The sequence below is a fragment of the Pseudoalteromonas sp. RWi3 genome (assembly GCF_054960735.1).
In genome coordinates this window covers 1-115,343 of sequence record NZ_JBHNYL010000009.1, presented here as the reverse complement: position 1 = coordinate 115,343, position 115,343 = coordinate 1, and the positions used below count along the sequence as shown (strand labels likewise).

Below are 115,343 nucleotides of genomic sequence, written 5' to 3'. Positions count from 1 at the left end.
AGCAGCAGCATCACGGTTATAAACATAACCTAACTTATCAATAGCTTGTAAAACTTGTTCTTTGCGTTTAGTACTGACTTTAGTGCTTTGTGTGAGTACTAAAGACACCGTTGATTTTGAGACTTGAGCTTCTCGCGCCACGTCAAAAATAGTGACTTTATCGGTTTTTTTATTCATTAATTGTTTTTAAAGAGGTACCGTAATCACTTAGTTTAACTTAAATTGAGCGATAAAGTCAGTAAAGCTTGTATTTAACGAAGGCTGTTTGTACTTAAAATCAGTGATTAACGTAAAAACTTTATGCGCTTTGCAAATCATGCTTATATAGCGCTACTATTTTAAAAATAACAAAGGAAACACTATGAGAGCAATGTTGCTTTTTTTTGCCCTGATAATAAGTTTCGGGGTAATTGAAAACGCCCATGCGAACGAAGGTTACCAAACTCCCTCAAGTGATCTCGCTGCTGTGGTTGATGCGAAATTAGCACCGAGTAGCTATTTATCATCAGATGGTCAGTGGCTTGCACTATTTGATCGTAAACGAATTGAATCACTTGATGACCTTGCTAAAGAAGAATTTAAGCTTGCAGGAATTAAGTTAAATCCGGCTAACTTTTCTCGCTCACGAGCGCGTACAAAATTTAATGCATTGACTTTAAAACATATTGAAACAGGTAGCGTAATTGAAGTTAACAATATTCCTTCAGGTATTATGCGTTCTCCTCAGTGGTCATCAGACAGCCAGTACTTAGCATTTGTTTTAGAGCAAACAGACCAAGCTAACTTATGGCTATACAATACACAAACCAAGCAAGCTCGCCAGCTATCTGACATAGCATTAAATTCAGTTTTAACGAGTCGTCCATATACTTGGTTGCCAGACAGTACAGCAATTGTAGCTAACACTGCGGTAAATATTGGTAAGCAAAGATTAACCACGGACACACAGAGTGTTGTTCCAGTGATTCAGCAAAGTACAGGTGAAAAAGCTCCTGCGCGTACTTATCAAAATTTATTAACCAGTCCTTTTGATGAACAACAATTTAAGTTTTATGGGCAAGGTCAATTAACCTATATCCCGCTCAGTGGTATTGCACGTGCAATTGGTAAGCCAGCTTTGTTTAAGTCATTTTCTGTATCCCCTGATTCAACGAACCTATTGATTGGAAGTATTGATGAACCATTCTCATATCAAGTACCGTACAGCCGTTTTGCAACAACGTGGCAAATTTGGGGAATGCGCGGTTATGCATTGGTTGAGTTAGCAAAACAGCCATTGGCGGATAATATTCCTCAAGGCTACGACAGCGTACGTGTTGGTCGTCGTGATTTTGAATGGCGGGCAGATCAAGGAGCTGAAGTGATTTGGGCTGAGGCACAAGACGGCGGCGATATGAAAACCGAAGTGACCCATCATGATTATTTATATAGCTTACGCGCTCCTTTTAAGCGTGAACCTAAATTATTTGCAAAAGTAGAGCGTCGGTTTGCTGGGATTGAATGGGCAAACGATAATGTGGCTATGCTCAGTGATTGGCGCTTTAGCGACCGCCAAGTTCGCACGTTTGTGATACAACCACGCAACGCTGACAGAAATCGAACGCTGTTTTCACAGCGTAGCTACAATGACGCTTACAAAAACCCAGGCAGAGCTATTTATGAGCGCAATGACTTAGGCAGTAATGTAATTAAAGTCGTGGGTGGGCGCTATATGTATCTGCGAGGCAATGGTGCTTCTGAACAAGGAAATGTGCCTTTTTTAGATCAATACGACATTAAAACAAATACCACAAAGCGATTATGGCAGTCTAAAGCACCTTATTACGAGCGGGTTCGTGCCATGCTTGATGATAAAGGTGATAAGCTAATAACTATTCGTGAATCTAAAACAGATCAGCCAAACTTCTTTATTAGAGATTTAAGTGACGATACGCTCACCCAGCTAACGACATTTGAGCACCCTTATCCTGCATTTAAGGGGGTTACCAAAGAGCTTATCCGTTATAAGCGCGATGATGGTGTTGAGCTCTCTGGCACACTGTATTTACCGCCAGAGTATGATAAAACACAAGGTACGTTACCTGTCTTGATGTGGGCATATCCACTAGAATATAAAGATAAAGCAGTGGCATCTCAAGTACGTGAATCGCCTTATGCATTTACCTATATAGGTTATTGGGGACCAATGCCTTACCTTGCTAAAGGGATTGCGGTATTTGACGATCCGAAAATGCCAATCGTTGGGGTAGATGGCAAAGAGCCTAATGACTTATTTAGAAAGCAACTGGTCTCTAGCGCTCAAGCTGCTGTAGATGTACTCGTAGAAAAAGGCATTGCCGATAAAGATAGCATTGCCATTGCAGGTCACTCCTATGGCGCATTCATGGTGGCAAATTTATTAGCTCACAGTGATTTATTTAAAACAGGAATCGCACGAAGTGGGGCTTATAATCGCACACTCACGCCATTTGGTTTCCAAGGTGAAGAACGTGACTTTTGGCAAGCTCAAGATGTATACGCAGCGATGTCACCGTTTTTTCACGCTGAGAAAATTAACGAACCAATGTTAATGATCCATGGGCAAGAAGATCCTAATTCAGGCACCTTCCCTATGCAAAGTGAGCGTATGTATGCTGCTCTTAAAGGCTTAGGCAAAGAAACGCGTTTAGTGATGTTGCCTTACGAAGCCCATGGCTATAAAGCGCGCAAGAGCTTATTGCATGTTTTGTGGGAGCAAGAGCAGTGGCTTGAAAAATACTTGCTAAATGAAAGTGATACACAAGTAAAGGGTGAATAACTATTACTTTAATCGAGGCCGTGAGCACAAGAAGATCCACTCTTAATCTCACGGCACCTTCCCTATGCAAAGTGAGCGTATGTATGCTGCCCTTAAAGGCTTAGGCAAAGAAACGCGTTTAGTGATGTTGCCTTATGAAGCCCATGGCTATAAAGCGCGCAAGAGCTTATTGCATGTGCTTTGGGAGCAAGAACAATGGCTTGAAAAATACTTGCTAACGGGTGAAGCACCTGCTGAAGTTTCTCAAGCGCAATAGTGTATTTATGAAAATAAGCGCGGCAGATGAAGTAAATTCTTAGAGCCGCGCTTGTTTTATGTTGTTTTTGAGCAATGCAACACTATCATCAACATTCAACAAAGCATATTATTGCAATATAAAGTCATCAATTGGCTGCTTTGTCAGCTTACCTATTTGCATAAAAGTGAATATAATCGCACCAACTAGTAACACCATTGTAGGCGCTACAATGACCGGGTAACTTAACCATGTCATACGCCCCAATTCTTCTGCATAGGCCGTAGTGCCAGGCATACTTACCACAATGGCTTTGGCTAAAAAGTAATTAAGTGTGGCAGATAAAAAGAACGCACTGGCAACAATAAACCCAGCTAAACGCATTTTTGCATCAAATACCGCAGTGTTATTTTGTTGCTCAAGCGATTGAGTGAGTTTTTCTATATCTAACAGTTCAGGGTTAATCAATAACTTGCGGATGAGTGGATACGGCGTGTATTGGCTCACTAACACAATAATACCGATAATTGCAGGTACCATTGCTTCTTTAATAGCGATGTACTTAGGGTCAAGTTCAAATAAGCTAATTCCCCCAGTTAATAGCACACTAATAATCCCTAAAATAGAGAAAAAATTAACTTTTCCAGATTGCTTGAGCTCCCATAAGCCGAAAAATAACGGAAATGCGAGTGCAACAACAACTGCCCAAACAGGGCCAAGTGTATCCGGTGTACTAAAACGGCTTAGAATAACCGCAGGTAAAATAATATTAAAAATAAGGTTACTGAAAAAATTACTTTTCTTTTTTTGAGTTGTCATAGGTATATTTTTCTTACTTCAATTGGATTTAGTATATACATATCTGCCAGTAAGATACATATCTCTAATTTTTACATTCCTATATAAAGACTAGTTTAGGAAATACGCACTACAAGTTTGTAAAGAGAATCTAAAGGTCAGTTAAGCACAATAAAAACATAAGATTAATTGACCTTTAATAGAGGGTGTCTTATTGTTAAAAACGACTTATTTTGTTTTGTAAACAAGGAAAGAAACGGTTGAAATTCCTACGAAGATTTCACGATATTGTATCTGATCAAACTCAAAGTTTTGATGATAAAATTTATAGTTTATTGAGGTTTGGGCTCGAAGTGTTCGAGCTTGATATTGCAATTGTGAGTAAAATAGCCGAAGAGTCTTACCTCGTTAAGTATGTAATCACACCCGATGACTCATTACCGGTTGGCACTAGCTTTGAGTTATCTGGAACTTACTGTCTTCACACACTAGCGGCTGACGGTGCACTGGCGTTTCACCAAGCATCCACTAGCAGAATTGCAAACCATCCTTGTTATATAAATTTTCAGTTAGAATCGTATATTGGCGCCCCTATAAAGGTGGGAGCAGACACCTACGGCACAGTTAATTTTTCCGCATCTAAAGCATCTAAACCTTTTACAGAACAAGCGTACGACTACGTTGAACTATTTGCACAGTGGCTTGGGGCTGAGTTTGCAAGACGAATGGCAGCGAAGCAGTTAATAAAAAATAACAACACACTGCTAAAGCTTGAAAATGTGGCAAACATTGGTACGTGGGAGGTGGATTTATTAGATAAAAAAGTAACCTGCAGTGATCAAGTCAGACGGATATATCAAGTTCCTATGTCATTTCAACCAGATCTTAAATCAACGACTGAGTTCTTTAAAGCTGGAAAAAGCCAAGAAGACATAAATAGAGCCGTTGAAAAGGCCATGACATTGGGTGAAAAATGGCACTTAGAGCTTGAGTTGTTGACCGCGAAGGGTAAAAATATTTGGGTATCATCGTTTGGCGAGGCTGAATTTGTTGATGGCAAATGTGTTAGATTATTCGGCACACTTCAAGAGGTTACAGAGTCAGTTGAATTGAGGCTTGCGTTAAAAAACAAACAGGCTCTCGCGCAAAGAATGCTTGAAGACAGAAGCATGTTATTGGCAAAGATAAGTCACGAGTTACGTACACCGCTCAATGGAATCACAGGTATGTTGACGACTTTGTTAGGTGAAAAAGATGAAACCCGACGAGTTGAAAAATTAAAAGTAGCTCTAAGGAGCGCCGACATATTACTGAATATTATCAATGAAGTAATGGATTTTTCAAAAATAAACCACGGTGAATTAAAGCTCGAGCCCAATCATTTTTTATTAAAAACTATTTTTGTTGATTTGATCTCCCTATACATCCCATTATTTAAAGCAGCAAAAGTTGAATTTAAAACCAATATTAATGTTGCTGATGATTGTTGGGCATACTGCGATAACACGAGATTGAGTCAAATTGTCTCTAATTTATTAAGTAATGCGCTTAAATTTACCGAAGTTGGCTGTGTTGAGTTTTCAGTGATTGCAGTGAAATCGAATAACGATTTATTACTTGATATCAAAGTTAGTGACACAGGAAGAGGAATGACTGAAGCATTTCTAGAGTCACTTTTTTCTCCGTTCACGCAAGAAGTGGATAGACAAAAAAGCGTAGGGGGCAGTGGCCTAGGTTTAGCGATAGTCAAAGAGCTTGTTGAATACATGAGTGGCTCTATTAATGTGGACAGTACTTACCGCCAAGGCACTACTTTTTCCTTGCAAATCCCCTTAAAGGTAGGCAAAAGGCAGGACGAGACGTTACAAGCAAGTGATGGCACGATAGATACTAGTTGTTTATCTGTGCTGGTGGTTGATGATAATCAAATCAATCGACTCGTTTTAGATGCATCGTTAGAAAAACTCAATATAAAAGCTGATATGGCCGTCGATGGTCAAGATGCGGTATTTAAATGTAAACAGCATAAGTACGACCTCATATTTATGGATTGCGTTATGCCTGTGTTAGATGGCCTAGAAGCTACGCAAATATTGAGAGAACAAAATATCAGCACTTTTGAAGACACGCTCATTGTAGCTTTAACAGCCAATACGTCTGCAACCGATAAAATAGCATGTAAGGAAGCTGGCATGGATATGTTTATATCAAAACCATTTAAGTTGCATGCAATAGAAGAAGCGGTAAAAAGAGTGATAGAAAAGCGAGCATCAAACAAAGCGTAAACGACACACGTCTACTTTAATGTGATAAGTGCTATGAATCTACTTAAACCACCTCAATATGCTAGCTTCAGTTGTAATTAAAAGCGATTTAGGCAAGGCATTTATTTCAGGTTATATTGGTTCTATTTTTAAAATCGATAACGCAGTATAAATTACTTTTAAAGCAACACTCTGGGCGTTTAGCAGGTACTTGCTCTCATCGTTGTAACTTCCTAACAGGGACTGTCATTATTGCAAAGTAACGCCTTGATATTAAGCACCTGTGTAACGCCGAATTCTATATCTTGAGTAATACACCTTTGCTTAGCTGTTTCAAGCGTTTAATATAGAAAGTTGCGTTTATAGCTGGTGCCATTAAAGAGCTGAATCGAAACGTTTCGGCCTGTATTGGAGTGACTGTTTTTAAAGATAACCCCAATTCTGAGCAGCTCATTCAATAAGCAGAGTAAGCAATGTATAAAGCATTTGACTGAAATCATTTTGCATTTAAGTAAAAGTTAGCTACTTTTTGAATTGGACATAGAGCTACCAATAGAAGCTACAATTACCAGCAAAATTGCGAGCCACTGCCACACACTCAACATTTCTGCAAGAATTATAAAACCAGCTAATGCAGCAACAGCTGGCTCCAAACTCATCATAATGCTAAAACCTTGTGCAGGCATATTGCGAAGTGCGACCATTTCTAGCGTGTAGGGTAGTGCACTTGACATAATTGCTACTAAAAACCCAAGCGGAATAACTTCCCAACTCAGTAAAGCTAAACCTTGATTAAATGCGCCATAAGGCACAAGCACAATGGCAGCAACGCTCATTCCCAATGCAACCGTCATTCCGCCTGACCCCTGATTACCGGTTTTTTTGCCAAACAAAATATAAAAGGCCCAGCATGCACCCGCACCTAAGGCTAAGATTACACCTAAAGGGTCTAAGCGTTCTTCACCATTCATATCTGGCAGAAGCAAAACTATGCCTGTTATTGCACATGCCACCCAAAATAAATCGCGTTTTTTTCGTGAAGATAGTAAGGCCACAGCCAAGGGGCCTGTGAACTCAAGAGCAACAGCAATGCCAAGGGGGATAAGCTCAATGGCATAGTAAAACAAAATATTCATGCCTCCTAGGCTTAAACCATAGACTATGACAGGTACGCGCTGACCTAAAGGAGGAAACGATTTCCAAGGTTGAAAGACAAGGCATAAAATAGCAGCAGAAAAACCTAAACGTAAGGCGGTGGTGCCTTCAGGACCAATCAAAGGAAACAGTTTTTTTGCAACTGACGCGCCAGATTGAATGGTGATCATTGCCAGTAATACGCAGATCACAGCAATTAAAAATGAGGGCATGATTCGAGACATATTTAATATAAAAAAGTAAAGATGACGATGGGCAGAGTGTACAGATTAAAATTAGAATTTAATATATTTGCGATAAGCGTCAGTAAAACAAACGAGCGGCTAAGTTAAAATTTAACCGTTCGTTTTTGTATAGATCTGTAAGAGTTATAAAAAGCATTTGTGCTTTATTGCTAGGTAAGCTTGAACTTACTAATTTGAGTATTTAGGTTAACCGCAACTTGCGCCAACTCGCTTGAGGAAGAAGATATTTGCGCAGTTTGAGATTGTGATTGTACGCTAGCATCTTGGATCCCAGTTAATCGCTCGGCAATATCTTCTGTAACTTGTGCTTGTTGTTCAGATGCTGAAGCTATAGTTCGGTTTGCGTCAGAAATTAAACGCACTTGATTGCTAATTTCTTGCAACATATCACCCACTTTCTCAGAATTACTAACCGCATCTTTTACCCTTTCATCACTATTGCGGATTCGTTCAGTCACTGCGTTGCTGGCAGATTGCAGGCTGTTAATCTTGTCTTGAATTTCAACGGTAGATGCCTGAGTTCTGCTTGCTAGCGTGCGCACTTCATCAGCAACAACTGCAAAGCCTCGTCCTTGCTCGCCTGCGCGTGCGGCCTCAATGGCAGCATTTAATGCTAGTAGATTGGTCTGCTCAGCAATATTACTAATTACGTTTAATATCACAGCTACCTCGTTAACAGAGGATTCTAAGTCATTTAAATCATTAATTGATTCAGTCAAAATAGCCGCAACCGATTCCACTGATTGAATGCTTTGCCCGACTACATTTATGCCCAACTGTGTTTTACTATCCGCGTCACTAGCATTTTGCGCTGCTTCAGAGCAGTTTTTAGATACTTCTTTAACAGCAGTAGAGTTTTCATAAACTGAACTTGAGATAATTTCAATCGCCTGACTTTGCTCATCGTTAAGCGTTTTTGCCTTATGAGCTATAGTATCTAGTTCATTAGCAGCAACTTGAGCTTGTTGAGATTGTGAATGTATTTCAGATAGTAATGCAGCCAGTTTATCTATCATTATATTAAAACTGGCTGACAGTTCTGCAATCTCATCCTTCCCAGAATGAATGATTTTACGCGATAAGTCTCCATTAGCGATACGTTGTGCCTCGCGGACTAATTGTGCAGTGGTTTTTATTACGCGTTTTTCCAGTTGTAAATAACAGGCAATTAAAATTGTGATGATGATTAACACCATCACGATACTGATAAAGCTTAAGTTGGCTACTCGGTTATTATTGGTTTCGACTTCATCTAAACTACTTTTTTCTGTGGCGGCTAAAAATGCTTGAACAGGCACTTGTATTTTCGACACTTCTCCCATGTAAGCTTGATCTGTTAGCAATTTTATTGCTTGTATCCATTGTTCTTGCTCTGTCGGACTCAATGATGCAGGAGACTGGCCAGCAAAACCACTGACCATTTGAAAAGCGCGTTCCTCAGTGTTGACTAAATTCATTGAGAGTGAATTGGATTTGTCTAACAATGCCAGTTCGTTAGTACCAACATGGTATTCTTTTAAGCGTTCAATGTACGATTTTTTACGACCATCTAGCCAAGCTTCTTTACCCTGGATTTGATTTACTAATTCAATATATTGATTTTTATAGCTGGGCTCTAATGTTACAACATATTGGCGAGCAAGCTCAGTTAAGCGTATTGAATTGGAAGATGAAAGTTTGGCAAAGTGACTGAGATGATAGCGAGTTTGCGCAGATTGTTGACTGTCGGACAATCCAGATTTAAGCAGTAAAATAATTACCAATAGCCCTGCTGCAATTGTAACTGCTGTAGCAAAAACAATTCTTAGCATTAGTCTTATCGTCAAAATTGCCTCCAATTTTTTTAACGCATACTTAATAACTATAGAATAAAATTCGAAATAACCTAGAATATTTATGATCTAATTGAATATTAAGGCGTATTGACGATTTTAGGGACAATTTAGTCAATATTAAGGGCTTAGTATCACTATTAAATTTTAGCGAAATATAAGTAATATAATGCTACGTATACCGCGAAGAACATTATTAAATAGAGCCCCAACGTTGGGTGAAGCAATATAAACTAGACTTTATCGCTGGGGTAAACCACCCCTAATTGTTGACGTGCTTGGTCAAGCACTGCCATTACATCGAGTGATAATTGGTGGGTGTTGATATTTGACTCGCACTGATGGTCAGTGGCGGTTGCTATAAAATGGGCAACTTCGTGACGCATAAAGTGCTCATCAAAGGGCAGTGATAACTCTTCAGTTGTGCCGTCATTGGCAATAAATTGTAGTAGCTTTAACAGTGATACGGCCTCAATTCTAATGCGGCCTTTTTCGCCTTGAATTTCAGTAAAGTTATCACCTTGCGATATTTTTGAGTAACTGATCACAGCTTGCCTATCACTGTAATTGAGCAATACATCTCCGGCGCCATCAACACCCGTATCCAACAGTATTCCATTGGCTTGCACAGTATTCGGTGCGCCCCACAATGCAATTAATAGATATAAAGGGTAAATGCCTAAATCTACCAACGCACCATTGGCAAACTCGGGTAAAAAGGTATTAGGGCGTTCGCCATTTTTATACTTGTCGTAACGTGAAGAGTACTGGCTGTATTGGCCGATGTATTTACGCGGTGTGCCAATTTTTTCAAGTGCTTGTTTTAGTACTTCAAAATTTGGCAGGTGAGTGGTCATCATCGCTTCCATATACAAGCACTGATGCTGCTTCGCAGTCGCGAGTATATGAGCTAACTCAATGCTGTTTGCGGCTGAAGGCTTTTCACCAAGCACATGCTTTTTTGCTTCTAAGCAAGAAATTGCATAATTCATGTGTAAGCTATTTGGTGCGGCAATGTAAACGGCTTCGACCTGTTTGTCAGCACACACTTGCTCAATGTTAGTAAATACTTTGGCATCTAGCTGATCATGCTTTGCTAAAAAAGCTTCACCGGTTGATACCTCGCGTGAGCATACGCCATAAAGGTTAAATTCGCTGACTGTGAGTGCCGCCATTAATAAAGTATCACTAATAAAGTTTGTCCCAACGATTACAAAGTTCATGCATTATCCCTTCTATAAAATTGTGTAAGCCATTGCTGCCAATCGGCTTCTAACTTTAACATTTGTTGATGCTTTTTTGCTTTAAAGTGCTTTTGTTTATCTTCATCAAAGCAAAACGGGCCTGCTCGGCACAAGCCACAATGATTTTCGGTTAAATAGCTTGGGTAGCTCAACACATTACATAGCGCGTTGTTTTGCTCTGGGCTAAATACATAGGTAATTCCACTAGTATCTTTAACGTGTTTGTCTCTATCGACATTGCGGATTTTATAGCCAGGAAATTGTGTTATATCAAAGTTCATTTGGCCGAGGTAATGTGCATCAAGATTTTGGACTAAGCTACCTTCAATGTTCCAATGCAAGTACGGTTTCACATCTTTAGAAGTGATATAGCAAAGTTGAGGTCCAGCTTTATCAAGAGCGAACTGGCAAGCATTCTTTATAAATTGATGTAATAGAGCCCGATTAAGTGTGTTGGCACTTGTTGATTGAGTTTGTGATTTAAATACATGCTCACTTTTAAAAGCAGGAATTAGGGGAAATTGAAATATTACCAGATCAAACTTTTGCTCGCCTAAGCGTTGCCAATCAGATTGGCAGGTTACGTCAAATTGAGTCAGTACATTAACCGCGGCTTTTTCTAATAATTCGAATGCGTTATCACTGTATTTATCACACAGAGTTTTTTTACTGTCGTAGGTTGATGCTACAAGGATACTGGGTTTAATTGCATTAAACAGAGCATGTGAAAAGGACAGATCGCCATCACCCACGGTGAGGATGCGCCATTTTGGGTTTAAATACATTCAATTATTCATTAGAGTCATTCATCCAATAATTATATCAAAAAGATGCTTTGTTGCGGCTAGCTTTATGTGATTTATCAACATACATGTTTTGATCTGCATTATGTAAAATGGTATCAGGGTCTTGCTCTGCGCAAATTGGAGCAATGCCAATGCTTACACTCACCTGGAACTCCTTCATATCTGCTGTTAAGTATTCGCGTAGTTCATTCAGATTAGGGGCGTCGTCATTACAAAATGCAATGAACTCATCGCCGCCAAGCCGAAAGCAATTATGTTTCCTAAACTTAGTCGATAATCGCTTGGCAAAGCTGGTTAAAATGAGATCGCCACATTGGTGGCCATATTTGTCATTTGCGAACTTAAAGTTATCTAAGTCAAAATAATAAACACGCTGGTAATGACTTTTCAGTTGTTCAAATCGAGTGAAGCATGCGCGGCGATTACCCAAGCTAGTCAGTTGGTCTTGATTTGCTTCTAATTCTAACTGTTGCTGAAGGGCTTGGCTGAGTTGTATTTCATGATTGAGTTTTTTAATCGTCTTGCGTTTTTCTAAAATTAATAGGTATAAACCCATACAAGTTAATAAAAAGCCTATATTTTTAAGTGCAGTGTCGAACAATAGCACAGGGAAAATTTTGGTATCGATTAAATCATCAAGCAAATCCAATACAAGCCCTGTGCAATAGATGAGCCACGCAGAGACTAAAAGTTTATTACCTATATAAGCATAGACTTGCAATGTAAGAGATACAGATATCGCAGCCCAAAAAAGCTCCTCTAAAATATCAACATCAAATAAATCACTATAGAATAGCTGTAAGCTAAAAACTAATACTAATAACCAAATTGTTGCTATCCAATAGGGGTGTTTCATTGCATACCTTTTAACAACTGATTTAATTAAGGTATAGCAGAAAAAAACAATGCTGGTTAGTTTTTAGGTGCTTGTTTGTGAGTCACAGCGAATAAGGCAATTCGGGTCTTGAGCCCTTCAATAGCGATTTGTTTCAAAATTAGGTTAAATGTAATCAATACGGCAAATACAATATGCACTGGTCCATGCGTAAAACCAGCTGTGGGATCAAAAATCATTACACCAAATAACAGGAAAAGGACCACTAATAATATCTCTATTAACTGGTTTGAATAAAACGATAATCGACCTTCCCCTTTACGGTCTTTTTTTATATGTATAGCACAAAAAAATGGCAATACTTTAATCTTGAACAAGCCGTTTTTTTCAACATAATTTTCACCGAGTTGATCGAGTTGTTGGCGCAATTGGTCTATCATGCAAGCTCCTTAATTTAAGGAGGCAGATACTACAACATTAAACCCTCAAGCACCACAGCGGCGTTTACTCTGGGTAGACACTCATGCCAATCATTAATATATGGCATACAAAAACAACGGATGTCAGAATAAATCGCATTTTTTGGTAGTCAGGGTGATATGTTTTCCAAGCTAATGTCGACTTTTCAAAAAATAATACAAGCCAAAAACTCGTGCCCAGCCATGCAAGCGTCCATTCAATAGGCAAAAATGTAAGAAAAGGAATTGGTATAACAGGGGCGACAGCCTTGAATGCGCCGCTATAACTTTGATTTCCAGCATGCCATTGGTTACCAGCCATAAAAGCAAGTATGGCAATGCTGTAAAAAGTAAAAAACTCCAAATTAACACTATTGCTGCCAGTAATTAATGGCCACCCCACACAACCAAGAAAAGGCAATAAGCCTAAATAACCAAGTTGGATGTGATTGATAAATTTTTCCATTACAGCAGACCCTTAAAATACAGTTTCATAGCGCTGCTATTGTAGCAGCAATACACTTAACAAAGTAAATACGAATTATGAATTATAAAAGTTCAATCTGAAAAGTTGATTGTTTTAATCTAAACAATCAATTTTATTTAATATATGAATGGGCCTATTGTATTAATCAAGCCAACGCGACAGGCGAAACATTTTGCTTGCGTTGGGCAACTTTAATTTTAAATACCAATGAGGAATACTATGAGCACTTCATTAATCAACACAAAAATTAAACCTTTCAACGCAACTGCATACCACAATGGCGATTTTGTAGAAGTATCTGAAAAAGATGTACTTGGTAAGTGGTCAATCTTCTTCTTTTATCCTGCAGATTTCACATTTGTATGTCCAACTGAGCTAGGTGACCTTGCTGATCATTATGCACAGCTTCAAGAAATGGGCGTAGAAGTGTACTCAGTATCAACTGACACGCATTTTACTCATAAAGCATGGCATGATACGTCAGACACAATCGGTAAAATCACTTACCCAATGATTGGTGACCCAACAGGCCGCATTACACGTAGCTTTGGTGTAATGATTGAAGACGATGGCTTAGCACTTCGTGGTACATTTGTAATGAACCCAGAAGGTGAAATTAAGGTTATCGAAACTCACGACTTAGGTATTGGTCGTAGTGCCAAAGAGTTAGTACGTAAAGTACAAGCTGCTCAATATATTGCCACTCACGACGGTGAAGTTTGTCCTGCATCTTGGCAGCCAGGTGAAGACACACTTGCCCCTTCACTAGACCTAGTTGGTAAAATCTAAATATAGTTTTTACCTGCAATAAAAGGGCAGGCAACTGCCCTTAAGCCAGCAATGATCGCTGTTGGTCCTCCCATATTAATATCGTTTATTAAGCACATCCGAAACTTGGTGTGGGAGGTCTGCTGCTCAAATTTCCACGTAAGGATTAAGCCATGTTAGATAACAACATAAAGAACCAGTTAAAAAGTCATTTTGAATCGCTTACACAACCTGTTGAGCTGCTTATTGCCTTGGATGACAGCAAAAAATCAGCAGAGGTCGAAAGCTTAGCAAATGATTTAGCGTCACTAAGCGACAAATTTACGGTGATTAACAACCCCGACACTAGCGCCCGCCGCCCGTCTATGGTTGTACACTCATCGGCTAAAAATACCCACATTACGTTTGCTGGCGTACCGATGGGACATGAATTTACAAGTTTAGTGTTGGCACTTTTGCATACCGGCGGACACGAAAATAAAGCAAAAAGTGAAGATATTCAACAAATACAATCACTTGAGCAAGAACTTAATTTTGAGATTTACATCAGCTTGAGTTGCCAAACGTGCCCACAAGTAGTTCAGGCGCTAAACACGATGGCGGCTACTAATAGCAATATTAAAGCAACAATGATTGATGGCGCGCTATTTCAAGAGGAAGTAGAAGAGCGCAACATTTTAGCAGTACCGGCTGTTTATTTAAATGGCGAACCATTTAGCCAAGGTGCAGTAAGCCTAACCGACATATTAAACAAAGTAGATAGTAAAGGTGCAGCACGTCAAGCTGCGGCACTGAGTGAAAAAGACGAATTTGATGTATTAGTAGTAGGTGGCGGCCCAGCAGGTGCATCAGCAGCTATTTATTCTGCACGTAAAGGGTTAAATACAGGTATTGTTGCAGAGCGATTTGGCGGCCAAGTTGCAGATACACTTGGCATTGAAAACTTTATCTCTGTTAAAGCTACAGAAGGGCCAAAGCTTGTTGCACAGCTTGAAGAGCATGTTAAAGAATACGATGTAGATGTAATGCATAACCTACGTGCTGCTGGGCTTGAACAAGTTAAAAACAAATACGAAATTACACTTGAAAATGGGGCTACTTTAAAAGCTAAATCGCTTGTTTTAGCAACCGGTGCTCGCTGGCGCGAAATGAACGTACCAGGCGAACAAGCGTACCGCGGCCATGGTGTTGCGTATTGCCCACACTGCGATGGTCCTTTATTTAAAGATAAGCCAGTTGCTGTAATTGGTGGTGGTAACTCCGGTATTGAGGCCGCAATTGATTTAGCAAACATTGTTGAGCATGTAACGGTACTTGAGTTTGCAGATACACTCCGCGCCGATGAAGTACTTATTCGTAAAGCAAATAGCTTAAACAATATTACTATCATCAAAAACGCCCAAACAACAGAAGTACTGGGTGATGGAAAAAAGGTGACAGGGCTAGCTTATAAAGACCGTGTCACAGGTGAAAGTAAAAACCTTAATTTAGCCGGTATTTTTGTCCAAATAGGCTTAATCCCAAATACGGAATGGCTGAAAGATTCAGAATTGGAACTTAGCAAATTTGGTGAGATTTTAGTGGACGCAAAAGGTGCTACAACACTACCTGGTGTTTATGGTGCCGGTGATGCAACTAATACACCATTTAAGCAAATTATCATTGCTATGGGCAGTGGCGCAACCGCAAGCCTTGGTGCGTTTGATTACTTAATTCGTCACAGTGAGCAAAACAGTGATGCTGCTTAACGACTCTTGATTTAACAGTCTATGTCTATGTTTTAACAGCCATACACCCATGACTGTTATTCTCCAAAGTCGCCCTCTCCAAAGGCGACTTTTTTTGTGTCTGATATACCCAAGCCACCTCAAGAGACAGAATTTAGCTTTTCACAGATGCTTAATATCAAGGCGTTACTTTGCAGCAATAACTGTCCCTTTTAAGAAGTAACAACGATGAGAGTAAGTCTCTGTGAAGCGCCCTATGGATTGGTTTAAAAGCGACGCTCACATCTTGAGGTGGTTTGGGTATAGTTATGCTATATTCTAAAAAAATTGGAGAACTTTAGTGGGAAAGTACATGTACCAAGGAAGTTGTTTGTGTAAAAAAGTAGAGATAGAGGTTTATGGCCCAATAAGCAGTATTATCCATTGCCACTGTTCATTATGCCGAAAGTCTAGCGGTACCGCCTTTGCTACTAATGGTTTTGTTCAACGTGATGATTTTCAAGTTATTAAAGGCCAAGAAAGTTTAACGGCTTTTGAATTTAAACCGGGTCGTATTCGTCACTTTTGCACAGCTTGCGGCAGTCCAGTTTACAGTGAGAATTTCGATGACCCAGTGCGCTTGAGGTTACGTTTAGGTATTTTAGACAGTGATATTAATGAGCGGCCACTCAGTCATAATTTTTGCAGCTCTAAAGCAAATTGGGAAGACTTTGATGCAAAGCTCGCTCACTATGACGGGTTTGAACCAACGCGATAAGGTTATTGGTATTTGGCTGCACTAATAAATTCGTCAAAGCTTTCACACCAAATGATTACTGTATTAAAATTAGCAATATTAACGTCTTGAGGTATCTTGACCATAAAGCTGTTGAACGTTTTGATGCTTGCCACTCTTGTGAATGTTCCTTTAAATGCAAGGAACTCAGTTTCATTGTCTACAAAGCGATCAGCCAAATAAATTTGATAGTCTGGGCCAGGGCTAATTTCCCCTTCAAACGAAATGTGGCTATTGCTTAATTTTACCTGACCTTGTGCGAAATGCAGAAAATCAGAGCCCGGTAATTCGGCCTTAAACTCTCCTGTATACATCGCTTTTTGCGCATGATTAGCAAGCTCTAGTTTACTTGGTGATGTGGGTGCTGTGAGAATTGGCAAGGCATACATGCCTGCAGCAAAACCAATTCCAAACACAATGATGTAGCTGAGTAGACGAATTAAAAGAACCATCGTAATTGCCTTATTTTAAGTTAAATACCTTTCTAGAAGGTAAGTTCAAAGCACTGTATGAGCGGCTAATATAACGTTGATAGAGTTCGTCGAACTCACCGCTTTGTTGCAGTTTTAATAAACCATGTTGTAGTCTTGTTACGAGCAACTGGTCTTTTTTATGGGCATAGAAGTGATAGAAATTTTCATATTGCAACATTATTGTAGGTTCTATCATAAGCTGCTTGTAAGGTTGTTTTGCTATTTCAGTTGCAATTGCTGAGACTGAACGAGGAAAGTAATCAGCCAATCCTGTGGCTAATAACTTAAGCATTACATCATAGTCATGTTCGCCATTCATTGTTAGGCCATTCCTTATTAGGACATCGTAATCAGACCAAGTATGCTTTTGCAAAGCGACGAGTGGTTTTAGCTCATCGAGTGAATTGATATTTGCAAAGCGGTGTTGTTGCGACTGATTGATCATTAGCAATCGCTTTCCATGAAGGCCTTTGTACAGCGGGAGTGTGGTGTGAACAAGGTTTGAATGTGCGCTTTTAGACATAGAAAACCAGGCTAAATTAATGCTGCCTTCGTGGCTTAGCTCTTCAATGGCTCGTTTACGATTCATCGGGATGGTTGAGTAAGTAAATTTAACATCAAAGTTTTCTTTTTTCAGGCTTGCACGCAGCAATGCATGCATGTAATCATTTCTTGGCGAATTGATATCACTCGGCGTTGCTAAGTGAAGGTTAATCACGTTTTCTTGCGCACACAAACTAAACACATGATATAGCAATACAAAACCAACAAACTTTGTGAACGAACGCAAGCGCATAATGCTATACCTACCTTGTTTAAATACTTTAATTATAACCACTTCAGCCTAACAGGTGTAATTTATTGCATAAAAAATAACGCAAACTAAGAATTGCTATTATACTAATTTTATCAATTAAGTATTGCGAGATAGAGATGTTAAATAACTATTCAGTTCGTACTCGCCTGGCTGTATTAGCATTACTGCCTTTAATAATATTTTCCATTGTGTCTATTTATTCAATAAGCACCATGGGGCGATTAGTATCAGGGATTGATAGTTTATATGATGACCGTATTGTTCCGCTTAAACAGATAAAAACGGTATCAGATAATTATGCTGTAAATATTGTTGATTTGTTGCATAAATACCGTGCAGGGACTATTGAGCGTACTTCGCTTATATCTGCAGTAAACGACGCTAAAAGTACAGCAGAGCAACAATGGCAAGCCTACTTACAAACAACGCTGACAAGTGAAGAATTACGGCTTGTGTCTAATGTCGAAAATAAACTTTTACCAGTGCAAGAGCATTTAAGTGCTTTGTTAGAGGCGATTAACAACGGCGAATTTTCATCATTATCGCAAAAGCAATTCGTTGCAGATCTTTATACGCTTTTTGATCCCCTTAGCAGCAGTTACCAAGATTTAATAGATTTACAGCTTAAAGAGGCAAATAGCTTTAAACAACAAGCAGATGAAAACTATCAACTAATTAGATTCGCCATGATAGCAGCCATTGTAATACTCATTTTGCTTTTATTAGTTGTAGCTTATTTTATTTATCGGTCAATACAAAACCCTGTAATGTGTTTGCGTCACACTATTACTCAAATAGCGAGTGGCGCCGATTTGACGCTTAGAGCAGAGGTAAAAGGAAGCGATGAGATAGCAGATACTGCACAGAATTTTAATGCTATGCTATCGCGAATTCATACGCTAGTAACCGATATGGCAGGGGCGACTTTAACGCTTTCATCGGCTGCTGAACAAATGAACTCTATAAGTATACAAGTTGCCAGCACAGCCACTGAGCAAGAGCAGCAGTCAGCTATGATTGCAACAGCAATTACCCAAATGAGCAGTGCTATAGAGCAAGTCGCGCACAATGCCAATGCTACATCAGAGAAAGCAGTCAATGCGGACACAAAAGCGCAACAAGGGCAGCAAGCCGTAGCAGATAATATTGAGTCGATTAATACCTTATCTGCATTGGTCAATCAAAATACCGTATTAATAACGGATTTAAACGCCCAAACCAATGAAATAAACCAAGTAGTAATGATGATTCAAGGGGTTGCTGAGCAAACTAACTTGCTTGCTCTGAATGCGGCGATAGAAGCTGCACGAGCTGGTGACTCTGGTCGCGGTTTTGCTGTTGTAGCAGATGAAGTCAGGCAGCTAGCTCACAATACTCAAAAAGCGACAGCCAGTATCAATGAAATGATTACTAAATTGCAAAACATGGCGCAGCAAGCAGTTGGTGCAATGGAAAATGCTGAAAGTAGTGCGAAAGAAAGTGTCGATCATGCTCAGTACTCGTCTCAAGTGTTAAGTGATATTAATCATGAAGTTACTGAAATATCTGATATGAACACGCAGGTATCAACTGCGACCCAAGAACAGCAATTAGTCGCAAATGAATTAAGTAGCAATATCAATGAATTTAGTTCAAGTATTACGTCGGTAAGTGAGAGCTCACAGCAAAATGCTCAAGCTTCACAAGAACTTGCTGAACTTGCATCAAGATTACAAGAGCAAGTAGGAGCGTTTAAGATCTGATTTACTGATTAGAGTTGCTGGTATACATCTGCGACACGAATTTCCATCATTGTTTCAGGGGCAGTTAAGGGTGTAAAACCAAACTGCTGATACAATGTATGGGCATCCGCTGTCGCTAAACAAAAGCGACGGAGGTTTTGTAGATCAGGGTGAGCCATAATTTCCGTTAGTAATATTTTGCTTAAACCTTTGCCTCGGTGTTCTTTTAGAATGAATACGTCTGCTAAATAGCCAAAAGTTGCGCAATCTGAGATGACTCTGGCAAAACCAACTTGCCCATCTTGCTCATGATACACGCCAAAACACAAAGAATTTTGTATAGCCTTACGCATAATCTCAATGGGAATCCCTTTCGCCCAATACGTGCCACAAATGAACGCATGTATGAGCTCAATATTTAAACGTGATTGATTACAGCTTATTTGGTAGTTCATTATGTCCGGCCTCTACTATTTCATATTCTCTGCGAGCGTATACAACCTAAAATCTGGTTGAGAAATGTACTATTATGCGCTGATATTAAATAACAAATGTGTTTATTCGTCTTTAGCGTTCAGGTTATTTAGGTATTTATTTAAAGTAACTATCAATCACTTTGTAATGCCTCAATGGGGTCAAGCCGTGAAGCCTTAATTGCAGGATAAACACCGAAAGTTAAGCCTACTAGCGCGCAAATACTAAATGATAATAAAATGGCAGTTATAGACCACGATACAGCCCATTGCGAATAGATAGAAATAATCTCAGATAAAGCAATCCCAAATACAACGCCGAGTAAGCCCCCGAAGATGGAAATGGTAAAGCTCTCGGCAATAAATTGTATTCGAATATCTTTTTGCGTGGCACCAACAGCACGAAGCAGGCCAATTTCTTTGGTGCGCTCTAGAACGGTTGCTAACATAATGTTCATGATCCCAATACCGCCAACTAATAAAGAGATGCCAGCTACACACGACATCACAATATTAAAAATTTGTTGAGTTTGTTTTTGTTGTGCAAGTAATGCTGCGGGTATCACTAATTCATAATCATCAATATCACTGTGCCGATTTTTGAGTAAGTGATTAAGTGCTTCAGCCGCGACTATTGGATCTACAGACTTATCAATTGCAAATTTCAAACTGCTTAATTCGCTTTCAAGTAAGCCATTTTCAAAGCGGTGTAATGCGGTGCTTAATGGAATAAATACTTGGTTTTGTTCACTACCTAACTTAATACCTTGGAATTCTTTCTTTTTCAAATAAGGCGCCTGTAAAATCCCTACAACTTCAAACCACAAGTGATTAATCTTTATTTGTTGACCAAGTGCATCGCCTAGTGGAAAAAGCTGTTTAGCCGTGTTTGCGCCAAGTAATGCAACTTGTGCGAAGTGCTTATTGTCGGCTTGATTTAGCGAACGGCCTTGAAATAACTCAAAATGAGACAACGCAAAATAATTTGCACTGACTCCGATAGCTTGGCTATCGCTGTCTGTGTACTGACTAAATATATGGTAAGTTTTAACATTCTTTTGTGATGCAAAATCGGTTATAAATGGGAGTGATTCATGGGCAACTTGTGCGTCTCGTAAGCTCAAACCAGCCGAATGCTTACGTTGCTCCTTTAACTCTTCTTCATTAAATTCCTTGGTATTTACAATTAAGTTATATAAGCCCATGGAGTCAATCATTTTCATTGCTTCTCGTTCAGCGCCTTCACCAATATTCAGCATGGCTATAACGGCGCCCACACCAAAGATCATGCCTAACAAGGTTAACAGCGTGCGTAATTTATGCTGTGTAAGCTCCATGGTTGTGTCGATAAATAAACTGAGATACTTCATTGGATGTCCTTTATATCTATCAGTGAAATAACATCTTTGCTTGTTAAACCATCTACTATTTCAACATGACTTAAGTTATGTTTACCCAACTTAACCGTTGTTTTTACAAACTCTCCAGATTGTTCAAGGTAGACATAGTGTGCATTTTGTTCAGTAAATACACTTTGCTTAGGTACAACCAAACGTTCACTGCGTGGAGTAACGAGAATACGGGCATCAAGCTTTAAGCCTGGGCGCAAAATAGGCGCCTGCTTTGTAATGCTAGCCTTTAGTTCATAATACTTTTGTGGGTCGCCGCGCTTTATTGACTTAGGAAAAGGGGAGACGTTAATGACCTCGCCGTTAAATTGCTTTTCAGGCAAAGCAATCAGTTGAAATTGCAGTGATTGGCCTGGCGCTAAATCGATTGCTTCTCGCTCAGGAACATACAGCTTTAATTGCATCTGGCTGATATCAGGTAGGGCTGCAATTTTTTGACCCGGCCATAAAGTCTCGCCAGCACGAGGCTTTTCACCACGCCAATTAGTATTGTGGGTTAACAGTCCATCATGGGGGGCAATGATTTCAAGTTGAGACAGGTTAGTATTAAGCATAGCTAATTTTTGCGTGTATTGATCTTCCTGCATTTTTAATAGCATGATCTCCCCCGCAGCACTTTGTTCAAACCGCTTAGTTTGCCATTTGAAATAATCGTGTTTAGCATTTAAAAATTCAACGTTTTGTTGGGTTTCTAAGATATCTAGTTTTGAACGAATGCGCTCATCTTCTATAGAATAATCTTCAGCAAATTGCTTTTCTTGATTTACCATTACAATATCGTGATTTAGGATGGCTCTATCTTTACCAATAGCCCCTGATTTTTGCGTTAAATCTTGTGCTGTTTGAGCCGCTTTATTGTTGTTCTTTTGGCTTTGGCGACGCATTAATTCGCCGTCAAAACGGGCAATAACATCCCCTTTTTTAACTTGGCTGTATTCAGGCATGAGCCAAGCTATTGTTTGTGGTCCTTTTGATGACGCTGGCGTACTAATAATGGTCTCATTTGCAGCAATCAGGTGACCCTTAGCTTGTACTTCAGTTAAAAACTCTTGTCGCTCAACCGTGTAAGTCAATGCGCTTGGTGCGATATTTTCTTTTGAACATCCAGCAATTAACAATACTGATGAAAAAACAACCAGTGTAAAATATATTTTCATAATTTCACCTCATCACCGACTTTTAAACCGCTTGTAACGACAGCAATATTATCTGAAAAGTGACTTATCGTAATAAACTGTTTATCGTTTTCAGTAGTTGTTACATAAGGGCCTGTTTGGTCGTATCGAATACTCGCTAATGGAATACTAAGTACCTGCGAAAGTTCCTCGGTTGTTATTTCGAGTCGTGCAGTCAATCCTGGACGAATAATGCCGGTATCAAGATCGTCAATGCTCACTATGGCATCAATAATACGGCGCTTATCTTGAGGCGATTTCTCAGTGAAAACACGCCCTAAATGTTTAACTTTACCTGAGACAACGATTTCAGAGCTGCCATCAATCGTTATTTTTACAATTTGGCCAGGCGCTATTTTACCGCTGTCAGGTTCATCTATTTGCGCTTTAATTTGCATGTCTTGTAGTACTGCAAGTTCAATAACAGGTTGACCAAACTGGACGCTTTCTCCAATTGATGACTTTTCGCCCTCATAATTAGTTTTATAAGTGACTAAACCATCAATAGGCGCCTTGACTTTAAGCCGTTCAATATCTTTTAAGAAACCGTTAACTTCGCTTTGAAGGCGCGCAACCTTACTTTCTGCAGTTTTTAAATTGAGCTTTTTGCTTTGAAGTTGATACGCTTGTTTACTTTTAGCAAGAGTGAGATCATTGGCGGCAATAGTAAAATCAATCTGTGATTTTTTACGCTCAACTTCTGAGCGAGAGTTATCAACTATCTGGGCTCTGCGCTTAGCTCTATCGTAATTCATTTTCATTTCAGCAACTTTAAGAGCCAGCTCTTGTTCTTTTATTAACTCTTTGTTTTGCGCATTTTCGAGTTGTTTTTTTGCTCGTTCCAGTTTGCCCTGCTTGTCGATTAGCCTATCCCTAACAGGTTTATCATCGAATGAGATAACTACTTGGCCTTTTTTTACATGGCTATTTTCTGGTTGCATGGTTTTTATTTGATATTGCCACATACGAGCCACAGAGGGTGGGGCAATTATTGCACTTGAAGATGACTCTAATTCTCCATTAGCTTTTACAGTGAGCACAACATCGCTGCTTTTTACATTAAAGTGCTGGTTGTCGGGTTCACTACAGGCTGATAGAAATAGCGCGGTCACAATGAGTAACGGTTTAAAATAATTGGCCTGTTTATTCATGCCCAGTAGCTCCCATTGTTAATTTTGCACTCATGCCAGGTAACAGATTTAAACCAGGTGCGGTAAAGTCAAAACGCGCTCTAAAATAGGCATCTTTACCCCATTGTAAGCGTTCTTCTGGTTGGGTGGATATTTCAGTAAGTGTGGCTTGTAATGGGTATTTCAAATAAGCATCAAAGAGAAGATCAGCCTGTTGCCCGACTTTAAGGTCTTTATAATCAATTTCGTGGATCCAAGCTTCAATATACAGCTCGCTCATGGCAGGAATTTCAGCAATTTGCCAACCCGGTTGCGCAGTCATTCCTACAAACGCTTTTTCACCGTTCCATGGGTGATTAGCATAGAGCACAGGCCCAGTGCGCAGTGCTGAAATAGTCATACTTTCTAGTTGAGTTTTATTGTACTGCAAGTCGGTTTTTAGCTGCTCAATTATAAGCTGTTGTTTGTTATGTGCGACGATGTTTTCAGTTTTGACTTGAATAAGTTCTTCAGAAGATTTTTGTCGATTAATTAATGCTTTTTCTAATTCAAGTTGATTTTTTTGATAATCATATGTGCTCAGGTTATCTTGCGGAATGGCAGCATCAATGCGCGCTCGTTGAACTAATAGTTCAGTGCGTTTATAGTTAAACTCAGCTTCAATTTGCTTTTCTTCATTGCTGGTGGTAATTCGGACTAACTCTTCTTTTGCTGCTTCCAGGCTTACTTCATCTTGTTCAATGTTGGTCGCGATAGTGCCACTGTCAAATACAACGACAATTTCACCTTGTTGAGCAATGTCTCCTTCTTCCATCATCCACTGAACTTGTACTCGCCAATTATCAGATTTAGGAGCATAAAAAGTTTGTTGTTCACTTGCCTTTAACTCACCACTCAATAGCAGAGGTTGTGCTAGTGTTGAATATGTAACGCAGCACAGCCACAATACTAAACTGGTTTTAATGTATTGATTAATTAACATCCGCTGTCCTCAATAACGACGCCGTCTTTCATCCTGATAATACGCTTTGCGTAAGCTGCAATATCTTCTTCGTGCGTAACCATGACTAAGGTATGGCCTTGTTGATGAAGCGTACAGAGTAATTCCATAATTTCATGTGATGTTTTGCTATCGAGGTTTCCCGTGGGTTCATCGGCAAATATGACGTTAGGCTCGTTTACAAGAGCTCTTGCGATGGCAACGCGCTGGCGCTGACCACCGGACATTTCAAAAGGCTTATGATGTGCTCGTGCCTTAAGACCCACTTTGTCCAACATGGCCATGGCTCTCTCGTTGGCTTGATGTTTGGGTATGTCAGTATAACGAAGTGGAAGAGCAACGTTGTCTTGTGCACTTAAACGGGTTAGCAAATGAAAGGTTTGAAAAATAAACCCAATTTTTTTGTTACGAATTGATGAAAGACTTATATCATCAATTTCTTTTATACTTTCTCCAGAAAGTAGGTAGTTACCAGATGAAGGAGTATCTAAGCAGCCTAATATATTCATTAGGGTGGATTTACCTGAGCCAGACGCGCCCATAACAGCAACAAACTCACCCTCCTTGATGTGTAACGAGACATTTTTTAATGCCATCACTTTTGTTTCACCGGCACCGTAAGTTCGGCAAAGGTTTTCAACCCTGATCATATTGTTACTTTTTATTATAGCTTTGGATTTATAAACTATCGATAAATATGACAATAAACAAGCTAAAATTGCATGGTAAGTGGAATTATAAAGTATTTATTTTTTCAATAAAATCAATTGTTAATATTTTGTTTGTTGCTTTTTTGAGTATAATATTAGCGTTGAAGTGTGTTAATAAGGGATCATAAATGTCTGCTTAAGTAGCGTGTATTTTAAACCACGCTACTTGTATTATTGAGCTTGAAAAACCAAAGTTAGATTGCTTCAACCCAAAGTACGCCTACTTCTTTTTTTATTACTTTTACATGGGTTCCAGCTGGTAATGGTTGGTAGCTTTTTAATTTCCAATTAATGCCAGAGTACGCATGTGTAGTTAAACCTAAATCATCAACATCATTTTTAATTATAAAATTTAGCTCAGCAAAGTCACTGTTTATATCTTTGCTGTCTACGTTGTTTTGCATGCGCTTGAGAGGTTTCCACAATAATACAGCACACGCTGAGGTGATCAGTGTATTACTCCAAAGAGCTGTTGTCAGTGATGCTTCAAGCAAGCCTACATTCATCATTAAACCGGTTGAAAATAATGAGATGCCTAAAAAAAGCAGTATAAATGTCGATAGCCCAAGCACTGCCACTTCGATAATTAGAGCTATCACACCCAAAATCATTAAGGCTTCGGGTAAATTATTAACAATATACTCCATCAGTTACTCCACAGTGTTAACTTTTTTGCTTTTGGTTTAATGAGTTGATAATCGACATGCCTTGCGCGACTAATGAGCTTGCATCGGTGCCATTATCAGGTAACAAAACAACGGATGATTCACGCGCAATGGCTTCTTTTGCGGCAATCGCCTTTGTTGCTAAATCGAGTTGTATCGCTTTTTGGCCCTCTTCAGTGTCTGCAGCTTCACCTACTTTACGCAGTGCGTCAGCTTGTGCTTCAGCAACTGCAATAATCGCTTTTGCTTCACCTTCTGCTTGCAGTATTTGTTCAGCTTTGTCAGCTTCAGCAGCTAATACCTGCGCTTGCTTTTTACCTTCAGCTACATTGATATTTGCTTGGCGGTCACCTTCGGATTCTAAAATTTGTGCACGCTTAACACGCTCGGCTTTCATTTGTGCTTCCATCGCTTCCATAACTGACTGCGGTGGCACGATGTCTTTTATTTCATAACGTAAAACTTGAATACCCCAAGGCTCAGCAGCTTGGTTAATCGCTGTTACAATATTGGTGTTAAGCAAATCACGTTCTTCAAAGGTTTTATCAAGCTCCATTTTACCAAGCTCAGAACGCATGGTGGTTTGTGATAACTGTGTAACTGCAAACACATAGTCGTCTACACCATAGGTTGCTTTGTATGGGTCAAGCACGCGAAAGTACAATACACCATCTACAATAAGTGAGATGTTATCTTTGGTTATAGCTGATTGAGAAGGAACGTCTTGTGCCTGTTCTTTAAGGCTTCTATCGGCGGCAATGCGATCTACAAATGGTACAATGAAGTTCAATCCCGCTTCTTTGGTTGATTGGTATTTACCAAAGCGCTCTATTAACCATGCGCGATTTTGTGGAACAAATTTAACGCTACTTTTAAGCAATACTAAAACAAAGATAAGTAAAAATGCTTCAACAGTGAAAACCATGTTGAGAATTTGCGTAATAGGGTCCATAAATGTTCTCCTTAGAATCAAGCAACGAGGCTTGTTTTTAAAATGTGTACAGCTGCAACTAATGCCAGATTACCACTAGTGTATTAATTCGACTAGTAAAAGTTGTTTAAGCAACCTGGCATATAAAAGGCCTTACAAGTTATTTATCAAATATGCTGATGGTGTTACGTCCAGAGTTTTTAGCGATGTACAAAGCGCTGTCTGCAGCGAGGATCATCGAGTCCTCAGTGGTTGTTTTATCAGGAATACAGGTATAACAACCGATACTTAGAGTCAGGTTTTTAGATATGGTCGAAAAAAGGTGGGCTATTTGCAACTCGCTAATACATTTTTGCAGTAACTGTGCAAATTGACTGCATTGCTCTTGAGCTAAACAAGGCAAAATAATTGCAAATTCTTCGCCTCCGTAACGGGCTGCTAAATCTCCTTCGCGCTTACATAGCGTATGCAGTGCTTTTGCTACCTTTTTAAGAACCTGATCACCTTGTTGGTGGCCGTAATTATCATTGTAGGGTTTAAAGTAGTCAATATCACAAATGATTAAACTGAGAGGTTGGTTAGCGCGTGCAGCTCGAAGGATTTCAGTTTTTAGGGTTTGATCAAACCTGCGCCGGTTTGCTATTGAAGTCAAGCTATCAATATTAGCTTGTGTTTCAAGCTCTTTATTTACTTTAAGTAACTGTTGTTGCATTTGTTCAATATGCAGTTTGTAGGATGCATTTTTCAATGCGCTAGTGAGTATTTCGCCAACTAATTTTATTCTAATTAAATCTGTTTCTGTCCAATCGTGTGCATCGCTTACACAGTCACACCCTATAAATCCAAATAAAGCGTTTTCAGAGTGTAATGCTATGCATAATAAAGACTTGATACCTTCAGCTTGAAATTCTGCTTTTTCTGCAGCAGCTGCATGAGGCAGCTTATTTACATCAGAGACAATAAAAACGCCCTCGCTTTTAAGCTTATTAAAAAAGTACGGAAGCGCCTCTTGAGGAATATTTTGTAAGCGTTGTTTAAAGGGAATTATGGTGTGATTGACCCACTCATGAGTATTACTCATCAGCATCCCATTTTGGCTAAATTGAAACAAATAACTTCGATCGGCCTGGCAAAATGTACCAATTGTTTGTAGCGCATCTTCTATTTTTTTATCAATATTGTCTGATTGTATATCAATGAGTTGGCTTGATATTTTAGCGATGACTTCGTCAAAGTTATCGGACTTTGAGGCATCGTTCAATAGGTCGAAGATATAAATGCTTGTACAGTTATCTATTTTTGTGAGCTTAATACAGACTTTGTTTTGCATAGGACTTATTAAAAAATCATCATCCGCATGTGCGTGTTTAGCAGACAGAAAGGTAGCCAGTGTAGTTGTGTTGCGTGATAAAGTTGATGTAATAGTAATGTGCTTTAATTTTTCAGAAGTAATTTCGATTTGTTCAGGAAGGTTAAACATATTCATTGCCAGTGCGTTAGAGTGCACCGATGACGAGGAGTCGCGCATGATGATAGCGTAGGGCAGAGCTTGCAAAGTACGCCATATAACTTTGGGGTCCTGTTGCTTTTTTGCTGACGACACGATGGTAAAACTACCTTATAACTTCCTATTAACATTGTTAGTTTACAATCAATTACTGAAAAATGGTACTTTTTAGTCGAAATTGATTAATTTATTACCCACTGTATTATGCGAGGGACTTTTTTAGTGCGTTTGGGCACGGGAAGTATTATAATTGATATTGTATATCATTACTGTTTGATTCTTTCATAAATGATGCTATTTCCTTCTATTTTATACAGGTAAACCACACCTTCATGACCGATATTACGACGCATAAAGCTTCTCGGCGACGCCTTTTAATTGCACTTGCAATCACTTGCTCTTTTATGATCATCCAAGTCGTTGGTGCTTATTATGCAAACTCTCTTGCCGTGCTTGCAGATGCAGGGCATCTATTTGTACATAATAGTTCACTTTTTATTGCTTTATTAGCATCTAGCTTAGCAATCCATTTGGCCAAAACATATAACGATGGTTATCAAAAAGCTGAGTTAACGGGCGGCTTAATCAATGGTTGTCTTTATTTAGCGATCAGCTTGGTTATTTTGTTTGAGGGAGGTGAGCGATTACTTCATCATCATGAGGGAGAAGGTGTTGCCGTTAATAGTTATTTAATGTCTGTAATCGCTGCGATTGGATTTTTATTTCATGGTGCTGCTGCATGGGTATTATATAAAGGACGTAAAGCAAGTATTAATGTATATGCTGTTTTTCTTCATTCATTCTTTGATCTTATTTCAACTGTGTCGACTTTTATTGCAGGTGTGCTGATTTATCTCACTGGTTGGACAATTATAGATATATTATCAAGTATGCTTATTGCGTTGTTTGTATTTTTCACTGGAATTAAAGTCATAATCTCTTGTGTTAAAGGGCTAGCGCAAAGTAACGCCAAATTACCAGACGTCAATGATATTGAATCATCAATTAGCCAAGTTGAACATGTAGAAAACGTGCATAATGTGACAGTAACACGTCGCGAAGAAAAGCTAGTTGTAGGTGCCCATGTCGTATTGAAACAACATTGCACTAAAGAAAAACATGATGAAGCTTGTCGATTGAAAGTAGAGCAGCTGTTGGCTAAGCGGTTTAATATCGCAGAAAGCGTTTTACAGATTGAAAGTAATGGATGCCTTCATTAACTCTGAAATTGGACAGTTTTTAATAACTTTAACTTGGCAAAGAAGGTTTTTTCCCTTACTTTTAGTGGTAGTTATTAATAATTAGGACATGTTCTTGGTTATATTTCAGCATCGTTATTTTGTACTTTTTTGCTCCATTATACTGGCGGTGCTAGCTGGTTTTGCAAATCTGTTGCCATTTTGGTTTTTAGACAGTTCAGAGTTTTTGTTCGGCCAGCTTTTTGTTTTACTCTCCCTTTTGTTCTTTGGTTTGCGCTATGCCTTGTTTGCTTGTTGTGTTAGTGCGGCTTTCATATTTTATCGCTGGGGACATTGCTGGCCTTCAATCGTTTTCATGGGTGAAGTTTTTTGGCTTTATTATTTCTGCTACTGCCGCGCTAAGCCATTATTTTTAATTGGAATTGTATATTGGTTATTAATTGGCTTGCCTGCGCTTGGCTTAATAGGCTTTTTTGTTGTAGATATACATTCACTAGGGGTTTTTACTGCACTTGTTAAATACTTTTTAAATGCAGCAATTACACTAATTGTTATCGATTTAATAAGCTTCTTTTTTATCAGACAAACTTGGCAACGCAGTGGTTTGTCTCTGTATCAAATCTTAAATTATATCGTCAGTTTGTTGGTGGTACTCGTTGTGCTATTGACCACCATATTACTAACTAATAATCATTACACACGTATTGAATACGAGGTAAAGTCACAACTTCTCCACAAATCAAAAGATATTGCGGCTAAAATAGACCTATATTTAAATGATTTTAGACGTGGTGTGGTGCTAACAGCTAAAGCAATTGAACATGGAATGGATGAAGAGATTGCACTTGAGAATTTAATGGCTCAGTACCCAAATTTGCGTTCATCCATTATTAGTGATGCAAATGCCATTGCCCGAGTATTCAACCCCATAAGCCTCAAAGAAAGTTTAAATGATGACGCTCCTTCTATTGCAGATAGAGATTACTACATTATTGGTAAAGAAAGACCAAACGGTTATATTTCAAATATATTTGAGAGTCGTGGATTGGGCGATGTTCCTATTGTTGGGGTTTCTGCACCCATTGTAAAAAATGGTGAGTTCCAAGGTATCGTTGAAGGCTCACTTGTATTTGGTTCATTACTGCAATTTAGGCCAAGCTTTTTTGATATTGAAAGCGAACTAATTGTTTTGGATGCAAGTTTACAAGTTGTATTTAGCACAATGGCAAAAAATTACCCAGTATTAACTGCGCTCAGTAATTCTGATTTGGCGCAACTTGAAGGTAATGAGCGAGCTATTATGGAGCAGACAATTGATGGTGAGCAATATTATGCTCAATTATTTAAGTCTCCAGAGCAGCAGTGGTATGTCATCACGTTATTCAATAGAAAGCATGCTAATTTGGTTGCAGCTGGTGCATGGCTTCAATCCCTTGTTTTAGCTGTGGTCATTATTGTACTCATAGGTATATTTGTGACGCGTTTGTCTAGGTGGCTAGTAAGACCAATAGAGGATTTAAGTACGCAGATTGATGAGTTTGATCCCAAAGACTCTTCAGTCACTTTGTCTCATGACAATCGATCATGGCTTGAAGTACATAACCTTCAACAGCAATTTGGCGTACTGGCGATTAAGCTTAGTAATAGTTTCAATGAACTAGAACAAGCTAACATTGAGAATAAAGCGCTTAATTCAAAGCTGAAAGACTTCAATTATAAATTGGAAGAGCAAGTAAACGAAAAAACAAATGAGCTGATCAAAGCGGTGGCCCTTGCCAACAAGGCAAGCCAAGCAAAATCACAGTTTTTAGCTAATATGAGTCATGAAATTCGTACTCCTCTAAATGGTATAATTGGCTTGACGGATATTTTACTAACTGACAGTACGCTAGAAAGTGAAAACTGTGAGCAGTTACAAATGATTCAACAAAGTGCGAACAACCTATTGATGATTTTAAATGATATTTTAGATTTTTCTAAGATAGAAGCAGGTGCACTGAAACTTGATGAGCAAAGTGTGAACGTGCGTCAATTATTTAATCAAGCAGGGCAAGTATTTAGTAATACAGGCGTTAAAGAAGGCGTAACTTTTGAGTTGCTTATTGCGCCTAATGTTCCCAAGGTTATACTGGTTGATGGGTTACGTTTAAGCCAAGTCATTAACAATCTATTAAGCAATGCAGGTAAGTTTACAGCAAAAGGTAAAATTAAATTACAGGTTGAACATAAAGACGGAAATTTAATAGTCGCAGTTCGAGATACTGGTATAGGTATTTCACAATCGCAACAAGCTTCCTTGTTTAAGGAGTTTACTCAGGCTGATATATCAACTACCCGGCACTATGGCGGCACAGGGCTTGGTTTAGCCATTTGTCAGCGTATTTTAACCTTGATGGGTGGTACGCTTGAGGTAAGCAGTGTGGAAGGCGAGGGGAGCTGTTTTTCTTTATCATTACCAATAACGCTTGCGCAGTCAGCTGAAATTGTAGAAAAGCAGATGGCAATACCTGACTTATTAAATTTTCGTATTTTGTTAGTAGAAGATAACCCCATAAATCAAATTGTAATATCTAAAATGCTGGCTGACACTGGATGTTCTCTGCAAACTGCTGGAGACGGTGAATTAGCGCTCTCGTGTATGCGCAAGAACGAATTTGACCTGATATTGATGGATTGTCAGATGCCGAATATGGACGGTTATCAATGTACCAGAGAAATACGCAAAAATGCGCAACAGTTCGGCCCAGTCACAATTATTGCTATCACTGCTAATGCCTTTGAAGAAGATAAGAAAAAATGCTTACAAGTAGGTATGAACGACTTCATCTCAAAACCCGTTGATAGAGCTCAATTGTATAACTGCTTAGTTAAGTGGGCGAACAATTAAATACAGTCTAATTGCTTTATGACTTGATTTAGCGATGAATCTTTTAAGAGTTCAGTTGCTGGCATCGGTTTGGCAAAGTAATAGCCTTGAAAGTCGTGACAGCCCAGTTTGTTCAGAAACTCTATCTGTTCAAGTGTTTCAACGCCTTCTGCAATACAATAAAGCCCTAAGTTCTCAGCAAGTAAGTAAATTGTTTTAATAATTGATTCATTTGAAGCGTCAGATCCGATATTTCTGACAAAGCTTTGGTCTATCTTAATAACATCAATTGGAAATTGACTTAAATAAGTCAATGAAGAGTAGCCAGTACCAAAATCATCAAGTAATAACTTAAACCCTGCATTTCTTAGTGAGTGTAATTGTTTTGACGCTTTTTCTTTGTCTTCTAGCAAGGTGTTTTCTGTGATCTCTAACCGCAGTTGAGATGGCTTAATATGATGACGGGCTAAAATTAGAAGCAGTCGCTCACTTAGATTCGATTTTAATATATGTACGGGTGATAAATTTAACGAAAGATAAAACCGCGGATTTGATCGCAGTAACGAAGAGAGCTCGCTTAAAGCTCTGTCTAACGCTTGTTCAGTCAACACATCAATTAAGCCTGCTTCCTCTGCGATAGGAATAAACTTAGCGGGAGATACAAAGTTGCCCTCGTGTTTCCAGCGCATCAATAACTCAACGGCATTGATTTTTTTAGTTTTATTATTAACTATGGGTTGATAATAATTAAACAATAAATCATCTTTAAATGCATCTTTTAAAGCATTTTCTAACAGGAGTTTTTGGGTGATTTTGTCATTCATTTGTTCTGTGAAAAACTTAAAGCCATTTCTACCCGCTTGCTTAGCATGCATCATGGCAATATCAGAGTGGCGAATTAACATATCCGCAGAGTCGGCATCAAAAGGGTAGAGAGCAACACCTATACTTGCTGAAATATTAATAGCAAAGTCATTAATTTCGACCCTTTTTCCTAACTCTTCGGAAACGGATTTAACCAAAGCACTCAGTGACTGGGGTGATTTCAAGTTTTGTACTAATAATAAAAATTCATCGCCGCTTTGTCGGCCTAAGATAGAATTTTTACTCAACATATTATTAATACGCTGGGTTATATTACAAAGAAGCTGATCTCCTACTGCATGCCCAAAGGAGTCATTTACAGGCTTAAATTTATCTAAATCAATAAATAGTAATGCTGCTAGAGTTTCATTCTTATTGGCATCTTGAATGGCTTCATTGATTTTCTGGTACATCAAAGTACGGTTAGGTAGCTTTGTTAAAGGGTCGTAATTCGCTAAATAGCGCAACTCGTTCTCTGCTTGCTTTTGTTCAGTTAAGTCTGAAATAACAATTACATAATAACTGATTGCTTTGGCTTCCTTTGCAACAGCAGTAATACTGATATGGATAGGGTGTGACGGGTTTGTTTTACTTTTTATATATGCATCGCCATGCCAGTTTTCTTTTGCTTTTAATGTTTTTAGTACATTGATATATTCAACATATTGACGTTTACCCAAAGCGGATAAAAATCGTTTTATATTGAGTTTATCTGCATCAGAATTAATAGAAAATGCGTCTGAAAAGCTGTTATTTACAGAAATAGGCTGATAATTACTATCTAAAATGAGTAGCCAATCATTTATTTGGCTAAAGGCCTCACCCAAAACGGCTGCGAGTTGAGCGTTGGCCTTTTGTTGGGTAATATTGGTGTAAATACCAGAGACCTTGGTTATTTCTCCCTGTTCGTTTCTTTGTGATACACGGCCTGTATCCTGATACCAAAGCCAATGCCCTTTTGCATGTTTAAGCCTGTATGTGGCTTGCCATTGATTATTACTATTATTAGAGACGAATTCGTTCCATGCTTTTATTAAGTGTGCTTTATCATCTGGATGTACTAGTTGACCAAATTCTTTAAAACCTACTTCATGACTTGTCTCCTGATACCCAAGCTCTTGGGTTAAACGGTTTAGTGAGCCTGAACTTGTGCTTAAATTAACCTCCCATACCCCGCTATTACTACTGTTTAGTGCCAAGTCTGTTTGTTGTTGAGATAGTAAAACTCGCTTGTGGGAGTTTTCGATTGTGTTGCGTTTTGTTCTGTATTGCCAAACAATAATAAAAACAATAGATAAAGAAATTAGTCCATATACAAATAATGCCAATGGCGAACGCCATGGTGCATAGGCAACATTAAAATTAAGCTTTGTGGGTTTGCTCATACCATTGCTATTGTTAAGGTAAGCAGCAATAGAGAGTTGATAGTTTCCTGGTGCAAGCTTTGTAAAAAAGACTTTATTCTTTTTGTACTTATCATAAGTAAACGAAGTAGGGCCTTGCAAAGTTACCTTGTAGCTTGTTTTGTCTGTATTTAAAAAATCAAAGTTAGAGAAGCTAACTTCCAAGCCCATATCTTCAGCACTTAATTGTAATACGTCGTTTTTATATTGTTCAGGGTGATAATTAAGATCCCTAGAAAATAATTCAATTGCAGTGATCTGTGTTTTTAAATTTTCTTCTGAATATGGAACACTTAAAAAATCCTGCGGTGCTAATGTCAACAATCCAAGAGTAGTACCAAAAGCAATGCGGCCATCATTAAGTAAAGCATGTGAATCAAGGTTAAACTCATTAACTGTTAACCCATCTTTAACGGAATAAGCGTTTATTTGCAGTGAGTTTAGATTTACGCGATATAAACCATTCTGGCTACTTGCCCATAGAAAGCCAAACTGATCTATTTGTAATGCAAAAATAGACTTTGTATTAATACCCTGAGCAAAATTGACGCGCGTTTTTTCTTCATATGTTGTTGCATCTAATGCAATGAGCCCTTCATGCGAAGAAGCAAGCCAAAGTGTATTATTGTAGTCGATAACAGTGTCGTAGGTGACAACATATGTGAGGGGGTTATAGTTCTCAACTTCATATATTAAGGTCAGTTTTTGTGTTGTTTCATTATAGCGGTATAGCGCACCAGAAACACTAATAAGCAACTCATCAGGCTTATTTGAAAGAGGTTTTAAAAATGCATAAGAAGTTTCAGGGTCGAGTAGGTCTCGTAGACCTTTAATAATGCGAGTTTTTCCTGTTTTTCCATCATATAGGTAATAATTTTCACTATTGAAAAATGCGAAAGTGTCAGCTGTTATTTGATGAAAACCAAACACACCCGGCTGATTAATAACATCTTTTGTTAGTCCTTGTGAGGGAAGAGGCACAAGCTGTTTAGTTTGTTTATCAAAAAGAGCTAGGCCTTCATACAACAGCAGCCATAAATAGCGAGTAGGTTCACCTAGATCTGCGTTTGTAATGCCATACACACTAAACTCACCATAGAATGCTTTCTCATCTAGGGTATCTAAAAAAGTAGTGCTTTTATAATCACTATCAAGATGAGATATCCCATTTTCTGTACCTAACCAAATTGAATTCTGTTCATCTTGAAACACGCTATAAATAACGTTGTTGTGTAATTTCCCATTATGGGTTATTTGAATATTACTGAAGCGTCGAGCGAGTGTTGGCCACGTAAAAACCCCCTGAGAGCGTGATGCTAACCACATACCCCCAGATTTATCGACTAATACTTTAAGTATTGTGTTATCTGTAAAGTGAAACTTACTTTGGTCAAATTTAAGGATTAGCTCTTTTTGGCCGCTTTGGCTGTGGTATTGGTAAAGGCCAGCTTCAGTTGCTATGAAGTCGCCGTATTGTGTTGTTGTATAGTCCCAAATGTTATTGTCGTTCACCAGTGTTTTAACGTTTGCTAAGTCAAGCTTTGTACCTTGGATTAAGTCGATGGAGTAAAGCCCTTCAACAGTTCCGATTATCAAACTAAGCTGTTCATCGATGGATAGATATTTAACGTTTGTGTTGTAATCATTTTGTTTTGCTTCGGGCAGAAATGGGATTTTTGTTGTGTAATCATCAATGATTGATTTAGAGTAAAGGCCGTTACTTGTGCCTATGTACAGGTAATTTTTATTAACAGTGAGCGCTCTTACAATATGGTCTTCTTTGTTAATCGAGAACTCGCGGGACATTGACTTTGTGGTCGTGTTATAAACATAAACGTGGTGATTAATTGCAAAGTAAAATGCATTTTCGTCTTGAGCCACCGCGAGGATAGGTGAAAACGCTTTATCTTCTTTATTTAATTTACCTGAATAAATCTGTTCTGCGGCCAATGTGATTGGATCTATTATAAAGGCACCAGAAAATTCTGTAGATACAAGAATCTTGTTATCGCGTGTTTTCTTAAGTAAAACGATAGAGTATTGATCAAAAACAGGGAGGATATTGACTTTGTAGCCATCAAAACGATTAAGGCCTTGGAGGGTGCCAACCCAAATGTAGCCTAAATCATCTTGAAGAATATCAGTGACATAACCTTGTGAAAGGCCTTCATCAGGCGACAAGCGCTGCAATTGTTGGGCATAGTTGTTAGCATATGCCTTTTGGGAACAAATAGCATACATCATGGCTAAGATTAGCATAAAAAAAGTACTGAAGCGCACGTATAAGTTGACCCTGCTCAATTCGTTACTACAGACTAATATAGCATAGCAATAGTGTATTAATGAGTGAATTATAAGTGTGTTTTTAACAAGTGTAAAAAAAATGCGCCAATAAATTACGCTTATAATAAGGAACTAACATGAAAAAAACATTCTCAGTAAGTTGTTCACAAAGCCTTCTGTTAGTAATTGATATTCAAAGTAAGTTAAGTCCTGTGATGGCTCAGTTTGAGCAAATTAAACATGTGACCGAACAGCTTGCTAGCGCTGCTAAGCTGTATGATATTCCACAGCTTGTAACAGAGCAGTACAAACAAGGGTTAGGCACCACGGATGAGGCATTAAAAGCAGTGTTAAATGGGGCAACTTATTTTGATAAAACGCATTTTAGTGCTTTTAAAGAAAATGGATTTAAACAGCTTCTTGCAGATTACAATAAACCCCAGATTATTGTTGTTGGAATGGAAGCACATGTGTGTGTACTACAGACATGTTTAGATTTACTTGCTCATGACTACAATGTGTTTGTGATTGCTGACGGTATTTGCTCACGCAAAGAAATCCATCGTGATATTGCGCTTAATCAATTGCAAAATGCTGGTGCGGTGATTACAAGTGCAGAAAGTATTATTTTTCAATGGGCAGAAGTGGCAAATTCTGCAACCTTTAAAAAAATACTTAATATCGTAAAGTAACCTATAATACTAAAGTAACTTTACTGTGCGCAGTAAGGTACCTCGAATTTTTTATCATCAAATGATTTAAAAGAATGTAATAAACGTTTAAACTACTATTTTTTAGGGGTATACATGACTGATAGAAGCCGTCTTTTTACAGTTTTATTTGTTTTGCTTTTTGTTGAGTCAGTCGCTCTAGGCATTTATTTTTCAACTCTGATGCCTGCTTTTTTAATAGGTCTTCCCCTGTGTATATTGCCTATTTGGTTGCTAAGGACACACCCTGAACGCAAGTTAACGGCACATGTAGCAAGCGCTGCGCTTATTATGTTTTCATTTTTGCACATTCAACAATCGTTTGGCTTAATTGAGGTGCACTTTGAAATATTTATTTTAATGGCTGTCTTAATTATGTTTGTGCAATGGCATGTATTCATAACTGCCATTGTATTAGTAGCCATTCATCACCTTTCATTTTATTTCTTGCAGACTCAAAACTCAGGCTTTTACGTTTTTGATCCAGACCGTTTAGCGTTTAGCACGGTTATCATTCATGCTGCCTACGCTATTGTTGAGGCTTTGGTTGCTGGCTATATTGCTATCACTTTGCAAAGAGAGCGCCGTGCAGGACTATCACTTACCGCAGCCACTGATAAAATAATGAATGATCCTGAGCATGTTCTACTTTCAACCCGCGCCGATGAAACAAAAAATACTACAGTTCAAGGGTTTAACTCGCTTTTGGAGTCTTTAAATACAGTGATTGAACAAGTTAAGATGCAGTCTTTTTCGTTGAAGAGTAATTCCAAAGAATTGGTTGAGGTCCATGATGAACTTGCCGCTGCTGCCGATAAACGTGCCCAGCAAACTAATGATATAGCGCACTCAGGCAGTTCCGTTGCTCATGGTTTTACGTCGGTAGAGCACGAAAGCAATGTATTGAAACAACAGGTTGACGCAATTACATTGGCCGCAGGAGACACGTTAAGTGATGTTGAAAAAACAGATGACAAAAGCCAAGAATTACGTGGTCACTTAAATCATACAGATGAACAAATAAAATTACTTGTTGCAGCTGGGGATGTAATATCTAACCTCCTCAATGAGATATCTGGCATTGCAGAGCAAACTAATTTACTTGCTTTAAATGCAGCGATCGAAGCGGCTAGAGCCGGGGAACAGGGGAGAGGTTTCGCGGTCGTTGCGGATGAAGTGCGTTCTCTTGCAAATAGCAGCAAAAAAATTACAGATAAAATTTCAAATACACTTAAAGATTTAGTAAGTAATAGTCAAACATCAACTCAGTCGATGAACCAATGTATGAATGTGGTAGAAGAGCTAACAGATATCAGCTTCACTATGAAAGAGAATATCTTAGGCATGTCGCAGCAAATTGAAACGGTTGCTAGCAGTACGACCTCTGTGGCGAAAGTTGTCGCTGAGCAAGTAGGTAATACAGAACAGATATCAGCGAGTGCAGACGCGTTACGTATGAGTCAGGAGCAAGATTCAGCGATTGTTGCTAAGCTAACGGCTAAAGTGCAAATGATTGATGTAAGCATCGATGTTTTAGAGCAAAGCATTGCAAAATTCAAGTAAGAAAAACATCAAGCTTTACGCCATTATTCTTATATGGTTCATCAGCGTTGTAGCAGGGCTTGTCTACTTTCAATTTTCATCAATCAGTACTTTTGATCCGCAACAAAAACTGTTAAAAAATGGTTGGCTTGATGACTTTAAAAAACAAACTCAATGGCAAAACCCAAGCGATGCTATTTTAACTATTGTTATTGATTCCGAATGTGGTTGTTCTAAACGTTCAGCTGACCATGTAGAGCAGCTAACCTCATTAGCAAATACTTACGATGTTAAAGTAAAGGTATTAGATGCCGCTAAAATGAACAAAGAGCTACTGCCAAATGTGCCGGGAGCTGTGCTCATTGACTCTGTCGGAGCACTTGCTTATGCGGGACCGCTTTCAGAGGGCATTGCGTGCTCATCTGCCAGTGGTTTTGTTGAGCTTGTAATGAATAATTTGCAAGCGGGGTTTAATTCACGCTTAACAGTTACACAAGCGCAGGGGTGTTATTGCCGAGGGAGTTAACAAGAGTTCCTATGCTTGAGGACAGCTGCTCAATTATTGATTAAAAATTACCAGAAAACACTTTATTTTAGGAGCCATTACAAGTTTTAGCTCTCTGGACTTCTCCGCTTTCACTAGACACTGGCTTTGTATTCTTAAATTACAAAACGGAAGTAAACTTACGGTTTGTAAGCCTGTACTGCTATATTTTGGAGGCAAACTTCCGTTTCTAGGGTTTCAAAGGTCATTATCGGAAATATACTTCTGTTTTAATAGCGATAACCTAAATAGCTATATAAGCAACCTTTCAGGGGCTTTTTGAGCTAATTGAAGTCATTTACACTAACTCATAAATGGACAGAAATGAGTCAGTGACTTTGCTAAATTAGCAACCAATTAATTAACTCAGGTATAGCAAAGTAATTTGACATACCGTCTAGTGTTGATGGTACAGTTCAGTTTGTGAATATTCTACGTTCTGGAATATTCGCTTATCTTCTTCTCAAACTCTCTAACTAGCCCTTTGGGTACTCTAAGGTTAACCGTATCAGGTTGCTCTACCTTGTATACCCCTTGATAGTTGAGAGCACATACTCTTACAATCTCAAACAATGATTCAATCGGGTCGATACCGTGTTCATCAACAAATTTAGGGTATTTGCCATGGTTTGAGAATATTGATATTTCCCCATGTACAAACTTACTCCTCAATTCGTAAATAGTTTTTATTTTTGATTCGATTCCTACGATATCACAAGCATCTCTGCTCACCCCACCAACTATAGAAGCCTTGTTATTTCTTTCTGTACCGTACAGTGCATCTAACGCAATAAATTGGTTTAAGAACCTCTCTCGTTTATAATGGGTCCACCCATGAGCGATAAAAGATAATGCAGATTTCATTCTCTTAGTGGGAGAAGAAAAAATCTTCCGTAGATTGCCAACAACGTCATCGCTCAGATTTATCTCATAAACAGAAGGTAGGTTAGATCTTATTTGGCGAGTGGTAATGCTCGTAGAATCAAAAGAATTTATTCTACAATCAACTGTATCTTGATTGATTTTCAAAGGAGCATCGATAGTCACGCATAGTGCGCCAAATAACCTGTCTAGCTCTTCGACAGCTTCATTTATTGAGCGTGCATAAACCAAAACAGCAGAACTATCAGGCAGTAGCTTATACCTCCCGATAGGATTACGGCGCAAATCTTTATCATCAAGTGCTTCTAAAGGAAAGTTTATTCCTGTTCGGGCTCTCATATCGCCAAGTAGGCTTTCTATTTGACCTGAACCATAAATACATAAGTTATTAGTGAGCCTATGCATCCCGTCTGTATTAGCATACCGAATAGTGTAGACGTATGGTTTAAGAACCTTTTGAGAGTCGATGTGGTCTACAAACAAAGTACTTAGATTATTGCGATGCTGTTGTGAGAATATGGTACTTACTGGCTCATCCTGGCTAGTTAACGATAAGAAATCCGCATCAATAGTATTAAATGCATACGAGCAGAATTTTAGAAGTATCTCCTTTGCACTCTGGATATTACTGATACCTAATTCACTACCTAACTCTTTAATCAGTCTGCTAGCACATTTGTTTACATCTTCATCACTATATTTAAGCCAGAAAATGATATCTCCAGTCATGGATTTACCTATCTGAATACATGGAACCCCATCCTTAGGACAGTAAAAGAAAGCGTTAGACAAATCGGCAGTTATGCTGCTAGCGAATGAAGTATCCAATGATTAGCACCTGTAAATTAGCATCAATATGATAGACGTATTATTGCATATTAAGAGATTTAGATTAATTGAGTCAAAGAAGAACATCTATTAGCGTACGAGCAATCGCTATCACACACAATTTCTGGAGGTTTTCTGGCAATGGGCCTCTACCACCAGCCATGAGGAAAGGTACTGCGTTTCCAGTGGCACGATCTACCACTGAGTAAATGCATTAACAAGGAATGGGGCAGAAACGAGTTACGCTTGAATGTCCGCTTATGGCACAGACTGTGTGAAAACTCTGATCACCTTTTGGTCTAAGTATCTGCTGCTTATGATCGATTAATCTATACATTTAGTTCACTTAATATACTGATATTTATATAATAAGACTATTGATTCAGTCGAGGGTTGAGGCAATATGTCAAAGTTTATAAGCGGTGAAAGTCGTGACCAATCAACGTTATTTCCAGAATCGCTGGAAGATTACGTCAGTGAAGATAATACGGTCAGAGTGATTGATGTTTTCATTGAGGAGCTAAATCTAGCTGAATTGGGGTTTAAAGGATTAATCTTAAAGTCCACAGGCCGCCCTAAGTATCATCCAGCCACACTATTAAAGCTTTATCTTTATGGTTACCTCAACCGTATTCAATCATCTCGCCGATTAGAAACCGAATGCCAACGCAATATTGAACTGATGTGGCTACTTGGTAAGTTGGCACCCGACTTTAAAACGATTGCTGATTTTAGAAAAGACAACGGAGGCGGTATAAAAAATGTGTGCAAAACGTTTGTTGAAGTCTGTCGTCGCCTGAATATGTTTGAGAAACCAGTTGTTGCCATCGATGGTAGTAAGTTTAAAGCTAGCAACAACAAAGGCAATAATTTTACGCCAAGCAAAGTTAAATTTCACATCGACCGAGTCGAAAAGAACATTGAACGTTATCTTGAATTACTTGATGAAGCCGATAAAGAGCAAGCTAACGTCACAAAAATTAAAGCCACAAAAGAGAGGCTAGCTGACTTTCGCAGCCAGTTAAAAAAACTATACGAGATTAAAGAACAAGTTGAAGCTCATCCTGACAAGCAAATATCCACTACTGATCCTGATTCACGTTTAATGAAAACTCAAGGTTTTACAAGAGTTGTGAGTTATAACGTACAAAGTGCGGTTGATACCAAGCACCACCTCATAGTGGCACATGACGTGACCAACGTGCCAGATAGAGGCCAGCTTGCATCAATGACAAAACTCGCACAAGAAGCATTGCGCAAGAAAAATATACGGGTATTAGCAGATAAAGGTTACTTCAGTCAGCCTGATATAAAAGACACTATCGATTTGGGTGCAGAGCCAATCATGCCCAAGACGGATACATCGTCCTCTGAAAAGAAAGGGATATTTAACCGCTCACTCTTCAAATACGATGCAAATAAAGACATTTACTTATGCCCCGCTGGAAATGAACTTCAAAATCGAATGCAAGTATTTGAGCAAGGTAAATACCTTGATGTTTACTTCAATCACATTGCTTGTCGAGATTGTAAAATAAGAAGTCAGTGCACTAACTCTAAAAAAGACCCTAGGCGAATAAGGCGGTGGGTGCATGAGGTTCTGACAGAAGAAATGCTTCAAAAGCTAAAGAATGAACCTGAATTGATGCTTCATCGAAAGCAAACTGTTGAGCACCCCTTTGGCACAATTAAACTCTGGATGGGAGCTACCCACTTACTAACACGAGGTTTAAAAAGCGTGGGGACAGAAATAAGTCTTCATGTTCTGGCTTACAACTTCAGAAGAATGATAACAATTATGGGAGTTAATGGTCTAAGTAAAGCGATTAGAGTAGCGTTGCCATAGCAGTTTCGCCCGCGCGGAGAAAATTGTGATACTGAGAAAAAATCGATCGCAACCATCTTAGATGGTTTCAAACTAAGAACATACTCAAGACAATTTATTAAAAATTAGTTTTTACACAGTCTGGGCACAAACCGGAAATAAAAACACTTCAATAAACCCCATATTTATTCATAAAGGCTTTTAAAGCCTTTATGTGATCAATTTATAAACTCACTGACTTATTTACCTAAAGCTAATCTTACTTAATTTAAGAACCTAAGGAGATTTATAATTCTCGACTTGAAGGGTACAGTTTAGAGGCTTAATAAGATAAATGAATCTCGATTTATATGGCACAGCAGAAAGCTTTAATAAGATCTATAAATCTCATTTTGAGTGGCATTATTTGCATAAAACTCAAACAATTCTCAAGCTGCAGTAAAATCTCATTTTAAGTGGCCCTGCCTACAAATAAAAATAATTCTCAATTTATTTTAAAAACTAATTGCGAACAGTTAGCGTTTAGATTAATATACAGGCTCAAATGTAATTGAGAGTGGTTTGTATTCATGTATATCTGTTTATGTCACGGTGTGACAGATAAAAAAATTGAACAAACAATCGACGAAGGTGCGATGACGATGCGTGAGCTTAGTAAAGAGCTTAAGGTCGGGAGTCAGTGCGGTAAATGTTGTTGCTGTACTAAAAAAATCCTTAATCGTAAGCTTATTGAAATAGCTGATATTACAGATCAAGTTGCGTAGCTACAGTATTAGTTGCAAAGCAAAAAAAAGCAGCCTAAGCTGCTTTTTTTGTTTTTAATCTGCTTACATTTGCGATTGTAAGTAGTTTTCAATACCCGTACTTTTAATAAGCTGTTGTTGGGTTTCCAGCCAATCGATTTGCTCTTCTTGCTCGTTTAAAATGTTATCAAGTGCTTCGCGGCTGATATAATCTTGTTTGCTTTCAGCAAGTTTAATTGCATCTTTAAGATCATCGAGTGAATCGAGTTCAAAGCTCATATTAGCGTTTATCATTTCTTCGCTGTTTTCACCAATGCGTAAACGGCCAAGATCTTGTAAATTAGGCAAGCCTTCTAAAAATAAAATACGCTCGATTAAACGATCGGCATTTTTCATTTTTTGAATCGACACTTTGTAATCAGCTTTATCAAGTACACTAAAACCAAAATCTTTAAACATGCGTGCATGTAAAAAGTATTGATTAATTCCTACCAGTTCATTTGCTAGGATTTTGTTTAGTGCAACAATTACGTCTTTATCGCCTTTCATGTGTTTGCTCCTATTCGCCCATTTGTGATTGGTGATAGTTTTGGCTACCAATTTTATCAATTAAGCCAAGTTGTTGCTCTAACCAATAAACGTGATCTTCTTCTGTATCGAATAACAGCTTCTCTAAGATTTCACGAGACTGATAGTCTTTTTCTTGTTCACAAACAGCAATAACATCTTTAACACATTCAACAACTTCAAGTTCAAGAGTTAAGTCGTTTTGCATCATGCTTTTAACGTCATGACCAATAATCAAGTCACGGCGTTTTGTCATATTTGGAACACCTTCTAAAAATAAGATGCGCTTGATAAGCCAATCGGCGTGATCTTTTTCTTCTTCCATCTCATGATTTAGGCGAACATAAAGTTTATCTAAACCCCAATCGTCATACATGCGAGAGTGGATAAAATATTGGTCAATGGCTGCAAGCTCATTGGCTAATAACTTATTGAAGCTGTCGATAACTTTTTGATTACCTTTCATAATTGTGACCTTCTAAAAGATTGATTGTAGGTAGTGTAGTATAAAAATCACTTTTTGCAAGTATTTTCCTTTTAAATCAGTTGGTTACTATTGAGTGTGATTCTCGTTTAAGTTTGCATTGTTGGTTTAATTATGAACAGATTACGATTTATATTTCTGCTGCATTGCTTAAGGTCCAATCTAACTCGTTCTTTACTCTGTGTAATGAACGAGTTAGAGAAGCAGAGTATTAAAACTGGTATTTAACACCGACAGTAGCGGTTGTACCGAGGCCTTTTATATTATAGCCGCCGTATGTATATGACTGAGCGCGGGCAGGGAAGTAGTCTTCATTGAGTAAGTTTTCAATGCCTATAAATCCTTGCCAGTTATCGTCAAATTTGTATTGACCGATTAAGTTAAAAATATTGTAACTGTTGACAGGACCTTGATCGCCAACATACTTGCCATCGTCATTTGGTGCAAAGCGCTTTCTATCGCTAACATGTAGGTAACTCAGTGTCAGTGATGTTTTATCATCAGGTTGCCAGTTTAAGTTTGCTGTCGCTTTTGGCGGGCTTATTTGTTTTGAGCCTAAGTAGACATCCGCTTCGGTATTTTTACCTTCAACATAACTATAGGTTGCCAGTAATTTAAGGTTTGAGGCAATTGTGTAATCTACTAGCGTTTCGTAGCCCCAAATTTCTTGTGGTGCACGCACTGGCTCATACACACCAGTCACTTCGTTAAATTTATTAGTTGTGCCAAGTTCAGAGGTGCTGCGATAGGCTGCGATTTCAATTCGTAGGTTTTCAAACTGTGAGTTAAAGCCAATTTCGTAATTATCGATAATTGAAGCCTGGGTTTGAATAAGCCCAATATCGTTTACTGTTGCAGCGCGAAGTAGGCGCCCAACATCTGAGATATCAGAGCCTTGCGAGTAACTTATAAACGGGCTGAATTTTTCACTAAGGTTGTATTTAATCCCAAAGTTATAAGTTGTAGCGTCGTAATCAATGGTGTCACCTTTAACATTGATCGGTATTGAGCATTGAGTTGGCGTTTTACATAGTTTGAGTGTGCGGTAATCGTCTACGCTTAAATCAATGCTTTCTTGGCGAACACCTGCTTTGACAATAAGATCATTCGCAATTACCCATTTAGTTTGTAGAAATCCAGCAACGCTTTTCATATCCATCTCAGGAACCCAAACACGGCCATCTACCAGAGGCTGTGAAGTGACATCATTTAATGCATCAATGCCATAAATAAAAGAAGCTTCAATTGTGTCGAAGTCTACTTGTGTATTAAATGTAGCACGCGCGCCTTTTTTGTCTGAGCTGATGACTGATTGGCCACCATCGAAGTTTTCCTCAGGATTTGCAAGGTTTGGTGAGAAGAAAAATACGTTTTCTATATCTTGCATATAGAGATCTAGTGTCATCTGGGTGTTTTCAAATAATGCATAATCTGTGTATTTTAGGGTAATATTTTCGTTGCCTTCAGGGCCTTGTGGTTTACCTTTTTTTTGTAATTCTGGTGGTACATGAATTGCGTAGGTTTTTTCACCTAAACTCATATCACCATTTACATCACCAAGGTCTGTTTTTTGCTGTGAACTAAAGTAGTTATAGCTAAATTGTAGCTGTTTTTCGTCGTCAAAATCATAGCCAAGTTTTGTAAAATAGTTTTCTGTAACCGCATCGGACAAGCCGTATTGCAGACCTAGAATATCGCCTTGCGAATCACGCTGAACGCCGTTTTCTTCATAGCTTGCCGTTACTAAATAGCTAAATTTGTCAGCGCGACCGTTTATGGCAGCTGACAATCTTGCGCCAGCGCTTTCTTCTAGTTTTACTGCGCTAAAACGACTTGATAGGCTGATTTCGCCCTGTGTTTTATCATTACTTTTAGCGTGTTTGGTTATGTAGTTGATAATACCGCCGGATGCGCCATTGCCGTAGATAGAGGTTGCGCCTTTGATAACCTCTATTCTGCTTATGGCACTTGGGTCGAGCGTTTTAATGCCTAAAGAACCATTACGCAATGGTGTTGATTGCGGCACACCGTCAATCATCACCAGTGGAGCGCGGCCGCGCAGTGTTTGACCTGTGTTACTTGAACTCCCAGTATCAGGCGCGAGGCCCGGCACCATTTGCGCAAGCAGGCTTTGTAGTTCAGGGTTAACTTTTAAATGCTCTTCAATCTGCTTTTGATTAATAACGGTAATTGATGCAGGGACCTCATCAATGCTCTCAAAAACACGGCTACCGGAAACAACAATACGCTCCATTTGTTCATCCGTTAATTGTTCTTTTTTAAGAGTGTCATCAGCAAAGGTTGTGTTGCTAACAGCAAGTGCCAGTAAGGTTAGAGAGGTTTTAAACATGAAGATCCTTATATTTTCTTATTACTGTATTTAATAGGCTGAACTTGATGGGCGGTATAGTAAATGCAAAGAACTGTAAAGGCAAGATGAATGATAATTGTTTTTATTACTGGCATTTAAAGGTGTTTGATAAGTATCTTTTAACTATTTCAACGGGGTTGATACATAACGCAACATTTACCTTATTGTGTATGATTTACTTGATGTTATGACTGAAGATTGTTGTAAAGCGACAATTTAAAAAAAGACTTAGCTGTTATTGATATTTAAATGTTTTTTTAATGTTATTCATAAACAATGGCTTACAATTAATCTTCGAGATTTTATTTAGGTCGCGGTGTCATTTTATTTAAAGTTGCTCTAATTCACTTGGAGGTGAAACATGCTAACCAGTAGTAATGAAGATCATGCGACTAAAGTGGCCGCTGTTTTTGAAAGTGAAGAACAGGCTAACAGGGGATTCGAAACTTTAAGTCAAGATGCGCAATTTGAACAAAGCAACATAAATTTTATTGCTCCTCATGATAACAATTTTGGCGAAAAGGTAGAGCCAGAGGATAAAAATATAGGTAAAACCTTACTCAAAACCCACATAGTGTTTGGTGTTATTGGTTTAGTTGTAGGCTTAGTCATAAGCACAGCCTTTTTATTTATTGGGGTGGGGTTTATTCAAAACTTTGTTTTCGAAACTTACGCAGGTATAAGTACTGTGACTATTTTTATTGCTCTATTAGTGGCTGGTCTTATGTCAATTCGTCCAGATCATGACCCGTTGATCAACAACGTTAGAAAAGCAACTAGCACAGGAAAATGGGTGCTAATCGTTCATACGGATTCGGGTGAAAGAACTGAAAAAGCAGAAACATTACTTAAGCCCTTTGTGACATCGATATCTGCAACGTTGTAAGTATGCAGTGCGTATAAGCGGTATTAACGATAATGCCGCTTATACCAAAAATAGATACCTGAAATCGAAAACAACAGTGGCAATAATGCAAGCAGCAACCACAGTGCTTGTAGCAATGAACCTGCAAAATCACCTATATGAAATTTATACTTAAAGTTCCAGGCTTGTGTTGTAAAGTTAGCTTTTGATGCGTCATACTTTTGAAGCACTTGACCTGTGTATTGATTGACCCATACCCAGCTGTAGGCGTCACTCTCATAAGGATTTTTAATTCGTAAAGCAATTGCGTCATGTGGTTCTTTTGGTAAATAAATACGAAAAAGTACTCCTTTTGGAAACGCTGATAAACCATTTTCTAGCGCAACTGCGAATTGATCACGGTTAATATTCTTTGGTACCGTTAAAGTTGGTGCTGTTGGCCGACCTTCAACAGTGTTTTGCGTAGTGAACTCAAGTACTGCTTTTGTTTCATCTTTAAAATTAAACGCCATTCCTGTGAACGCTATTAAAATTAACACTAAAAATAAATAAACGCCCAGTACTGTGTGCAACTGATACAGCAAAATTCGTAATTTGGCTTTAGGTTTAATGACAAGCCGCCTTATGCGGTTTTTAGGTTTTATCCATAGATATACGCCAATGAGCATGTTTATGATGAAAATCAATGCACATATAGAAACCCAATTTTTAAGTGGCTTTTGACCATCACTATCTTCATAAAGTAACCAACGATGCAGAGCCATGGTGAAACCATAGGTGGTTGAATAATAATCATATTTTAGAAGGATATCAGCGTTATAAGGGTTTACGCTTACATATTGTTTGTTAGACAGTTGTATTTGCCAAGCAAATTGTGGTTGTTGCTCAGGCATAAGCATGGTGACTTTTTGCTTAGTGTGAACTTCAATCGTATTGATAAGAGCTGGGTAGGCGATTGTGGTTTTTTCGGGAGTCACTGTCCAAAAATCAGGGTTGATTAGGCGTTGAATGTCCTTAGCATAAATTAATAATGCACCCGTCACGCTCAAACATATTAAAAATAACCCACTGATCAAAGTCAGTATTAAATGAGTACGACGTAACCACAGCTTCAACTGCTCACCTATAGTTTGTTAAATAAAGATGAGCGAGTATAAATGATAGTACGATGCATTTTCAATTCTATCGAACTGGCTAATTAAATACATTTTAAAGAGCTGTGATTATCTTATTTCGATAATACAGTACTCAATAGCAAAGTTATTGTGTAAATAGGATTTTATAGCATCTAAGTCTGGGGTTTTGTCAGCGCAAATGACTAGTTCACAGTGTGTTGTATTATCATCAGATTGCCATGCCTTTAAACTAAGTACTTTGCTTAATGAAAACTCACTATTTAAATTTGATATTATGTTTTGGCGTTCGAAGTCAGCGGGGGCTGCTTGCATCAGAATTCGACAACTTTGCATAAGTAAAATTACGCCATGATAAATCACATAAGCAGTTATCAATATTGTTGCTAGCAAATCTACTATATACCATTGATAAAGTATGATGAGGGTACCGGCAACAATAACCACCACCGAAGCCATTGCATCTGAAACATTATGAATAAAAGCCGCTCGAATATTGATACTTTTTTTTGCCCCAGCAAAGTAGGTAAGCACTGCTGTTGCCAAATCAATTATTAACGCAATTGCTGCAATCCACACTACAATCCAACCATCAATCGGGGTGGGGTTAAAATAACTCTTTATGGCTTCAATAATTAAAAGCCACCGATGACGATAAGCGTTGTACTATTTAGTAATGTGGCTAAAATCTCTGCACGTTTATAGCCAAAATGGTAGTTATCATCTGCTATTTTATTCCCTATTTTTCGTGCGATTAAAGCAATGAAAATTGCCGCTGCATCACTTAAGTTATGCAATGCATCAGCAATGAGGGATAAGCTGCCCGAAAAAATTCCTCCTACAACTTGTGCAGCTGTAAGGAGTACATTAATAAAAACAGCAAAAGCTAATTGGTAGTCACTTTTATTGTTATTTTCAGCGCTGTGATCATGACTGTGTCCCATTACAGTTCCTGCTTATTACTCTAAAGTTAAGTTTATAACATGAGGTTCTAATTAAACCTAGGGGGGGAATGAGCGATTGCCTGACCATATAAGAAAAACCTGATGGCGGTAAAGAGGCTTTGTTGTTTAAATAAGATCTGTTATTGTTTAGTCGATCCGTTTACTAAGGTAATTTATTTGAAGCATTCAGTGGTGTTATTATTAGCCTTTATGTTACTCCAACCTATGTTGGATAGCTTTGACGTAGCTGATTATAACGGTGCTATTAAACAGACTTCTTCTATTTTACAGCAGCAATCTGAATTAGATAAACACTGCACTAGTAATGGCGATCATATCCTTCATCAAAGCGAGCATAAACAGCTTAGCGCAGATTTATCTGATGCGCTTGAGGACAGTCATTGTCATGTTTGTCATGTGCCCGTATATTTCAGCACTTTATGGCACTACCCCGTTTCTGCAATTGAATATGAGACAATAAAACTCTCTGATATTCGCCTCAACTCACGTTTAATCGTGCCTGACTTACGCCCTCCCATCCTTTCATTAATAAGTTAACACTGTTTAGCCTTTTGGCTATTAATTTATTAGTTTGAGAATTAATTAACGCTTTAAAAGTCTGTATTAGCTTGTCTTAACGCTAAGTCATACATTGTATATGTATTAAGCGAAGAAGACTGGTTTGTATGCTTTTAAATCAGCGATAGATTCTTAGTTTATGGGAATTGCATTATGAAGTTTTTTTACCTTAGCGCGCTTATTTTAAGTGTTTCTATTCAATCGGCGCTAAATGAGCAGCATCAACATGATGAAAGCGAACCACACGTCACCGAGCAGCAAAAGATAGGGCTTAGTTTAACCCCTACGCAAATGACTCTAGCAGATATCAAAATAGCTCCACTCACAAAACAGTTTTATCACTCTCAGATATATGCGCCGGGAGAAATTAAAGCAAACGGGTACACGAGTTATTTATTGTCACCACGGGTCGATTCAATTGTTGTCAAGCGTCACGCTACTTTAGGTCAGCATATAGAAAAAGATGCTCCTTTAATAACCCTATTTAGCGCTGATGTTGCCACTGCACAAACGAACTATCGACTAGCACAAGCACAGTGGCAACGCTTAAAAAAGATGTCATCGGGTACTGTGAGTGAAAAAGATTACTTAACCGCGCAGGCTGAGTATGAAGTCGCTTATAGCCAATTGGCAGCGTATGGTTTGATAAGTAAAGATATTGAGCAGTCAATAAATACTCCACCTAATAAACTTGGTGAATATACGTTGTACGCACAAACTTCTGGCGCAATTTTGAGTGATAATTTTGCTCAAGGCCAACGTGTTGATTCGGGGGTTGAGTTAATGTTGATTGCAGATGAAAGTAATTTGTGGGTAGAAGCGCAGTTATCAGCGAATCAAACTGTAAAAATTGCTAAAGGGGCCATCGTACAAATTAAGGTTAATTCAAAACACTATCCTGCAACGGTCTCGCAAGAGGCGCACACTATCAATCAAGTGACTCGCTCTAGAGTTGTCAGGTTAAATGTCGCTAATGAACAGCATCAACTTCACCCAGGTATGTTTAGCGATGTTTATTTTTCGTTTCCAACAACAGAGCAATTTTTAGCTGTGCCGCAGCAAGCTTTGGTAAGAACCAAAGATGGTGACTGGGCTGTATTTACCGTTAATGACAATGAAGAATTTGTAGAAAAAGAGGTCGAGCTCGGGGTTAAGTTTGTTGGCTTGCAAGAAATTAGAGGGATAGCAGAAGGAACTCGCATCGTCACACAAGGCGCTTTTTTTGTTGCATCAGAGCAAGCCAAAGGCAGCTTCGATCCGCATAACCATTAGGAGCGACGAGTATGTTTAATAAAATAGTTAATGCTGCTATCGGCAATCGATTACTGGTTTTTTTAGCGCTTTGCGTGGTTGCTGCGATAAGCGCTATTGCGATCCCTAAATTGAATTTAGATGCGTTTCCTGATGTAACCAATGTACAAGTTGCGATTAATACAGAAGCGCCAGGTTTAGCTGCCGTTGAAGTTGAGCAACTTATCACCTATCCCATTGAAGCGGTTATGTATGCGTTACCCGATGTCGACCAAGTTAGGTCGATTTCAAAAACAGGCTTATCTGGCGTAACGGTGGTGTTCAAAGAAGGGGTGGATATTTATTTTGCGCGGCAACTTGTGTTTGAACGTCTGCAAGCGGCTAAAGAGCTTATCCCAGAAGGAATTGGCTTGCCAGAAATGGGACCGAACACGTCAGGGCTTGGCCAAGTGTATCAATACTTATTGGCGGCATCTCCTGAGTCTGGGCTTGATAGTATGGCGCTGCGTAGCTTAAACGATTGGATCGTAAAACTACTCATTTTACCTGTTGATGGCGTAACAGAAGTACTGTCGTTTGGTGGTGATGTTCGTCAATATCAAGTTAACCTCAACCCAAATAAGTTACTTGCTTATCAATTAGATCAGCAGCAAGTCGTGAGCGCACTTGAAGAAAATAACACCAATGTGGGTGGCTGGTATATGAATCGCGGCCAAGAACAATTGGTGATCCGAGGTACTGGCTGGTTTAATGCGGGCAAACCGGGGTTACAAGAAATTGCGCAAACGCCGCTGAAAACCATTAGTGGCACCGTTGTTACTATTGCTGATGTGGCTGAGGTGTCATTAGGCAGCGAAATCCGCCAAGGTGCGGCAACCATGAGTGTTAAAGATGCACAAGGTAATATTACTTCTCTAGGTGAAGTGGTAACAGGCGTGGTGTTAAAGCGTATTGGCGCTAATACGAAACAAACCATTGATGGCATAACCTCGCGTATTCAATTAATTAATCAAGCATTACCTGATGGTGTGACATTTGAGCCTTTGTACGACCAAGCTGATCTGATCACCAAAGCGGTCAATACGGTTGTTGATGCGTTGTTGTTGGCATTTGTGTTTATTGTGGTGGTGTTGGCATTATTTTTAATGAATCTGAGAGCTACATTATTGGTTTTATTATCGATCCCAATTTCAATTGGCTTAGCACTGTGTGTGATGGCGTGGTTTGGGCTTTCTGCAAATTTAATGTCATTGGGCGGGATTGCTGTTGCGATCGGTATGTTAGTCGATGGCTCGGTGGTAATGGTAGAAAATATCTTTCGTCATTTAACGCAGCCAAGCACTAAATCGCATAGTAATGTTGAGCGCATAAAGCTAGCTGCTCAAGAAGTTGCCCGCCCGGTATTCTTTGCAGCGTTGATCATCTTAGTGGTATTTATGCCATTGTTTAGCTTTGAAGGCGTTGAAGCTAAGCTGTTTCAGCCTATGGCAATCAGTATAATGTTAGCAATTATTGCGGCTGTTATTGTTGCGTTGGTGATTGTGCCAGCATTAGCGGTGTACTTATTTGGCAATGGCGTCACGTTGAGACGCAGTGTGGTGCTAGCGCCTTTAGATAAAGCTTATAAGCTGTGTTTGGGCTGGGCAATGAATGTGTGTAAAACAGTGATTGGTATAGCGGGTGTGCTGGTGGTAATTGCGGGCGTGTTATTGCCACAGTTAGGCACCGAGTTTGTGCCAGAGCTTGAGGAGGGCACCATTAATTTACGAGTAACTTTGGCGCCGTCTGCCAGTTTAGATACGGCATTGGCGGTTGCACCAAAACTTGAAGCAATATTGCTTGAGTTTCCAGAAGTCGACTATGCGTTGAGTCGTGTTGGTCGCCCTGAAGTAGGTGGCGATCCAGAGCCAGTCAATAATATTGAAATATACTTAGGCTTAAAACCCGTAAGTGAGTGGCAATCTGCTGACAACCGCTCCCAACTGCAAGTGTTAATGGAAACAAAACTAGAGCAATTTCCAGGCTTATTATTTAACTTTTCACAGCCGATAGCCACGCGAGTGGATGAGTTATTGTCTGGGGTAAAAGCGCAGTTGGCGATTAAGCTGTTTGGTGCTGATTTAGCTGTGTTGGTCAGTAAAGGTCAAGCTATTGAACAAGCTGTAAAAGGTGTAGCTGGCGCAAAAGATGTGGCAATGGAGCAAATCGCCGGTGAGGCACAATTAGTGATCAAACCAAACCGCTTAGCGCTTTCTCGCTATGGGTTATCGGTGGGTGATTTAATGACCATTGTTCAACATGGTATTGGCGGCACAGCAGCAGGGCAAATTATTAATGCCAATGAGCGTTATGATATATATGTTCGCATTGGCGCTGAGTTTCGTGACAGCCCTGAAGCCATTGCAGATTTACGCTTATCATCACCGACTGGTGCATTGGTTAGAGTTGGCGATGTGGCAACGGTTAATATTGAATCTGGCCCACCACAAGTACGCCGTGACGATGTACAGCGCCGAGTGGTGATCCAAGCCAATGTTCAAGGGCGCGATATGGGCTCTGTGGTTGCAGATATACGAGCTGCGATTACTGAGCAAGTCGATTTACCAGCAGGTTATGGCATAAGTATTGGCGGCCAGTTTGAAAACCAACAACGAGCTCAACAGCGTTTATCAATCGTGGTACCTATCTCTTTAGCGTTAATCGCACTGTTGCTTTATTTTGCATTTGGCTCAATAGGCCAAGCTATGCTTATTCTAGTAAATGTGCCATTAGCTGTGATCGGTGGTGTGATTGCACTGTACGTATCAGGCCAATATTTATCAGTTCCCAGTTCAGTCGGTTTTATTACCTTGTTTGGGGTAGCGGTACTCAACGGAGTGGTTATGGTTGAGAGTATAAATAACCGTGTGAAAAGCGGTGATAGTTTAGATACCGCTGCATTTAATGGCGCATTATCGCGATTACGACCCGTACTGATGACGGCATTAACCTCAGCACTTGGTTTGATCCCTATGTTACTATCAACTGGCATTGGTACTGAAATCCAAAAGCCATTGGCAACGGTAATTGTAGGCGGTTTATTCACGGCAACATTTTTGACACTCTTTGTTTTACCTGTGTTATATCCAAAATTTAGCCGTCAGTATAAAACACAGCATCGCTAGCTTAGTCACAGGGCTAACAGGCTGAGAGTAAAATTTACAATGCATTGAACGACTTATAAAACAGGTTGTAAAGTGAGAGTGCAATTCATAACACAAGGCGCATAAACTTGCGTCCTGTGTTATTTAGTGCATTATTAGTAAGATATAGATGGAAAAGTTTTTGGTTAAAAATAACAATGCAAAAAAATCAGAGTAATTATAAAGGCCAATCTATCCGCAGTAAGTTGATAGTTACATTTATTATTATTTCATTAGTGCCTTTATGTTTGCTTTCTTGGTTTAGTTTTAACCATGTTACCCAGTCTTTAGAACAAAATGCTGAAGTAGAGCTTAAAGAGTTAAGCCATATCGGTAAGCAATTTGCTGATATATGGTTTACTGATCATGTTAAAGATATTTATTTATTAAGCGATCAACTCCAGCACAATCAGCTTCAAAAACAATTGTTTATTGATAAATTTATCGCACGATACAAGTTCGTTGATAATATTCATATATTGTTTGATCCTCAAAATACGCCTAGTCCACGAACTAAAGGGCAATTTAGTCAGTTAAATCAAGATCAACTTATCGCCATGCTGGCTAAGTTAGAACAAGGTGAAAGAAACGTATTTATTTCCAGCTCAGAGCCAGTAGCACAGCATTTTATTGGTGTAGCAATTCACGATGAACAACAAAGATTAACCTCCATTGTTTTGGTTACAGTTAATTTTCAGGGGCTGTTGACGAGTCTAGAAAGTATTCATGAAGCAAACCCCAGCTTAAACTTTTACCTTGTTAAAGACCGAGTTATTCAAGGAAAAAATCAATCTTTGAGCTTCATTGCAGGCAATGAAAGCCCTGAAATACATCAGGGAGTATTTACTTATTCTAAAAATAACAATGAATTATATTATGCCATTTTAACTGATCTTAATTTTGCTGATGCGAAAGGCTGGCAACTACTTGTTGAAAAGCCAAGTGATGTCATGTTGTTAAGTGCAAGGCAGTATAAACGAATGGCAGTAATAACAAGCAGCATAGCACTGGTGAGTATTTTAATATTGTCGCTGTGGTTTGCACGGCGATTATCACGGCCATTAGTGCAACTAGCTAAAGCCACAGAAAACATAACGAATGGAACTCAAGATCATGTGCCAATTTTAACTGATAGTGCTGAACTACATCAGTTATCTATCGATCTTGAGTTGCTAGTTAACAGTAAAGAGCAACAACAAGCGCGTCTACAACAACAAAGTGATGCCCTAAAACATGCTTTAAAACAATTAACTGAACAAAAAAATGCTTTAGATGAGCACGCCATTGTGGCTATTACTGACATCAAAGGCAGTATTACATTTGTTAATAATAAATTGTGTGAAATTAGTGGTTACAGTGAAGATGAGTTGCTGGGGCAAAATCACCGTATGCTGAATTCAGGCAGACACAATAAAAGCTTTTTTAAAGGAATGTATAAAACTTTAAAACAAGGCAAAGTGTGGCATGGGCAAATATGTAATAAAGCTAAAAATGGCGCTTATTATTGGGTCGATACCACCATTTTACCTTTTTTTGATGAACAGGGGCACGCGCAAAGTTATATTGCCGTACGCACCGATATTACCGCATTAAAGCATCAAGAAATTGAACTTGAGCAACACAAAACCCAATTGCAACTTGTACTCGACAGCACCGCTGTAGGGGTGTGGGATTGGTATATAGACACCGATAAGGTTTACTTTAACAATCGATGGGCTGAAATAATTGGTTACACGTTAGCGGAGCTCGAGCCAACCGATATTAATACTTGGCAAGACAATGCCCACCCAGATGACCTTATAGTGTCAGAGCAAAAGCTGACGGAGCACTTTTGTGGCCATACTGATTACTATGCTGCTGAGTCGAGAATGAAGCATAAAAATGGTCAGTGGATCTGGATTTTAGATACCGGCCGTGTTGTTGAATGGAATACGGATGGTACGCCAAAACGTATGATCGGTACCCATTTAGACATTACCGAGCGTAAAGAGATCGAAACCCAATTACAACAAGGGCGGGATAGGTTTGCATCGCTGGTTGAAAATATCCCGGGCATTGTCTATCGCTGCAAATATGACGAGCAATGGACCATGCTTTACATGAGTGACCAAACAAAAACGATTACAGGCTATGAACCTCATGATTTGGTTCATAACTATCACCTTGAATTTGCTCAGTTAATTCATCCAGATGATACCACTAAAGTTGAACAAGAAATTGCCAAGCAAGTAGCGTTACAGCAGCCTTGGTCTATTGAATACCGGTTAATTGCATCGGACTCAAGCACGCACTGGGTACATGAAAAGGGCCAAGCAGTGTTTGATGATGCTTCGAATGTACTCTACCTTGATGGATTCATTTTAGATATTACCGAGCAATATAATACCCAATCGCAGTTGTATCGTCAGCAAAGCCTACTTGAAACCATGAGTAAACAAGGGAAAATCGGTGCTTGGGAAGTTGATTTAGAGCGTGCAAAAATCTATTGGTCAGAAGAAGTTAAAGCAATTCATGAAGTGTCAGATGATTATCAACCTAAAATTGAACAAGCGCTTGATTTTTACAAAGAAGGAATGCACCGAGATAAAATTAGTGAGCTATTTGAAAAGGCCGTTGCAGATGGGCAAAGTTGGGAAGTCGAACTGATTATAATCACTAAAACAGGTAAAGAACGTTGGGTTAAGTCAATAGGGCAAGCTGAGTTTTCAGAGGGTAAATGTATTCGTGTTTACGGCTCTTTTCAAAATGTTGATACGTATAAACGCCTTGAATTAGAGAGTATTAAAGCAAATCAGTACAACAAAAACTTAGCTAGCCTAACGGTATCACCGCAAATACTCTCTGGTAATTTTAGTAAAGTAAAAGATTTAGTTGCGCAATCCATGTGCGAAGTACTGAATGTACAACGAGCATCAGTGTGGTTGTTTGATTCGAATAATCAAGAAATGCACTGCATGAGTTTATACAGTGCCGAAGAAGGCGTGCAGCAGCAAAGCTTTGTGTTAAAAGTTGATGAATACCCAAGTTATTTTAAAACGATTTTTGCCCAAGGCTTATTAGCCATTAACAATGTTAATACCCACCCCGCTACGGTTGAGTTTATTAAAGATTACACTTCGCCTTTAAATATTAAGTCGATGCTCGATGCCGTAATCTCTACAGGTGATGGGATTTTGGGTGTACTTTGTGCTGAGAGTGTGGGGGAATACCGAGCTTGGAGTCAGAACGAAGAAACTTATTTACGTTCACTTGCTACCCTTGTTGGCAGTGTATTAATGTCGCAAAACCAAAAAGAAACCGCTGAAGAATTAAAAGTTGCACTGGCAAAAGCGAATGATGCTGCATTGGCGAAAAGCCAATTTTTGGCAACCATGAGTCATGAAATTCGTACACCAATGAACGGTGTTTTAGGGATGTTAGAACTAATTGAGCTGGAGCCGTTAAACAAGCCAGTACAAACGAAGGTCTCGATTGCGAAAAATAGCGCTCATTCTTTGTTGTCGGTGATCAACGACATTTTAGACTTTTCTAAAGTAGAAGCAGGAAAAATCGAGCTAGAGAGCATTAACTTTAATGCGTGTGATTTATTAGGCCAAGTGGCTGAATCGCAAGCTTTGCGGGCGCAAGAAAAGAACATAGAGATTATTCTTGATGTTGTTGGTGTGGTTCCTGCTGATCTTAGAGGCGATCCAGGGCGGATCCGTCAAGTGCTGACAAACTTAATCAGTAATGCTGTTAAGTTTACCCAACAAGGCGAGGTTGTCATAACCGCCAATCTAGCACGTTTAGATGAGCAGTATCAATTAACTATTTCGGTTAAAGACTCAGGGATAGGAATTGATAGTGCCAAACAAAAAGACTTATTTAGCCCATTTTCGCAAGTCGATGCCTCAACAACTCGTGAATATGGCGGTTCAGGTCTTGGTCTCGCTATCTGTAAGCAACTTTGTGAGCTTATGGGGGGCTCAGTGAGTGTTACCAGTAAAGTCGGTAAAGGCAGTGAGTTTACCGCTAGTGTTATGTTACTACCAGGAATTGAAACTCAACAAAGTATTCCTCGTATCGATATGGAACAGCTGAGTATTCTAGTGGTTGATGACAATGAAACAAACCGGATAGTGATCAGCCAGCAATTAGAACACTGGGGAGCAAAAGTTGAGCTTGCCTGCGATGCAAATCAAGCTATTCGTTTATGCAAAAGTCGTGTTAGTGACAATTTACCGCTTTATGATATTGCAGTCCTTGATATGCAAATGCCTGACATTGATGGCATCGAATTATGTCGAATATTAAAAGCAGATGAAGCATTTAAGGCTATGCCATTAGTGATGATGACCAGTATAGCGGGCATGGAAGGGGCGCAGCGCTACAATGATGCCGGTTTTCAGGCATACTTTCCTAAACCTATCACAACGGCGGATCTTATTTCTACGATGGCAGTGATCGCAAATAACAGCGATGAAACTGATCTACCGCTTGTTACTTCAAGCTACATTTCATCGTTACGCAGTATAAAGAAGAATAATCACATCCTGCTAGTGGAAGATAACCCAATCAATCAACAAGTCGCTAAGCTAATGTTAAGTAAGCTAAACTATCAAGTCACTTTGGCAGTAAATGGGCAACAAGCATTGTCTATATTAGCAAAGGTGCCCGGCGACCATTTTGCTTTGGTATTGATGGATTGCCAAATGCCTATAATGGATGGGTTTGATGCCACTCGCGCGATTCGCGCAGGTGAAGCCGGTTATAAACATCAAGATATTACCATTATTGCGCTGACGGCTAATGCCATGGATACCGATCGCGATTACTGTTTAGCCACCGGTATGAATGATTATTTAGCCAAACCAATTCAATTAGATATATTAAAAGAGAAACTCGAGCAATTTTAAATGAATAACACACAGACAATCACAATTAGAGATGCACAACCATCAGATGCAGCAACCATTTTGCACTTTATTAACGAACTTGCCATTTATGAAAAAGAACCTGATGCAGTAAAAACTGATGAGCAAGCAATTTTAAAAACCTTGTTTAGTGAAGGGGCAACAGCACACAGCATTATTTGTTTAGACGGTGATGAAGCCATTGGCTTTGCCGTGTACTTTTATAACTACTCTACCTGGCTTGGTAAAAACGGTTTGTATTTAGAAGATTTGTACGTAAGCCCAGATAGTAGAGGTAAAGGGGCCGGTAAGCTTATAATGAAACACTTAGCTCGTCAGGCGATCAGTAAAGATTGTGGCCGTTTTGAATGGGTTGTTTTAGATTGGAATAAACCCGCTATTGATTTTTATAATAGTATTAATGCAAAACCGCAAGATGAATGGATTATCTATCGTTTGACTGGAAAAGACCTCGTCGACTTTGCTGAAAGATGAAATAACAATATAAATAAAAATCATTTGCATTAAGTTGTGTTGCTGTGTAAATTAAACGCATCAATATAATTTTGTGCAGGTGATTTAATGTCACGCCCTCAACTTAATGACAAGTTAGACTTACCTCAAGTCGATCAAGCACTGACTCCTTGGCAATCCAATATAATGGCGGGCAACTATGCCTTTGAACGCGGTGCTTTACTTGAAGCAAGAGATAAATACACCACAGCCCACACCCTTGCAGAGCATCTATTAAGCCAGTTTAGTCGAGCAAAAGTTTGCCAGTCGGTTATCGGTGCAATTGAACATTGCTGTCCGGCATTGGTGGTTGCAGCCCATAACCTAGCCGATACCTACCGTGCTATGAATCAATGTGAACAGGCTTGTAAATGGTTATGCAATGTACACCTTACTTTGAGCCACCTTATTGAGCATCCATGTAATTCGGTCCGAGCTGTGGTGGTACATCATCACCATAAAACCTATTTAGAACTTGTCCAATTTGCTCAGATGCACAGCAATCACCCACATTTGATTGAACAAATAAATTACACATTAAGTTATTCATCTGATCAAACAGCAACCGTGCATTGATCAATTAACCACAGGCCTTAAAGGAGTAATCATGGCATATACACTGCCCCCATTACCTTATGAATACGATGCATTGGAGCCTCATATTGATGCTAAAACTATGGAAATACATCATACATTGCATCACCAAACCTATATAAATAAAGCTAATGCTGCGCTTGAAGGGACTCATTACGCGGAGCAAGACACAGAAACGTTATTACGAAAAATACACACACTACCAGAGTCATTACAAAAAGCGGTGCAAGAGCATGTTGGTGGTCATAACAACCATTCATTATTTTGGACTATTATGAGCCCTGATGGGGGAGGCGAACCGCAAGGCGAATTGGCTCGGGCAATTGATAGTGCGTTTACTGATTTTAATAGTTTTAAAGCGCAATTTACCAATGCAGCTGTAAGCCGCTTTGGCAGTGGTTGGGCGTGGTTATGTGTTAATGCAAACAAAGAACTAGTGGTTCAGAGCAGCTTGAATCAAGACAGCCCTTTAATGGAAGGCAATACGCCCATATTAGCACTAGATGTGTGGGAACATGCATATTATTTGAAATATCAAAATCGTCGGCCTGAATACATTGCAGCGTTTTATAATGTTATTAATTGGGACGAAGTGCAGCGTCGCTTCCTTGCTGCAATTTAAGGGTTGAGTGCCGAAAACGGCTAGTAAACTAAGTTTTTTCGCGTAAGCTAGTTGTTAGTCGCAGTTAGTTTGAGCTTTAATTTATGGATACCAGCCATTGGCAACGTGCCCGTCAAAGTCGTGATCATCGTTTTGATGGGCTGTTTTTTATTGCAGTGAAAAGCACTGGCATTTATTGTCGGCCTATATGTCCCGCCCCAACCGCAAAAGAACATAACGTAGAGTATTTTCAGTATGCTCACAGTGCGGCACTCGCTGGTTTTAGGCCTTGTATTCGTTGTAGACCCGACAGTGCGCCAGGCAGTAGCGCGTGGCAAGGCGTAAAAACCACGGCACTGCGTGCGAAACAGCTTATTGACAGTAACTTTAGCGAGCCGCAAAGTTGCGAACAATTAGCAGAGCGATTAGGTGTAACCAGCCGATACCTTCGGCGTTTATTTAGTCAACACTTTGGTATTTCAATAACGCAATATCGTATATTTAATCAATGCCATTTTGCCAAAAGGTTGTTACAAGAAACCAGTTTACCTATTGCTGATATTGCTTTTGCATCGGGGTTTAATAGTATTCGACGTTTTAACGATGCGTTTTTGCAGCAATTACATATTTGCCCGAGTAAAATGCGCACCAAGTCTAAGCCTAATACCAGCAAAATAACGCTAAAGTTGCCTTTTAGGCCGCCTTATAATTGGTTAGCATTACAGCAATTTTTAGCAAAAAGGTTGATTGCACCGATTGAGTGGTTATCCGACATTAGCTATGGCCGTAGTTTTAAGACTGAGCAATACCATGGTCAGTTTACGGCCACATTTGTAAAAGATAAGCATTATTTTTCAGTGGAAATAGACATAAGTGATCCCCGCTTTTTGCATCCTATATTGACCAATATACGCCGTGTACTTGATTTAGATGCAGATACTGCTTTGATAGAACAACATTTGAAAACCCATGTTCACGGCGCTTTTAAGTTGACGGAGGGCTTACGCTTACCGGGTATTTGGTCTGCTTTTGAAGCAGGAATGCGGGCAGTGTTAGGGCAGCAAGTTAGCGTGACTGCTGCCCATAACTTAGTCTCGCAATTAGTTAGTGAGTTAGGTGAAAAAGACCAAGCGTGTACTTATTTCCCTACACCCTCAGCGGTAGCTACCAGTGAATTGAGCTTTTTTAAAATGCCGCAGGCGCGTAAAAATGCATTGATTAACTTAGCTAGCTTTTGCCAGCAACATCCGCATTGTACGGACTTAGATCAATGGCTGGCATTAAAAGGTATCGGCCCGTGGACGGTTAATTACGCTAAGTTACGGGGGCAAAGTCAGCCAGACATTTTACTTGATGGTGATTTAGGTGTTAAAAAAGCGCAAGCAAATGCCTCAGCTTTTGAGAGCGGGGCATGTTCACCATTTCGTAGTTATTTAACTTTTCAACTATGGCAACAACTTATATGAATACAACACCACACACTATTCAAACGCAGATAATGAGCCCGCTTGATAATGTCATTATTCAAGCAACCACCAAAGGTGTGAGTTATGTTGGTTTTTATCCACCCACTCAATACCCTGAAACAAGTATTGAGCAAGTTACTAACCTTCATATTATTGAATGTGCCAAGCAACTCGAGCAATATTTTAATAAACAACGACAGAGTTTTTCATTAAGTTTGGATACCCAAGGCACCGAGTTTCAACAAGCTGTTTGGCAAGCGTTAATAGCAGTGCCTTATGGGAAAACGCAAAGCTATAGTGATATCGCAATTGCATTAAATAACCCTAAAGCTGTCAGAGCCGTTGGCGCTGCAAATGGCAAAAATCCAATCAGTATTATCGTTCCGTGTCATCGTATTATCGGCGCCAGTGGAAAATTAACCGGTTATGCTGGTGGGCTAGAGCGTAAACAGTGGCTATTAAAACACGAAGGCATATTGCTTAATTAACGAGACTTCAAAAAGCCAATTAACAACAGGTTTTGTTTAAGGTGACATATAAAAGGTGATGAAAGAGCGAATATGCGCTAGCATACTCGCTCTTTTTTTGGATTTCAGTTCAAGGTAATTAAATGGCTCAGCTGTATTTTTATTACTCTGCAATGAATGCAGGTAAATCAACCACATTACTTCAATCGGCATTTAATTATCGTGAAAGAGGCATGGAGCCTGTGATATTAACAGCAGCTATTGATGATAGGGCTGGAGTGGGTAAAGTGTCGTCACGTATAGGGCTGCAAGCTGACGCGCATATTTTTGATGCAGATAAAGATGTATTTGAATTGATAAAAAGCCTCAATACTGAGCTAAAACGCCATTGTGTTTTAGTCGATGAGAGTCAGTTTTTATCAAAAGAGCAGGTTTTACAATTAACGGATGTGGTTGATGAGCTGGGTATTCCTGTGTTGTGCTATGGGTTGCGTAATGACTTTAGGGGGGAGCTTTTTATTGGCTCACAATATTTATTGGCCTGGGCTGATAAATTAATCGAACTTAAAACCGTGTGTCATTGTGGCCGAAAAGCAAACCATGTGCTGCGTACAGATGAAAATGGTCAAGCGATTGCTGATGGTAATCAAGTTGAAATCGGCGGCAATGACCGATATGTTTCGGTTTGCCGCAAACATTACAAAGCGGCGTTAAATCTCAGCCGTTAATGCCTGTATAAATGTATCGATGGATTCTTTAGTGATACCCAAGTGTGTCACTAAACGAAGCGGTGCACCGGGCGAAAACAATATACTTTGAGTTGCTAAGCGTTGACTGATAGCCGTTAGGTCAATCTCATTATCGACATGAGCATAAACGATATTTGTTTCAACTGTGCTAAGTGCGACATTAAAACCGCTCAGAGTATTGAGTTGCGTAGCTAAATACTGAGCATTGTCATGATCATCGGCTAAGCGCTTTGTGTTGTGTTCAAGCGCATACTGTCCAGCCGCTGCGAGCATACCTGCTTGGCGCATACCACCACCAAGTACTTTACGCCAACGGCGTGCTTTAGCAATAAGTGATTCGCTGCCAAGCAGCACCGAGCCCACAGGCGCGCCAAGCCCTTTAGACAAACACACAGATACTGAATCGAAGTGGTTCGTTATGCATGTAATATCGACGCCCAGTTTAGCCGCTGCATTATACACTCTTGCGCCGTCTAGATGCAGCGCAAGGTTATGCTCGTCTACAAACTCACGCGCCTCGTTAAGGTATTCAAGAGAGAGAACTTGGCCACCAATGGTATTCTCAAGGCTGACTAATTTGGTTTTAGCAAAGTGAAAATCATCAGCCTTAATCGCCGCTTTTACTTTGTTTAAGCACAGGCTGCCATCGGCTTCGTTTTCGATAGGTTGAGGTTGAATTGAGCCAAGAACAGCAGCGCCACCGCCTTCGAACTTATAGTTATGGGCACGTTGGCCGCATATATATTCATCCCCACGTTCACAATGTGCCATTAAGGCTAATAAGTTGGCCTGAGTGCCTGAACTACAAAATAATGCATTGGCAAATCCGTGTTTTTGCGCGGCGTAATTTTCAAGTGCGTTGACACTGGGATCATCGCCATAAACATCATCACCTAGTGGGGCATTGTTCATAGTTTGGCGCATTGCATCACAAGGTTGGGTTACCGTGTCTGAACGAAAGTCGATCATTGTTAAGTTCCTTATCGTTGCTTTAGCTTAATGTTTGGCATATTTCTTCGCGTGTTGATTTATCAAAGTAAGACCACGCTAAAAAACGGCTTACTTTTTGCCCCTGAGCCATGTCGATTACTTTAACATCGGCCACTGGATGCTGGCTTAATATTTTCTGTAAAGCTGTTAGGGATTCTTTCTTTGATACCAAAGAGGTAAACCACAAACATTGCTCTGAAAAATCAGCACTTTCGTTGATCATCGTTGATATAAATTGTACTTCGCCGCCTTCACACCAAAGTTCATTATTTTGGCCACCAAAATTGAGCGTTGATTTAGGGGCTTTGCCAAGGTTACGCCATTTGCGTTCGCTGCCCTGTGATGCTGCTTGCTCATTTGCATGAAAAGGCGGGTTGCACAGTGTTAAATGAAATAAATCTTTAGCGTTAATGACATCATGAAAAATGTGTTTAGGATTATTTTGTAATTTAATACTTATTTTGCGGTTATTAAATTGCGCTAGCTGCTTTGCTAGTTTAACTGAAACGGGGTCAATGTCTGTGCCTGTAAATGCCCAATTATACTCAGCACTGCCTGTAAGCGGGTAAACTAAACTGGCGCCAGTACCAATATCTAAAACTTTTACTTGTTTTCCTGTAGGGATCACGCCGTTATTATCATCTGCAATTAAATCAGCGAGGTAGTGTATATAATCGACACGACCAGGTATTGGTGGGCACAGGTTATGCGCCGGTAGGTCCCAGAAATTAACATTATAATAGCTTTTTAATAGAGCTTGATTGAGCGTTTTAACTGCTTTGTTGTCACTAAAGTCGATACTATTTTGACCTGAAGGTGTTTCAACTAAGTAAGGGGATAGTGCAGGCTCATTGTGTGTTAAAAGCGCAAAGTCATATCCTTGGTTATGGCGATTACGAGGATGAAGTTTTGTTTTTTTAGGCGCAGATTTCATGGGTACTATTTGCAGAGAGAACAAGCATGTAGTTTATCATTTTGATTGCAAAAGTGCTGTAAAATTAGCGGTGTTATATTTTTTAAATACTGGTAGGATGAGTTGTATGAAAAGGATAAAATAATAACACGGTATGTGACTATGTCTGTAACCCAAGAATCTGTATTTATTAAGCTCAACGAACAGCAAACATTGCATTTAAGGCGCATTTATAATGCAGCTAAATCAGGTCCGGCTGTATTGTTTGTTCACGGCGCTGTTGAAAACGGCAAAATATTTTACACTCACAGTAATAAAGGCTTAGCGCCTTATTTAGCTGAGCAAGGATATGTCTGCTACGTCGGCGACTTACGAGGAAGGGGAGAGAGCCGCCCAGCTATTTCATCTCAGGCTCAATATGGGCAAACAGAGGCAATAACCGAAGATATTCCCGCATTTGTCGCTAAAATTAAAGAGTTAGAAGGGGAAGCACCGGCTTATTGGGTTGCTCATTCGTGGGGAGGCGTATTGATGAATAGTGTTTTCGCGCGTTACCCAAATTATATAAATGATGTAAAAGCGTGTGCATATTTTGGTACTAAACGTTCTTTATATAATCATCACCCCAAAAAATATTTCCAAGGTAATGTTATTTGGTACTTTTTAGCACCTATTTTAGCTAAGAAATACGGCTACTTGCCCGCAAAAAAATTAAAGTGGGGCAGTGACGATGAAACGCAAAAATCGCATTATCAAAGTATGCAATGGGCCAAAAGACGACCCTGGGTAGATTCTGATGATGGCTTTGACTATGCAAAAGTGGTTAGTAATATGCACTTACCGCCTACTTTGCATATTGCGGGTGTAAAAGATAAAGCGCTGGCTCAGCCAATTGATATCCAAAAGTTTATGGATGAGTCAGGCAAAGGCAAACAATCACTGCAAATTTATGGGCGCAAGCATGGTCATCAACATGATTATGATCACATTAATATGCTAACTCACCCAAGTGCAAAACAAGATCAGTTTACTGATTTGCTCAATTGGTTTGCGGCTCATTAAGTAAGGTCTGCAACGTTTTCTCAAAGCGTTTGTACTGTGCCGTTGCTTTGGTATTAATGGGCTCACGTACAGCACTTTTACTGAGTGTTGTAACGGGTTTTTTGGACTTATAAAAGTTTAGGCAGGTGGGTTCAAACTCACAGCCCAAAAAGTCAAACACGGTTTTGAGCTGTGCTTCAGGCTCATTCACAAGCTCTTCGTATTGTACTGTAAGTATGGAATGTGAAAAAGAGCGATGCCAATGTTCCATCAGCGATTGATACAAACCATAGTATGTTTTGAACTCTGGTAATGAACAAAAGTAAGGCTCATTTTCTGCAAAATAATTGCTATATACCGACCACGCCGTTGCGTCAAAGTTACGTTGCATATCAATAAATATTGCATTTGGGTAAAGCAGTTTTATTAACCCCATTGATTGATAATTTGCGGGTAATTTATTAATCATAAATTGGCGAATAGGTTTAGCCTGCTTTAACCTTTGTGTATAAATATCGCGAGCTTGTTCTATTATTGTAGGCGTCAATGCCATTACACAGGCTGGGTATGAAAGTTGTGTTTTATGCTCAATAAATGGCACAACATCTCTGCTGATTGTTATATCCTCACCAATGCTGGCACACTCACTGTGACTGGCAATAATCTGCTCTAATAATGTTGAACCGCTGCGTGGCATGCCAACAATAAACACAGGAGTCACGGAGCCGGTAAAGTTTTTATCTATATCAGTAAAAATTGAAGGGGGATGATTTTCAATCAATGCCTCATAAAAGCCACTCAACTGCTGCGTTTTAAAATCAGTTAATTGAAACTGTTGCTTATTAGCGAGGGTATAATAATTTGCAGCTTGGTCGATATCATCAAGCTTGTCATAACTTTTAGCGAGTGCGTAATAACACACCATTTTCAGCCGTAGGTTATTTGTTTGCGTTAGCAAATGATGCAAATTACTGATGTAATTGTGTTGTTTATCAAAGCGACCTAATTGCACAAGTTCATATAGAATGTAGGCTGTGACAGGGTAAAGTCCGATACTCAGTGCTTGGGCAAATGTAGTGTGGGCTTTATCTAATTCACCATGGGTTAGGTAATGCTGTGCAAGGTAGTAGTGTGGATCAGGGTTGTGGCTTGCCAAAGATTTTGCATACTCTAATACTGTTAATGCATCATCAGGAGAGTTCACACCGTTGAATGCATCTGCTAGTGCATGCAGTGGCTCGAGCATATTTGGCAAGCGTTCACACGCTCTTTGCAAAAGATAAACGGCTGCATCAAAACGCTCTAAACGAAGTGCTATTCGGCCTAAACCAAATAAGGCGCTGCCGTTTTGAGGATCGGTTTTTAGTATTGTTTTATAATGAAATTCAGCGTCTTTTAATTTGTTTTGTGCTAAAAGTTCATTGGCTTTTTTAAGTAGCATGCGATTACGTATTTGTTTTTTAGTCACTATAAAACGAAAAAGGCGAAATGTGAAAGAGAACTCTTACACATTTCGCCAGATACATTAATTAACGTTTTAACTTTAGATTAGAAAGTGTACGTCGCTTTTACGTAGTAGAAACCACCGTTAATCCCATAAGGCGATGTTTCATAGTACTTACCACCCCAGTTATTATTAGGGATTTTCGTTGCATCAAAGAAATCTAACTTCTCAGCATCTTGATCAAGTAAGTTTTGTGCACCCACTGATAAACTAATAGAATCATTTAAGAAGTAAGTGACTTCTGCATCTAATGTAATCGCAGCATCTGCTGTTTTAGCCGTTGCATCATAATCTACATGCACGCCTTGGTATTCACCGTAATAATTTAGGCGAGTGAATGCAGAAAAGCTTTCCCACTGCTGAGCCCAACTAAGTGTTGAACGATGATTAGGTAAGTCATTTTCAAGACGGCTTACTTTAAATTCACCAGTAATTGGGCTTGAACGCGTAACTTCTGTGTCATTCCAGTTGTACGCTAAGCTAAATGTAGAGCTTCCACCGAGTAAATCAGCAGAATAGTTCGCAACCAAATCAACACCTTGAGTGGTAGTATCAAAGTCATTAGTAAAGAAACTAACTTGTGCTAAACTTTGTACATTTGGTACACCTGCGGCTTCCAGTGTGTCTTTATCAGCTTGGTCAAGCTCGATTTTTTCTGATTGACTGATACGATCTTCAACTTGAATATTATAGTAGTCAACTGTAAAGAATAAGTCGCCTATAGTGTAAACAGCACCAAACGTATAGCTTTGTGATTCTTCAGGTTGTAGCTCTGTACCGCCTAGTTGAACCGCAATTGGGTTTGTTGGTGGTAAAAGCGCAGAATCCACTAATACACCACTGCTTAAGTTTGTTTGTACGTTACTAACATTGGCTTGACCAACGGTAGGTGCGCGGAAACCAGTGCTTATTGAACCACGAATATTTAAGTCGTCAGTCAGGTGGTATTGGCCTGTAAGCTTGTAGTTTGTTGTAGAGCCAAATGAATCATAGTCTTCGAAACGAAGTGCTAAACCCAGTAAAAACTCTTCTGTAAACGGCGCTTCCACGTCCATATATGCAGCGTAGTTACGACGAGTGTATTCCCCTGCATCTGATGGTTTAAAGCCAGGGAAACCATTTGAACCAATACCAAAGCCTTGATCCGTAAATGGGCCTGCAGTGAATGAGGCTACATCGCCAGAGGTGACAGTAAAGGTTTCTTCATGCCATTCAAGACCACCTGCAACGTTCACATCGTACGCTAAACCCCAATCAAAGCCTTTTGATAAGTCAAAATTAAAGTTTTTCTCGAGTTGTGAATATTTACCTGGACTAAAATCACGAGGGCTATCTAAACCCAAAGAGGCGTTAACTGTATCATAAATAAAGTAGCGTGATTCGTTAAAGCCAACGGTACCACTTAGGTCATAAAATGCACCTTTAAGGTAGCCGCCAGTAAATTCACCTTTTGTACCAATTGTTAATGAGGTATCAACAATATTACCGCCAAAATTTGGTGTAAAACCACCCGGTATTTTTTCGTTGAATGCAAAGCAATTTGCAGCTGTTAATGAATCCAGTGCATTTTGATCTGGTGCACCATTGGCTTGAAGTTCAACTAGAGGACAGTTAATTTGTTCATCATAACCATCCAGAGAACCAACTAATACGGTCGGGGTTGCTGCATCCCATGCTTCTTGGCCTTGAGGATCATCATCACCAGGGCGGCGCATATTTACACCACCTACGTCACGGATAGTACCGCCGTAAACGCCAGGGCGTGTTGTTGGATTACGATAATAGAAACCACCACGCACGTCACGCTCAGAGTAGTTACCAAACATATAGAATTCAGAATCATTGGTTAGCTCAAGGCCAACGTTACCAAAAATAGAGATATCGTCATCTACTTTAGGTGCGCCCCAAACTTGTGCTAAAGAAGAAACATCTGGCACACCTGCAGCTGCAAGTGCAGCTGCATCTGGGCGTTGTACTGAACGGCTTGTTGCATCTGCTGTTTTATATTGGAAGCTTAAGTTTGCAAAACCACTATCAGTGAACGGTAAGCCGACGTTACCAGAGATTTGCGTTGTATCACCGTCGCCTTCGTAGTATTCACCTTGACGAACTTCGAAACTACCGCCTTCTGAGGCATCTTTTAGTACAAAGTTCATTACGCCAGCAATGGCATCTGAACCGTATTGTGCAGCAGCGCCATCACGCAGTACTTCAACTTGCTTTAACGCAATGCTTGGAATAACTGAAATATCAGCGCCTTGTGCGCCATCATTAATACCACCTCCTAAAAAGGCAATAACTGATGCACGGTGACGGCGTTTACCATTTAATAAAACTAATGTGCTGTCAGATGGAAGACCACGTAGGTTAGCAGGACGAACGAGTGATGCAGCATCACTAATAGGATTTTGGTGAACGTTAAAAGAAGGCACAGACCCTTTAAGGAGTTCTAGCATGTCAGTGTTACCTGATTTGCCTAATTCTTCTCCACCTATAATGTCGATAGGTACAGGTGAATCACCAATTGAACGTGGTGCCGAACGGGTACCAACTACGGCGATTTTTTCTACATTTTTTTTAACTTCGGTCGTTTGTGCTTCTTCTGCCATAACAGTGCCTGACATAAACAGGCCGGCTGTTGTGGTAGTTAAGGCAAGCTTAACAGCTTTATTCAACATGTTGTTTTTCAATTTCATTCTAATTTCCCCAGTTAGAATTATTATAATTTCCACACCAATATTAGTCTTTAAATCAAATAGGTGTAATTTATTTATACATATTGTTAACCAGTTGTGCAAGATGTTAAAAAGAAACGGTTTTTTTTATTTTTCTATAGAGGAAATTTGAATGTGGCTAACCCACATGATAAATAACGATTTTTTCTAGTGGGTATTTTACGAATTGCTCGAAATTAGAGCTAAAAGGCTTGATTTTTAAAATAATTAATTTAATTTATTTAGTGGCTCATAAGAATAATTTGCCATATTAAGAAATTTGGCCGTCGTTATTTGTTGAATCACGCCATTGCTATAGCGCCTCACGGTATTCATCCCACACACACGGGCAACAACTGCCGCCGCCACAGCACTCGTCGGGAGCGGGTCTTTGTGGTTTGATTGTTTTCTCTTGCGTTTTTGGTTCACACATTTGCGGCTTCATTTACACGGGTACAATTTTTTTGTTTTAAGTTACTCAAGTATATCACAGCAAATGTAAATTCTACTTTGTGAACGCGAGTGCCTGTGTGAAAATGCTTCCATGAGACTATATAAAGTAATTCACCGTGCACCTATTAGAGTTGTTAAAATAGGTAAAAGACGCCAGCAACTGCGTTTTAAGCGCGCTATGGTCGCGTTAAAAATTGCTTTAGCACAAGAAAAAAAAGAAACCAAAGAGATGCTCTCTATTTATCGTCGTTACACCCACGGTAATGTAACGAAAGATGAATTAACCCAGGCGAATAATCAATTTATTGATATTCTCAAAGGCTTAGGGCTTGGGGTGTTCGCTGTTTTACCATTTGCTCCCGTTACTATTCCTTTAGTTGTAAAACTTGGTAAGTGGGTAGGCGTGGATGTTTTGCCTAGTTCTTTTAATATTAATAAACCGCTAAAAGAAATAGATCAACAAATTGCTGAAGATGAGCAAAAACATCACTCAGATGATCAATCTGTAAAAAAATAATGCCAGAACTAAGGGAGTAAACGCTTAAGCTATACCTTTTGTTTAGGGTTGTTGGTATGCTAGGTATAAATTTTTACTAAATGAGTCGTTAAATGAGTGCGTTAATTTGTCATACTCCTTCTGGAATACCTTTATCTTTTGTTACTAAAAGTAACCTTTCAGAGTGGTTAGATCAGCAATCCATTTTTTTACAAAATTGGTTGAAAAGTTGTGACTTCCAAAGACAAGGTTTAGCTTTAGTTGTTAATGAGCAGTCAGGTTCATTGGCTCATGCTTACTGTTTAGTTGAGAGTCTAGATGATTTCTGGCTAGCGGGCGATCTTGCATCAAAATTACCTGAGGGTCTTTACAAGATACAAGGTCTTGATGATAAATTAGAGCAAATTGCGTTGGGCTTTATGTTAGGTGGATATGAATTTAACGAATATAAAGCTAAAACAGCAGTTAAAGCTCAATTGGCAATCGAAAACAAAGACGTATTTACGCGTTTAAACCAACAGGCAAGTGCAATTAATCTTGTGCGTGATTTAGTGAACACTCCAGCTGCAGATATGATGCCACAGCATTTATCACAAGTTATGGCTGATCTTGCAGCCACCTACCAAGGGGAGTTCAGCGAGTGGGTTGGCGATGAGTTGCTTGAGCAAAACTACCCAACGATTCACATGGTTGGCCGTGCGAGTGAAAATAAACCACGCTTGCTTGATTTAAAATGGGGCGACAAAAATGCACCTTTAGTAACCCTTGTTGGTAAAGGGGTGTGTTTTGACTCTGGCGGGTTAGATTTAAAGCCGAGCTCAGGTATGCGTAATATGAAAAAGGACATGGGGGGCGCTGCCCATGTTATTGGCCTAGCGCAGCTTATTATGGCCGCGGGTTTACCAATTCGACTTCGTGTACTTGTACCAGCTGTAGAAAATGCCGTGTCGCGTAACGCATTTCGTCCAGGCGACGTGATTAAAACCCGTAAGGGCATAATGGTTGAGATTGATAATACAGATGCAGAAGGCCGTTTAGTGTTATGTGATGCACTCAGTGAAGCTCAAAATGATGAGCCGGAATTACTGATCGATTTTGCAACTCTTACTGGCGCATGTCGTGTAGCATTAGGAACGGAGCTACCAGGCTTTTTCTCAACAAATCGTGATGTGGCCAATGGTATTATCGACTCTGGCATGGGGGTGAGTGATCCTGTTTGGCAACTTCCATTATTTGAACAATACAAAAGCTTTTTAAAGAGTGATGTGGCTGATATGTCAAACTGCTCAAGTACACCATTTGGTGGTGCAATTACAGCAGCACTTTACTTAAAAGAATTTGTCGAACCTGCAACTGACTGGGTACATTTTGATGTCATGGCATGGAACTTACGTGCATTACCTGGTCGCCCAGCAGGCGGCGAGGCACTCGGTGTGCGTGCTGTATTCAGTTATTTAGAAAGTCGTTTTCACTAAACTTCATAAAGTTCTATTGGTAAATCATCGGGATCGGCGAAAAATGTAAAACGCTTCCCGGTGATTTCGTCTATTCTGATCTCCTCAACATCAACACCTTGCGCTTCTAGTATGTGTTTTGCTTGTTTTATATCATTGACTGAAAATGCTAGATGCCTTAGTCCCTGTGCTTCGGGGTAGCTAGGTCTGATAGGTGGATCTGGAAACGAAAAAAGTTCTATTTGACTGCCATCTGGTAGTGCTAGGTCCAATTTGTAAGAGTCACGTTCAGCACGATATTGCTCATGAATAATGGGCAACTTAAGTATTTGAGTATAAAAATGTTTAGCACGTTGATAGTTGCCGCAAATAATAGCAACGTGATGAATCGCGAGTAGTTTCATACTGTTCCAATAAAAAAGCGCGAATATTCGCGCTTTAAACGAGCTAAATTTTACTTATTGCTTACATGCAGCCGCCGCTGCACAAACAAGCTCTAATCCTGTTTTATCACAAGGTGGTAAAGTTGCATCGCTTATTGCAATTGGCGTTACCCGATCACCCCATTTTATATAACTAGCAGCCCAAGTTAAACCAGCCCCAAATGCTGCAGACATAATATTTGCGTGGGGCTTAATTAAACCTTGTTCAACAGCTTCACATAACGCAATCGCTATCGTTGCAGCGGATGTATTACCATACTCGCCTATGTTCACCATCACTTTTTCATCAGCGACTTTTAAACGATGTTGAATTGCTTGAATAATTCGAAGGTTTGCTTGGTGAGGGACTAATACATCGATTTCATCCAGCTTTAAATCGGCTTGCGTAAGTACGTCATCGCAAGCTTCGCTCATACCTTTAACGGCACGTTTAAATATTTCACGGCCTTCAAACAATAAATCTGATGGGCCTGCTGGGCTGTATTTATCTATATCACTGCCAAAGTTAGTAATGTGTAAAATATCACGATCTTCACTATCACAACCCGTTTTGGTTGCTAGTAAGCCTGCAGGCGTATCGGCGGCTTCTAAAACCACGGCACCTGCACCATCGCCAAATAATACTGCACTATCTCGACGATCCCAGTTTACATACCAGGTCATGCGCTCAGCAGCGATCACCACTGCTTTTTTAATCATACCCGCTTGGATTTGTGCTGTTGCTGTTTGCATTGCATATAAAAAGCCAGAGCATGCAGCATTTGTATCCATGGCAGCGGCGCCGATAGCACCAATATTTTTTTGAACCAATGAAGCGGTGTTTGCAACCATAGTTGACGGCGTACACGTTGCCAAAAGAACAAGATCAATGTCTTTGGCATCAATACCAGCACATGCAATAGCATGTTTAGCTGCAACCGTTGCAAGTTCAGCAGTGCTCACATGACTGACTCGGCGCGCTTTTATACCTGTACGAGATGTGATCCATTCATCGTTAGTATCAACCAATTGGCTTATTTCATCGTTGCTAATGCGTGCTGGTGGAATGCATTTACCCCAACCAGTGATATGTGCGTAAGACATAGTGTGTTCTCTTTAAGTGGTCAGACATCTGTCATTAATGATGTGTTTATACCAAAATTCAGCTTATAACACTAGTTTGAAGCATGTTTACACTGTAAATACTGGTATTTAAAACAATTTACATCAATGGTAGTAGACAAGTTAGCTATATAAAATGAATTCGGCTGATATTATTGTTATTCATACAAATATGATTAATCTAGGTCGTTTAAACGTAATGCTATAAATTAATACATCAATCTAGGCATATGTCATTTTATGCTGTGCTAGCGATTTGTTGAGTAATAGTATGTAACTGGTTATTATCTATAAAAAAGTGAACTGCTAATTTATAAAGGGCAGTGACGATTTAACCCACTAAAAGGGTTTTAAACAAAACTAGGAGCTACTATGGGTAGCAAAATTAAGGCGTCATTATTTAATCATTTAATCGAGTCTGAACGGCAATTACTTGAGCCAGAGGTTCGCCAATCGGCCAACGCTTTAGATGCTTTACTCGATGATGATTTTATTGAAATCGCCAGTAATGGAACGGTTTTTAATAAGTTTCAAGTATTAACACGCCTTCCCACAGAAGTAGTTCCACAGTTTTATAATCAAAACTTTAAAGGCCGCATGCTCAGTGACGATATCGCTCAATTAAGCTATCAAGCAGCTTATAGACGCTCAGCACGGGCTGAGTTTAATTATTCCATTCGAATGTCACTATGGCGCTATACGGATTCGTCTTGGAAAATGGTGTTTCATCAAGGAACGCCATGTGCTGTTTTTTCTATCTCAATGGATGAAGATTAACTCTTTTTTTAGGTTTATTGATATGGCATTTTTAACGCGGACAGATCCCGCTATTAGCCGATTGTTAATGCTACGTTCTGGTGCAATTGCAATACAACTACTTGCAGTCATTGCTGTTTATTTTCTGCTTGAGCATCAAATTGCACTTTATGAGTTATTGCTTGTTATCTCACTAGAAGCCGCTTTTCAAATTTTTAGCGTAATTGCTTATCGTAATGTGAACAAAGCCAAAGAAATTGGCATGTTAATGCAGCTGACTGCGGATGTATTATTTTTAGCCATATTATTATCGCTCAGTGGCGGGGCAACGAATGCGTTTGTGTCGCTATTACTATTACCCATTATGATTGCTGCGGTGAGTGTGAGTGCAAAGGGCTTAGTATACATTGCAGCTTTGGCTATCACGGCTTACAGTTTGCTACTATTAAAAGTGCCTCAGCATAGTATGCATGATATGGATATGACGAGTCATTTTATCGGCATGTGGGTCAATTTTGTGATCAGTGCCAGCGTAATTGCTTTGGTGGTTGGGGCAATGAATCGTGCTTTGCGTTTTCGAGAACAAACCATCGCTAGTGTGAGAGAAAAGCAGTTACGCTCTGAACAGATTGTCACCCTTGATGGTGCGGCGGTGCAAATAACTCATCAACTGGCGAGTCCGATAGCTAACCTACAGTTGATTTTAGAAGAGCTAAAGGAAGAGCTGCCTAATAATGAATTGATTACTGAAATGCAAAAACCGCTTGCGCAGTGCACAGCACAATTAAATAATTTCAGAGAGCTGTCAGCGCAACTGAGGACACACAGTAAAATAAACGCTGTAAAGTTATTAGATCTAGCGCAACAAATTCACGACACTATGCTGTTACACTACCCAGATCAGCAGCTAAAATGGCAAAATGAAACGCCCAATGTCAGTGTTAAAAGCGATGCGATGTTATTACCCGCGTTATTAAATTTATTACAAAACGCGACAACCGCAAATCAACAAAACAATCAAAACCAGCTATCGTTAAGCTGGCAACTTTCCAACCAAGGTAGTGAGCCAGAGCTTAACCTGTTGATCCGCGATTATGGTAAGGGCTTCACCAAAGAGCAACTGAGTCAACTTGGGGGGCAAGTTATGCCAAGTCGCTCAGGAATGGGGTTAGCCGTGATGTTATCAAATGTTACGTTTGAGCGCTTACAGGGTTCATTAACACTTTTTAATCATCAACAAGGCGGTGCTGTGGCAAAAGTAAAATTGGCAATAACAAGCGAAGGTGAATAATGAAACTGCTTATAATCGAGGATGATGAAAGCCTAGCCAGCACTTTATCAAGACGATTAACCAAACAAGGGTTTACTTGCAATGTGGCGCATAATAGGCAACAGGCTTTGATGCTAGCGGAGCAAGTCACACCGAGCCATATCTTATTAGATATGAAACTTGCTGATGACAATGGAATGGATCTTCTCTCTGTGTTGCGGGGCTTAATACCTCATTGCCAAATTGTTTTATTAACTGGTTTTGCAAGTATTGCAACAGCCGTAGAAGCGATGCGATTGGGCGCTAATGATTATTTAACCAAGCCGGTAGATATGCCGACCTTAGTAAATGCGTTGTGCCCAAATAATCAACTGCAAAAAGAGGTCGTTAATTCTCCTGATTCGGTTATGTCAGCTGAAAGAGTAGAGTGGGAGCATATTCAGCAAGTTCTGCATTGCAATCAAGGGAATATCTCTGCAACAGCCCGCCAGCTGAATATGCACCGGCGTACATTGCAGCGCAAATTACAAAAAAAACCTGTAAAACAGTAATTGCATAATTATGATAGCTGCATCAGAAAAGTCAGATTTTCAGGATAAACAGGGACAGTGATTTTTTATAAGTTAGGGGTTAATTTATTAAAATCAAATAGATACACCTTTTATTTTTTTAGCTCATTAAAGTATACATTGTTTTGCTAAGTGCATTTGTTGCCGCAATGGGATTCATTAACTAAAGTAAAAATATTCATTTTATTTAAGTTGTCATGATGAGCCCTTATGGATATTTCCCATGTTAACCTTTTTGCTGTTTTTATTGCCGCGTTATCTTCATTTGCGTTAGGTGGGATTTGGTATTCCCCATTACTTTTTCAACGCGCTTGGATGGAAGCATGTGGATTGACTGAATTAGATTTGAAAACAGTAAACCCTAAAAAGGTTTTTGGCGGGAGCTTCGTTCTGTCGTTATTAATTGCCCTCAGTTTGTCACTTTTTTTTGGACCAACCCCTACTTTAGGCGTGAGTGTAGGCGCTGCTTTTCTAATTGGGCTTTGTTGGGTAGGAAGTGCTTACGGGATCACTTATTTGTTTGAACAACGCCCACTTAAATTGTTTTTGATTAACAGCGGTTATCATATCTTACAATTTACAATCATGGGGTTAATTTTGGGTTTGCTGCCTTAAGCTGATAAACTTAAAGCCTATTATTTGAACCTGTATTCTTGTGAGCTATGGCAAAACCGAATAAAAAAGGCCCAACGAAAACGGTAGATATATTTTGTGGGCATTGTAAAACCCAGCTTTATAAATACCGCAAAGGGGGAAAAGGCGCACTCGTTAAGTGTTTTGTTGAGCGCATAAGCCAAGACTTCACTTCCACACCGTGTATATGCCCTCAATGCGAGCGTCCCTTTGCCCGTGAAACTATGATCCGCGGCGCACCTGCTTATAAGATGATTGGCGGTAAAGTAACGTTTAAGTGACTGTACAAAGCCTTAATAGGCATGTTACAAAGTAAACATTGTGGTAACATTTTTTGAACGGTTACCTTACAGATTTTTTAATTGCAGTGAGGTATTTGGGTATGGAAGGATATAATTTTGATACGTCGGTTTTAATACCCATATTAACTATTTATAGCCTTATATTCATATGTTCAAACCTATGGATATCAGCTGAGCACTCAATATCGAAAAGAAAAGTTGTTCTTTATTCGTTCTTTATTGGCATGTTCCTCACATTAATTTCGCCTTTGTATTTGTTTTTTAGATTATATAAATATCGCTTTAAGCACACTTGAATATCAGTGTATTTTTTCAGTTAACGTCACTTTCAATAAAACTAATTGCTAAATGACCCTTAGTTTATTACTGAATTTTTACCATGTTTGACAAAGTTCTAAAGCTATAGAACAAAAAAGTATTTTCTCTTAAGTATTTAAAATTGGGCGAGACGATTGAACTGTCTGCTGAATTCACATAATCAGATGCCAATAGACTCTTCGGCAAAGTAAATGCGATACGCAAAAATAAAACGCTATTATTTATCAAACTTACACGCTTTATAGATATAGTTCATTTTAAAAGCGGACATTTATCCTGTGGCAATTTTTCTACCCTGCTAAACTTACTCGGTTTGCTGTTTCAATGAATGAAAACAACCCTCCCCATGGAATGGGCCAGTAGTGTGGGTAATTATAGTAATGGACAAGGGAAACCCCGTGATTGCACTTTTATTTGATATTATTGGTATGACAGGTACTTTTTTAGTTGTGGGCGCGTTTTTTATGCTGCAACTGGGCAAAGCAACACCGACTGGTTTGCTTTATAACATAATGAATTTATCTGGTGCGATATTGTTACTGATAAGCCTTTGTTATAATTTCAATTTGGCAAGTTTTGTTATTGAGATTTTTTGGATAGCGGCGTCTTTAATCGGCTTGTACAAATATTTAAAAGCAAAACCAGTGACCTCAAACGCTTAACAAGCGAAAAATTTTAGAAAAACCCGTACGCCGTGACACATTTGTATTAATATTGTAAATAGATGGTTATAATGCACCGTCGACCTTTTTTATTAATTACAGGTGTTGTGGCGTAATGACTTTGAAGCAAACTTTTTGTCTGTATTTGTGCTTAAGCGCAGCCCCTATTTTAGCTGCAGAATCTGAAGATTTATTTTCAATGAGCTTTGAAGATTTGCTCAACGTCCAAGTTGACATTGGCTCTAATACCTCAGAAACACTCGCCTCCGCTCCTTCCACTATTACCGTATTCAATAAACAAAAAATAAACCTTTTAGGTGTCGACAGTGCCTACGAATTAATGAATTTCGTCCCAGGAATGCAATCTACACGTGGAGATTGGGTAGGCGCAGTACCAAAAGATCATGCGCGTGGGGTCTACTTAGATAGCGGCAATGTATTAGTTATGATCAACGGCGAGCGTATTAATGAATCGTCGTTTGGCAAAGCATCTGTTTACATGCCTTTTATACCCATCGAGGTAATTGAAAAAGTGGAGTTTATCCGTGGTCCAGGCTCTGCACTCTATGGCAGTAATGCGTTTATGGGGGTGATGAACGTTGTGACAAAACACGACGTTAATGAAGTCACAGCGATGATAGGTTCAAACGCCAAACGAGGGGTATCGCTGAGTGCTCATTATCAATTTAATGAAGATGTAAACGCATTTGCTACTTTGGCAATTAATAAAAAAGAGGGTGATTATTATCCTCAAGGTGTACGAGACCCTTTGGAGTCAATATATTTTGAAGCGGGTGTTGACATAAACGAGCTTCAAATAAGAGGACGTTACAATAAAGTTGAGCTTGATGAATTTATCAACCTTGCAGGTTATTCTAAACAAAATCAACATCAAAGTGAGAATCATTTTGTTTCAGTTGCCTATGATTGGCTGCAAAATACAACAACACAATTAACAACAAAAGTGGCGTATTCAGAGCATGATATTCAAAGTGCCGGATTAATATTATCGGCTAGCAATAACCCCTTCGCAGAAAACGACTTTTTAAATGGTCCTGCGTGGACAACGTCTGATTTAAAAGTAAACATTGACTTTAAACACCAACTCACTAACGATTGGGTTGTTAATGCAGGGTATGAGTTCTCGGATGCGCAGCAAAAATCAGCTGGTGTACGAACAAACTTTTATGATCAATCAAGTGGCAACATAATCCTTGATGACGCTTATTATTTAGGCCAAATTAGCACCATCAAAGAGTTTGCTCCTTTTGCCAGCCTTAAAGCCTCATTTGAAACACACAGTGTGTACGGGCAGTTAAAAATCCCGTTGTCTGAATCTGTTACAGTTTTTCTTGGTAGTCGTTTTGACGATGTCAAAAATATCGAGAGTAAGTTGTCACCACGTTTTGCTACTATTTATCAACCAACACCTGCGAATACATTTAAGTTACAGTATGGTGAATCATTCAGAACCCCAGTAACCAATGAATTATATTCAAATGATGATGTTACTGTAGGTAATCCTGAGCTGCGTTCTGAATATGTTAAAACGACAGAGCTTGTATGGCGTCATGAGGCTAAATCATGGCATTCAAATATGGTGCTATTTCACAACCAATTACACGATTTTATCTCCACCATACCACAGGGAAATAAGACCAACATGTTCACATTTTCAAATCAGCTTGATGATACAAACCGTGGTGTTGAGATTGATAGTAGATGGAATATAACGCCTGAGATTTCGTTGACAGGTACTTATACCCAGTACTTTGATGAGCCTATAAAACCGACTTTCAAGCGGTTTGCGAGCATTATAAGTAGTTACCAGTTGGACCAATGGTTATTCAGTATAAACGGTTTATGGCGCGGGGAAGTGAAAGGTGAAACTTTAGCGGCAACCCCCTTTGTACAATCAAGCTATATGTTATTTTCAGCAACATCACGATATTCGATAAACGATAAACGTCATTTAACTTTAAAAATGTATAACCTATTTGATAAGCAGTATTATACCTATGATCCTCGGGTCGCCAATGGTGCAGTTGCTGGTGTATCTAGAGAAATATCGTTAAACTATTCAATGGACTTTTAAAAGGGACGAGCGCCCTCATGTTTTTCTTTAGGTAAACGATACATAATGCAGCGCATTTCAAAAAAATATATGGCGGGCTCAGGTGTTCTGCTTGTACTACTGGTTTGCGCATTTTGGTTTGGGCGTCAGTATGATTTACAACAAAGTGCAGGGCAAGCCAAACAGCAAGTCACGCAGTTAAGCCGATATTTAGATACCGAACTGGCTCGATTTTCTGCAATACCCCACCTTGTGACAGACAATCAATTATTGTCTGGCTTTATTCAAAATGATAATAAATCGACCAATGCGGTTAATAACTACCTAGCAGATATTCAGCAATCAAGTGGTGCGTCTGATGTATACCTATTAGACTTAAAGGGGGATGTTATTGCCTCGAGTAATTGGCAGTTAGACTATACATACATAGGAAACAATTTTGCTTTTCGGCCCTATTTTTATGAGGCGATAGAAGGTAACAAGGTGGCATACTTTGCACTTGGGTTACGTTCAAATGAGCGGGGGATCTATTTTTCAGAGCCCATATACAAGGGTGAAAATATCATTGGTGTTGTAGCGTTGAAGGTGAACGTATCAAAATTCGAAAGTGATAGGCAATTATTGAGTGCGTCGCAAACAAGTCACTTTTATTTGACGCTCAGTGATGGTGTTATTGCGATGTCTAATAAAGCGAAGTGGCGATTGAATACAATGAAATCGTTTAGTGAAACAGAGCTTGATAAATTACATAGCAAACGAAGTTACCTAAATCATACACCTAAAAAAATCACAACTTATATAAGTAATGCCCAAGATATTGAGTTATTAAATATAAAGCAAGAAACAGAGCTCACTCAGTTTGTGTTTGCAGAATCGAAAATCAAGCAACTTGATGCCAAAATGACTGTATTGGTGGATGTGTCGTCGGTTAACATTGCTCAATTCCCTCGTCTTTTTTGGCTCAGTGTTTTTTACATTATTACTTTAGCTATTGGTTATGTCTTAATGTCTCGTTTTGCAGGCTATAAAAAGTTACTTTATTCGCGCCATAGTCTTGAGCAAGAGGTTATAGAACGTACAGATGCATTAGAAAAAGCGCAAATTGCGTTAGTACAATCTGCCAAGTTAGCCACAATTGGGCAATTGAGTGCAGGCATAAACCATGAAATTAACCAACCTCTTAGTGCAATGAGTACCTACTTGTTCAGTGCAAAAAAACTGATTGCTAAGGGTAATGTTCAAGCAGCCCAAGATAACATTGTAATTGTGCAAGGGTTGATAGAGCGTGTACATCAAATTGTAGGTCAATTAAAACACTTTAGTAAACCAGCACAAACACAACTACGCTCACAAAACCTATCTCAATTGTTAAAAAATGCGATGTTGATTGCTAGTGCGCAACTTAAACAAAATCAAATTACAGTACGGCCCATCGAAATCGACGACTCGGTTACTGTTTGGGTCGATGGTATTAAGTTTGAACAAGTTTTAGTGAACGTAATCACAAACGCGAGCCAAGCAATGGCAGATCAAAACGTTAAAGAGCTGAGCTTTGAGCTTGAGCAATTTGACGGGCGAGTGAAGTTTTCAATACTCGATACTGGCCCTGGTATTGAACAGCACGCACTAGGAACCATTTTTGAGCCATTTTATAGTACCAAGTCCAGCAATGGTCTAGGCCTTGGTTTATCTATTTCAAAACAAATTATAGACTCATTTGACGGTTGCTTAACTGCGCATAACCGACCAAGTGGAGGGGCACAATTTATTATTACCTTAGCCTCGGATAAAGGAAGTATATGACTGAGTTAGAGCAACAGTGTAAACAGGTTATTGTGATTGATGATGAAGCAATGATCCGAGACTCTATCAAGCAGCTGCTTGAGATAGAAGGCTATGAAGTTCAGTGCTTTAATGACCCACTTAGCGCTTTATCTAAGCTTACTCGGCGATTTAACGGTGTCGTGATCAGTGATATCAATATGCCGAAAATGGATGGTTTGGCGATGCTCGAGCAAGTCCGAGCATTTGATAGTGAGCTCCCCGTCATATTTTTAACTGGGTTTGCAGATGTCTCAGTTGCAGTCAAAGCTATGCAATTAGGGGCGTACGATCTCTTTGAAAAGCCACTCAACGAACAACTGCTGGACTGCCTTGCACGCGCTTGCGATAAACGAGCCTTAGTGATGGAAAACCGAGCTTTAAAGTTAGCGGTTGAAAAAACATCTGCACCAGGGGTTAGAATTTTAGGCGAAACGCCACAAATGCAGCACATGATGCATCTTTTAAACACGGTAATAGATACTCCCGCAGATGTGATGATAGAAGGTGAAACGGGCACAGGTAAAGAGCTGGTGGCTCGATACTTACACGACCAAAGTAGCCGCTCCAATTGTAATTTTGTAGCAATAAATTGCGGTGCAGTGCCTGAACAATTAATCGAAAGTGAGCTTTTTGGTGCTGCCAGTGGTGCTTATACCGGTGCCACGCAAAGTCGTCAAGGTAAGTTTGAGTTTGCACAAGGCGGCACGGTCTTTCTTGATGAAATAGAAAGCACGCCAATGTCATTACAAATTAAACTACTACGTGTACTTGAAGAGCGAAAAGTAACCCCCGTTGGTGAAAATAAAGCCATTGATCTAGACGTTAGAATTGTTGCAGCGACTAAAGTTGATTTATTAACGTTGGTGGATGAAGGAAAGTTTCGCGCTGATTTATACTACCGTCTGAATTTGGTGAAAGTGAGCATTCCTGCATTGCGCGATAGAAAACCAGATATCCCTTTATTGTTTAAGCATTTCAGCTCGATAGCTGCAACACGTTTTCACAAACCACCGGCACCATTAAATGCTCAATCTCAACAATATTTATTGCAGTATGATTGGCCTGGGAATGTGCGAGAGTTACGAAATCAGGCTGAACGTGCAGTGTTGTTAGGTACTGATCTTGCTTTTGAGGCTAATAATGTCAATCAAGCAACCCCTCCTGTTGATCTAAGTTTAGCCGAAAAGGTTAGCTTTTATGAACAATCATTATTGGAGGAGGCGTTAGAGCGTCATCAAGGAAGTATTAAAGAGACCATGCAAACATTGCAACTTGCCCGAAAAACACTCTACGACAAGATGAGTAAGTATGGTTTGAATAAAGATATGTTTAAAGAGTAGCCACCTAAAATGGGTGGTTTTGGTGACAGCTGTGTATTTTAATTGTGTGACTTTCTACCCATTCTAGTTTCTACTATTATGGAGATTAAGTTTAAGCTTCTGATTTTAAATAAAATTAATTTTTATTTACCGATTGGCAACATATTTGCCTCTATTACTAGGAACAACAAATCATCCTAATAATAATGAAGGCACACAATGGCTATAATAGATAAAAATCAAACGTTACTAATTGCAGCTTCTACGGTTGCATTGCTTGCACCTTGGCAAAATGTTCACGGCGCAGAATATAACATTTACGGCAAGGCAGAAGTTCAAGTTGCGAACACGGACAAAGGCATAATGCGCTACGCCAATGAAGGCACGCAAATCGATGCGCCTTTTTCTCGTATTGGTGTTAAAGGTAACCACAAATTAACTGAATCACTTAGCGCCGTTTTCAAGTACGAAGTACAAGTCAAAGGGTTTGAACATGATAATACCAATGACCCATTTAGTTCGCGTAATACTTACTTAGGTTTAAAAGGTAACTTTGGTGAAGTGGTTATCGGACGTAATGATACTCGATTTAAATATTCGGAAGGCAAAGTAGATAACTTTAATGAAACTCAAGCGGATATTGCTCAGCTTTTACCAGGTCAAGATAGACTGGGTGACACACTAACGTACACATCAAAATCTTTTTCTGGTGCACAACTATCCCTCACTTATGCACCTAAAGATGACAGTGCTAATAACGAAGCAGGCTATGCTGCAACGGTCATTTACGGCGATCGTGGCTTAAAAAATAAAGATTACTATGTCGCGATCAGTCATGTTGATTCTTTAAATAATATTAATGCTACTCGTGTAGCGGGTGTGCTTAAACAAGCACAATGGCAATTTGGTGCAATTTATCAGCGCAGTGAATCACTTGATGGCAGCAAATCAGGTAATGGGTATGTGGTTAGTGCAAGTTATACATTAGATAAATGGGTACCAAAGGTGCAATTTGCTAGCGACGATTCTCAGTTACGCCATGATAACGATGGCAGTCAATGGACCGCAGGGGTAGATTATGTATTTGATAAGCAAACACGTGCTTATTTGTTTTATACAGATTTAGATCTTGATCAACAAAGCGATAGCAGCCTTGCACTAGGCCTTAAGTACAAATTTTAAGGAGTAAGTGATGAGTGAAATAATCAATAACGATCAAGGTAAATCACCGCTTATGCAATATATTATGTTGTTGCTAGGTCCATGTATAATGTTACTCACATGCCTAATTGATCCTCCATCAGGGCTGAGTGTTGCGGCTTTTAGAACCGCTGGTTTAGCATTTTGGATGGCATCATGGTGGGTCAGTGAAGTAGTGCCTATTCCTGCAACGTCACTGTTGCCGCTCGTGTTTTCGCCTTTAGTGGATATAGCATCTATTAAAAGTGTTGCAGCACCTTATGCTCACCCTCTGATTTTTTTATTTTTGGGTGGGTTTTTAATATCCATTGCCATGGAGCGTTGGGGGTTACACAAACGTATTGCTTTAAAAACTATGCTTTATGCGGGTACAAAACCCAGTTACCAAATTTTAGCAATGATGCTTGTGACTGCCTTTTTATCAATGTGGATGTCAAATACTGCAACAGCGGTAATGATGCTGCCTATAGCTCTATCTATTACGCATTTAGTGCAACAATCTAACCCACAAAATAATGGCTTTGGTAAAGCATTGTTACTGTCGATTGCTTATGGTGCCAGTATTGGTGGTATAGCTACACTGATTGGTACACCGCCTAATGCGTTAATGGCTGCTTATTTGTCTGATAGCTATCAAATTGAAATTGGTTTTTCACAATGGATGATGGTAGGTGTGCCTTTGTCTTTGGTTATGTTGGTTATTTGCTGGGTTTGGTTAACTCAATTTGCCTATAAAGTAGATAAGACTGAGGCTGGGAGTGTAAAAGTAGACACTAAATCGTTATTTAGTACGCAGTTACTGGAACTTGGTTCAATGCAACGAGCAGAAAAAGGCGTTTTAGCCGTATTTGCACTAGCTGCTATTTGCTGGATTTTCAGGCCTCTACTTGCTGATTTTTCTGGTTTAAAAATATCTGATACAGGTATTGCAATCGCTGCAGCGCTAATGTTGTTTATATTACCTGCAAACAAAGGCAGTAATGAACGCATCTTAGACTGGCAAAGCACATCAGGTGTTCCTTGGGGTGTATTATTGTTATTTGGTGGTGGTTTAACCCTTGCTGCTCAAATTAAATCTTCAGGTTTAGCCGAGTACATTGCACACCTGATTGATGGTGCAGACACAATTCCTTTGGTTTTGAGTGTATTATTGGTAGCTACACTGATCACTTTCTTAACTGAAATAACAAGTAATACGGCAACGGCCGCAGGGTTCTTACCGTTACTAGGTCCAGTTGCAGAGTCAATTACTGGAACTCCATTAGTGTGGGTTATTCCTGCTGCAATAGCATGTAGTTGTGCCTTTATGATGCCTGTTGCAACGCCGCCTAATGCGATTGTGTTTGGCTCGGGACAAATACAGATGCGAGATATGATTAGATCAGGATTTGTTTTAAATATCATTGCAATCGTGCTGATCACATTAGTTACTATGACCATAGCTGCATCAGTCTTTAATTTTTAACTCCAACGGCGCTCGTATCTTGAGTTGCCTTGGTTAGAATTACCCAACCAAGAGTGCTTATACTTTAGGGCGTGTTGACCTTTCGTGATTAATTTTGCAGCAGTATGTTTGGTATTTAGGCAAGGCAGCGCCTATGCAGTGTGGTTGTTCCCCATAAATAGGCGATAACGCAGTATAAATGCCAAACATGCGCTGCCTAGGAGCGATTTACTCTTTGTTGCCTACATGGATGTAGGTAAGGGGCGTGAGCAGGACGCGGTAGCTTTGCTCGGTTTTTACTTAGCCCGCTAGGTTACAAACCTCGCGCCGCGATTAAATCGCCCCTAGATTGAACAAATTTCAATCCACAAAGGTCAACACGCCCTAGTATAAGCACTCTTTATTGCTCCTCAGTATAAACACAGTTATAGTATTTTTCTGGTAATTTTAATGAACGGATTTTCTTTTGACTGACAGTGCTAGTATTTCTGCTGACTTAACGTCTGCTTTCAACCTCATGCAAACACGCTTTGACAGTGCTCCATATCCCGCTATAAAAGATCGTATTAATCTTTTAAAAATACTTAAAAGCAAACTTATTGCGGGTGAAGGTGAGATAGTTGCTGCTATTTCAAAAGATTTTGGCTACAGAACAGGTTTTGACACTGTCTTAGGCGATATCTTACCGACAGTAAAAGCCATTACTTATAATATTAAGCATCTCCCTAAATGGGCGAAAGATACGCCACGTCGTGCAGGTGTTTCGTTAGCACCTTCTAAAGTCTCGGTAAGTTATCAGCCAAAAGGAGTCGTGGGTGTTATTTCTCCGTGGAATTACCCAATTCAGCTTGCACTCGTACCAGTAGCAACGGCGCTAACTGCGGGTAACCGTGTGTTACTGAAGTTGAGTGAGTTTACACCTCATACTAATCAAGTTTTAAAGCGACTTTTTAGCGACGAATTAAGTGAGCATTGCACAGTAATTGAGGGCGAGACGCAGGTAAGCCAGCAGTTTTCAGCTCTGCCATTCGCGCATTTGTTTTTTACTGGCTCTACCAATGTTGGGCGCCATGTAATGGCCGCTGCAAGCAAAAATTTGACCCCTGTGACCTTAGAGCTTGGTGGAAAGTCGCCAGTGGTAGTAACTCCTGGTACAGATATTACTAAATCCGCAAAGGCTATTTTGTTTGGTAAAATGTCTAATGCTGGACAGATTTGTGTCGCGCCAGATTATGTTTTAGTACCTAACGAGTTAAAACATCAACTAACTCAAAGCTTATGCTCTTTGTATAAAAAATATTATGGATTGGGTGTAGAGGGAAAAAATTTAACATCAGTGGTAAATACTGCACATTACGAGCGATTAAATAATTTACTTGAGGATGCAAAAAGCAAAGGCGCACAAGTAATAGAGCCTATTGATGATAATATGACCGATCAACAGAAGCATCGCATGGGATTGCACATAGTGACACATGTAAATGATGATATGTTGATAATGCAAGAAGAGATATTTGGGCCAGTATTACCTATCATGGGTTATGACAATTTAACGGACGCTTTAACGTATATTAATAACCATCCCCAACCGCTGGCATTGTATGTGATGGGTTATGATAAGGCTGTTAACGAATCCATAGAGTTGCAAACGCAAAGTGGCACGTTTGCAGTAAATGATACGCTTATGCAAGTAACCGCGGAAGATATACCATTTGGTGGTTTAGGAGAGTCTGGTATGGGTAACTATCATGGTAGAGAAGGGTTTATTACTTTTAGTCACCAAAGAAGTAAACTATTGAGTGGTCAATTTAATCCACGATTAAACTTAGTGTTATCTCAAAACTCTTTTCTTATTAAACTGCTTAAGTGGATGTATTTGCGTAACTAACAAATATTGGGTCGCTATTTGAATCACACGGCCTTACCAAATATTTATAAAGAATATTCAAGTTGCCCGATAAAAATCTGTTCTTACATGGTTTTATCGGGCAATTGCTATATGAGTGCAAATTTCTGTCAATAGATGCGACCTTCTCCAGCATATAGTCCTGCTTGAATTCGCTCGTAAAGTTCATTCGCTTTTTCTTTAGCTTCAGTTATTTGTGCAGGCAGCATTTTTCTTTCATCTAGCTTACGGCTGTGGCTTGCGTTTAAGTTTCCGTTAAATTCGGCAACTGAATTCCAGATATATGATTTTTCTATATTCTTTTCAACACCTAAACCTTCATAATACATAAGTGCAATATTGAACTGGGCTAAGGAGTAGTTGTTTCCTGCCGCTTTTTCATACCATTTTAGTGCTTCTTTGTAGTCAAGTTTGACGCCATCGCCATTTGAGTACATTACCCCGAGGTTAAATTGTGCTGCTGGCAAGTTTTTTTCTGCGGCTTGCTTAAATAATGACACGGCCATTTGCTTATCAAGCTTAACACCTTTACCTTCATCATAAAGTACAGCGAGGGCAAACATAGAATCAACGTGGCTCTTTTTAACTGCTTGCTGGTACAAATCAGCAGCTTTACGGTAATTGCGTGTTACACCGTGGCCATTTTCGTATAATTGCCCCAGTTCATAAATACCAGGTGCGAACCCTTTATCAGCAAGGTAATTAAATTCTTTTAAGGCCTCTTCAAATTGCCCTTCATTTGCGGCTTTAATACCTTCTTCAAGGCCTGCATGGCTAAAACAAGACACGCTCAATGCACCAATCATTAACAATACTTTTAATTTCGGTTGCCACATGACAAAACCTCCAATAAGTTGTAACTGTATAATTTTAGTTCTAAGCTGCAAAAAACCCAACTTATAATTAAAAATCGTAATATTGAGGGTAAGATACAGATATTAAGGGATAAATTAAAGAAATAAAAAAAGCCCCTTAGGGGCTTTTTGATTCATATCTACCGTCACCGATATGAGCAATGTAGCAAGTAAACGTGATCTGAAAATGAAATACTTTAGGTCGAGTAAAGTCTCTCACTGAAGCGGCACGCTCTTCATCAACACACAGTTTATTGGGGCCAGCATCCATGCTGGGTATTCTATCCTTAGGCACTGAGGTCGGTACTTAAATAAATTGGTCACTCTGTGTTGATGAAAATGATTATTACTTACAGGTGGGGGTTCGTCAACACTTAAATGAGAACTATTATCAAATAATGTGATCGTAATTAATTTAGCTACAGTATAAATAAAGCCAATTTATTTATTGGTAGAATAACAAGGGATTTTACTTACATGTACAAAAACAATAAAAAGTTAAGTTTAAGAAATGGGCTGTTGGTTATGCTCATTGTGTTTGTCAGCGGATGCTCTGCAAGTTTTACCTACAATAATATTGGCTGGCTTTCAGGCTTCTGGATTGATGATTATGTAGATTTAAATAAGCAACAGTCGCAGACGGTCAAATTATTGATCAAAGATACGCGCGATTGGCATAGAACAAGTCAGTTACCACTTTATAAAGCTGATCTAATTCATTTGCAAAACATACTCAGTGATTCACCATCTGAGCAGGCGCTCATCGAACACTTTAATAATTCAAGGGAGCATTGGCAGACCTTGGTCGACAAAATTGCCCAACCGTTAATAGACGTCGCCAAATCCCTTGATAAAAAGCAAAAGATGCAATTCATTGCTAAGATTCGAGATGACATAAATGAAGAATTGGAAGAATATGAAAAGCAAACCGATACAGAGCGAAGTGAAGAACGATTAGAGAAACAAACCGACACTTACAAAGAGTGGTTAGGAAAGCTTTCGCAACAGCAGCTTACTCTTATTTCGAATGCTAATGACGGCTATGAGCCACGATTTGTACAATGGCAAAAATACAAAAACACTCGGTTAGATGCCTTGGTTGCAGTTTTTGATACCCCTTCAACAAATTCGGCTGAATTTAGCCAAAACTTGCTGCATATTATTACTCAACGTGAAGCGTTTATGAGTCCAGAGTTTATTGCTGCAACTGAGAAAAACCAAGCTTTGTATGCGAAGCTATTAGTTGAATTACGCCATACACTTAGTCCTAAACAAATTAAGCATGCCAAGGATAAATTTAAAGATATGATTGAAGAAATCGATGACTTAATTGCAGACTAAACAGTCGATTAACGTACTATGTTTAATTTATTGGTTTGGTTATTTTCGAGGTAAGTGTTTATAGCTGCTAGGTCCATGCGCCAGCTTTAAATAATAGATTGACCATTTTGCTTGAGTTATAACAAAGAGTGTTTAAACTTGATGTTATAAATTTAAAATTAAGTATTTAGATGACTATTGCAGCACTTAACAGTACACATGTCTTACGCAGTAAGATACTAAAATGGATGTGTTTCTGTTTAAGTTTTGTTGCGGCAGCATTCACCTATTTTAATGTGTTTATCAACAACTTTTTAGTACTTGGTTTGCTAGAAGGTGTGTTCGCACTCTATTGCTTCTATATATACATCACTATTTCCAGTAAACAGGTTAGGCTCTGGCAATCTCTAAGTATTTGTTTATTTCTAGCTTTACTGGTTGTCTTTGGCACTTATTTGTCCGCAATGAACAACGCATTATTTGTCTGGATGTTAGTGCTCCCAGTTGCCTATTATTTGTTAATGGGAGTTCGTTGGGGGGCTTCATTATCATGCCTCTCTTTAGTGCTGGAAGGTATGGTATTATTTTATAAACTCGATATTTTTCCATTTGCCGTATTGAATTTAGCCTTGAACCTCACTCTGGCTTATGTACTTATTTGGGTATTGGCTCATGTATTTGAAAGCAGCCGAGAAAACTCATACAAACAATTGCAAAATTTGGCACTGCTTGACCCACTAACTGGCACTGGAAACCGCCTAGCCATGAACCATATTTTCGAGACTGAGCTTGTTAATAAGCTCGGTTTGTATACCCTTGTTATGGACTTAGACTTCTTTAAACGGGTTAATGATATTTATGGTCATGCGGTAGGTGACAAAGTATTGGTTGCCGTTACTCAAATCTTACGTGATAAGTTACCTGATGCTCATGTTTTTAGGATAGGTGGCGAAGAGTTTGCAATTTTTATATATGGCTGCTCTTTTGATGAAGCAAAACACAGTGCGCAAATGATCCGCAGCAGTATTGAGGAACATCAATTTTTGATTGATGATCAAACAATTGCACTGACGGTTAGTGTAGGTGTTGCGCAATATAAATCAGGTGAAACATTAAAATACACCATAAAAGCGGCAGATGACAGGCTGTATGAGGCAAAGCGAAACGGCCGAAACCAGGTTGTTATGCCACCAGAGGATGTTGTTATGCTGAGTTATCTAAAGAAGACCTCCTAACGACTGCGATACATACTGTCAAAATTTGGTATGTTCTTTTCCCAAATCGGTGTGTCTTTGCCTAAATGTTCTCTTATTGCATCAAAGAAAAGGCGTGTTCTAACCGGTAAATCTCGGTGCGGATAAACAGCGTACATCGCACTGTATTCAGTAAGGTGTAGATCTGTTAATAAGGGTACTAATCGTCCTGATGTGACTTCGTTATCGATTATAAAAGCGGGCGCTAAAACATAAGTTGTACCAGATAGCGTTTTTTCTAGTAAAACTTCAGCATCGTTTGCTCTAAACACACTTTTTATTTTTTGTTCTTGAGCATCACCATTTTGGTCAATATAGCGAACGCCTTCTACTCTTAGTGAAGTGCTAGAGTAGCTAGCAGCCGGTAAATCGGCTAAATCTTCAATACTTTTAGGCATTCCGTAAGTATCTATAAATTCAGGTGACGCTAATAGTAATAGTCTATTGCGTGCAATTTTACGGGCAATGAGCGAAGAGTCTTTAGGCTCGCCAACACGAAAAGCCAAATCAAATCCTTCAGAAACTAGATCAACTAATTTGTCATCTAATCTCAATTCAATTTCTACTTGCGGAAAGCGCTTTTGAAAGTCGTTGATTACAGGTTGTAAGTAGCGCCTGCCGATAATTGTAGAAGAGGTTATTTTTAGCACTCCGCGTGGCTCTTGATGGTAATTTTCAGCAAGGCGAACTGTTTCACCTAGTAGCTCTCTTAACTCTGCTGCTTTTTTTATCATTTCTGCACCAGCAGCCGTTAGTGAAAAAGATCGTGTTGTTCTATTGAGTAACCGAACACCTAAATCATCCTCTAAACGACTAATTTGCTTAGAAATAACAGACCTATCGATATTGCGTGTTTCGGCTGCTTTAGCAAATGACCCTCTTTCGACGACTTCTAATAACATCAATAAACGGCTCGTTGTGTCCATGATATATCCACTCAATAATAATTGGTGCCATATTGGCATTAATGAATTTGAAAATCTATGGTTTTTGTCCGCATATTTGTTACGTACCATTTAAATATAGATAAAATGGAGAAGCGTCGATATGAACAAGCACTTAATAGCTACCGCAACTGTAGCGGTATTACTAACCTTAAGCGGGTGTGCAGAAGAACCTGCACAAAAAAATACCCAACAGCAGCTACAACCTATAGATGTGGCAACAGTAATCACAAAGCCTGTACAAAGTTGGCATACCTACACAACTCGTTTAGAGGCGCCCGAAGAGGTTTCTTTAATGCCTCGTGTTTCGGGTGTTATTGAAAATATTGCTTTTGAAGAAGGTGATGTAGTTAAAAAAGGCGACTTGTTATTCGAGCTGGATGCACGTCCTTACGCAGCTATTGTTGCAAGCTTAAAAGCGCAAGTTACCAGTGCAAAAGCTGCATTGGAACAAGCAAGCAGTGAGGCCAAAAGAGCTGAGCGACTAACCCAGCGCAAAGCAATTTCAACCGAACAAGCTGAATCACGCACTTCAACCTTGCATCAACGCAAAGCGCAATTAGCTGCCTATGAAGCGCAATTAACAGCTGCTGAACTTGACTTGGCTTTTACTAAAATTCGCTCACCGATAGAGGGCATTGTTTCACGCGCTAACATTACAAAAGGCAATAATGTTCAAGCTGGTCAATCGGTTCTAACTTCGATTGTTTCTAATAAAACAATGTATGCGTATTTTGATGTAGATGAGCGTACATGGAATCGTTCATTCAGCGATGTTACCCGTTCAGATAAACAAGCGGTTGTGATGCAAAAAGTAGGTGAAGCAACATTTGACCATGCAGGCTATATCGACTTTATCGATAATCAAATTAATGTAGCAACAGGTACATTGCGTGTAAGAGCGCGGTTTGAACAGTCAAAAAATGAATTAAGAGCGGGCTCATTTGCAAGGATTAAACTTGCTGCGAATGCCGTGCAAGAGCACATTATTGTGCCTGATCGTGCTATTGGCACTGATCTGAAAAACCGTTTTGTATTAACCGTTGGCCAAAACAATGTTTTACAGTACAAGCTAGTCACTGTGGGTGAGCGATATGGGCGTTTTAGAGTTGTTACTTCAGGTTTATCTGAGTCTGATGTCATTGCCGTAAATGGCCCTGCTAGAGTTGGTCCGGGTATGCCTGTTGCACCAAATAATGTGGCATTAGATACCTCTGGTATTGCATTTACTTTACAGCCGTCTTCTCATAATTTAATGGCTAGGAAGTAGGGCAGATTATGAAATTTTCACACTTTTTTATCCAGCGACCTATTTTTGCAGCAATGCTGTCATTAATAATTCTTATTGCTGGTGGTATTTCTTTGTTTCAGCTCCCTGTGAGCGAATACCCTGAAGTTGTGCCGCCTACAGTGGTTGTTACTGCTAACTATCCAGGTGCCAATCCAACGGTTATAGCTCAAACTGTAGCAACACCATTAGAGCAAGAGATAAATGGTACTGAAAATATGTTGTACATGTTTTCACAAGCGACCAGTGATGGCCGAATGACGTTAACAGTCACATTTGCGCTTGGTACCGATCTTGATAGAGCACAAGTACAAGTGCAAAATCGTGTAAATAGTGCGTTACCTCGCCTACCTGAAGAAGTTCAACGCTTGGGTGTGGTTGCAGAAAAATCATCGCCTGATTTGACCATGGTTGTTCATTTATATTCACCACAGAAAACACACGATACAGCCTACCTATCAAACTATGCTGATTTGTATATTAAAGACCAGATCGCACGATTAGCGGGTGTGGGTGATGTGCAATTATTTGGTGGTGGTCAGTACTCAATGAGAGTTTGGCTAAACCCTGATGCATTGTCTGCACGCGGTTTGACTGCAATGGATGTTGTTACGGCTCTTCGTGCTCAAAACCAACAGGTTGCAGCGGGGAGTTTAGGTGCTCAACCTGCCTCAACAGACAGTCAGTTTCAAGTATTGTTGAATGTTAAAGGGCGTTTAAACAGTGTTGAAGAGTTTGAGCAAGTTATTATAAAAGTGGGTGAACAAGGGCAATTAACTCGCCTTAGTGATGTTGCGCGAGTGGACTTGGGACAAAACACCTACTCATTACGCGCTGAACTTGATAATCAACCAGCACTGGCGATGCCTATTTTTCAACGACCGGGTTCAAATGCGATTGAGCTTTCTGATCAAGTACGTGAAACTATGGCACGGCTATCTGAAGCGTTTCCTGAGGGCGTTGAGTATGACATAGTTTATGATCCGACAGTATTCGTGCGTGGTTCAATTGATGCTGTTATAGCGACTTTACTTGAAGCAATTGCATTGGTTGTTATTGTGGTTGTGTTGTTTTTACAAACTTGGCGAGCATCTATTATTCCATTGATTGCGGTCCCCGTTTCGTTGATTGGTACGTTTGCGGTTATGCAATGGTTAGGTGTTTCAATCAATACATTATCGTTATTTGGTTTGGTGTTGGCCATTGGTATTGTGGTTGATGACGCGATTGTAGTGGTTGAAAATGTTGAGCGAAATATAGGCCAAGGTTTATCACCTTTAGAAGCAACCCGTGTGGCGATGACCGAAGTAACCGGGCCAATAATTGCGATTGCTTTAGTGTTATGTGCCGTATTTATTCCTACTGCATTTATTAGTGGTTTATCGGGCCAATTTTATAAACAATTTGCATTAACGATCACCATTTCAACTGTAATATCAGCATTTAACTCATTAACACTTTCACCTGCGTTATCTGCTTTATTACTAAAAAGCCATGACGCAAAACCAGATGCATTAACACGTTTGCTAAATCGCTTATTTGGCCGCTGGTTGTTTAATCCGTTTAATCGTCTATTTGACCGTGGCGCAAAAGTTTATCAAAAGCTGGTGCAAAAGTTAATGCGTATGAGTGTTATCGTACTGGTTGTTTATATTGCATTAGTTGGCGGCACAATTAAGTTGTTTGATGCTGTGCCAGGTGGTTTCATCCCTGCTCAGGATAAACAATATTTGGTTGCCATTGCGCAATTACCTGATGCAGCGAGCCTTGAGCGTACACAAGATGTTGTAAAGCAAATGCAAGAAATTGCATTGCAAGTGCCGGGCGTTGCAAACACGGTTGCGTTTCCGGGATTGTCAGTAAATGGATTCACAAATAGCCCTAATAGCGCGATAGTGTTTACTCCTTTAGATGCATTTAGTGAGCGAGCAGAGCCACAGTTATCAGCCATGGCAATTGCTGCACAACTAAACCAGCGTTTTTCAGCTATTGATGAAGCATTTGTTGCTGTATTTCCACCTCCGCCAATTCAAGGGTTGGGTACTACGGGTGGCTTTAAATTACAAATAGAAGACCGCGCAAATAAAGGCTTTGAAGCTTTGTTTAATAGTCTTCAAGCGGTAATTACAAAAGCACAACAAGATCCGGCGTTGATGGGGATGTATTCCAGTTTTCGCATTCAAGTGCCGCAAATGGATATTGATATTGACCGTGAGCAAGCTCTAATACAGGGTATTCCACTAGATGAAGTTTTTAATGCGCTGCAAATATACTTAGGTTCAATGTATGTAAATGACTTTAATATGTTTGGTCGTACTTACCAAGTTAATGCGCAAGCAGATGCTCAATATAGGCTCGATCCAGAGCAGATATTGAACCTTAAAGTACGTAATAATCAGGGGAACATGGTGCCACTTGGTTCAGTACTGACAGCTACACCAACCATTGGACCAGACCGAGTTATGCATTACAACGGATACCCAAGTGCTGAACTCAATGGCAGCCCTGCGCCAGGTTTTAGCTCTGACCAAGCGCAATATGCAATAGAGGCAATTTTAGCTGATACCCTGCCTACTGGGATTGAGTATGAATGGACTGAAGTGACATTCCAGCAAATTCTAGCGGGTAACACGATGGTTTATGTTTTCCCACTGGTGGTTTTACTTGTGTTCATGGTATTGGCTGCGACGTATGAAAGTTTAAGGCTACCTCTAGCTATTATTTTAATTGTACCCATGACTATATTCTCTGCACTAATGGGAGTGTGGCTAGTGGGCGACGATAATAATATTTTTACACAAATTGCCTTAATTGTTTTAGTGGCACTTGCATCAAAAAATGCCATTTTGATGGTTGAATTTGCGCGAGATAAAACCAAGCAGAACATGAGTCATTTTGATGCCATTTTAGAGGCATGCCGTATGCGTTTGCGCCCCATATTAATGACATCAATAGCATTTACTGCAGGTGTTATTCCGCTTGTACTAGCCACAGGTGCAGGCGCTGAAATGCGCCATGCAATGGGGAACGCGGTGTTTTCAGGCATGATAGGTGTGACAGTCTTTGGCTTATTGTTTACACCTGTATTTTATATTTTAGTAACCAAGTCACCTAAAGCCCCATCACAGGAGCAAATTAATGAATAATTTACGATTAGCCGCTGTGGTTATTGCTAGTTTATTAACTGGCTGTGCGAGCAAAATTGATGAGCAACAGTACCAATCCGATTTGCAATCATTTGTTGAGAAAACGCAGATTGCACAGCAATTACAGGGCACTGATGAGCTTAATTGGTGGCAAAAATTGGGCTCACAGCAACTCAATGATCTGGTTGCCAAAGCGCGCAGTAATAATTTTGATTTAAAGACCCAACAGTTTCAATTGCAAAGTGCTTTAGCGCGCTTAGGTGCTGAACGTGCCCAGTACTTACCACAAGGTAATATTGGTGCGAGTGCGACGCGCACTAGCATTGGTAATAGTCAATCACGGCAATCGCAATCAGGTGTTAATTTAGATTGGCAGATAGACTTGTTTGGTAAAGTCACTGCACTGGTTGACGCTGCGAATGCCGGTGCAATGAGCCAAGCTGAGCAAGTAAGGGCATTGCAAATTGAAACACTATCCTCAGTGGTAAAAGGGTTTGTAAGCTACCAAGGTAGCTTACAAAAAAAGCAAATAATCAACTTGCAAATAGAGGCGCTCTTACAAAGTATTGATGTACTAAAAGCACGTGTTGAAGAGGGGGTTGCAAGCGAACTTGATTTAAATCGGACGTTGGCTCAGCTAAAGCAACAGCAAGCTTTGTTGCCTGAGATTGAATTTGCTCAGTTTAGTGACTTGTCAATGTTGGCTTTATTAACTGGGCAGCTCGCTAGTGATATAAAATTGCAGGATGAAAGGGATATACTCAGCCGCAATTTTAAGGTGAGTTTAACCAGCCCAAGCAAAGCGGTTGCACTTAGGCCCGATATCAGTCGAGCGCTTTTTGAGTTTAGCCAAGCAAGCTCACTGAGTGTGGCTGCAAGTAAAGCTTTACTGCCAGATATTAGCTTGAGTGCTTTTGCTGGAGTAATTAGCTTAGGTAATAATCAGTTATCTGATACTCAACAACAATGGCAGTTAGCGCCAAAAATCCAGTGGTCATTACTGAGTTACCCAGCTTTGCTTGCCCAGCGTGATGCACAAGACTATTTAACACAAGCCGCGTACAGTCAATATCAGCAAGTTGTATTAAATGCGATGAGCGAAAGTGAACTATCGTTACAGCGTTTAGTCAAACAGGGCGAACAAACTAAGTATGCAAACGAGCGTTTTAAGTATGCCAATAATGCATTTTTACAAGCACAAGCTATGTATCAAGAAGGGCAAATTCCCTACTTAGAGTTGTTAGATGCGCGGCAGGATGTTTTAATAGCGCAAGAGAATGCAGTAGATTCAACCATTTCGTCATTACTTGCCAAAGTAGATACTTACCAAGTATTCAATGGGCGGTGGGGCTACGCGTTAGTTAATTAGTTAAATAGAGTCTTTAATGCCACATACTGATATTTTATCAACAATTCCAAGGCTTATGCGTGCAATTGTGCTCGAGGAGCCTAACGAGCAGATTTTACTTTCTGAACGTGAAATACCTGTGCCCGATGTATCAGGGAATGATTTGTTAATTAAAGTGGAGTATGTGGGGTTAAATCCCACGGATGCACAGTTCGCTAAAACGGGTTTTTGTAAATGGAATTACCCTCATACTTTGGGTTTGGATGCCGTTGGTGTGGTAGTTAAAGCGGATAAAGGTGTTTTCCCAGGAGTGGGGAACCGGGTAATGTTCCATGGTAATTTGGGTGAGCAAGGCGTGTTATCCCAATACGTAAAAGTCCCCAACTTTGCAGTTTCAGTGATCCCCGACTCGGTTAAATCAAGTCATGCGGCGACACTCCCCTGTGCTGGGATGTCAGCATTAGTTGCACTGGACAAACTGCAATTAAGCGAAGGTGATTCAATATTAATTGAAGCGGGTGCAGGTGCAGTGGGGCAGTTTGCAATTCAGTTTGCAAAACAACGTGGTGCAACAGTTTTTACGACAGCTAGTAAGCGCAATCATAAGCTTGTTAAGCAGCTCGGAGCTGATGTTGCATTTGATTATCACGATAAAAAGTTAGTAGATAAAATTCGTCGAGAGCTAGGGCCGCAAGGTTTTGATGCTGTCCTAGATTCAATTGGGGGAGAAACGACCATTCGAAACGTTGAGTTAATGCGTTTTTGTGGACGTATTGCTTGTTTAAACCCTCTACCAGCATTTGAGCAAGAGCTGATGTTTCGCCGAGCTCCGAATATCGGTATTGTTTCACTCGGCGGTGCTTGGCTTGCAAATAGCTTATGTGCGCAGCAAAGAATGAGCTTTATGGGCAATTTGCTACTAGAAAGTTTGGCAAATAATACACTGACCATTCCTTGTATTATTCCTGTTGAGTTTAATTCTTCGAATGTATCTGCCTCGCTAAATAGACAATTACAAGGTGGTTTTACCGGAAAGCAAGTGGTGCAGGTGAGCTAAATTAAATACATTATCTGAGAATGTAATTAAGCCTCACTGTCTGGAGGTTTTTGTTTAAAGGATGTTATGGATAATATTAAATCGCAACGGCTAATAATGCGTTCAGGGCAATTGAGTGATAGTTATTTTATCTTAACTTTACTGAATCAACCCAGTTTTTATGAAAACATTGCAGACAAAGGCATTTATACATCTGAGCAGGCAAAGGATTATATTCAAAATGCATTTATTAATTCACATCAAATAAATGGCTTTGGTCCTTATATAGTAACGCTCAAAGACTCTACCCCTATTGGTATGGTTGGGTTGTTTAAAAGAGACTATTTGAATGTCCCTGATATTGGTTATGCCTTTTTATCAAAGTATACAGGTAAAGGCTATGCAACGGAGGCATGTGAACAATTGATTCAAAATGTTCAGAATCGCTTTCAAACAATTTCAGCAATTACCTCTGAAGATAATATCGCATCACAAAAAATACTTAAAAAGTTAAATTTCTCCCGCATGACAGATATAATAGCAAGTCATGACAAGCAGCCTATTTGCCTTTACATTAAGGCGTTGTAACTTCAATTTGCATTGCTTTTAATTGCTCTGCAACGCTTAGGTTGACTGCCGACCATGTTTTTTCAAGTGTTTCAACAAGTCCTTTATAATCATCATCTATCAACGGGGTTAATTCACTAAAGTAGTGAATTTCCTTTAATGTGCGCCCATTCTCAAATGTTGTGTGGTAAAGCCGCCACAGGCCAGAAATATCAGCATTGCCAGCATTGTCACCATTAAAGTGGTGAATTTCATATTCAATCTCATAAAAAGTTTGTTGGTGGGTGTCGGTAATTACAGGTAATCCTTTGACGACCATCCATGTATCTAATTGGGTAAACAGTGTTTGATGCGCACTTGCTGTTAGCATAATATCTGGCGCTTCGCTCCATAAATGATAATTTGCCGATGTGACTTGGTTATTATCTACCTCTAGTGCAATACCGCGATTATTTAAAGCACCACGTAGGTTGACGGTTAATATACGTAACTGTAAATCGGTGTTCTCACTCGTGCGCGCTGAAGGAGTTATTTTCTGATTAAACTGAAAATACTTCACAGGAGCATTTAATGACTGACTACAGCCAGCGATTCCTAGCATGCAGGTAACGAGTAGCGTGTTAATTAAACTGAAGATACGCATTTATTGTTTCCTCGGTGTTGGATCTGCTGGTAATGATTTATCAAAAATGAACATGTTTGGCTGCTCATTTAGGCCGCGTGTTAAAGGTTGTAACTCTTCACTTAAGCGTTTAAATTCAGAAAGCGTTTGTTGTAATTGATGGTGAAATTGCGACCCTTGCTGATAGCTGGCCATGGTTTTTTCAAACTGTTTCATTGTGACATCAAATTGTTGCATGCTTTTGGTCATTTCAGCAAAGTTGCGGTTAATATCGCCGGGTAAATTTTGTGTATCTTGTTGATTAAGCAAGTCACGCATTTCATTGGCAAGCGCCTGATAATCAGTAAATGTAGATTGCATTTGGGCTAAACTGTCTTCAATTTTTAGGTTATTCACCTTATTCAGTACATCTGAAACTTGATCAGCCAATACCGTGATCCCACTAGAAACACTCGGAAACACTTGATATTGAGACACAGTTGTTAGTTCAGCGTCATCAGCATCGTTATATATATCAAAATCAACATACACGGCACCAGTGAGCAGGTTCCCTGGTTTAAGCGAGGCGCGTAAACCATTTTTAATCCATCCTTCGACGTTGCCTCGCCAAAAATCGCGAGCTTGGTTGCTGTTATGATATATGCGGCCATATTCAATTTTAATAAGAGCAGGTACGGCTGTATTATCAGTTCTAAAATGGGCAGGCACACCATCAATCATCACATTGGCTGGTGCTTCTACGACTGTTCCGACACGCATACCCCGGTATTCAACTGGGGCGCCAGGCCTTAAGCCACGTATAGATTGCTCAAATTCAATTAGGTAGTAATCAAAATCATAAAAACGTTCTTCAAGGGCATGCTTATAACTTTTACTTAATGAAAATGCATGACCATCATTGGCTAAATCACCAGGGGCTTGTTGTTCAGGTAAGCCAACAGATATCCCGCCTTTAAGTAGTTTACTTAAAGAGCCCGTATTAACGTTAATACCATCAGCTGATAAATCAATTTCTACCCCCGCGTTGACCCAAAAAATTGAATTAAGGGTTATTAAGTTTTGATATGGCTCATTGATGAAGATGCCGTACTTCATCGCTTGATTTTTCCAATCAAAAGTGGCGGTTTCAACTTGGCCAATTTTATAGTTTTTATAATAAATGCTGGTACTTACATCCATTACTTCGGCATTATAGCTTTGTAAAACAAACCGACCACCTTTAACATCTTTACCAATTAATGCGGGCTCGTCTTGTAATATAAAATGTTCTTTCATTAGTTTACTTTCACCCGGTGCAAATTCTAAATATACACCTGAAAGTAATGTACTCATGCCACTGATACCAGTTTCATCAATCCGTGGCTTTACCACCCAAATATTGGCATCATCGGTAAGTAAACTATCGTAGTGTTTATCTATTTGCGCTCGCGCAATAACGCTGTTTTTATCATCAGATAATCGGATGTGGTCTATTTGGCCTATCTTTACGCTACGAACTTTAATTTCAGTTTTACCGGCAATAATTCCTTCAGCTTGTGCCATGGTAATATATATAGTCGCTCCTTTGTTTGCCTGATATTGATATAACATCCATGCACCAACAAATAGGGCTATTATAGGAATAATCCAAATAGCAGAAATGCGAGGCTCTTGTTTTACGTTGGCTGTTTCATTCATGACTATCTCTAATTACGTGTAACGGTATTTGGCGAATCCCAAAGCAGACGAGGATCGAATGCGTGGGCTGCCATCATTTGGCTGAGCACCATAGCAGTAAAAAATACAGTCCCTAGGCCTGGGCTCACAGACATTAAATTACCTAACTGAACCAAGGCTACTAGAATTGCGACAACAAATACATCAATCATAGACCATTTACCAATAAATTCAGTTAATTGATATACTTTGGTATACCGTATTGACTGACTGCTTGCTGGGTATTTAACGATAATACATAAAAAAATTAAGATGAGTGCTTTTGCTAGTGGCACAACCACACTAGCCAAAAATATAATTATAGCGATGGGGTACGAACCTGCTTGCCATAACACAATAACACCACCAATAAGTGTAGAAGGCGTTTGATCACCCAAGCTAGTGGTATACATAATAGGAAACATATTTGCAGGTATATAACAGGCAACGGAAGTTAATAACCACGCGAGTGCTTTTTGAATACTGTTAGGGTTTCGAACATGAGCTTTACTGTGGCAGCGGGGACAATATTCATGTTCGGATAATTGGTGACACACATGACATGCTCTAATATTTTTATCGATGCCTCTGTCGCCATTGTTTGCTTCACTAATATTAGCGAGTGGGCGGACTTGTTCCCATAGACGTTGACGGTTTAAGTGCGTAAGTGCTGCAATATACAAAATGACGAAGCAGATATAAGCCCAAAAGCTAATCCCAAAACTAATGTCTGCCATCGACATAATCTTAACCATACTGACAAGCACACCAATCAGAAAAATTTCACACATGATCCACGGTTCTAATGCCAATGTGAACTTAAGTAACCGCTTTGCAATAGTAAAAGGCAGTACTTTTAAAGCTCCTAAATGTAATGGAATCAGTAAGGCAAGTAACGCCATGGGCAAGCCAATAATGCTCACATCAATAAAGATACCGAGTAATTCACTGTCATAATTAAATAAAATTTTTGCTGCATCGGGTAGCGTGATTGTTTGCGTAATACCGCTGCTGCTAAATGAAATAAAAGGATAAAACATACTGCTTAAAAGCATGATTAACGCACTGATACTTAGTGCCACAATAAGGGAGTCGTTATTTGTATTTGCAGTAGATAATTTCGTGTGGCAATGCGGGCACACAGCTATTTGCTTTGCCGCTATTTGAGGAAGCTCAATAATTAGGTCACAGTTAGGACATGCTGTTTGCAATGCGATAGCCAAATAAAGTACATACGAATTAAAGTTTGCATCAAATAAATGTGAATTACAATTGGATGATTGTTTTAAATACACTATCATAAGATAACAATGAATGGAGTCATACATACACGCATTTGGGCGTAAATTATGCCTCAAGGGTTAATTTGTGATTAAACTACTTTGTTTTTGCTTAATTTTATTTAGCGTAAGCTTACATGCTCTCACAGAGCAAAAATCAACTAACCGTATCAATATTGGCGTAAGCCCTTCATTACCCCCATATGTATTTAGTAAAAATAACTCGGGTTTACAGTTAGAGTTAATTAAAGCAGCTTTTAAAAGCCAAGGCATTACTGATCTGAATATTATTTACATGTCGAATAAACGCGTAGAACATTCTTTAGAGCAGGCTGAAATAGATGTTGCAGTGAATTACGCAGGCTCTCGAATCGAGGGAATTTACCCAAGCCAAAGTCTTTTATCCTATCAAAATGTGGCCGTTAGCCTGACTAAAAATAATTTCAAGATAACCTCTGTGTATGCTCTAAAAGGTAAAAGTGTATTGGCCTTTCAAAACGCCACAGCGTTCTTACCTCATCCATATAAAAAGGTAACAACAAAGTTAAATTACTATGAAGAAGTCGTCAATCAGGCGGCTCAGGTTGATCACTTAATGAAAGAGTGGGTCGATGTAGTGGTACTCGAAAAGCGAGTGTTTTTGTATTACTTACAGCAATATCAGCAAGAGAACGACACAAAAGAGATAACAATTCACCCTATATTTAGTGAAGCTGCGCGCCCCGCGTACTTCAATGATAAACCCTTACAAGAGCTGTTTGATATGGGCTTAGCCCATATCAAAAAAAGTGGTGAATATAATGCGATTATGACCTTCGATGGTACTAATTATGCAAAGGCCTCTTACGATGGCCTAATCAAATAAAGCAACCGTTTGTCGTGTTAGCGCAATAAGTTCCCCTGATTGTGACCAAATAGCACCATCTTCAAGTCCATATCCATCTTTACAGTGATGAGTAATTGCTTCAAACCCTAACCATTCATTTGCCGCTAATTGGGGTTCTTGTACAAATTCTAAATACCAAGACATACTACTTGCAGGAGCCGGTTGGTTAAACATCTGCAATAAAGTGGGTGGCCAAGCATCGGTGAGCGCAATAACGTGCGCTTCGTTTAATTGTGCTGGGGTGTGTTTTAGTTTCATCCAACCACCTAAGTGTGATGTATCAGCCCCAACAAACGGCATACCACCTTGTTGCGGACATAAATCAACATGTTGGAAAAACTCAGGCATGGCACCAGATTTAAAAGGAAGCGTATAGCGAGGATCCACAGGTTTTAATGTCATTTCTTTCGAAACGGGCACATGAACACCGGAGTTACGCGCTTTAGCAAAGCAAGCCTGCACAATTACACTTACTTGATCATTTTGTACGGCTTTGGCTAAAACTTGCGTACTATTTTTACCTTCTCGTAATATTTCAACGTGCAGTGAAAAGCCGGTGTCGGCTATTAATGGTCCTACAAAATTTGTACTTATTGATAGTAAACGTCGCGATGGCTCAATCTGTTGGCGCATGGCTTGATAAAGTAGTGATGCAGATAACCCGCCAAATGCGGTTCTACCTTGGCACCAGTTAGCAGGAAATTGCATGGTTGCTGTTTTTTGTTCAAGTGCTGACATCTTACCGATTTGTGTTGCAGCTTGTAGTAAATCATCAAAGTGCATAGCCGTTCCTTTGGAATAATGTGTTATTTGCTTAATTTATATCATACAAAAACTGATCAGACCACTTGTGAAAGCGTGGTCAAATGGTCTAAAAATCACCAATCCACACTTGTTATAAGGTTATTTGCAAAATAAATTGCAAAAAAACACTTTTTTTTCATTTTTACAGTTGAATTCAGTTTGGGGCATCCCTATTTACTAGTCATCGAACGTATTAACGAATTTTGAAGTTGGAGATGATTCATGGGTAAAATTATTGGAATCGATTTAGGTACTACTAACTCTTGTGTTGCAGTACTAGATGGCGATAAAGCACGCGTAATTGAAAATGCGGAAGGCGATCGTACAACACCATCCATCATTGCATATACGCAAGATGGTGAGACATTAGTTGGTCAATCTGCAAAGCGTCAAGCAGTGACAAATCCTACTAACACTTTATTTGCGATTAAGCGTTTAATCGGTCGTCGTTTTGAAGACGAAGAAGTGCAACGCGATATCGGCATCATGCCATTTCAAATTATCAAAGCTGATAATGGCGATGCATGGGTTGAAGCGGGCGGTGAAAAGCGTGCGGCACCACAAATTTCAGCAGAAGTACTGAAAAAAATGAAGAAAACAGCTGAAGACTTCTTAGGTGAAGAAGTAACTGAAGCCGTTATCACAGTACCTGCATACTTTAACGATTCACAACGTCAAGCAACTAAAGATGCTGGCCGCATTGCGGGTCTAGAAGTTAAACGTATCATCAATGAGCCTACAGCCGCTGCACTTGCATACGGTATGGATAAAAACAAAGGCGAAAACATTGTAGCCGTTTACGACTTAGGTGGCGGTACTTTCGATTTATCAATCATCGAGATTGACGAAGTTGAAGGCGAGCACACGTTTGAAGTACTTGCGACTAACGGTGACACTCACTTAGGTGGTGAAGATTTCGATAACCGCGTAATCAATTACCTAGTTGCTGAATTCAAGAAAGACCAAGGTGTTGACTTAAAAACTGATCCACTTGCAATGCAACGTGTTAAAGAAGCAGCAGAAAAAGCAAAAATTGAGCTTTCATCGGCACAATCTACTGAAGTAAACCTTCCGTATGTAACTGCTGATGCTTCAGGTCCTAAGCACATGAACGTGAAATTGACACGCGCTAAGCTTGAATCATTAGTTGAAGACTTAGTAACTAAGTCAATTGAACCGCTTAAACGTGCACTTGCTGATGCAGATTTATCTGTAAGCGACATCAACGATATTATCCTTGTTGGTGGTCAAACACGTATGCCGTTAGTACAAAAAACAGTGGCTGAGTTCTTTGGTAAAGACCCACGTAAAGACGTTAACCCTGATGAAGCTGTAGCAGTAGGCGCGGCGATTCAAGGTGGTGTTCTTGCTGGTGACGTTAAAGACGTACTATTACTAGACGTTTCACCACTGTCTCTAGGTATCGAGACAATGGGTTCTGTAATGACTGCGCTAATTGAGAAAAATACAACGATTCCTACTAAGAAATCGCAAACTTTCTCAACAGCTGAAGACAATCAAGCAGCGGTTACTATCCACGTACTACAAGGTGAGCGTAAACGTGCAAGCGACAATAAATCTCTAGGTCAATTTAACCTAGAAGGTATTCGTCCTGCACAACGTGGTACACCACAAATCGAAGTTACCTTCGACGTAGATGCGGATGGTATCTTACATGTATCAGCTAAAGATAAAGATACAGGCAAAGAGCAAAAAATCACGATTCAAGCGTCTTCAGGTCTAAGTGATGAAGAAGTTGAAAAAATGGTTCGTGATGCAGAAGCTAACGCTGAAGAAGATAAAAAGTTCGAAGAGCTTGTAGCGACTCGTAACCAAGCTGATGCAATGGTTCACGGCACGCGTAAGCAAATCGAAGAAGCTGGCGATGCACTACCTAGTGAAGACAAAGAAGCAATTGAAGCGGCTGTTGTTGACCTAGAAGCAGCAATTAAGAGTGACAACAAAGAAGAGATTGAAGCAAAAACTCAAGCTCTTGCTGAAAAATCACAAAAATTAATGGAAATTGCACAAGCTAAAGCACAACAAGCTGGCGGCGACGCTGGTGAGCAACCACAACAATCAGCTAAACAAGATGACGACGTTGTAGATGCAGAGTTCGAAGAAGTAAAAGACGACAAGTAATTGTCACTAACGCTTCTCACTAACCTAAAACACCATGACTAAATGGGGTGTTTAAGTTAGGATGAACAAATGAGGCGCGTAGGCTAAAGCTTAACGCGCCTTTTGCATGTAAAAAGAGCATGTAAAATAGCTTAAAAATTAATGGTAAATCGATATGATTTATCGGTTTATCCGCAGCCAAGCTGCAGTAGCAAAAGAGTAGTGTGATAGATATGTCAAAACGCGATTATTATGAAGTCCTTGGTGTGGCAAAAGATGCTAGCGAAAGAGACATTAAAAAAGCGTATAAACGCTTAGCGATGAAATATCATCCAGATCGTACCGCCGGTGATAAAGAACTGGAAACCAAGTTTAAAGAAGTTAAAGAAGCTTATGAAGTCTTAACAGATGATCAAAAGCGCCAAATGTATGATCAATATGGTCATGCGGCCTTCGAACAAGGTGGTGGCGGTGGTCACGGAGGTTTTGGTGGCGGCCAAGGTGACTTTGGTGATATTTTTGGTGATGTTTTCGGTGATATCTTTGGCGGAGGTGGCGGTGGACGTCGTCAATCTCGTCAACAACGTGGTGCCGATTTACGTTACAACATGGACTTAAGCTTAGAAGAAGCGGTTCGTGGTAAAGAAGTTGAAATTAAAGTGCCTACATGGGTGAGCTGTTCACCATGTGACGGCAGCGGTGCAAAACCTGGCTCTAAGCCAAAAACGTGTACAACGTGTCATGGTGCAGGCCAAGTACAAATGCGCCAAGGTTTCTTTGCTGTTCAACAATCGTGTCCTACGTGTCAGGGCACAGGCCAGATTATTTCTGATCCCTGTAACAGCTGTCATGGTCAAGGCCGTGTAGAGAAAACTAAAACCTTATCAGTTAAAATACCAGCCGGTGTTGATACTGGCGACCGTATTCGTTTATCTGGCGAAGGTGAAGCGGGCGCTCATGGAGCACCTGCTGGTGATTTATATGTTCAAGTATCGGTACGTGAACACCCAATCTTCGTGCGTGATGGCAACAACCTCTACTGTGAAGTACCAATTGGCTACACCACAGCAGCCCTAGGCGGTGAGATTGAAGTACCTACGCTAGATGGTCGCGCTAAGCTTAAAATACCTGCTGAGAGCCAAACGGGTAAGATGTTCCGTATGCGTGGCAAAGGTGTTAAATCAGTGCGCAGTGGTGCTGTAGGTGACTTACTTTGCAAAGTGGTTATCGAAACACCGGTTAACTTAAATGAACGTCAACGTGAATTACTTGAAGAGCTTGAGTTAAGCATGGGTAAAGACGGTTCAAAAAATCGCCCTAAAGAAAAAGGTTTTTTTGAAGGCGTGAAAAAATTCTTTGATGATTTAACTAAGTAATAATCGTAAGTGATTTAAAAATGGCGCCGTATGGCGCCATTTTAGTATGAACTGAAAAAAGTAGCGCGTGTATTCAACTGTACAGCAGCACTTCCCGCACCTAAGCGCTAACCTCCTTAGCATAAAACTTAAACCAGATTTTATTTATAATTTTGTTGATTTAGTACATTTAACAACCAAGGAAAATTAAAACCAACTCTGTTATTGTCCAAACATTCCACAAAGTATGTAATTATCTGCAGTACGGTTAACGTACAGATTTAAGGAAAAATAACAATGACACCGGCAATTATACTCTTAGAGCAAAAGCACATTAACTTTACTGTATTAAGCTATGAACATGATGCAACAGCAACACAATTTGGACTTGAAGCGGTTGAAAAACTTACATTAAATGCAGAACAAGTATTTAAAACGTTAGTGTTAGAAACGAGTAATAACAAACTCGTTGTGGCAATTACGCCGGTATCGCAGCAGGTAAATTTAAAGCAACTGGCTAAAACATGTGGGGTTAAAAAAGTAGCGATGGCAGAGCCAAATAAAGTGGCTGCCAGTACGGGCTATATTTTAGGGGGAGTCAGCCCGCTTGGACAAAAAAAACGCCTTGATACGTACATTCATCAAAGCGCTGAAAAATTTAACACCATTTATGTGAGTGCAGGTAAGCGCGGCCTTGAGATAGCGCTTTGTCCTTTCGATTTAAAAAAACTTACACAGGCAACGTTTGCATGCTTCTGATAAATAAGATGATGGGTTTGCGGTTTTTTGCACAAAAAACCAAAAAAATTTCAATTCAGCTTACACGTGTAAGCCGTTTTTATTCAATAACTTAAGCATACCAAAAATAAATAAATTGAAAAAAGTGTTAAAAAATTGGTTAGAGCAATTGATCTAAAGCGATTTTTATGACGTAATAGTACTATAAATTATCTGGTCGGATGAGTTAATCATGAGTTTACGTACAAAATTAAAAAAAGTGTTACCTAGTATTTCTATTACTGAACAAGAAGCGCTTGATGCGGGTGATGTTTGGTTAGAGGGCTCTATCTACCAAGGTAAGCCTGATTTTAGCGCCTTGCGCGCTGTGCCAGCTGCAACATTAAGTGCAGACGAGCAAGCCTTTATAGATGGCCCGTTACAAGAACTAATGGGTATGATTGATGATACAGAGATTCAAAATGGTATTCATTTACCTGATTACATTCTCGATTTTCTTAAAAAAGAACGTTTCTTTTCACTTATCATCCCTAAGTCGTTCGGCGGTTTAGAGTTTAGCCCTTATGCTAACTCAACTATCGTAGGAACCATTGCGACTAAAAGCTCTGCGGTGGCGGTAACGGTTATGGTACCTAACTCATTAGGTCCGGGTGAGTTACTCCTTCATTTTGGTACAAAAGAGCAACAAGCTCATTACTTACCACGCTTAGCAAATGGCCGTGATATCCCCTGTTTTGCATTGACTAGCCCAGAAGCGGGTTCTGATGCAGGCGGTATTCCTGATTTAGGCACAGTGACTAAAGGCATGTATAAAGGTGAAGAAGTATTAGGCCTTGAAATTACATGGGACAAACGTTACATCACGCTTGCACCGATCGCAACGGTATTAGGTTTAGCCTTTAAAGTAGTTGACCCTGATGGTCTACTTGGCGGCAAAGAAAACCTAGGCATTACCTGTGCGCTTATTCCAAAAGAGCACCCAGGTGTTGAGCTTGGTAATCGCCACGATCCTATGGGTATTCGCTTTTACAACGGTACTACCCGTGGTAACAAAGTATTTGTACCAATGGACTTTATTATTGGTGGTCAAAAGAACATCGGCCGCGGTTGGCAGATGCTGGTTAGCTGCTTAGGCGCTGGCCGTGGTATTTCATTACCGGCATTAGGTGTAAGTTCGTCACAAGTTGCATTTAAAGGTGCATCTGAGTATGCAGCAGTGCGTGAGCAATTTGGCTTAGCCATTGGTCAGTTTGAAGGTATTCAAGAAAAACTAGCAGACATTGCAGGTAAAACATACCTACAAGAAGCGATGCGAGTGCTGACAACTGAAGGCTTAGGCATGGGTTTAAAACCATCTGTTGTTACAGCGATTGCAAAATACCACATGACAGAAATTGGTCGCGATGTACTTGATTCAGCAATGGATATCCAAGCAGGTAAAGCGATTCAAAATGGCCCGCAAAATACATTAGCCAGTGGCTATGTGGCACAGCCTATTGCTATCACGGTAGAAGGTGCAAATATTTTAACTCGTAACCTAATGATTTTTGGTCAAGGTGTTATGCGTTGTCACCCATATTTACAATCTATGGTTGAATCTATCCACAGTGAAGATAAAAACGCAGACAAAGAATTCAACAGCATATTACGTAAAACAGTTGGCTACAGTGTCGGTAACAGCTTACGTGCATTCCGTTTAGGTGTTTTACCATTTACCGCGGGTGCTGAGTCTAAATTGCCAGAAGTGCGCGAATACGAAAAAGCAGCACAAAAGTTATCAGCAAAACTTGCTGTATATGCTGACTTCTCGTTACTAGTGCTTGGCGGTAAACTTAAGCAAGCTGAAATGCTTTCTGCACGCTTAGGTGACGTGATGAGCTTTTTATACGCTGCAATGGCATCAATTAAGTACTACGAGCAAAAAGTAGCAAGCAGTGAGCGTGAGCAAGCAGCGCCTTACTTCCACTATGCAACTCGTTTTGCTTTACAAAGCGCTGAAGAAGCATTGCACAAGTTTTTAGATAACTTCCCAGCAAGTGGTACACGTAAGTTTATGCGTTTCATTACCATGAACTACTCAACTAAAATGCCAAAGATCAGTGATGACTTAATCCGTGAACTTTCTAAGCAAGCACAGCTAGATACAGCGTTTAAAAAGCAAATCACGCATCTAGTTAAGCCAGTTGAAGGCGACGGTCATCATATTAATGAGCAAGCATACCAAGCTAAAATGGCGTGTTTAGACTTACTTGCAAAAGTTAAAAAAGCGTTACGCAGCAAAACAATTAAACCAGGTATTCGTTTTGCGTTAACACTTGATAATGCGCTTGTGGCTAACATCATCACAGAAGATGAATATGCAAAATTAATTGATTACAACAAAAAGCGTGAACGCGCAATTCGTGTTGATGAGTTTGATTTTGACTTAAACTTGTTAGATGAAAATGCAAAGCCAGTAAACCCACTGAAAAGCGTTGTTAATCAGTAACATTTGATTTAATTCAACAATGTAAGCGCCCAGCAGTTCGGGCGCTTTTATATTCAAAAGCCCACACAAAATTGTATGGGCTTTTTTGTTTGTGGTATTGAAATTACTCGTGCTATTTAAACGCATGGATAAACCCGCACAAATCAAAAAAGACGGTAAAACACTTAACTTTACCTATGGCCCACAGCACATGCGGTTTACACAAGTGAATGCCAACGTCACCACCTATTACAGTGACAAACTGTATGAAGAGGAAACCGACGGCACAAACACTACCTGGCGTGCCTACATAGACGACATCGCCGTAATAAGCCAAACCACCCATGAAGGCGCAACCATCCGCTATACCCACCGCGACCGCCTAGGCAGTGCCAGGGTATTTACCGACCACAACGGTTATGTCACAGCACAGCGTAATTTTGACCCATTTGGTAAACCACGGCTAGCCAGTGGCGGGTTAAAGCCGTATGGCAATTCAAAACTTGATGACTTAGAGGATGCTAAAACACGAAGAGGCTTTACCGATCACGAACATTTAGATAATGTAGAGCTGATCCATATGAACGGTCGGGTGTATGATTATAACCTTGGGCGCTTCCTCTCTGTAGACCCTATCATTCAAAGGGTTGGTAATAGCCAAGGGATTAATCCTTATTCGTACATTATGAATAATCCGTTAAGCGGTACAGATCCAACTGGATACGAAATCGAAGAGTTTGACGAGACAGTTAGGGTTAGTATGATTGGTAGTCGGATTAAGAGGACTGTAGCTGTTTCTACTGATTCGACACAAAATGGAGAGGCTACAGTGTCTATTTCTGGTGGAAATGGAGCTGTAAGAGCTGTTGTGAAAAATAGACTCACCAATACGTTGACAAAATCAGGTTATAATGTCGCAAATGTTGGTGCCCCACAAACACTTTCAAAAGGTTCTGGCGGTACTGGTACCAGTGTAACTGAAAGTTTTATTTCGAATCATGTGAATCACTTTACTGAAAAAGTTAATCCAGACGATTCCTCCGAACCATTACTTGCAGCAACTGATTTACCTGATGAACTAAGAGATGCATTAGTTAAGTTCGGTGCAACTGATATTGGTAACAAGGTTTATCAACAGTTCATTAAAGATGGGGCAACAGCAACCTTTACGGAAGTGACAACAGCCACTGACCCTGATATGCAGGTTGCTTGGAGGGTCGGGTTTAATGGTAATCCTAACGAATTACATTACACTCGCAACATATCTGCATGGAAAGCGGCACCTTACACCAAGAGACCGGGGGATGAGGTACAAAGCGCTACCTTAGGTAGTTTGATAGCTCATGAGTTTGGTCATACTAAAAGTGGGTTGGCGGCGATAGGAATTCGAAGTAATACGTATAAACGCAGCATTAATGAACCGAGAGCTTCGGCGCTGTTCGAAAACGG

Annotated in this window: 93 protein-coding genes and 1 pseudogene (1 of these 94 running past the window's edge); 53 read left to right on the top strand and 41 right to left on the bottom strand. The window is 39.6% G+C overall.

What is annotated here, in order from left to right; translation table 11 throughout:
• Positions 1-177: the start of a LacI family DNA-binding transcriptional regulator gene (locus ACFI4Z_RS12970; protein WP_462670954.1), read on the bottom strand. 831 nt of this gene lie to the left of the window's left edge; only the first 177 of its 1,008 coding nucleotides appear in the window; its start codon is at positions 175-177; its stop codon lies beyond the left edge, outside the window.
• A gap of 193 nt (positions 178-370) precedes the next feature.
• Here ACFI4Z_RS12970 and ACFI4Z_RS12965 point away from each other — a divergent pair, with 193 nt between their 5' ends.
• A complete protein-coding gene (locus ACFI4Z_RS12965; protein ID WP_462670986.1) occupies positions 371-2,797 on the top strand; it encodes a S9 family peptidase in 2,427 nt (808 codons plus the stop codon).
• A gap of 64 nt (positions 2,798-2,861) precedes the next feature.
• Complete coding sequence (locus ACFI4Z_RS12960) at positions 2,862-3,053, top strand: alpha/beta hydrolase family protein (RefSeq protein WP_462670953.1); 192 nt, start codon at positions 2,862-2,864, stop codon at positions 3,051-3,053.
• A gap of 108 nt (positions 3,054-3,161) precedes the next feature.
• On the opposite strand, the gene ACFI4Z_RS12955 is transcribed toward ACFI4Z_RS12960, so the two are convergent.
• Positions 3,162-3,851, bottom strand: coding sequence for a VC0807 family protein (locus ACFI4Z_RS12955; protein WP_462670952.1), 690 nt, complete (start codon positions 3,849-3,851; stop codon positions 3,162-3,164).
• 239 nt (positions 3,852-4,090) lie between these two features.
• On the opposite strand from ACFI4Z_RS12955, the gene ACFI4Z_RS12950 reads away from it, so the two are divergent.
• Positions 4,091-6,115 (top strand): hybrid sensor histidine kinase/response regulator, encoded by a 2,025-nt coding sequence (locus tag ACFI4Z_RS12950; RefSeq protein ID WP_462670951.1) that lies wholly within the window; start codon positions 4,091-4,093, stop codon positions 6,113-6,115.
• Between the two features lie 497 nt (positions 6,116-6,612).
• On the opposite strand, the gene ACFI4Z_RS12945 is transcribed toward ACFI4Z_RS12950, so the two are convergent.
• The 7 genes from ACFI4Z_RS12945 to ACFI4Z_RS12915 all read right to left on the bottom strand — a co-directional run bounded on the left by ACFI4Z_RS12945 (position 6,613) and on the right by ACFI4Z_RS12915 (position 13,135).
• Positions 6,613-7,461 carry an EamA family transporter gene (locus ACFI4Z_RS12945; protein ID WP_462670950.1) on the bottom strand — a complete coding sequence of 283 codons (849 nt, stop codon included), beginning with the start codon at positions 7,459-7,461 and terminating at the stop codon, positions 6,613-6,615.
• Between the two features lie 182 nt (positions 7,462-7,643).
• On the bottom strand, positions 7,644-9,320 hold the full coding sequence (locus ACFI4Z_RS12940) for a methyl-accepting chemotaxis protein (RefSeq protein WP_462670949.1): 1,677 nt from the start codon (positions 9,318-9,320) through the stop codon (positions 7,644-7,646).
• A gap of 239 nt (positions 9,321-9,559) precedes the next feature.
• A complete protein-coding gene (locus ACFI4Z_RS12935) occupies positions 9,560-10,549 on the bottom strand; it encodes a Gfo/Idh/MocA family protein (RefSeq protein ID WP_462670948.1) in 990 nt (329 codons plus the stop codon).
• Positions 10,546-11,355 (bottom strand): class I SAM-dependent methyltransferase, encoded by an 810-nt coding sequence (locus ACFI4Z_RS12930; RefSeq protein ID WP_462670947.1) that lies wholly within the window; start codon positions 11,353-11,355, stop codon positions 10,546-10,548. Before ACFI4Z_RS12930 ends, ACFI4Z_RS12935 begins: the two co-directional genes overlap by 4 nt.
• 37 nt (positions 11,356-11,392) lie before the next feature.
• Positions 11,393-12,232 carry a GGDEF domain-containing protein gene (locus ACFI4Z_RS12925; protein ID WP_462670946.1) on the bottom strand — a complete coding sequence of 280 codons (840 nt, stop codon included), beginning with the start codon at positions 12,230-12,232 and terminating at the stop codon, positions 11,393-11,395.
• A gap of 56 nt (positions 12,233-12,288) precedes the next feature.
• Positions 12,289-12,651, bottom strand: coding sequence for a hypothetical protein (locus ACFI4Z_RS12920; RefSeq protein ID WP_462670945.1), 363 nt, complete (start codon positions 12,649-12,651; stop codon positions 12,289-12,291).
• A 64-nt stretch (positions 12,652-12,715) separates the two neighbouring features.
• Complete coding sequence (locus ACFI4Z_RS12915) at positions 12,716-13,135, bottom strand: DUF3429 domain-containing protein (RefSeq protein ID WP_462670944.1); 420 nt, start codon at positions 13,133-13,135, stop codon at positions 12,716-12,718.
• 240 nt (positions 13,136-13,375) lie between these two features.
• Between ACFI4Z_RS12915 and ahpC the strand changes: the two genes are divergently transcribed.
• The 3 genes from ahpC to ACFI4Z_RS12900 all read left to right on the top strand — a co-directional run bounded on the left by ahpC (position 13,376) and on the right by ACFI4Z_RS12900 (position 16,408).
• Positions 13,376-13,945: an alkyl hydroperoxide reductase subunit C gene (gene ahpC, locus ACFI4Z_RS12910; RefSeq protein WP_462670943.1), complete on the top strand. Its 570-nt coding sequence runs from the start codon at positions 13,376-13,378 to the stop codon at positions 13,943-13,945.
• A 152-nt stretch (positions 13,946-14,097) separates the two neighbouring features.
• Complete coding sequence (ahpF, locus tag ACFI4Z_RS12905; protein WP_462670942.1) at positions 14,098-15,672, top strand: alkyl hydroperoxide reductase subunit F; 1,575 nt, start codon at positions 14,098-14,100, stop codon at positions 15,670-15,672.
• 331 nt (positions 15,673-16,003) lie between these two features.
• Positions 16,004-16,408, top strand: a complete 405-nt coding sequence (locus tag ACFI4Z_RS12900; RefSeq protein WP_462670941.1) for a GFA family protein — start codon at positions 16,004-16,006, stop codon at positions 16,406-16,408.
• Between the two features lie 2 nt (positions 16,409-16,410).
• Here the strand turns inward: ACFI4Z_RS12900 and ACFI4Z_RS12895 are convergent, their stop codons facing one another.
• Positions 16,411-16,878, bottom strand: coding sequence for a DM13 domain-containing protein (locus tag ACFI4Z_RS12895; RefSeq protein WP_462670940.1), 468 nt, complete (start codon positions 16,876-16,878; stop codon positions 16,411-16,413).
• 10 nt (positions 16,879-16,888) lie between these two features.
• Positions 16,889-17,695 (bottom strand): substrate-binding periplasmic protein, encoded by an 807-nt coding sequence (locus tag ACFI4Z_RS12890; RefSeq protein ID WP_462670939.1) that lies wholly within the window; start codon positions 17,693-17,695, stop codon positions 16,889-16,891.
• Between the two features lie 137 nt (positions 17,696-17,832).
• On the opposite strand from ACFI4Z_RS12890, the gene ACFI4Z_RS12885 reads away from it, so the two are divergent.
• Positions 17,833-19,458, top strand: coding sequence for a methyl-accepting chemotaxis protein (locus ACFI4Z_RS12885; RefSeq protein ID WP_462670938.1), 1,626 nt, complete (start codon positions 17,833-17,835; stop codon positions 19,456-19,458).
• Between the two features lie 8 nt (positions 19,459-19,466).
• Here the strand turns inward: ACFI4Z_RS12885 and ACFI4Z_RS12880 are convergent, their stop codons facing one another.
• From ACFI4Z_RS12880 to ACFI4Z_RS12840, 9 genes are all read right to left on the bottom strand, one after another.
• The gene (locus ACFI4Z_RS12880; RefSeq protein WP_462670937.1) at positions 19,467-19,892 is read right to left on the bottom strand and encodes a GNAT family N-acetyltransferase; all 426 of its coding nucleotides are present in this window, start codon (positions 19,890-19,892) and stop codon (positions 19,467-19,469) included.
• Between the two features lie 152 nt (positions 19,893-20,044).
• Positions 20,045-21,280 (bottom strand): ABC transporter permease, encoded by a 1,236-nt coding sequence (locus ACFI4Z_RS12875; protein WP_462670936.1) that lies wholly within the window; start codon positions 21,278-21,280, stop codon positions 20,045-20,047.
• Positions 21,277-22,476 (bottom strand): efflux RND transporter periplasmic adaptor subunit, encoded by a 1,200-nt coding sequence (locus tag ACFI4Z_RS12870; RefSeq protein WP_462670935.1) that lies wholly within the window; start codon positions 22,474-22,476, stop codon positions 21,277-21,279. Before ACFI4Z_RS12870 ends, ACFI4Z_RS12875 begins: the two co-directional genes overlap by 4 nt.
• Positions 22,473-23,645, bottom strand: a complete 1,173-nt coding sequence (locus ACFI4Z_RS12865) for an efflux RND transporter periplasmic adaptor subunit (RefSeq protein ID WP_462670934.1) — start codon at positions 23,643-23,645, stop codon at positions 22,473-22,475. Before ACFI4Z_RS12865 ends, ACFI4Z_RS12870 begins: the two co-directional genes overlap by 4 nt.
• Complete coding sequence (locus tag ACFI4Z_RS12860; protein ID WP_462670933.1) at positions 23,638-24,606, bottom strand: HlyD family secretion protein; 969 nt, start codon at positions 24,604-24,606, stop codon at positions 23,638-23,640. Before ACFI4Z_RS12860 ends, ACFI4Z_RS12865 begins: the two co-directional genes overlap by 8 nt.
• A complete protein-coding gene (locus ACFI4Z_RS12855) occupies positions 24,600-25,274 on the bottom strand; it encodes an ABC transporter ATP-binding protein (RefSeq protein ID WP_462670932.1) in 675 nt (224 codons plus the stop codon). Before ACFI4Z_RS12855 ends, ACFI4Z_RS12860 begins: the two co-directional genes overlap by 7 nt.
• Positions 25,275-25,528: 254 nt before the next feature.
• Complete coding sequence (locus tag ACFI4Z_RS12850) at positions 25,529-25,981, bottom strand: NfeD family protein (protein WP_462670931.1); 453 nt, start codon at positions 25,979-25,981, stop codon at positions 25,529-25,531.
• Between the two features lie 16 nt (positions 25,982-25,997).
• Complete coding sequence (locus tag ACFI4Z_RS12845) at positions 25,998-26,951, bottom strand: SPFH domain-containing protein (protein WP_099297416.1); 954 nt, start codon at positions 26,949-26,951, stop codon at positions 25,998-26,000.
• A 139-nt stretch (positions 26,952-27,090) separates the two neighbouring features.
• The gene (locus ACFI4Z_RS12840; RefSeq protein ID WP_462670930.1) at positions 27,091-28,533 is read right to left on the bottom strand and encodes a sensor domain-containing diguanylate cyclase; all 1,443 of its coding nucleotides are present in this window, start codon (positions 28,531-28,533) and stop codon (positions 27,091-27,093) included.
• A gap of 236 nt (positions 28,534-28,769) precedes the next feature.
• Here ACFI4Z_RS12840 and ACFI4Z_RS12835 point away from each other — a divergent pair, with 236 nt between their 5' ends.
• The gene (locus tag ACFI4Z_RS12835) at positions 28,770-29,657 is read left to right on the top strand and encodes a cation diffusion facilitator family transporter (protein WP_462670929.1); all 888 of its coding nucleotides are present in this window, start codon (positions 28,770-28,772) and stop codon (positions 29,655-29,657) included.
• A 334-nt stretch (positions 29,658-29,991) separates the two neighbouring features.
• On the top strand, positions 29,992-32,523 hold the full coding sequence (locus ACFI4Z_RS12830) for a response regulator (RefSeq protein ID WP_462670928.1): 2,532 nt from the start codon (positions 29,992-29,994) through the stop codon (positions 32,521-32,523).
• On the opposite strand, the gene ACFI4Z_RS12825 is transcribed toward ACFI4Z_RS12830, so the two are convergent.
• Positions 32,520-37,028, bottom strand: coding sequence for an EAL domain-containing protein (locus tag ACFI4Z_RS12825; RefSeq protein WP_462670927.1), 4,509 nt, complete (start codon positions 37,026-37,028; stop codon positions 32,520-32,522). The two genes, ACFI4Z_RS12830 and ACFI4Z_RS12825, sit on opposite strands and share 4 nt — an antisense overlap.
• 161 nt (positions 37,029-37,189) lie before the next feature.
• On the opposite strand from ACFI4Z_RS12825, the gene ACFI4Z_RS12820 reads away from it, so the two are divergent.
• The 3 genes from ACFI4Z_RS12820 (at position 37,190) to ACFI4Z_RS12810 (ending at position 39,830) form a co-directional block, all read left to right on the top strand.
• Positions 37,190-37,744, top strand: a complete 555-nt coding sequence (locus ACFI4Z_RS12820) for an isochorismatase family protein (RefSeq protein WP_462670926.1) — start codon at positions 37,190-37,192, stop codon at positions 37,742-37,744.
• Between the two features lie 114 nt (positions 37,745-37,858).
• Positions 37,859-39,325, top strand: coding sequence for a methyl-accepting chemotaxis protein (locus ACFI4Z_RS12815; RefSeq protein ID WP_462670925.1), 1,467 nt, complete (start codon positions 37,859-37,861; stop codon positions 39,323-39,325).
• Positions 39,309-39,830, top strand: a complete 522-nt coding sequence (locus ACFI4Z_RS12810) for a DUF6436 domain-containing protein (RefSeq protein ID WP_462670924.1) — start codon at positions 39,309-39,311, stop codon at positions 39,828-39,830. Before ACFI4Z_RS12815 ends, ACFI4Z_RS12810 begins: the two co-directional genes overlap by 17 nt.
• A gap of 450 nt (positions 39,831-40,280) precedes the next feature.
• Here ACFI4Z_RS12810 and ACFI4Z_RS12805 read toward each other — a convergent pair whose 3' ends face one another.
• The gene (locus ACFI4Z_RS12805; protein WP_462670923.1) at positions 40,281-41,459 is read right to left on the bottom strand and encodes a hypothetical protein; all 1,179 of its coding nucleotides are present in this window, start codon (positions 41,457-41,459) and stop codon (positions 40,281-40,283) included.
• Between the two features lie 502 nt (positions 41,460-41,961).
• Between ACFI4Z_RS12805 and ACFI4Z_RS12800 the strand changes: the two genes are divergently transcribed.
• Both ACFI4Z_RS12800 and ACFI4Z_RS12795 read left to right on the top strand, forming a co-directional pair.
• Positions 41,962-43,404, top strand: a complete 1,443-nt coding sequence (locus ACFI4Z_RS12800) for an IS1182 family transposase (RefSeq protein ID WP_462670922.1) — start codon at positions 41,962-41,964, stop codon at positions 43,402-43,404.
• Positions 43,405-43,952: 548 nt separating this feature from the next.
• Complete coding sequence (locus tag ACFI4Z_RS12795) at positions 43,953-44,147, top strand: (2Fe-2S)-binding protein (protein WP_058559189.1); 195 nt, start codon at positions 43,953-43,955, stop codon at positions 44,145-44,147.
• Positions 44,148-44,210: 63 nt separating this feature from the next.
• Here ACFI4Z_RS12795 and bfr (ACFI4Z_RS12790) read toward each other — a convergent pair whose 3' ends face one another.
• The 3 genes from bfr (ACFI4Z_RS12790) to ACFI4Z_RS12780 form a co-directional block, all read right to left on the bottom strand.
• Positions 44,211-44,675 (bottom strand): bacterioferritin, encoded by a 465-nt coding sequence (bfr, locus tag ACFI4Z_RS12790; protein WP_462670921.1) that lies wholly within the window; start codon positions 44,673-44,675, stop codon positions 44,211-44,213.
• Between the two features lie 10 nt (positions 44,676-44,685).
• Complete coding sequence (bfr, locus tag ACFI4Z_RS12785) at positions 44,686-45,159, bottom strand: bacterioferritin (protein WP_462670920.1); 474 nt, start codon at positions 45,157-45,159, stop codon at positions 44,686-44,688.
• Positions 45,160-45,388: 229 nt separating this feature from the next.
• Positions 45,389-47,527, bottom strand: a complete 2,139-nt coding sequence (locus tag ACFI4Z_RS12780; RefSeq protein WP_462670919.1) for a TonB-dependent receptor — start codon at positions 47,525-47,527, stop codon at positions 45,389-45,391.
• A 382-nt stretch (positions 47,528-47,909) separates the two neighbouring features.
• On the opposite strand from ACFI4Z_RS12780, the gene ACFI4Z_RS12775 reads away from it, so the two are divergent.
• Positions 47,910-48,434, top strand: a complete 525-nt coding sequence (locus ACFI4Z_RS12775) for a hypothetical protein (protein ID WP_462670918.1) — start codon at positions 47,910-47,912, stop codon at positions 48,432-48,434.
• Positions 48,435-48,457: 23 nt separating this feature from the next.
• Here ACFI4Z_RS12775 and ACFI4Z_RS12770 read toward each other — a convergent pair whose 3' ends face one another.
• A complete protein-coding gene (locus tag ACFI4Z_RS12770; RefSeq protein WP_462670917.1) occupies positions 48,458-49,528 on the bottom strand; it encodes a PepSY-associated TM helix domain-containing protein in 1,071 nt (356 codons plus the stop codon).
• Between the two features lie 108 nt (positions 49,529-49,636).
• Positions 49,637-50,490, bottom strand: a pseudogene (locus ACFI4Z_RS12765) (cation diffusion facilitator family transporter).
• 177 nt (positions 50,491-50,667) lie between these two features.
• On the opposite strand from ACFI4Z_RS12765, the gene ACFI4Z_RS12760 reads away from it, so the two are divergent.
• The 10 genes from ACFI4Z_RS12760 (at position 50,668) to ACFI4Z_RS12715 (ending at position 64,763) form a co-directional block, all read left to right on the top strand.
• Complete coding sequence (locus ACFI4Z_RS12760; RefSeq protein ID WP_462670916.1) at positions 50,668-51,048, top strand: hypothetical protein; 381 nt, start codon at positions 50,668-50,670, stop codon at positions 51,046-51,048.
• Positions 51,049-51,222: 174 nt separating this feature from the next.
• The gene (locus ACFI4Z_RS12755; RefSeq protein WP_462670915.1) at positions 51,223-52,341 is read left to right on the top strand and encodes an efflux RND transporter periplasmic adaptor subunit; all 1,119 of its coding nucleotides are present in this window, start codon (positions 51,223-51,225) and stop codon (positions 52,339-52,341) included.
• 11 nt (positions 52,342-52,352) lie between these two features.
• Complete coding sequence (locus ACFI4Z_RS12750; protein WP_462670914.1) at positions 52,353-55,484, top strand: efflux RND transporter permease subunit; 3,132 nt, start codon at positions 52,353-52,355, stop codon at positions 55,482-55,484.
• A 176-nt stretch (positions 55,485-55,660) separates the two neighbouring features.
• Complete coding sequence (locus ACFI4Z_RS12745; protein ID WP_462670913.1) at positions 55,661-60,397, top strand: PAS domain-containing protein; 4,737 nt, start codon at positions 55,661-55,663, stop codon at positions 60,395-60,397.
• A complete protein-coding gene (locus ACFI4Z_RS12740) occupies positions 60,398-60,889 on the top strand; it encodes an N-acetyltransferase family protein (RefSeq protein WP_462670912.1) in 492 nt (163 codons plus the stop codon). It abuts the gene before it with no gap.
• 87 nt (positions 60,890-60,976) lie between these two features.
• Complete coding sequence (locus ACFI4Z_RS12735) at positions 60,977-61,483, top strand: hypothetical protein (RefSeq protein ID WP_462670911.1); 507 nt, start codon at positions 60,977-60,979, stop codon at positions 61,481-61,483.
• 31 nt (positions 61,484-61,514) lie between these two features.
• On the top strand, positions 61,515-62,123 hold the full coding sequence (locus tag ACFI4Z_RS12730) for a superoxide dismutase (protein ID WP_462670910.1): 609 nt from the start codon (positions 61,515-61,517) through the stop codon (positions 62,121-62,123).
• A gap of 83 nt (positions 62,124-62,206) precedes the next feature.
• Positions 62,207-63,568 (top strand): DNA-3-methyladenine glycosylase 2 family protein, encoded by a 1,362-nt coding sequence (locus tag ACFI4Z_RS12725; RefSeq protein WP_462670909.1) that lies wholly within the window; start codon positions 62,207-62,209, stop codon positions 63,566-63,568.
• The gene (locus ACFI4Z_RS12720; protein WP_462670908.1) at positions 63,565-64,056 is read left to right on the top strand and encodes a methylated-DNA--[protein]-cysteine S-methyltransferase; all 492 of its coding nucleotides are present in this window, start codon (positions 63,565-63,567) and stop codon (positions 64,054-64,056) included. Before ACFI4Z_RS12725 ends, ACFI4Z_RS12720 begins: the two co-directional genes overlap by 4 nt.
• A 122-nt stretch (positions 64,057-64,178) precedes the next feature.
• Complete coding sequence (locus ACFI4Z_RS12715) at positions 64,179-64,763, top strand: thymidine kinase (protein ID WP_099296984.1); 585 nt, start codon at positions 64,179-64,181, stop codon at positions 64,761-64,763.
• Here ACFI4Z_RS12715 and ltaE read toward each other — a convergent pair.
• A complete protein-coding gene (ltaE, locus tag ACFI4Z_RS12710) occupies positions 64,746-65,753 on the bottom strand; it encodes a low-specificity L-threonine aldolase (protein WP_462670907.1) in 1,008 nt (335 codons plus the stop codon). The two genes, ACFI4Z_RS12715 and ltaE, sit on opposite strands and share 18 nt — an antisense overlap.
• 22 nt (positions 65,754-65,775) lie before the next feature.
• Positions 65,776-66,708, bottom strand: coding sequence for a 23S rRNA (adenine(1618)-N(6))-methyltransferase RlmF (gene rlmF, locus ACFI4Z_RS12705; RefSeq protein ID WP_462670906.1), 933 nt, complete (start codon positions 66,706-66,708; stop codon positions 65,776-65,778).
• Between the two features lie 141 nt (positions 66,709-66,849).
• Here rlmF and ACFI4Z_RS12700 point away from each other — a divergent pair, with 141 nt between their 5' ends.
• A complete protein-coding gene (locus ACFI4Z_RS12700) occupies positions 66,850-67,749 on the top strand; it encodes an alpha/beta fold hydrolase (RefSeq protein ID WP_462670905.1) in 900 nt (299 codons plus the stop codon).
• Here the strand turns inward: ACFI4Z_RS12700 and ACFI4Z_RS12695 are convergent.
• The 3 genes from ACFI4Z_RS12695 to ACFI4Z_RS12685 all read right to left on the bottom strand — a co-directional run bounded on the left by ACFI4Z_RS12695 (position 67,727) and on the right by ACFI4Z_RS12685 (position 72,379).
• A complete protein-coding gene (locus ACFI4Z_RS12695; RefSeq protein ID WP_462670985.1) occupies positions 67,727-69,169 on the bottom strand; it encodes a tetratricopeptide repeat-containing sulfotransferase family protein in 1,443 nt (480 codons plus the stop codon). The genes ACFI4Z_RS12700 and ACFI4Z_RS12695 overlap by 23 nt on opposite strands.
• A 107-nt stretch (positions 69,170-69,276) precedes the next feature.
• Positions 69,277-71,928: a TonB-dependent receptor plug domain-containing protein gene (locus tag ACFI4Z_RS12690; RefSeq protein ID WP_462670904.1), complete on the bottom strand. Its 2,652-nt coding sequence runs from the start codon at positions 71,926-71,928 to the stop codon at positions 69,277-69,279.
• A 331-nt stretch (positions 71,929-72,259) separates the two neighbouring features.
• The gene (locus tag ACFI4Z_RS12685) at positions 72,260-72,379 is read right to left on the bottom strand and encodes an oxidoreductase-like domain-containing protein (RefSeq protein ID WP_462670903.1); all 120 of its coding nucleotides are present in this window, start codon (positions 72,377-72,379) and stop codon (positions 72,260-72,262) included.
• Positions 72,380-72,490: 111 nt separating this feature from the next.
• Here ACFI4Z_RS12685 and ACFI4Z_RS12680 point away from each other — a divergent pair, with 111 nt between their 5' ends.
• Together ACFI4Z_RS12680 and ACFI4Z_RS12675 are read left to right on the top strand one after the other, a co-directional pair.
• A complete protein-coding gene (locus tag ACFI4Z_RS12680) occupies positions 72,491-72,916 on the top strand; it encodes a hypothetical protein (RefSeq protein WP_462670902.1) in 426 nt (141 codons plus the stop codon).
• Positions 72,917-73,008: 92 nt separating this feature from the next.
• Positions 73,009-74,370 (top strand): leucyl aminopeptidase family protein, encoded by a 1,362-nt coding sequence (locus tag ACFI4Z_RS12675; protein ID WP_462670901.1) that lies wholly within the window; start codon positions 73,009-73,011, stop codon positions 74,368-74,370.
• On the opposite strand, the gene gloA2 is transcribed toward ACFI4Z_RS12675, so the two are convergent.
• Both gloA2 and ACFI4Z_RS12665 read right to left on the bottom strand, forming a co-directional pair.
• Positions 74,367-74,753, bottom strand: a complete 387-nt coding sequence (gloA2, locus tag ACFI4Z_RS12670; protein ID WP_462670900.1) for an SMU1112c/YaeR family gloxylase I-like metalloprotein — start codon at positions 74,751-74,753, stop codon at positions 74,367-74,369. The genes ACFI4Z_RS12675 and gloA2 overlap by 4 nt on opposite strands.
• 54 nt (positions 74,754-74,807) lie before the next feature.
• Positions 74,808-75,875, bottom strand: a complete 1,068-nt coding sequence (locus tag ACFI4Z_RS12665; protein ID WP_462670899.1) for a beta-ketoacyl-ACP synthase 3 — start codon at positions 75,873-75,875, stop codon at positions 74,808-74,810.
• Between the two features lie 390 nt (positions 75,876-76,265).
• On the opposite strand from ACFI4Z_RS12665, the gene ACFI4Z_RS12660 reads away from it, so the two are divergent.
• The 12 genes from ACFI4Z_RS12660 to ACFI4Z_RS12605 all read left to right on the top strand — a co-directional run bounded on the left by ACFI4Z_RS12660 (position 76,266) and on the right by ACFI4Z_RS12605 (position 90,152).
• Positions 76,266-76,670 carry a nuclear transport factor 2 family protein gene (locus tag ACFI4Z_RS12660; RefSeq protein ID WP_099296975.1) on the top strand — a complete coding sequence of 135 codons (405 nt, stop codon included), beginning with the start codon at positions 76,266-76,268 and terminating at the stop codon, positions 76,668-76,670.
• Positions 76,671-76,692: 22 nt separating this feature from the next.
• A complete protein-coding gene (locus tag ACFI4Z_RS12655) occupies positions 76,693-77,940 on the top strand; it encodes an ATP-binding protein (protein WP_462670898.1) in 1,248 nt (415 codons plus the stop codon).
• The gene (locus ACFI4Z_RS12650; protein ID WP_462670897.1) at positions 77,940-78,470 is read left to right on the top strand and encodes a response regulator transcription factor; all 531 of its coding nucleotides are present in this window, start codon (positions 77,940-77,942) and stop codon (positions 78,468-78,470) included. The genes ACFI4Z_RS12655 and ACFI4Z_RS12650 overlap by 1 nt, the downstream gene beginning before the upstream one ends.
• Positions 78,471-78,698: 228 nt before the next feature.
• The gene (locus tag ACFI4Z_RS12645; RefSeq protein ID WP_462670896.1) at positions 78,699-79,103 is read left to right on the top strand and encodes a DUF1761 domain-containing protein; all 405 of its coding nucleotides are present in this window, start codon (positions 78,699-78,701) and stop codon (positions 79,101-79,103) included.
• Positions 79,104-79,150: 47 nt separating this feature from the next.
• Positions 79,151-79,402, top strand: coding sequence for a hypothetical protein (locus ACFI4Z_RS12640; RefSeq protein WP_099296972.1), 252 nt, complete (start codon positions 79,151-79,153; stop codon positions 79,400-79,402).
• Positions 79,403-80,139: 737 nt separating this feature from the next.
• A complete protein-coding gene (locus ACFI4Z_RS12635; RefSeq protein ID WP_099296971.1) occupies positions 80,140-80,403 on the top strand; it encodes a CBU_0592 family membrane protein in 264 nt (87 codons plus the stop codon).
• Between the two features lie 115 nt (positions 80,404-80,518).
• Positions 80,519-82,498, top strand: coding sequence for a TonB-dependent receptor plug domain-containing protein (locus tag ACFI4Z_RS12630; protein WP_462670895.1), 1,980 nt, complete (start codon positions 80,519-80,521; stop codon positions 82,496-82,498).
• A 45-nt stretch (positions 82,499-82,543) separates the two neighbouring features.
• The gene (locus tag ACFI4Z_RS12625) at positions 82,544-84,280 is read left to right on the top strand and encodes a sensor histidine kinase (protein ID WP_462670894.1); all 1,737 of its coding nucleotides are present in this window, start codon (positions 82,544-82,546) and stop codon (positions 84,278-84,280) included.
• The gene (locus ACFI4Z_RS12620; RefSeq protein ID WP_462670893.1) at positions 84,277-85,641 is read left to right on the top strand and encodes a sigma-54-dependent transcriptional regulator; all 1,365 of its coding nucleotides are present in this window, start codon (positions 84,277-84,279) and stop codon (positions 85,639-85,641) included. Before ACFI4Z_RS12625 ends, ACFI4Z_RS12620 begins: the two co-directional genes overlap by 4 nt.
• Positions 85,642-85,839: 198 nt before the next feature.
• Complete coding sequence (locus tag ACFI4Z_RS12615; RefSeq protein WP_462670892.1) at positions 85,840-86,802, top strand: porin; 963 nt, start codon at positions 85,840-85,842, stop codon at positions 86,800-86,802.
• Between the two features lie 10 nt (positions 86,803-86,812).
• Positions 86,813-88,285, top strand: a complete 1,473-nt coding sequence (locus ACFI4Z_RS12610; protein ID WP_462670891.1) for an SLC13 family permease — start codon at positions 86,813-86,815, stop codon at positions 88,283-88,285.
• A gap of 445 nt (positions 88,286-88,730) precedes the next feature.
• Positions 88,731-90,152: a coniferyl aldehyde dehydrogenase gene (locus ACFI4Z_RS12605; protein WP_462670890.1), complete on the top strand. Its 1,422-nt coding sequence runs from the start codon at positions 88,731-88,733 to the stop codon at positions 90,150-90,152.
• A gap of 128 nt (positions 90,153-90,280) precedes the next feature.
• Here ACFI4Z_RS12605 and ACFI4Z_RS12600 read toward each other — a convergent pair whose 3' ends face one another.
• A complete protein-coding gene (locus ACFI4Z_RS12600) occupies positions 90,281-91,006 on the bottom strand; it encodes a tetratricopeptide repeat protein (RefSeq protein WP_462670889.1) in 726 nt (241 codons plus the stop codon).
• 136 nt (positions 91,007-91,142) lie between these two features.
• Entirely contained in the window at positions 91,143-91,295 is a 153-nt protein-coding gene (locus ACFI4Z_RS12595; protein WP_462670888.1) for a hypothetical protein, read from the bottom strand.
• A gap of 206 nt (positions 91,296-91,501) precedes the next feature.
• Between ACFI4Z_RS12595 and ACFI4Z_RS12590 the strand changes: the two genes are divergently transcribed.
• Complete coding sequence (locus tag ACFI4Z_RS12590; RefSeq protein WP_462670887.1) at positions 91,502-92,365, top strand: DUF6279 family lipoprotein; 864 nt, start codon at positions 91,502-91,504, stop codon at positions 92,363-92,365.
• Positions 92,366-92,535: 170 nt separating this feature from the next.
• On the top strand, positions 92,536-93,579 hold the full coding sequence (locus ACFI4Z_RS12585) for a GGDEF domain-containing protein (protein ID WP_462670886.1): 1,044 nt from the start codon (positions 92,536-92,538) through the stop codon (positions 93,577-93,579).
• On the opposite strand, the gene ACFI4Z_RS12580 is transcribed toward ACFI4Z_RS12585, so the two are convergent.
• Positions 93,576-94,523 carry a LysR family transcriptional regulator gene (locus ACFI4Z_RS12580; RefSeq protein ID WP_462670885.1) on the bottom strand — a complete coding sequence of 316 codons (948 nt, stop codon included), beginning with the start codon at positions 94,521-94,523 and terminating at the stop codon, positions 93,576-93,578. The two genes, ACFI4Z_RS12585 and ACFI4Z_RS12580, sit on opposite strands and share 4 nt — an antisense overlap.
• Before the next feature lie 121 nt (positions 94,524-94,644).
• Here ACFI4Z_RS12580 and ACFI4Z_RS12575 point away from each other — a divergent pair, with 121 nt between their 5' ends.
• The 5 genes from ACFI4Z_RS12575 to ACFI4Z_RS12555 all read left to right on the top strand — a co-directional run bounded on the left by ACFI4Z_RS12575 (position 94,645) and on the right by ACFI4Z_RS12555 (position 101,947).
• Positions 94,645-95,811 carry an efflux RND transporter periplasmic adaptor subunit gene (locus ACFI4Z_RS12575; protein ID WP_462670884.1) on the top strand — a complete coding sequence of 389 codons (1,167 nt, stop codon included), beginning with the start codon at positions 94,645-94,647 and terminating at the stop codon, positions 95,809-95,811.
• 8 nt (positions 95,812-95,819) lie between these two features.
• Positions 95,820-98,975, top strand: a complete 3,156-nt coding sequence (locus ACFI4Z_RS12570) for an efflux RND transporter permease subunit (RefSeq protein WP_462670883.1) — start codon at positions 95,820-95,822, stop codon at positions 98,973-98,975.
• A complete protein-coding gene (locus ACFI4Z_RS12565) occupies positions 98,968-100,344 on the top strand; it encodes a TolC family protein (RefSeq protein ID WP_462670882.1) in 1,377 nt (458 codons plus the stop codon). The genes ACFI4Z_RS12570 and ACFI4Z_RS12565 overlap by 8 nt, the downstream gene beginning before the upstream one ends.
• 16 nt (positions 100,345-100,360) lie before the next feature.
• Complete coding sequence (locus ACFI4Z_RS12560) at positions 100,361-101,380, top strand: zinc-binding dehydrogenase (RefSeq protein WP_462670881.1); 1,020 nt, start codon at positions 100,361-100,363, stop codon at positions 101,378-101,380.
• 66 nt (positions 101,381-101,446) lie between these two features.
• Positions 101,447-101,947: a GNAT family N-acetyltransferase gene (locus tag ACFI4Z_RS12555; RefSeq protein WP_462670880.1), complete on the top strand. Its 501-nt coding sequence runs from the start codon at positions 101,447-101,449 to the stop codon at positions 101,945-101,947.
• Here ACFI4Z_RS12555 and ACFI4Z_RS12550 read toward each other — a convergent pair.
• The 3 genes from ACFI4Z_RS12550 to ACFI4Z_RS12540 are packed head-to-tail and all read right to left on the bottom strand — an operon-like array spanning position 101,934 to position 105,454.
• On the bottom strand, positions 101,934-102,569 hold the full coding sequence (locus ACFI4Z_RS12550) for a PqiC family protein (protein ID WP_462670879.1): 636 nt from the start codon (positions 102,567-102,569) through the stop codon (positions 101,934-101,936). The two genes, ACFI4Z_RS12555 and ACFI4Z_RS12550, sit on opposite strands and share 14 nt — an antisense overlap.
• Positions 102,570-104,225, bottom strand: a complete 1,656-nt coding sequence (gene pqiB / locus ACFI4Z_RS12545) for an intermembrane transport protein PqiB (RefSeq protein WP_462670878.1) — start codon at positions 104,223-104,225, stop codon at positions 102,570-102,572. It lies immediately after the preceding gene.
• An 8-nt stretch (positions 104,226-104,233) separates the two neighbouring features.
• Positions 104,234-105,454, bottom strand: a complete 1,221-nt coding sequence (locus tag ACFI4Z_RS12540) for a PqiA/YebS family transporter subunit (RefSeq protein WP_462670984.1) — start codon at positions 105,452-105,454, stop codon at positions 104,234-104,236.
• A 157-nt stretch (positions 105,455-105,611) separates the two neighbouring features.
• On the opposite strand from ACFI4Z_RS12540, the gene ACFI4Z_RS12535 reads away from it, so the two are divergent.
• Complete coding sequence (locus ACFI4Z_RS12535; RefSeq protein ID WP_462670877.1) at positions 105,612-106,388, top strand: substrate-binding periplasmic protein; 777 nt, start codon at positions 105,612-105,614, stop codon at positions 106,386-106,388.
• Here the strand turns inward: ACFI4Z_RS12535 and ACFI4Z_RS12530 are convergent.
• Complete coding sequence (locus ACFI4Z_RS12530) at positions 106,377-107,192, bottom strand: acyl-CoA thioesterase (protein WP_462670876.1); 816 nt, start codon at positions 107,190-107,192, stop codon at positions 106,377-106,379. The genes ACFI4Z_RS12535 and ACFI4Z_RS12530 overlap by 12 nt on opposite strands.
• A gap of 243 nt (positions 107,193-107,435) precedes the next feature.
• On the opposite strand from ACFI4Z_RS12530, the gene dnaK reads away from it, so the two are divergent.
• The 5 genes from dnaK to ACFI4Z_RS12505 all read left to right on the top strand — a co-directional run.
• Positions 107,436-109,355: a molecular chaperone DnaK gene (dnaK, locus tag ACFI4Z_RS12525; protein ID WP_462670875.1), complete on the top strand. Its 1,920-nt coding sequence runs from the start codon at positions 107,436-107,438 to the stop codon at positions 109,353-109,355.
• 212 nt (positions 109,356-109,567) lie between these two features.
• Positions 109,568-110,710 carry a molecular chaperone DnaJ gene (dnaJ, locus tag ACFI4Z_RS12520; protein ID WP_462670874.1) on the top strand — a complete coding sequence of 381 codons (1,143 nt, stop codon included), beginning with the start codon at positions 109,568-109,570 and terminating at the stop codon, positions 110,708-110,710.
• Between the two features lie 276 nt (positions 110,711-110,986).
• Positions 110,987-111,448 carry a Cys-tRNA(Pro) deacylase gene (gene ybaK, locus ACFI4Z_RS12515; protein WP_462670873.1) on the top strand — a complete coding sequence of 154 codons (462 nt, stop codon included), beginning with the start codon at positions 110,987-110,989 and terminating at the stop codon, positions 111,446-111,448.
• A 211-nt stretch (positions 111,449-111,659) separates the two neighbouring features.
• On the top strand, positions 111,660-113,915 hold the full coding sequence (locus ACFI4Z_RS12510; protein WP_058559236.1) for an acyl-CoA dehydrogenase: 2,256 nt from the start codon (positions 111,660-111,662) through the stop codon (positions 113,913-113,915).
• A 109-nt stretch (positions 113,916-114,024) separates the two neighbouring features.
• Positions 114,025-115,343: RHS repeat domain-containing protein (locus ACFI4Z_RS12505; RefSeq protein WP_462670872.1), on the top strand; the 1,319-nt coding region annotated here is incomplete at its 3' end.

Coding starts and splice junctions, on each gene's coding strand:
- ACFI4Z_RS12640 (WP_099296972.1), top strand. CDS start 79,151: ATGGCAAAACCGAATAAAAAAGGCCCAACGAAAACGGTAGATATATTT.
- ACFI4Z_RS12845 (WP_099297416.1), bottom strand. CDS start 26,951: ATGGACCCTATTACGCAAATTCTCAACATGGTTTTCACTGTTGAAGCA.
- ACFI4Z_RS12890 (WP_462670939.1), bottom strand. CDS start 17,695: ATGCGCTTGCGTTCGTTCACAAAGTTTGTTGGTTTTGTATTGCTATAT.
- ACFI4Z_RS12655 (WP_462670898.1), top strand. CDS start 76,693: ATGGCATTTTTAACGCGGACAGATCCCGCTATTAGCCGATTGTTAATG.
- ACFI4Z_RS12885 (WP_462670938.1), top strand. CDS start 17,833: ATGTTAAATAACTATTCAGTTCGTACTCGCCTGGCTGTATTAGCATTA.
- ACFI4Z_RS12615 (WP_462670892.1), top strand. CDS start 85,840: ATGGCTATAATAGATAAAAATCAAACGTTACTAATTGCAGCTTCTACG.
- bfr (WP_462670921.1), bottom strand. CDS start 44,675: ATGAAAGGCGATAAAGACGTAATTGTTGCACTAAACAAAATCCTAGCA.
- ACFI4Z_RS12730 (WP_462670910.1), top strand. CDS start 61,515: ATGGCATATACACTGCCCCCATTACCTTATGAATACGATGCATTGGAG.
- ACFI4Z_RS12865 (WP_462670934.1), bottom strand. CDS start 23,645: ATGAATAAACAGGCCAATTATTTTAAACCGTTACTCATTGTGACCGCG.
- ACFI4Z_RS12630 (WP_462670895.1), top strand. CDS start 80,519: ATGACTTTGAAGCAAACTTTTTGTCTGTATTTGTGCTTAAGCGCAGCC.
- ACFI4Z_RS12680 (WP_462670902.1), top strand. CDS start 72,491: ATGAGACTATATAAAGTAATTCACCGTGCACCTATTAGAGTTGTTAAA.
- ACFI4Z_RS12575 (WP_462670884.1), top strand. CDS start 94,645: ATGAACAAGCACTTAATAGCTACCGCAACTGTAGCGGTATTACTAACC.
- ACFI4Z_RS12565 (WP_462670882.1), top strand. CDS start 98,968: ATGAATAATTTACGATTAGCCGCTGTGGTTATTGCTAGTTTATTAACT.
- ACFI4Z_RS12830 (WP_462670928.1), top strand. CDS start 29,992: ATGGGTGAAGTTTTTTGGCTTTATTATTTCTGCTACTGCCGCGCTAAG.
- ACFI4Z_RS12870 (WP_462670935.1), bottom strand. CDS start 22,476: ATGAAAATATATTTTACACTGGTTGTTTTTTCATCAGTATTGTTAATT.
- ACFI4Z_RS12625 (WP_462670894.1), top strand. CDS start 82,544: ATGCAGCGCATTTCAAAAAAATATATGGCGGGCTCAGGTGTTCTGCTT.
- ACFI4Z_RS12955 (WP_462670952.1), bottom strand. CDS start 3,851: ATGACAACTCAAAAAAAGAAAAGTAATTTTTTCAGTAACCTTATTTTT.
- ACFI4Z_RS12875 (WP_462670936.1), bottom strand. CDS start 21,280: ATGAAGTATCTCAGTTTATTTATCGACACAACCATGGAGCTTACACAG.
- rlmF (WP_462670906.1), bottom strand. CDS start 66,708: ATGAAATCTGCGCCTAAAAAAACAAAACTTCATCCTCGTAATCGCCAT.
- ACFI4Z_RS12585 (WP_462670886.1), top strand. CDS start 92,536: ATGACTATTGCAGCACTTAACAGTACACATGTCTTACGCAGTAAGATA.
- ACFI4Z_RS12720 (WP_462670908.1), top strand. CDS start 63,565: ATGAATACAACACCACACACTATTCAAACGCAGATAATGAGCCCGCTT.
- ACFI4Z_RS12930 (WP_462670947.1), bottom strand. CDS start 11,355: ATGTATTTAAACCCAAAATGGCGCATCCTCACCGTGGGTGATGGCGAT.
- ACFI4Z_RS12595 (WP_462670888.1), bottom strand. CDS start 91,295: ATGGATGCTGGCCCCAATAAACTGTGTGTTGATGAAGAGCGTGCCGCT.
- ACFI4Z_RS12795 (WP_058559189.1), top strand. CDS start 43,953: ATGTATATCTGTTTATGTCACGGTGTGACAGATAAAAAAATTGAACAA.
- ACFI4Z_RS12860 (WP_462670933.1), bottom strand. CDS start 24,606: ATGTTAATTAATCAATACATTAAAACCAGTTTAGTATTGTGGCTGTGC.
- ACFI4Z_RS12560 (WP_462670881.1), top strand. CDS start 100,361: ATGCCACATACTGATATTTTATCAACAATTCCAAGGCTTATGCGTGCA.
- ahpF (WP_462670942.1), top strand. CDS start 14,098: ATGTTAGATAACAACATAAAGAACCAGTTAAAAAGTCATTTTGAATCG.
- ACFI4Z_RS12675 (WP_462670901.1), top strand. CDS start 73,009: ATGAGTGCGTTAATTTGTCATACTCCTTCTGGAATACCTTTATCTTTT.
- ACFI4Z_RS12960 (WP_462670953.1), top strand. CDS start 2,862: ATGCAAAGTGAGCGTATGTATGCTGCCCTTAAAGGCTTAGGCAAAGAA.
- ybaK (WP_462670873.1), top strand. CDS start 110,987: ATGACACCGGCAATTATACTCTTAGAGCAAAAGCACATTAACTTTACT.
- ACFI4Z_RS12805 (WP_462670923.1), bottom strand. CDS start 41,459: ATGACTGGAGATATCATTTTCTGGCTTAAATATAGTGATGAAGATGTA.
- ACFI4Z_RS12555 (WP_462670880.1), top strand. CDS start 101,447: ATGGATAATATTAAATCGCAACGGCTAATAATGCGTTCAGGGCAATTG.
- ACFI4Z_RS12925 (WP_462670946.1), bottom strand. CDS start 12,232: ATGAAACACCCCTATTGGATAGCAACAATTTGGTTATTAGTATTAGTT.
- ACFI4Z_RS12665 (WP_462670899.1), bottom strand. CDS start 75,875: ATGTCTTACGCACATATCACTGGTTGGGGTAAATGCATTCCACCAGCA.
- ACFI4Z_RS12780 (WP_462670919.1), bottom strand. CDS start 47,527: ATGTTTAAAACCTCTCTAACCTTACTGGCACTTGCTGTTAGCAACACA.
- ACFI4Z_RS12690 (WP_462670904.1), bottom strand. CDS start 71,928: ATGAAATTGAAAAACAACATGTTGAATAAAGCTGTTAAGCTTGCCTTA.
- ACFI4Z_RS12965 (WP_462670986.1), top strand. CDS start 371: ATGTTGCTTTTTTTTGCCCTGATAATAAGTTTCGGGGTAATTGAAAAC.
- ACFI4Z_RS12945 (WP_462670950.1), bottom strand. CDS start 7,461: ATGCCCTCATTTTTAATTGCTGTGATCTGCGTATTACTGGCAATGATC.
- ACFI4Z_RS12755 (WP_462670915.1), top strand. CDS start 51,223: ATGAAGTTTTTTTACCTTAGCGCGCTTATTTTAAGTGTTTCTATTCAA.
- ACFI4Z_RS12920 (WP_462670945.1), bottom strand. CDS start 12,651: ATGATAGACCAATTGCGCCAACAACTCGATCAACTCGGTGAAAATTAT.
- ACFI4Z_RS12775 (WP_462670918.1), top strand. CDS start 47,910: ATGCTAACCAGTAGTAATGAAGATCATGCGACTAAAGTGGCCGCTGTT.
- ACFI4Z_RS12815 (WP_462670925.1), top strand. CDS start 37,859: ATGACTGATAGAAGCCGTCTTTTTACAGTTTTATTTGTTTTGCTTTTT.
- ACFI4Z_RS12715 (WP_099296984.1), top strand. CDS start 64,179: ATGGCTCAGCTGTATTTTTATTACTCTGCAATGAATGCAGGTAAATCA.
- ACFI4Z_RS12735 (WP_462670911.1), top strand. CDS start 60,977: ATGTCACGCCCTCAACTTAATGACAAGTTAGACTTACCTCAAGTCGAT.
- ACFI4Z_RS12820 (WP_462670926.1), top strand. CDS start 37,190: ATGAAAAAAACATTCTCAGTAAGTTGTTCACAAAGCCTTCTGTTAGTA.
- ACFI4Z_RS12590 (WP_462670887.1), top strand. CDS start 91,502: ATGTACAAAAACAATAAAAAGTTAAGTTTAAGAAATGGGCTGTTGGTT.
- ACFI4Z_RS12725 (WP_462670909.1), top strand. CDS start 62,207: ATGGATACCAGCCATTGGCAACGTGCCCGTCAAAGTCGTGATCATCGT.
- ACFI4Z_RS12695 (WP_462670985.1), bottom strand. CDS start 69,169: ATGCTACTTAAAAAAGCCAATGAACTTTTAGCACAAAACAAATTAAAA.
- ACFI4Z_RS12935 (WP_462670948.1), bottom strand. CDS start 10,549: ATGAACTTTGTAATCGTTGGGACAAACTTTATTAGTGATACTTTATTA.
- ACFI4Z_RS12900 (WP_462670941.1), top strand. CDS start 16,004: ATGTACCAAGGAAGTTGTTTGTGTAAAAAAGTAGAGATAGAGGTTTAT.
- ACFI4Z_RS12510 (WP_058559236.1), top strand. CDS start 111,660: ATGAGTTTACGTACAAAATTAAAAAAAGTGTTACCTAGTATTTCTATT.
- ACFI4Z_RS12855 (WP_462670932.1), bottom strand. CDS start 25,274: ATGATCAGGGTTGAAAACCTTTGCCGAACTTACGGTGCCGGTGAAACA.
- bfr (WP_462670920.1), bottom strand. CDS start 45,159: ATGAAAGGTAATCAAAAAGTTATCGACAGCTTCAATAAGTTATTAGCC.
- ACFI4Z_RS12895 (WP_462670940.1), bottom strand. CDS start 16,878: ATGGTTCTTTTAATTCGTCTACTCAGCTACATCATTGTGTTTGGAATT.
- ACFI4Z_RS12620 (WP_462670893.1), top strand. CDS start 84,277: ATGACTGAGTTAGAGCAACAGTGTAAACAGGTTATTGTGATTGATGAT.
- ACFI4Z_RS12700 (WP_462670905.1), top strand. CDS start 66,850: ATGTCTGTAACCCAAGAATCTGTATTTATTAAGCTCAACGAACAGCAA.
- ACFI4Z_RS12745 (WP_462670913.1), top strand. CDS start 55,661: ATGCAAAAAAATCAGAGTAATTATAAAGGCCAATCTATCCGCAGTAAG.
- ACFI4Z_RS12800 (WP_462670922.1), top strand. CDS start 41,962: ATGTCAAAGTTTATAAGCGGTGAAAGTCGTGACCAATCAACGTTATTT.
- ACFI4Z_RS12610 (WP_462670891.1), top strand. CDS start 86,813: ATGAGTGAAATAATCAATAACGATCAAGGTAAATCACCGCTTATGCAA.
- pqiB (WP_462670878.1), bottom strand. CDS start 104,225: ATGAATGAAACAGCCAACGTAAAACAAGAGCCTCGCATTTCTGCTATT.
- ACFI4Z_RS12645 (WP_462670896.1), top strand. CDS start 78,699: ATGGATATTTCCCATGTTAACCTTTTTGCTGTTTTTATTGCCGCGTTA.
- dnaK (WP_462670875.1), top strand. CDS start 107,436: ATGGGTAAAATTATTGGAATCGATTTAGGTACTACTAACTCTTGTGTT.
- ACFI4Z_RS12825 (WP_462670927.1), bottom strand. CDS start 37,028: ATGCTAATCTTAGCCATGATGTATGCTATTTGTTCCCAAAAGGCATAT.
- ACFI4Z_RS12650 (WP_462670897.1), top strand. CDS start 77,940: ATGAAACTGCTTATAATCGAGGATGATGAAAGCCTAGCCAGCACTTTA.
- dnaJ (WP_462670874.1), top strand. CDS start 109,568: ATGTCAAAACGCGATTATTATGAAGTCCTTGGTGTGGCAAAAGATGCT.
- ACFI4Z_RS12880 (WP_462670937.1), bottom strand. CDS start 19,892: ATGAACTACCAAATAAGCTGTAATCAATCACGTTTAAATATTGAGCTC.
- ACFI4Z_RS12740 (WP_462670912.1), top strand. CDS start 60,398: ATGAATAACACACAGACAATCACAATTAGAGATGCACAACCATCAGAT.
- ACFI4Z_RS12835 (WP_462670929.1), top strand. CDS start 28,770: ATGACCGATATTACGACGCATAAAGCTTCTCGGCGACGCCTTTTAATT.
- ACFI4Z_RS12580 (WP_462670885.1), bottom strand. CDS start 94,523: ATGGACACAACGAGCCGTTTATTGATGTTATTAGAAGTCGTCGAAAGA.
- ACFI4Z_RS12915 (WP_462670944.1), bottom strand. CDS start 13,135: ATGGAAAAATTTATCAATCACATCCAACTTGGTTATTTAGGCTTATTG.
- ACFI4Z_RS12685 (WP_462670903.1), bottom strand. CDS start 72,379: ATGTGTGAACCAAAAACGCAAGAGAAAACAATCAAACCACAAAGACCC.
- ACFI4Z_RS12530 (WP_462670876.1), bottom strand. CDS start 107,192: ATGCACTTTGATGATTTACTACAAGCTGCAACACAAATCGGTAAGATG.
- gloA2 (WP_462670900.1), bottom strand. CDS start 74,753: ATGAAACTACTCGCGATTCATCACGTTGCTATTATTTGCGGCAACTAT.
- ACFI4Z_RS12850 (WP_462670931.1), bottom strand. CDS start 25,981: ATGGAGTATATTGTTAATAATTTACCCGAAGCCTTAATGATTTTGGGT.
- ahpC (WP_462670943.1), top strand. CDS start 13,376: ATGAGCACTTCATTAATCAACACAAAAATTAAACCTTTCAACGCAACT.
- ACFI4Z_RS12660 (WP_099296975.1), top strand. CDS start 76,266: ATGGGTAGCAAAATTAAGGCGTCATTATTTAATCATTTAATCGAGTCT.
- ACFI4Z_RS12570 (WP_462670883.1), top strand. CDS start 95,820: ATGAAATTTTCACACTTTTTTATCCAGCGACCTATTTTTGCAGCAATG.
- ACFI4Z_RS12550 (WP_462670879.1), bottom strand. CDS start 102,569: ATGCGTATCTTCAGTTTAATTAACACGCTACTCGTTACCTGCATGCTA.
- ACFI4Z_RS12750 (WP_462670914.1), top strand. CDS start 52,353: ATGTTTAATAAAATAGTTAATGCTGCTATCGGCAATCGATTACTGGTT.
- ACFI4Z_RS12600 (WP_462670889.1), bottom strand. CDS start 91,006: ATGTGGCAACCGAAATTAAAAGTATTGTTAATGATTGGTGCATTGAGC.
- ltaE (WP_462670907.1), bottom strand. CDS start 65,753: ATGATCGACTTTCGTTCAGACACGGTAACCCAACCTTGTGATGCAATG.